This is a genomic window from Novosphingobium aquimarinum, assembly GCF_009746585.1.
Lineage (GTDB): Bacteria > Pseudomonadota > Alphaproteobacteria > Sphingomonadales > Sphingomonadaceae > Novosphingobium > Novosphingobium aquimarinum.
Genome location: NZ_WRPO01000001.1, coordinates 113,345 through 225,506 on the forward strand (window position 1 = coordinate 113,345; position 112,162 = coordinate 225,506).

Here is a 112,162-nt window from a genome sequence, read left to right on the forward strand (position 1 = left end):
GTGACGTATGCCCGGGTGCAGGACGGCGATTCTCGGCGGTTGCCGCTGGTCGGAGACCGGGCGCTGCACGCGGCGGTCCCGGCCGGGCAATCGCGCAAGGTCCACCTCAAGGTCCGCTATCGCGGCCCGCTGGTCGCCCCGATCGCCAAGGGAACCAAAGTGGCGGATATGGAGATTGCGGTCGAGGGGATGCGCCCCGGCCACGTCGATCTCTACGCCGGCAAGGACATTCGGGTCGCCGGCCCGGTGGACCGGATGATCAATGGCTTCATGAACGTCTTTTCATGACGAGGGGTCGGTTCATCGCCCTTGAAGGGGGGGAAGGGGCCGGCAAGTCCACCCAGGCCCGGCTGTTGGCGGACGCCTTGCACGCGCGCGGGATCGAGGTCGTCGCCACGCGCGAGCCGGGCGGGACGCCGGGTGCCGAGCGCATTCGCGCCCTCCTGCTCGACACGGGCGGTGATGGTTGGAATCCGCGCGCCGAATCCCTGTTGTTCGCCGCCGCGCGATCGGACCATGTCGAACGCCTGATCCGCCCGGCGCTGGAATGCGGCGCCTGGGTGGTCTGCGATCGCTACCTCGATTCGAGCCGGGCCTATCAGGGCGGCGGCGGCGGTTTGGCCGACGACGAGATCCTCAGGCTTCACCAGATCGGCAGCCAGGGATTGCTTCCCGATTGCACTTTGCTGTTCGCGGTCAGTCCGGCGACGGCGGCGGACCGACTGGCGGCACGCGACGCCGGTGTCGCCGATCGCATCGGCGGTCGCGACGAGGCCTATCACGCGCGCGTCGCGGCTGCCTTTGCGACCATGGCCGAAGCCGAACCGGAGCGCTTCGCGCGGATCGACGCAGACGCGGACCCTGAAACGGTGCATGCCGCAGTGATGACCGCGCTCGAACCTCTGCTGGCGGACCAGCGCTGATGGCCGCGCCGGAATTCATAGGTCAGGAGGAGGCCTGGCGCGAATGGACCAGCGCGATCGGCTCGCGGCGGATGCACCACGCCTGGCTCCTTGCCGGAGCGCGGGGCCTGGGCAAGCGGGCCTTTGCCAGAGCGGCAGCGGAAGAGCTGGTCCGACAGGGCGCAGAGAAGGGTCCGGCCCTCGAAAACCATCCCGACATTCTCTTGCTCGAACACCTGCCCGCCAACGATGACGAGGCGAAGAAGAAGGCGGACGGCAAGCCCTTCCAGACGAAGCGCAACATCACCGTGGATCAGGTGCGCACGATGATCCGCCGGCTGTCGACCAAGCCCACGCTCGGCGAGCGCCGGGCGATTGTCATCGATCCGGCCGACGACATGGAAAAGGGCGCGGTGAACGCGTTGCTGAAGGTGTTGGAAGAGCCGCCATCGGGCACGCACTTCCTGCTCGTCACGCATCAACCCGGACGGCTGCTGCCGACGATCCGCTCGCGCTGCCGGGTGCTGCGGTTCGCCCCGCTGCAGGCCAGCGAGATCGACGCGGTGCTGCGGCGCGATCGATCGGATGCCGATGACGCCACGCGCGCAGCCGCAATCGAAGCCGCGCGCGGGTCTCCAGCCGTCGCGCTTTCCTTCGTCGAGCACAATCTCAAGGGCATTCACGGCCTTATGCAGCGGATCCTGCGCGAGGGTGACCGCGACTTCACCCTACGCGGCGCGCTGGCCGGCGAGATGGGGGCCCGGCCCGCGCGCGACCGGTTGCTTGCCGCGATCGAACTGGCGCGGTTCGAACTGTCCGGGGCGCTCTCATCCTCCAAGGCAGAGCGCCAAGCGCGGATCATCGAATCCCACGCGGCGCTGGTGAAGCTGGGCGGACAAGCGCCAACCTACAATTTCGATCCCGGCCTGCTCATCATGGAAATTGGCGGGTTGCTGGCAGCGGCGGCCTTGCCTAGAGACTGAGGCCGATTTTTCGACCTTTTCTCGCAGACAGAAAGCACCGTCTCCCGCATGGGCGATCCCTTCTACATTACCACCGCCATCAGCTATCCGAACGGCAAGCCGCATATCGGCCATGCCTATGAGGCGATTGCCGCAGACGTCATCGCGCGGGCGCGCAAGGCCGAAGGTTACGACGTCCGCTTCCAGACCGGGACGGACGAGCACGGCCTCAAGATGATGCAGAAGGCGCGCGAAACCGGATCCACACCGGCAGCGCTTGCAGAAGAAATGTCTTCGTATTTCATTGCGATGTGCGAGAAACTGAATGTGGCCTACGATGTTTTCCTGCGCACCACCGAGGAGCGCCATTATTCCGCGTCGCAGAACCTGTGGCGGCGGATGGAGGCAAACGGCGATCTTTATCTCGATCGCTACGAGGGCTGGTACTCCGTCCGCGACGAAGCCTATTACGACGAAAGCGAACTGATCGCCGGGGAGGGCGCCGAAAAGCTGTCGCCGCAAGGAACCCCCGTCGAATGGACGGTGGAGGAAAGCTGGTTCTTCCGGCTGTCGAAGTACCAGGAGCCGTTGCTCGCGCTCTACCGGTCGGGCGACTTCATTCGGCCGGAGAGCCGCTGCAACGAAGTCATGCGCTTCGTCGAAGGCGGCCTGCGTGACTTGTCCGTTTCGCGCACCAGCTTCGACTGGGGCGTCAAGGTTCCCGGCAGCAACGACCATGTGATGTACGTCTGGGTCGATGCTCTGACCAACTACCTGACCGGGCTCGGCTTCCCCGATGAGACCGCCGAGTTCGCCAAGTGGTGGCCGGCCGATTTGCATCTCATCGGCAAGGATATCATCCGCTTTCACACGGTATACTGGCCGGCCTTTCTGATGAGCGCAGGGCTTCCGGTGCCGAAGCAAGTGTTCGGCCACGGCTTCCTCCTCAACCGGGGTCAGAAGGAATCGAAGTCTCTCGGCAACGTCACCGATCCGATCGAACTCGCCGATCGCTTCGGCGTCGACGTGCTGCGCTATTTCCTCCTGCGCGAAGTCGCCTTCGGGCAGGACGGCAGCTACTCGCCGGAGGCCATCGTTACGCGCGCCAATGCCGAACTGGCGAACAGCTTCGGAAACCTCGCGCAGCGCACATTATCCATGATCTTCAAGAACCTCGATGGAAAACTTGAAGCTGATTTCACGATCACCGAAGCGGACGAGGCTTTGGCCGATGCAGTCACCCTCGGGATCGACGGCCTGCGCCGTGCTTTCCTCGACCTCGATTTCAGCGCGGGTCTCGAAGCCTGGATGCGTGGCGTGTTCGCGTGCAACCAGTATGTCGACGAGATGGCGCCGTGGGCCTTGCGCAAGATCGATCCCGAGCGGATGGCCACCGTCCTGACCGTGCTGTTCCGCTGCGTGCGCAGCCTCGCGATTGCGGTGCGCCCGGTCGTGCCCGATGCCATCGATCGCCTGCTCGACCAGATGGGCGTCGGCACCGACGCACGTAACTATGCAGCGCTCGCCGATGACGCGTGGTTTGCAGAACTCGTCGCCTCCGGATACCACGTCGGGAAGCCCGAAGGCGTCTTCCCGCGGCTCGAGCTGCCTGAGGAAGCGGCAGTCTGATGCTGATCGATTCGCACTGTCACCTCGAATACGAAGGTCTGGTCGAAGACCAGCAAGGCGTGCTCGACCGTGCGCGCAAGGCCGGAATCGGCGGCTTTCTCAACATCTCGACGCGCGAGCGAGAATGGGACCGCGTGGTCGGCACTGCGGCGGGCGAGGCGGATGTCTGGGCGAGCGTCGGGATCCATCCCCACGAAGCGGACGGTCATGCCGACCTTGGGCGAACTGCACTGCTCGAAGCCGCAGCGCATCCCAAAGTCATCGGCATCGGCGAAACCGGGCTCGACTACTATTACGACAAGTCCGACCGAGAGACGCAGCAATCGCTGTTCCGCACGCATATCTCGGTGTCGCGCGAAACCGGCCTTCCCCTGATCGTTCATACGCGCGATGCCGAAGCAGATACTGCGCGCATCCTCGGTGAGGAAATGGGGAAGGGGACCTTCCCCGCCCTGATCCACTGCTTCACCGCCTCGGCCGATTTCGCCCGGCAGATGCTCGACCTGGGCCTGACGATCTCGTTGTCGGGCATCGTGACTTTCAAGAATGCCAAGGACTTGCAGGACGTAGCCGCGAAGCTGCCTGAGGATCGTATGCTGGTCGAAACGGATTCTCCGTTTCTCGCGCCGGTACCGCATCGCGGGCGACCGTGCGAACCGGCCTTTACCGCCGACACCGCGCGCTTCGTCGCGGGACTGCGCGATGTCGAGCCCGAACACCTTGCCGAAACAACGACACGCAACTTTTTCGCTTTGTTCCGGAAAGCAGCAGCTTGAAAGTCACCATCCTCGGCAGCGGGACTTCGACCGGGGTTCCCCGTCTCGGTGGAGAGAATGGCGCGGATTGGGGGCGCTGCGATCCGGACGACCCGCGCAATCGTCGCACCAGGGTGTCCATCATGGTCGAGAGCCCACGCGGCTCGCGGCTGCTGGTCGATACGCCGACGGACTTGCGCTCACAATTGCTACGCAGCGACATTCATCGGGTGGACGCCGTCTTCTGGACGCACGACCATGCCGATCACTGCCATGGCATAGACGATTTGCGCCCGCTGCGCTTTGGCCGTTCCGGCCCGATCCCCGGATACGCGGCCGACGAGACCGTCCGGCGGTTGCGGCAACGTTTCGGCTACGTCTTTGCGGGACAGTTCGGCTATCCGACGATCGTCGCACTGGAGACGCTCGAGAATCTTCGGATTTGCGAGGGCTTTGGTGTGGCGCACTGCCAAATGCCGCATGGCCCCGCGAAATCGACCGGCTACAAATTCGATATTGACGGAAAATCCGTAGGTTATGCCACGGACTTCAGCGAGATTACCGATCCGATGATCCGCCTGTTCGATGGCTGCGACGTCCTGGTGGTCGATTGCCTGCGCCGGGAACCGCATCCGACTCACGCGCATCTCGGCATGGCCCTCGAGCTGGTCGAAAAGACGCGGTCGACGCGGGCGATCCTGACGCATCTCGACAAGAGCATGGATTACACCGAACTCAGCGCCGAGACACCGGATCATGTCCAGGTCGCGTATGACGGATTGGAAATCGCGGCATGAACGGACAATCGATCGGCGCACTGATCGCGATTGCGATGTGCATGGTGCTGGTCGTCGGCGGCTTACGCTCGCATCAATTGAGCCGCCAACGCATGGCACTGTTCGCCGGTGCCTGGGTGGCGATCATCATCGGGCTGGTGCTGCTGATCAAGGCGTTCGGGATCGGTGTGCGATGACGTCGCGAAGCTTCAGCGGTTGCCCGCGCTCCCGGTTCCATCCCGCCCTGATTTAACATAATATATATTATCAATCTCAATGACCCAGCCTGAACCCTCCCAGATCGACCGCCTCCTCGCCATCATGGCGCGGTTGCGTGAACCGGTGTCCGGATGTGAATGGGATCGCGAACAGACCTTCGCGACGATCGCGCCGTATACGATCGAAGAAGCCTACGAAGTCGCCGATGCCATCGAACGCGGCGACATGAGCGACCTGCGTGGCGAACTTGGCGATTTGCTGCTTCAGGTCGTGTTTCACGCGCGCATGGCGCAAGAAGCTGGAGCGTTCGATTTCGCTGGCGTAGCTCAGGCAGTGTCCGACAAGCTGGAAGCGCGCCATCCGCACATTTTTGGCGACGACACGTCCGGCTCGTCGCAAACCGAGCGCTGGGAAACGATCAAAGCCCAGGAACGCGCGGCTTCGGGTGCGACCAGCGCTCTGGACGGCGTGGCAGCGGCACTGCCCGCCCTGATGCGGGCAGAAAAGCTGCAGAAGCGCGCCGCGCGAGTCGGCTTCGACTGGCCCAATCCTGCGGGAGCCGAAGACAAAGTGCGCGAGGAAATGGCAGAGCTGGACGAAGCCACCGGTCTCGCTCGCGCCGAAGAGGCCGGCGATCTGCTGTTCGCGGCGGTCAATCTCGTTCGTCTCAACGGAATTGCGCCCGAAGACGCTCTGCGTCTGGCCAATGCCAAGTTCGAACGGCGATTCCGGGCGATGGAAGCGCTGGCGTCGCAAAGCGGTCGGGACTTCGCCGCGCTCGATCTCGAAGCGCAGGAAGCCTTGTGGCAAGCGGTGAAGGCCTCAGAGCGCCGAGAAACGTCCTAGTTCGCGCGGCGAAAGCCTGACCTCGATACGAACGCCGGGAACTCCGTCCGGACCGACCATCTGTTTCTCGGACAGCACTTCGCCTCGCGCATGGAGAAAGGCGATGCTCTGGCCGTCGGCGGAGGAGAGCTCGAAGACATGAACCTCCGCATCTTCGGTGAGGCTGGCTCCCGCAATCTCGAGAAGGCGTTCGCAGCCCTCGCCCGTCAGCGCGGAGACCGGGACGATCGTCTCGGTATCGCTCCGCGCCGCGATGGCCTCTGCAAGCTGTTCGGCCTGTACGGTTGGCAGCAGGTCCCACTTGTTCCACACTTCGATCACCGGGATCGGTGCGATTTCGTCGGCACCTTCGGCCCCATCCAACTGCGCGTCACCCACGGCGATACCCAGATCGGCAAGGACACCCAGCACCTGGTGCTTCTGCGCATCGGTATCGGGATTGGCGATGTCTCGGACGTGGAGGATGAGATCGGCTGCGGTGACTTCCTCAAGCGTCGCGCGGAACGCCGCCACGAGCTGTGTCGGCAAGTCCGAGATGAACCCCACGGTGTCGGACAGGATCGCCTTCTCAAGGCCCGGCAGACGGATCGCGCGCATGGTCGGATCGAGCGTGGCGAAGAGCATGTCCTCGGCCATCACTTCGGCGCCGGTCAGGCGATTGAACAGCGTCGATTTGCCGGCGTTGGTATAGCCGACCAGTGCGATCACCGGCCAAGGTGCCTTCTCGCGCCGATCGCGGTGCAGGCCTCGCGTTCGCCGGACTTGCTCCAGTTCGCGACGGATCCGCGCCATCCGGTCGCGGATCATGCGACGGTCGGCCTCGATCTGGGTCTCGCCCGGACCGCCCAGGAAGCCGAAGCCGCCCCGCTGTCGTTCGAGGTGGGTCCAGCTGCGCACCAAGCGCCCCGCCTGATAATCGAGGTGCGCAAGCTCGACTTGCAAGCGTCCTTCGGCCGTCGCCGCGCGCTCGCCGAAGATCTCGAGAATCAGGCCCGTCCGATCGATGACCTTGCGCTTGAGCCGGTCTTCCAGATTGCGCTGCTGGATCGCGGACAGCGCGCCGTCGACAACCACCAGTTCCGCTTCGGATTGTTCGCAAGCCGTAGCGATGTTCGCGACCTGGCCTTCGCCGAACAGCGTTCCGGGGCGCGCATCGCGAATCGGGATGGCGAAGCTATCGGCGATCACGAGACCGATCGCGGCGGCGAGCCCCCTCGCCTCCTCAAGTCGTGCTTCGGGATCGAGGCCGGAATTGCGGCGCATTTGCGGGTACACGACGAGGGCACGCGCACCGCGCGCAACCTCGCCGCTCAGATCATCTTCGAAGATCTCGTTGTTGCCTTTCGCTGGCGTTGGGCAGGTTTGCCTGCCGCATCCTCAGTCTTGGTCAGAATCTTCGTGCGATTGCAAGTCGACTGGCGTGACGGGCTGGATCGTGGAGACAGCGTGCTTGTACGCAAGCTGCACGTAGCCTTCGCGTTCAAGCAGCATGCAGAACAAGTCGTACGCCGCAACCCGGCCCTGAAGCATGACGCCATTGATCAGGAACATGGTCACCTGGACCCCGGCGTTGCGAATGCTCGACAGGAAGACATCCTGCAAGAGCCGCAACTTCTTGTCGTCGCCCCCGCCGGCAGCGAATTGTGCCGCGTCGATCGGGGTCGAAGGCATGATCGTGGAAATGGCATGCTTGTAGACCAGCTGCGATTGGCCATCGCGGCGCAGCAAGATCGAAAAGTTGTCGAACCAGGTCACGATGCCCTGCAGCTTGACACCCTTGACGAGGAACATCGTCACGGGAGTCTTGTTCTTGCGCAAGTGGTTGAGGAACTGATCCTGTAGGTTCTGGCTGCCCTTCCCACCCTTGGCGGGAGCGGACGAGGTTTTCGCCGAAACCGGCGCTGCGGCGGCTTTTTCCGGCTCTTCTGCCGGCGGAGGAGCCGGCGGCGTCTTTACCGAGAGGGTGCGTCCGCTCATGATATGGTAACTCCGTTTTTTTGGCGGCCGCTGGTGCGATCCGCAATCTGGTCTCAGCTTCCGACCGTCCGTCGGACGGCGGGAGAAAAGGACCGGTTCAATCGCAACTTACTGTTTTGCTGCAGCGCAGTAAACGCGAAAATATCGGATCAGCCCGTTTCCTCCTCCGTCTCCGTCTCGCGGCGGTCTGACATGCCGAGCAGCTTCAGTTTGCGGTGCAACGCGGACCGCTCCATCCCGATGAAGGACGCCGTTTTGGAGATATTGCCGGAAAACCGGCGAATCTGGACTTTCAGGTACTCTCTTTCGAAGCTTTCGCGTGCCTCGCGCAACGGCGCGCTCATCATGACCGAGACGCGGGAATCGCCTTCAGAGCGCTGGTTCAGAAGTTCGGACGGAAGCATGTCGACTTCGATCCGCCCGAGCTTCTCACGCGGCGCCATGATCACGGTCCGCTCGACCACATTTCGCAGTTGCCGCACGTTTCCGGGCCATTCGTAAGCCTGCAAGGCGGTCATCGCCTCGACACTGATTTCGGGCGGTGCCACCGACTGTTCGTTGGCATAGCGTGCGAAGAAGTGCTCGACGAGCGCGGGAATATCTTCGCGACGGTCGCTCAGTGCAGGGATCGGCACGGGAACGACGTTGAGCCGATAGAACAAATCCTCGCGGAAGCGCCGCTCGGAGATCTCCTTCTCGAGATCGCGCGAGGTTGAGGATACGACTCGCACGTCGACGCGGATCTGTCGCGTCCCGCCGACTCGAACGAAGGATTGGTCAGTCAGCACTCGGAGGATCCGGGCTTGCGTCGACAGCGGCATGTCCGCCACCTCGTCGAAGTACAATGTGCCGCCGTCGGCAAGCTCGAGAAGTCCGGGACGTACGAGGCTGCCGTTGCTTTCCTCGCCGAAGAGTTCCTGTTCGAAACGCTCGGGCGTGATGCGCGCGGAGTTGACCGAGACAAATGCGGACGCCGAGCGCGGGCTCCAGCCATGCAACAGACGTGCCGCCACTTCCTTGCCGGCACCGGCGGGTCCTGTGATCAGCAGCCGGCTTCCAGTGTTCGCCACGCGCTTAAGTGTTGCGCGCACCTGATTGATCGCGCTCGAATTTCCGGTAAATTCCTCGCCGCCGACGGTCACGTCCTGACGAAGATTGGCATTGTCACGTCGCAGGCGTTCCGTCTCGGTCGCACGCGCGACGAGATGCAGCAGCTTTTCCGCTTCGAACGGCTTTTCGATGAAGTCGACCGCACCGCGGCCGATCGCCGCGACCGCGGTGTCGATGTTGCCGTGGCCCGAAAAGATGATCACCGGCAGTTCCGGCTCCCGCGACTTGATCTCGTCGAGCACTTCCAGGCCGTCCATCGGGCTGCCATGAAGCCAGACGTCCAACAGCACGAGCGACGGACGCCGCTCGTCTATCGCAGCGAGCGCGGCACTGCTGTCCCCCGCAGTGCGGCAGTCGTAGCCCTCATCCTCGAGCACTCCGGCTACCAGTTCGCGAATGTCGCGTTCGTCGTCGACGATCAGGATATCAAGGGGCATAGCGTCTTCTTTGTCACGGTCATTGTTGTTGCGATCATTCGGCGGCTTCCGGTGCGCGGGTCTGCGCGAGAGGGTCCGTGGCGAAGCGCATGGTCACCTTGGTGCCCTCGCCTTGCGCGGAGGTGAACGTCATTTCGCCACCGTGCTCCTCGACGATCTTGTTGACGATGGCGAGCCCCAGGCCTGTGCCCTTGTCGCGCGTGGTCACATAGGGCTCGATGATGCGGTCGCGATCCTGAGAAAGGCCGATGCCATTGTCGGCGATGCACACGCTGACGGCATCTCCCAGATCGCGGACTTCGACGTCGATGCGACTGACGAAGTCTTCGAGGGGGTCCTTGGGGACGGCTTCGATCGCCTCGACCGCATTCTTCAAAACATTGGTCATGGCCTGGCCGAACTGGTGGCGATCACAAGCGATCGTGCCGATGCTGGGGTCGGACTTGAATGAAAACATGATGTCCGGCCGCGCCACTTCCTGCAAAAACAGCGCTTGCCGGGTCAGCGCCACCGGATCTTCGATACGGAAGACGGGCTTCGGCAAGCGCGCGAAAGAGGAGAATTCGTCGACCATCTTCCTGAGATCGCCGACTTGCCGGATGATCGTCGCGGTCAGATCCTCGAACAGCTTTGGATTGTCGACGATCTGCTTGCGATAGCGTCGACTCAGTCGCTCCGTCGCAAGCTGGATCGGCGTCAGCGGGTTCTTGATCTCGTGCGCGATGCGGCGCGCGACATCGGACCAGGCCGCTTGCCGCTGGTCGAGCAACTGGCGCGTTATATCCTCGAAGGTGATGACATGGCCGGTGCGATCGCGACTGGTCTTGATGGCGAGCGTCAGCAGCTCGCCTTGCTTGGCATACTGGACGATGCCGCCACGCGCGTCGGAATCGGCCATCGACGCCAGCTGCGGCGCAAGATCGGCCAGCGGTACGCCGATCGGGGCGTCGGAATCATCGTCGAGCAACAGGCGTTGCGCAGTGCTGTTGATCAGCAGGATCGCCCCCTGCCCGTCGATCGAGATGATCCCCGACGTCACCGATTCGAGCACGGCCTCTATGAAGGCACGGCGTTCCTGCAACTGCGCGTTGGCCCCGATGAGGGCCTGAGTCTGCTTCTCGATCTGCGCCGTCATCCGATTGAAGGCGCGATTGAGCAGGCCGATCTCATCCGCTCCGGTCCGGCCTTCGATGCGCAGGGCGAAGTTGCCGCTGCCCACCCGCCGCGCCGCATCGACGAGCTCGTACAGCGGCTTCACCTGGCGATCGGCGAAGCGCAGCGCGAACCACACCGAAAGGCCGACCAGCGCGAGCGAGGCGACGAACAACGCCACGTTGAAGCGCAATTGCAGCACCCGCGCGCGGCTCGTGAGGATCTCGTAGGCCTGAACGATGTTCTCCGCGCGCTGGCCCTGGCTGAAGGCGAGCAGATCGGATGCGCGAGCGTTGAACAGATAGATGCCGGCTTCGCGGTCGAGCGGGATGACCGCAGTGATACGGTTGGCGTTCGCCGAAACGACCATGGGCTCACCCTTGTCGAGCCGGTTGAGAGTGGCGGCAGGGATCGTCTCGGGGCCACTGTCCCCTTCGGGGTCGACGATGGCCGCCGTGCGCAATTTGCCGTCCGCGCCGCGCTGGAGGATGGCCGAAGCAGTCAGCTTGCGACGCGTGACCTGGAAGAAGTAGAACTCCGGGAAAGCCTCGCTCGAGATCGATTCCTTCGTGAGGAAGGAGCCGAGATCCTCCGCCATGGCGACCGTCTCGTACTGAACGTCGCGTTGCACCTGTTCGTAGTATCCGCGCGCGAGCTTGTTGGCATTCTCCAGCAATCCGCGCGAACTGTCGGAAAACCAGAATTCGACGCCCGACTGGAACAACAGCGACGCGAATATCACCACCAGCAGCGTCGGCACCGCGGCGATCATCGAAAAGAAGAACACCAGCCGCTGGTGCATCTGCCCCGTGCCGCCCATCGTCTCGGCCGCACGCCGGAGCGCGATCCGGCGACCGAGCAGGACCAGGATGGCCATGGCGGGAACCAAAGTGCCGATCAGCAGCAACGCGGTGAGATTCGACGGCAGCAGCTGGCTTTTCTCGGCGCTGTCCTGCAGCGCGATGCCCGTGATCACCGTCATGACCAGAAAAGCGACGATCGAAAACGCTTCGACCGATGCGAAGAAATTCGCGCGGCGCGCGGCGAGCTGGGCTCTGCGCCACCATCTCGGCCACCGTTTGCGGGTGCTCACCTGCGCCATCATCGTTGCGCCGTTACGACAGCACTGTTGCCGATTTGCAAGGGAAATTCCACGAACAGTGTCAGTCGCATGACGGGGCCCGAAGGCGTCGTGTCACACGCGTCGGACAAAGGCTTCAGGGTCGAGGCGAAGGTCGGACAAGCGCTTGCGCAACGTGTTGCGATTGATTCCGAGCTCCTGCGCGGCTCGCAGCTGATTGCCGCCCGTTTCGTGAAGAATCCTCGAAAATAGCGGCTTTTCGAGCGCGGCCAGCGCGGCGCCATAAACGGAGCCGGACAGCGGACGTTCGGTCTCGAGCCAGAGCGCGATGGCGGCGTCGAGGTCCACCGGCATCGTATCGAACGGCACCGCGGAGGCTCCGTCCTGCACCAGGAGCGGCGTCACGGTGTCCTCGTCGATCACTTCCTCTCGCGCCAGGAGCGCCAAGCGATAGACGAAGTTCTTCAGCTCTCGCACGTTGCCGCGCCAGGGCTGGCGGGAAAGCAGCGCCATCGCATCGGGTGTGAGCTGGCGTCGCGGCAATCCTTCGGACACAGCCACCTGCAGGAAATGGCGCACCAGCGATTCGATGTCGTCCGAGCGTTCGCGCAAGGGCGGCAGGGTGATCGGAACCACGTTGAGCCGGTAGAACAGATCCTCGCGGAACTTGCCTGCGGAGATCTGGGGCCCGAGATCCTTGTTGGTCGCAGCGATGATCCGCGTGTCGAGCGCCACTTCCTCGCGGCCGCCGACGCGGCGGATCGTGCCCGATTGCAGCGCGCGCAGCAGCCGCGTCTGCGCCTGCATCGGCATGTCGCCGATCTCGTCGAGAAACAGCGTACCGCCTGCGGCTTGCTCGAACTTGCCGACGTGGCGCGCGACAGCGCCAGTGAAAGCGCCCTTCTCATGTCCGAACAGCTCGCTTTCGATGAGCTCCGCCGGGATCGCGGCCGTGTTGACAGCGATGAAGGGTCCCGAACGGCGGTGACCCAGTTGATGGATCGCTTCGGCCACCAACTCCTTGCCAGTGCCAGATTCGCCCAGGATCAGCACCGTCAGGTCGTTACGCAGCACCCGGGTGATCATGCGAAACACCGATTGCATCGCGACACTGCGCCCGACCAACGGCAGCCCGTCGCCGAGCGGCTCGTCCGCGCCCGCCACCGCCGCTTCCGATCCGCCGATGGCCTGACGCACGGTGCGGGCCAGTTCGTCGATGTCGAACGGCTTGGGAAAGTATTCGAAAGCACCGGTTTCCGTGGCGCGAACCGCGGTATCGAGCGTGTTCTGCGCGCTCAGTATGACGATCGGCATGTCGGGATGTAGGGCAATGACACGCTCGAGTGTCTCGATACCGTCGCCGTCGGGCAGTTTGACGTCGGTGACCAGTGCCTTGAACGAGGCCTGTCGGATCAATCTATCGCGCTCGCCAATGGTATCGCAGTGCGTCACAGCGAACCCCTCGGCCTCGAGCGCGGCCGTGATTACCAGCGCGATCGACGCATCGTCTTCGACAAGCAGAACACTCATGCCGTTTCTCGCCGACGGTGCGAGCGACGCTGCGTTTCCTGAGCGAGCGGGAGATGGACACGGAAATGGGTCCAGCCCGTGGCTTCGTCGCGCTCGTGACTGATCCGGCCGCTCATGTCGCGGATCAGCTTGCGCACCAGCGGCAGGCCGAGACCTTGTCCCGAGGACTTGCTGGTGACGAAGGGTTCGAAGATGTGCTCGCGCATCGCGGGATCCACGCCCGGGCCGGAATCGCTCACCCGAATTTCGATCGGCAGCCGGACCGAGCGGCCGGTATCGGTGGCATGGAGCTGAAGCCCGCTCGCAAACCGGGTTCGCAGCACGATCCGCCCCCCCGGCGTGCCCCCGCATGCTTCCTGGGCATTGGATAGCAAGTTGATGAGAACCTGGACGAGCGCGTCGGCATTGCCCAGCACGGCCGGGAGCGAGGGATCGAATTCCTCCTCGATGCGCAGCGAACCCTCCTCATCCGCAGCCTGCAGCACGTCGATCGCACGACGCGCGGCGAGATGCAGGTTGCATGGCTCGACCGGATTGGGCGTGCGGCGACTCAGCTTCTGCATCCGCTCGATCAGCATCGCGATCCGATCGACCTCGCCGGTAATCAGATCGGTCAGCGGGCGATCGCGATCGTCAAGACGCCGCGCCAGCAGCTGCGCGGCACCACGGATTCCCGCCAGCGGGTTCTTGATCTCGTGCGCCATGATTTCCGGCCCGCGCAGCACGGCGTTGTCGGCGACACCGGAATCCTCGCCCAGCGCGTCGCTGCCGGTCTTGTCGTGGATGGAGAGGATCTGCCAGCCGGCATGATCGGCGACCGGCGCGACGCTGACGTCGACGCGCATCGCCCCCCTGCCCTTGTGCACGATCACCACCTCGCGGGCCGAAACCGGCGTCTCGAAGTCCGAAAGCATCTTCGCAAGCCGCGAATCCGCGAATTGCACCACGTCGAACAAAGGCTTGCCGGAAACACGACGTTGGCTCTGACCGAAGTAAGTCTCCGCCGCGGGATTGATCCAGCTGATCCTCAGCCCGGGCTCGAGCACCACCACGGCATGCGCAAGGCTTGCGAGGAGACGGCGGGCTTCTGGCGGGGCCTCGGCCGGGATCGCTCTCATGCCGCGCGGCGCTGCTCTTGGCCGTCGCGCCACGGCGCGTAGAACTCGCCGAGCATGGCGATGACCTGGTCGGCATCGTCGACGAAATTCACCTTGTTGCGGAACTCGGCAGAGCCCGGCAGGCCCTTGGTGTACCAGCCCAAATGCTTGCGCGCCATCTTCACGCCCGTGTCGCGGCCATAGAGCGCGAGCATGTCTTCGTAGTGCTCGATGATGAGATCGAATTGTTCGGCCAAGGTCGGATCGGCCAAGGGTTCGGATCCGGCCCACCACCGCATCACCTGCGCGAGCAGCCAGGGTCGGCCATAAGCACCGCGTCCGATCATCACGCCATCGGCGCCCGATTGCTCGAGCGCCTGGGCGGCATCGTCGATCCCGCAGATGTCGCCATTGACCAGCACCGGGACATTCACCGCATCCTTGACGCGACGCACGAAGCTCCAGTCGGCACTGCCCTTGTACATCTGATTGCGCGTGCGACCGTGCACGGTGATCATCCGCGCGCCCAGATCCTGGGCAATGCGGGCAAGCTCGGGCGCGTTGAGGCTGTCGTGACACCAGCCCATCCGCATCTTGACCGTCACCGGCACGTCGACCGCCTTGACCGTCGCCTCGATCAGGCTCGCCGCCAGCTTGACGTCGCGCATCAGCGCCGAACCGGCCTCGCCGTTCACGACCTTGCGCACCGGGCAGCCCATGTTGATGTCGATGATCGCCGCACCCTTGTCGGCCGAGAGCTTGGCCGCCTCGGCCATTTGCGCGGGCTCGCACCCGACGAGCTGCATCGAGACCGGCTCTTCGGCCGGATCCCACATCGCCTTCTGGACCGACTGGCGCGTCTCGCGGATCGCAGCGGGGCTCGCGATCATCTCGGTGACGTTCAGCCCCGATCCGAAGCGCCGCACCATCTTGCGGAACGGCAGATCGGTGACCCCGGTCATCGGCGCGAGCACCACCGGACACGCGATCGAGACCGGCCCCACCTGGATCGGTGCGAGCTCGGGCGGTGCAGGCGTACGGGTCTCGGAGCAGGGCGTGGTCAAAGTTTAATCCGGATCTGCCTAAAAAACAGGCAGCGCATAGTGGATTGCTCTGCCATCAGCAAGCGATTAGGCGCTCGTGTCATGGTCCGGGACAAGTCAGATGCGCCGGCAGCGGCAGTCGTCGTCGCAGCAGGTCAAGGCCTGCGTGCCGGGCAACCCCTCCCCAAGCAATTTGCGCGGTGGCGCGACAAACCGGTGCTGCGGCACTCGGTCGAAGCGTTGATCGACGCTGGCATCGCACCGGTCGTCGTGGTCATTCCCGAGGGTGCGCACGCCCTTGCTGCCGAAGCCCTGGACGGCTTGAGTCCCGTCAGCTTCGTCACCGGGGCGCCAACGCGACAAGGCTCGGTCTTGCGCGGCCTCGAAGGTCTCGAGGCCTTGTCCGCGCACCCTGACAAAGTCCTGATCCACGATGCGGCACGCCCGATTATCGTCCCGGCGGTGATCGAACGGCTGTGCGCCGCGCTCGACGGGTCCGAGGCTGCCATTCCCGTCCTTGCCGTCGTCGATAGCCTGGCCCATGCCCGCGGCGATGTGATGGGCGAACCGGCACCCCGCGAGGACTTGCGCCGGGTCCAGACCCCGCAGGCCTTCCGTTTCGACGCTATCCTATCCGCGCACCGGGCCTGGCACGGCGCTGCCGACGCTGGCGACGATGCGCAAGTGGCGCGCGCAGCCGGGATCGAGGTGAAACTGGTCGAAGGAGACGAGGCCTTGCACAAGCTTACCTGGGCCAGCGACTTTGCCTCGGCGGTGGCTCCAGTGCGGATCGGCAATGGCTACGATGTCCACCGCCTCGAAGCCGGCGAGGAACTGTGGCTATGCGGCATCCGCATCGAGCACGACAAAGGTCTTGCCGGGCACAGCGACGCCGACGTCGCGATCCACGCTCTGGTCGACGCGATCCTCGGGGCGCTCGGCAATGGCGACATCGGCACGCACTTTCCGCCGTCCGAGCCGCAGTGGCGCGGCGCCGCTTCCGAGCGATTTCTCGCGCATGCCGGGGAACTGGCGCGTTCGGCGGGATATATGCTGGGTAATGCTGACGTTACCATTGTCTGCGAGGCGCCCAAGATCGGGCCCCATCGCCAAGCCATGCGCGAAAGCCTCGCTCGGATCCTCGGCGTTGACATCATGGCGGTGAGCGTGAAGGCCACTACCACGGAAAAGCTGGGCTTCACCGGTCGCGGCGAGGGCATTGCAGCGCAGGCTTCGGTTTGCTTGCTAAGAAGCTGATCGGGCACGGATTTTGAAAGGATCTTCGATGATGCGGATCAAGGCCACGATCGCGACGTTGCTCGCCCTGGCGCCTGGCGTGCTCCACGCCGCGGAGCCCGTCTGCATCTCTCCGCGCGAGTTCTCCTCACTGGCGGCCTATGCCCTGCCCAGCGTCATCACCGGCACAGGGAAGCGCTGCGCAACACAGCTTGGCCCCGACGCCTATCTGCGCACGAACGGTGCCGCGCTCGCGAGCAAATATGCCACGCGCAAGGCCGCGAACTGGCCGGGCGCCAAATCGGCCTTCCTCAAGATGGGCGCGAAGGACGCGACCGCCAATCAGTTGTTCGCCTCGCTTCCCGACGAATCGCTGCGGCAGATCGTCGATCCCCTGCTGGAAGGCATGGTCATTCAGGAAATCCCGATCGAGAAGTGCACGACCATCGACTCGGTCGTACGCCTGCTGGCACCGCTTCCTCCCGAGAACACGGCTGAACTCATCGCGCTCACCGCAGGCCTCGTCGGTCGCGGCACGGATGCGAAGGTCGGCCAGTTCAAACTGTGCGAGACCTGAGCTTTGACTAGTCTGACCGCTGCCGATGTCGAGGCACTCGCCATTCGCGTCGTGACCGAAAACGCCGCAAGAGGCCGAAAGGTCGCGCTCGCCGAGAGCTGCACCGGCGGGCTCGTGTGCGGGGCGATTACCGAGGTCCCCGGATCCTCCGCGGTCCTCGATCGCGGCTTCGTGACGTATTCGAACGAATCGAAGGAAGAGATGCTGGACGTCCCGGCCGATCTGATCGAGGCGTTTGGCGCGGTCTCGCCGGCCGTGGCCTGGGCCATGGCCCAAGGCGCGCTCAAGCACAGCTCTGCCGACGTCGCAGTTGCAATCAGCGGCGTCGCCGGGCCCGATGGCGGAACCGACATGAAACCGGTCGGCACCGTGGTCTTCGCCTGCGCCTTTCGCGGCGAAGCCGACGTCAATGCCGAGCAGCGCCAGCTCGACGGGAACGATCGCGCCGCAATCCGGCGTCAGGCGACCGTGGTCGCGCTCGAGCTGTTGCTGCCGTAAAGGTCCGCCGCCCGCTCCTCGAACGCGGCGACCATCTTGCGGAAAGCGCGATCGAAATACTGCCCTGCCAGCTTTTCGAACAGCGGATTGCGGAAGGTGAAATCGACGTCGAACTCGATCTCGCAGGCATTCTCGCCCAGCGATCGGAACTGCCAGATATTATCGAGATCCTTGAGCGGACCGTCGACGTAGTGGACCCGGATTTCCTCCGCCCGCTTTTTCTCGACGCGTGACGTGAACTTCTCCTTCAGCGCTTTGAAGCCGACCAGCATGTCCGCGATCATTTCGGTCTCGGTGTCGGACTTGACCCGGGTCGCGATGACCCAGGGAAGGAACTCCTGGTAGCGGCCCACGTCCGCGACCAGATCGAAAATCTGTTCGGCGCTGTAGGGCAAGCGGCGCACTTCATGAATGCCGGGCATCAGGCGTTCACCGCAGTGGCCGCTTTGGCCAGCTTGGCTTCACGCGCCGCGCGCATCTGCGCGAAGTCCTCGCCCGCGTGATAGCTCGAACGGGTGAGCGGGCTCGATGCCACTTGCAGGAAGCCCTTGGCGCGCGCGATCGCGCCATAAGCATCGAATGCCTGCGGAGTGACGAACTCCTTCACTTCGGCGTGCTTCGGCGTGGGTCGCAGGTATTGGCCCATGGTCAGGAAATCGATGTCGGCGCACCGCATGTCGTCCATCACTTGATGGACTTCCAGCCGCTCCTCGCCCAGCCCGAGCATCACGCCCGACTTGGTGAAGATCGCCGGATTGTGACGTTTCACTTCTTCGAGCAGCCGCAGCGACGCGTAGTAGCGCGCGCCGGGGCGAATCATCGGATAGAGCCGGGGCACCGTCTCGAGATTGTGATTGTAGACATCGGGCCCCGCCGCGACGATCGCCTCGACCGCAGCCCGCATCTTGCCGCGAAAGTCCGGAGTGAGGATCTCGATCGTCGTTCCCGGCGTGGTGCGGCGCAGTTCCTCGATGACACGCACGAACTGGTGTGCGCCGCCGTCGGGCAGATCGTCGCGATCCACAGACGTTATGACGATGTGCTCGAGGCCCAGTTTCGCCGCGGCTTCGGCGACATGCGCGGGCTCGGTTTCATCGACGCGGCCGGGCATCCCGGTCTTGACGTTGCAGAAGGCGCAGGCCCGCGTGCAGGTGTCGCCGAGGATCATGACCGTCGCGTGCTTCTTGGTCCAGCACTCGCCGATATTCGGGCATGCCGCTTCCTCACACACGGTGTTGAGCTTGAGGTCGCGCATCAATTGCCGAGTCTCGCCATAGCCCTTCGAGGTGGGCGCGCGCACCCGAATCCAGTCGGGCTTGCGTTGCATGTCGCGGCGCGGGTTTTCAGGCTTGGGGGTCGCAGACAGATCGTTCATATGGGCCCAGATAGTCGCAAGGTCCCGGCCTTGCCAGTGCCAATCACCTACGCAAAGGACGCCGCATGACGACACCCACCTCGCCCGTGCTCGATCACCTGGTCGATGGATACCGCCGCTTCCGTGATGTCGGCTGGACTCCTTACCGCGCTCGGTGGGAGCGCCTGACCGAAGGCCAGCAGCCCGAAGTGATGATCATTTCCTGCTCGGACAGTCGCGTCGATCCGTCGCAGATCTTCGACGTCGATCCCGGCGAGATCTTCGTGGTGCGCAATGTCGCGGCGCTGGTGCCGCCTTTCGAGACCAATCCCGGTTATCACGGTGTGTCCGCAGCTCTGGAATTCGCCGTCCAGGCCCTGAAGGTCAAAGAGATCGTGGTCATGGGGCACGGCCTTTGCGGTGGGTGCAAGGCGGCGCTGACGCAGGAAATGCACGGCACCAAGCCCGGAGAAGGCGGCTTCATCGCGGACTGGATCGGCATGCTCGACGAGGTGCGTGATCGGGTTGCGAATGAGTATGGCACTGACGGGCGCCAAGCCGAACGCAATATGGAACTGGCCGCGGTCCGCGTCAGCTTGGCGAACCTGATGACCTTCCCTTGTATCAGCAGCAAGGTTGCGAAGGGATCGTTGCGGCTTCGCGGGGCCTTCTTCGCCATTGCCGACGGCGTGCTGCATCTGCTCGACGAAGACACGGACAGCTTCGAGCCGGTCGCCTGAGCTTTTCCCAAGCCTGGCACTGAAGACAACGAAAAGGGGCGGCCTGCTAATGCGGACCGCCCCTTCGCTATTCTTTGACCAGTTTGGCCTTATTGCGTGGCCGCCGGGGAGACCGGAGCCGTCGAAGCGGCCGTGCCCGCGCCACCGGTCTTACTGTTGACGTAGGCCATCCACATCTTGGCGATCGGAGCCCGGGTGCCGCTCACCTTCGCGAAGTTCTGCTTCGCCGCGGCGTACTTGCCCTGGTCAGCCTGGGCGATCCCGAGGCGCAGCGTCGCCTTGTCGGTCTCCACGCCCGGCTTGCCGAGCGCGGCGGTGTAGAATTCCTCCGCCTTAGCCGGCATGTCGTAGCTGAGGAACGCGTCGCCGGTCGCCGTCACCGTGTTGGCGTTTCCGCTCGTCGTCACACCGTTCAGCGAAGCCTTGTCCGAGGAGACGCGACCGCTCGCGACCTGCTTGGCTTCCGCGACTTCGCCCGCGGAGAGCTTGCCCGAAGCGACGCCTGCATCGATGACCTTGAGCGCTTCACCGGGGAAGCGACGCGGGTCGACGTTCTCGATGTATTCGAGGTAGTCGCGCTTGTCGTTCATCGCATTGGTGCGCATCATCAGGCGCATGAGATCGAGGTTTTCCTGACTGGGAAGCTTCGACATCGCGCGAACGACCGCGATCGATGACGCCCAGCTCGACGGCGAAGGATAATCCGCCGCGAGCATGGCCGCGAGATCGGTCGCCGGCCCGGCCTGCTTGGCATCGTAAGCCGCCTGCAGCGCAGTGCGAATGGCCGTCTCGCTGGGCTTGGTGCCCGCAGCCTTGGCCGCTTCGATTTCCTGCTGTGCAACCTGAAGCGCGGCGCCGGTGTTGCCCGTGCGCTTGTAGGCATCGGCCAGCACTCGTTCGAGCAGGCCCTGCTGATCGACGTAGCCACTGTCCTTGGCCATCTTGAGATATTCCGCCGCCCCGGCGTAATCGCCGGTCTGATACGCCGTGATGCCGGTCAAGTACTGGATCTGCGGGATGCTTTCGGGCTGGACGGCACCGCTGGCCATCATCAGCTTGAGGCCCTTGTTCTGCATCGCGGGATCAGCGGTGAGGACGCCGAAATTGCGCGTCATTTCGCCCAGCTTGACCTTGTCACCTGAAGTCGTCGCCACGGGCTCCAGGGCGGCGAGCTTCGCTTTTGCCCCACCCAGCGCTGCGTCGACTTGCGCGGCGGCCGCAGCCTTCTCGGCATCGGTCTTGGCGTCGCGTGCCGTCGCGCTGGCTGCTGTCACGGCCGGATTTTCGCTGGCAGAAGAGAGCGTCTTGTCGAGCTCAGCCGCAGCTGCTGCGAACTCCTTCGAAAACTCGATTTTGGGCGCCTTGTCCTTCTTGGCTGCCTGCGCGGCCGGCACGGCGACGAAGCCGGTCATCCCGGTTGCAAGCGCAAGGGCAAGGGCAGCACGGGAAATCAAGTATTTGCGAGCCATTCCGGCGAACTCCTCTCAATAAAATACAGTCCGGCGCTGAACCGGACCTGCAGAACGAGTGCCGCGGCGTGATGGCGTCCCCGCTCTGCTTTGGCAACAGGGTCATTCCTAGCCTTATCGCGCTGAACCGCCCTTGAATGCGCGATCATGCAAGGCAATAAATCGCTCTGACCCGTCTCTCTTTGCCCCCAAATGTGGAAAACGGCGAATGGTTCCCGCCCTTCCCCGGCCCCGGGCTGGCCATGACTTGCCGGTTGGCCTAGGGCCTTGAGGTCATACCAACAAAAAACCGAACGAAACCCGCGTGAGCGACGACGAAAACATTCCCGACGACCCGCTGCCCGGCAGCGAATATACCCGCATCGACATCGTCGATGAGATGAAGTCGAGCTATCTCGATTACGCGATGAGCGTGATCGTGGCGCGCGCACTTCCCGATGTGCGCGACGGGCTCAAACCGGTCCACCGGCGCATTCTCTTCGCCAGCCAGGAAGGCGGCTTCGTAGCGGGCCGTCCTTACCGCAAGTCGGCGAAGATCGTCGGCGACGTGATGGGTAACTACCACCCGCACGGCGATTCCGCGATCTATGACGCCCTTGCGCGCATGACGCAGCCCTGGTCGATGCGCCTGCCGCTGGTCGATGGCCAGGGCAACTTCGGTTCGATGGATCCCGATCCGCCGGCCTCGATGCGATACACCGAAGCGCGGCTCGCCCGCGTCGCGAATTCGCTGCTGGATGATCTCGACAAGGACACGGTCGACTTCGCCGAGAACTACGACGGTTCTCGCCGCGAGCCGACGGTTCTGCCCGCGCGCTTCCCGAACCTCTTGGTCAATGGCGCCGGCGGTATCGCCGTGGGCATGGCGACCAACATTCCGCCGCACAACCTCGGCGAAGTGATCGATGGCTGCCTCGCCTTCATCGACGATCCGACGATCACCACGGAGCGTCTCTTCGAGATCATTCCGGGGCCCGACTTCCCGACCGCACCGCTGATCTTGGGCCAGTCTGGCAGCCGCTCGGCCTATACGACCGGGCGCGGCTCGATCCTGATGCGCTGCCGCCATGAAATCGAGGAAGGCCGTGGCGGACGAGGCTCCGAGGGGCGTCGCGCGATCATTCTGACCAGCATCCCTTATCAGGTCGGCAAGTCCGGCCTGGTCGAGAAGATCGCCGAGGCCGCCAAGGACAAGCGCATTGAGGGCGTCGCCGATATTCGCGACGAATCGAATCGCGAAGGCGTGCGCGTCGTGATCGAACTCAAGCGCGACGCGACGCCCGAGGTGGTGCTCAATCAGGTCTGGCGGTTCACTCCGGCGCAATCGAGCTTTCCGGCGAACATGCTGGCGATTCGTGGCGGCCGGCCCGAAACGCTGGCCCTGCGCGACATCATCCAGGCCTTCATTCACTTCCGCGAAGAGGTCATCACTCGGCGCACCAAGTTCGAGCTGAACAAGGCGCGCGACCGGGCCCACATCCTGCTTGGTCTGGTCGTAGCGGTTTCGAATCTCGACGAGGTCGTGGCGATGATCCGCACGTCGTCGAACCCGGCGGAAGCGCGCGCCAAGCTGATTGCCAAGGAATGGCCGATCGGCGACATCGCCCAGTACATCCGTCTGGTCGAGGCGATCGAGCCTTCGGCGGACGAATCGGGCGGCACCTATCGCTTGTCCGAAGCGCAAGTGAAGGCGATTCTCGAATTGAGGCTTCACCGTCTCACCGCGCTGGGCCGCGACGAGATCGGCGACGAACTCAAGGAACTGGCCACGGCCATCGAGGAATACCTCTCGATCCTGGCCGACCGGGTCAAGCTCTATGGCGTGATGCGCGACGAGCTCGTTGCGGTTCGCGAGGCCTATGCGACGCCGCGCGTTTCCGAGATCACCGGCGCCATCGACGGCATCGAAGACGAAGACCTGATCGAGCGTGAGGACATGGTGGTGACCGTCACCATGGACGGCTACATCAAGCGCACTCCGCTTTCGACCTTCCGCGCGCAGAATCGCGGCGGCAAGGGCCGCGCCGGGATGGCGACCAAGGACGAAGACGTCGTGTCCGACATGTTCGTCACCTCGACGCACAATCCGGTGCTGTTCTTCTCGACCTCGGGCAAAGTCTATCGCCTGAAAGTGTGGAAGCTGCCGGAAGGCGGTCCGACGACGCGTGGACGGCCGATCATCAACCTGCTGCCGGCACTCGACAGTGGTGAGACCATCGCCGCGGTCCTTCCCCTGCCGGAGGACGAGAGCACCTGGGGCGCGCTCCACGTCGTCTTCGCGACGGCCAAGGGCAATGTGCGTCGCAACGCGATGGACTTGTTCACCAACGTGCCGTCCAACGGTAAGTTCGCGATGCGGTTCGACGAAGGCTCGGAAGACCGGCTGATCGGCGTCGCCTTGCTCGATGCCAGCGACGACGTGCTGCTGGCCTCGCGCGAAGGCAAGGCGATCCGCTTCGCCGGCGAAGACGTGCGCGAGTTCCAGAGCCGCACCTCCACCGGCGTGCGTGGGATGAACCTCAAGAACGGCGACGAGGTCGTTTCGCTTTCGATCCTGCACCGCGTCGGCACTTCGCCCGAAGAGCGCGAGGCCTATTTGCGGTTCGCGCCCTGGAAGGCGGAGAAGGAAGGCACTCCCGACCTCAGCGAAGATCGCTTCGCCGAAATGGCCGAGAAGGAACAGTTCATCCTCACGATCTGCGCCAATGGCTACGGCAAGCTGTCTTCGGCCTACGAGTATCGCCGGATCGGGCGTGGCGGTCAGGGGATCACCAATATCGACAACATCGGCCGCAATGGTCCAGTCGTCGCGAGCTTTGCCGCGACCAAGAGCGACCAGCTCATGCTCGTGACCGATCAGGCCAAGCTCATCCGCATCGGCCTGGAATCGCTGCGCGTCATCGGCCGTGGCAGCGCCGGAGTGCGGTTGTTCGATGTCGCTCCCAATGAGCATGTCGTCAGCGCCGTTCGGATCGACGAAACGACCGAACCCGAAAACGAGGCGGAAGAAGCCATCGTCGAGGAAATGATCGGGCGCAATGCCGAGAACACGGAGATTCCGACCACCCAGGATCGCGACGATCAGGATGACGATAGCGAGGGCAATCCGGAGAGCGAAGCATGAGCCAACAGCCGACCATCGCCTACAAGGTGCTGACAGGTGAGCAGTTCGCCGAGTTGCAGGAACACGCCCATTTCAAAGGTGCCCCGGTCGATATCGGCGACGGCTACATTCACATGTCGACGGCGGAGCAGTTGACTGAGACGGTCGACAAGCACTTTGCCGGCCAGGATGGTCTGCATGTCGCGGCTATCGATGTCGCTGGGCTAGGCGACATGATCAAATGGGAGCCGTCGCGTGGTGGTGCCTTGTTTCCGCACCTTTATGGACCGCTGCCGCTAACGGCGGTGCTCGCGCACGGTCCGCTCGAGCGCGAGGACGACGGCAAGGTCCGCCTCCCGGGCTGAAGCGGGCTGCTGGTCAGTGGACCAGCTGCGGTCTTGGCCGTGGCCGCAAGCGTTGCACGATGCCGGTGCAGAACAGGAAATTCCCGAAGTAGAACAGCGGCCAGACGATAAGGCCCGGCACACGGCTGGGATAGAGAGGCCCGGCGCCGGCGATGGCGACGAGGCTGGCCGCCACCAGCAGCACGGCCCCTGCCCCCACTTGCGCGCGCGGCAAGTTGCTCGTCCAGGCACCGGCCGCCAGCCCGCCGACCGCAAGGCCGTAAAAGCCGGCCGTGACATCGTCGGGCGGTTCGGCAAGCAAGTAACACGCCGCAGGGGTTAGCAGGATGAGCGCTAGAGCCGCGACCTTTTCGACGGGGTGCAGCGGCATGCGGCGATGGCTCACCACTATGCCAATGCCGAGCCCGCAGCCAAGCATGAGGACGGTCGCTCCGGCCCAAGGGAAGAACTCGACCAAGGCCACGCCGACACCGCTCGTCGCCATCATTGCGGCGAGCATACGCCCTTCGGGCAGCCGCAACCGCAACCAGGCGTAGACGCCGAGCAGCAGCAGCGGTGCCGCCTCGAGCGCGATGAGGTAGAGCCCCGGCACGCGGCCGTCCTTGGCGAACCAGAAGACGATCGCAAGGGCCACGCTTGCGACGATCCAGGGTCGGCGTTCCATCAGCGCGCGCTTAGGCATGTCCGGCAGTGATCTCCGAGTCCGGCGCTTGAAGTTCCGCTTCAGCAGTCTGAAGCGGCACGGCACCGGTGCCGCTTTTCCACGCAACGGGCAACACACTAGGCCTTGTCGCCTGCCCCCATCAAGCGTTAGGCGCGAGCGATGACTCATGATGTCCACATCATCGGTGGCGGTCTCGCCGGAAGCGAAGCCGCCTGGCAGCTTGCCAAGCGCGGTATCAGGGTGCGCTTATCCGAAATGCGCGGCTCGGGCGACCGCAGCCCCGCGCACCAGACCGATGCTCTGGCCGAACTGGTGTGCTCCAACAGCTTCCGCTCCGACGATGACGAGCGCAATGCGGTGGGCCTGCTCCATCACGAGATGCGGCGCTGCGATTCCCTGGTGATGTCCGCTGCGGCCAAGGCGCAAGTTCCGGCCGGCACCGCACTGGCGGTGGATCGCGACGTATTTTCGGCAGAAGTCGAGGCACGCCTGGCGCAGCTTCCCTCGCTGGAAATCGTGCGTGAGCGCATCGATCGGCTGCCCGAAGCCGGTCTCACCATCGTCGCGACCGGACCGCTCACCGCCGAGGCTTTGGCGCAAAGCATCGGCGCGGCGACGGGCGCGGACAGCCTCGCCTTCTTCGATGCCATCGCCCCGATCGTCTATCGCGAATCGATCGACATGGACGTCGCCTGGATGGCCTCGCGCTGGGACAAGGGTGACACCAAGGACTACATCAACTGTCCGATGACCAAGGACCAGTACCTCGCCTTTCACGCGGGGCTGGTTGCGGGCGAGAAGACGGTGTTCAAGCAGTGGGAAGCCAACACCCCCTACTTCGACGGCTGCATGCCGATCGAGGTCATGGCCGAGCGCGGCGTCGATACGCTGCGTTATGGTCCGATGAAGCCGGTCGGCCTCGACAACCCGCATTGGGCGACGGAGGAACACCCGACGGGCCGCTGGCCGCACGCGGTCGTCCAGCTGCGCCAGGACAACAAGCTCGGCACCTTGTGGAACATGGTCGGCTTCCAGACCAAGCTCAAGCATGCCGAACAAGTCCGCCTTTTCCGCACCATTCCCGGCCTGGAGAATGCCGAGTTCGCGCGGCTTGGCGGCCTGCACCGCAATACCTTCCTCAATTCGCCGCGCCTGCTCGATCGGCAGCTGCGCTTGAAGAGCGCGCCGCACGTTCGCTTTGCCGGGCAAATTACCGGCTGCGAGGGCTATGTAGAAAGCGCGGCGGTCGGTCTGCTGACGGGCATGATGGCCGTCGCCGAACTGGGCGGGCGGGAATGGCAAACGCCGCCGCGCACAACGGCGATGGGCGCGTTGCTCTCGCACATTACCGGCGATGCCGAGGCGGATTCGTTTCAGCCGATGAACGTCAATTTCGGCTTGTTCCCGCCGCTCCACGAGGTGAAGAAAAAGGCGCGCAAGGAGGCCTACACCGAACGCGCGAAAAGCGATCTCAGCGGGTGGCTAACCGCCGCTTAAGCGCTGGTTTTCAGCACTTGCATTTGGGTTTCGGTTTGGCCGGCGCCGGCGCGGTCTTGCGGAACTCCTGGCGCGACAGCTCCCGGTCGCCATCGGCATCGGCAGCGTCGAACTTTTCGACCGTGGTGTGCGCCCATTCCTCGAAGTCGAGCAGATTGTTGCCGTCCTTGTCGAGCTTGCGAAAGCCGGCCGTGCGGGTGGACAGCATCTCGTTGCGTGTAATGCGTCCATCGGAATCCCGATCGTAGCGGCCGAAGCGGCGTTGCTCACGCGTAAGCTCGGTGGCTTCGGGGGGCGCGGGACCGCGCAAATCCCCGACGTCGGCGCTTGGCAGAGCATCGGGATCCTCCGCCGGAGATCCGTCGGACGCGGCCATCGGCGGCGGCGCGGCGCGCTCCATCTCGGCCCGGCCCTGCCACCAGAAAAGGCCAGCGGCGACGAACAGCAATGCAGTGAATGCGCCAACGACGATCCGGTTCATGGTGTGACGAGGCCCCCCTGGGGGAGCACTCTAGGCAAACCTCAGCGGCCCAACAATCCCGCTCGCATGGCACCCAAGAGCGCCATCGGCGAATTGTCCGTTCCTGCCCCGCCGCGCCCGAGTTGCCGCCAGGTCAGCGCCCGCAACACGGCGAGCGGGCGAAGGGCGCGCGGCGCGCGGGGAGTGCGACTGGCCGATCCTTGCGCCAAGGCGCGCGCCAGGCTGCGCTCGTCCTCGCGCGACATGCGCATGGCGAGATCGGCGAGCGTCCAATCGGTCGCAAGTTGCCGCGCCGCCTCGGCGTGATCGCCCACACCCAAATGCTGCGCCAATACGGCTATGGCGTCGGCGCGCCCTTTGGCGAAGCGGGCCATGGCGGTCGCTTCCAGCGGGGCCGGGGCCGTAATCGCTTCCCAGCCATCGGCAAGCGCGGCGAGACCGTTATGCCGGCCGTTCCAGGTCGCCAGCGCACCCAGGATGGGATCGCCTTGCGGCCATCGGGATCCGTCCGCTTCGAGCGCTTCGCGCCACCAGGCGATGCGCAGTTGCGCCAGCATTGGCTCGCTGGCGGACCGGACCAGCGATGCCAGCCGCGCATCGAGCGCCAGGAACGCAAGCCACGCCTCGCGCTTCGTGCCTGGCGCGTAGGCCAAGGCCAGCCGCTCAAATGTCGGCAGTGTCGAGAGCAGCATTTCGGAAGTGTCCACTTCGCCGATGTATGGCGAGGCAGACCCGTTGCAAGGCCGAAGCGGGCCCGAACCGTAAGCAATGGTTAGGGAGTCATGTTTGACGTGTTAACCATGCGTGGTCAGCATTGCATTTACGACTGACCGCTATGGCTGAGGGACGACCAATCGGAGTCCGTCCGCAGCATGTTCCGCCATTTGCCAGCTCTGGCAATTGCAAGCTCTCGCCGTGTCCTGGCAAGACTGGGCGACGACCAGAGCGGCAATACATTCATGATCATCGCCGCGGCGCTCGCGCCGATGCTGGCGCTGGTCGGCGGCGCGGTCGACATGGGGCGCGGCTATCTGTCGCAAACCCGCTTGCAGCAGGCGTGCGACGCCGGCGTGCTGGCTGCGCGCAAGAGCATCGGCGCGTCCGCTGTGGGGGACGGCAATCTGTCCGCCGATGCGCGGGCGGCAGGCATGCGCTTCTTCAATCTCAATTTTCGGCAAGGCGTTTACGGCAGCGGGCCACGCGACTTCGCGATGACGCTGCAAGAGGATTTCACCGTCAACGGCGAGGCCTCGGTCGATGTCCCGACGGCAATCATGCAGATTTTCGGCCAGGACGACATCCTGATCAAAGTGAACTGCGCGGCCAAACTGAACTTTTCGAACACCGACGTGATGATGGTGCTCGATACGACGGGATCGATGAACCAGGCCAATCCCGGCGACAGCAGCCCCAAGATTGCGATCCTGAGGCGCGTGGTGAAGGACTTCTGGGCCGAACTCGAGCGTGCCAAACCACCGGCAACGCGGATCCGCTATGGATTTGTGCCCTATTCGACCAACGTCAATGTCGGCGGATTGCTCAATTCCGACTGGCTCGTCGACAAATGGTCCTACGAGGGCCGTAAGTCGAAGATCAAGAACAAGACCGTAACCGTCGTCAAGTACGACTATACCAATCGGTATGTCAGCGGGTCGCAAACGACCCTGACACCCACGCTCTTGCCCGACTGTCCCGAATCCACGGCCAAATGGACGCAGTCGAACGTGGTGATGCATCTTAACGGAACTCAGACCGGCCGCACCACGGTTACCGGCACTTCTTACACCTGCGAATATTCCGATGGCGGGTACTTCGTTGGTGGCACGCGATATAACCCTTATGTCTACGATTGGACAAAGACTCCGAACGGCACCGAAGAGGAGATGATCTACACCTGGGAATACAAACCCGTGGATGTGGATGTGCGCGCTGTCAAAAAAGGGGCGACGACCATCCCGGTTCCCATGGACGGCAACCCCGCACCCCTGCCCGATCCGCTCTACGCCAAATACAAGGGCTGCATCGAAGAGCGGGATACTTACGAGTTCTCCGGAACCGATCCCGACCTTTCCAAGGCGCTCGATCTCGATCTCGATCTCGTGCCTACCAACAACAAGAAAACGCAGTGGCGTCCGATGCTGCACCAGATCTCGTTCCTGCGCGCGATCAAGGCAAGCGGGGGCACCTGGTCGCAGAAAGCCATCGAATATACCGGCAGCTACATCAAGGCCGACGATTACGGATTTTCGGCGTGCCCCTCGGCGGCGCGCAAGCTTGCCGAAATGACCGAAGGCGAGATCGGTGCTTATGTCGACGGGCTCAAGGTGGAAGGAAGCACCTATCACGACATCGGCATGATCTGGGGCGGGCGCCTGCTTTCGCCGACCGGTCTGTTTGCCGATGAAAACGCCGATGTCGGCAGCACGCCCACCCGTCGCCACCTGATCTTCCTGACCGACGGCGAAACCTCGCCGCTGGACCTCAGCTATGGCACGTATGGCGTGGAACCCTTGTCGCAGAGGCGCTGGAGCCCAAGCTCGCCCTTCACTCTGACGAAAGCCGTGGAGGACCGCTTCATCGTTGCCTGCAATGAGGTGAAGAAGCGCAACATCACCGTATGGGTCGTCAGCTTCGGGGTTGCGATGTCGCCGATGCTGAAAGCGTGCGCGGACAACAGCCATCGGTTCGAGGCCGCCAACGCCGACGAGCTGAGCGAGGCGTTCCGCAAGATCGCCAGGACCATGGGCGACCTCAGGATTTCCAAATGAGGCACGCCCTCGGCTCGCGAACGATCCTGTCCGACGATCGCGGCATCTCCGCAGTGGAGTTCGCGCTGCTCGCTCCGGTGCTGCTGATCATGCTGATGGGCATCTTCGACATGTCGTACAGCATCTACACCAATGCTCTTCTGGAAGGCGCCGTTCAGAAGGCCGCTCGCGATTCCACCATCGAGGCTGCCGATCTCAAGTCGGACGAACTCGACGGCAATGTCACCGCAGTGGTGCGCGATCTCGTTCCGAACGCCCAACTCACCTTCGATCGGACTTCGTACAGCTCTTTCGGCGATGTCGGTCAGGCCGAGGACTTCGACGACGTCGACGCGAACGGCGCCTGCAACGACGGCGAGTCGTTCGAGGATGCCAACGGCAATGGCATCTGGGACGCCGATCGCGGCAAGGCAGGCCTCGGCGCGGCGCGCGACGCGGTCCTTTACGAAGTCTCGGTCACATACCTCAGACCATTCCCCGTGGCGAAACTGGTCGGCTTTGAGGAAACGATGACGATGATGACGCGCACCGTGCTGCGCAACCAGCCCTATGGCGGGATCGAGGTCGAGCCTGAAGTGCGGACCTGCTTATGAGCATCCGCAATCCCGCTTCGCGGTTTCTTCATCGCCTGCGCCGAAATCGCAGCGGTGTCGCCATGGTCGAATTCGCCTTGGCCGCGCCGTTCTTCCTGACCGCCGGGCTGGGCGGGGTGGAACTGGCGAATTACACCGTCGTCAACATGCAGATCGCCCAGATCGCGATCCACATCGCGGATAACGCATCGCGCATCGGCGACACCTCGGTGCTTGAAAACAAGAAGATCTACGAGAGCGACATCAACGATCTGCTGCTCGGCGCCAGCCTGCAGGCGGGCGATCGGTTGGACCTGTGGGATCGCGGGCGGGTGATCATCAGCAGCCTCGAAGTTCAGCCCGACAGCGATCCCGAAGCGCAATACATTCACTGGCAGCGCTGCATGGGCAAGAAGGACTACCACTCGACTTACGGCAATGTCGACGACACCTTCGCGATCGGCATGGGCCCACCCGGACAAGAAGTATTCGCCAACGCGGGCGAAGCGGTGATCTTCGTCGAGCTGGTTTACGACTACGAGCCCCTCGTCTCGCGCCATTTCATCAGCGACGAGACAGTGAAGGCGATCGCGACCTTCACTGTCCGTTCGAGCCGCGACCTGGAGCAAGTCTACCAGCGCAGCGAGGCGTCTCCCGACACCGTGTCGGCCTGCGATCGGTTCACCAATGACTTCGCCGACGTCGAAGTCTGAGCGATCGAACCCCGATCAGTCCCGGTAGCACACTTTCTTCACGGCTTGCGTCACGCGATCGGCATCGATGAGCGCCGCCTTCTCGAGGTTGGCCGCGTAAGGCAGCGGCACGTTCTCGTCGCACACCCTGAGCACGGGGGCATCGAGATGATCGAACCCTTCTTCCATGCAGATCGCGATGATTTCGGACGCGATCGAGCAGATCGGATAGCCTTCCTCGACGACGACCATGCGATTGGTCTTCTTGAGGCTTTCCAGCACCGCGGCCTTGTCCAGCGGGCGCAAGGTGCGCAGATCGATCACTTCGGCCTCGATCCCCTCGCTCGCGAGCGTTTCGGCGGCCTCGAGAGCCAGTCCGACGCCGATCGAATAGGTCACGATCGAAACGTCGCTGCCCTCGCGGACGATTCGCGCCTTGCCGATCGGCAGGACATGATCGTCGAGTTCGGGCAATTCGAACGAGCGGCCGTAGACGAGTTCGTTCTCGAGGAAGACCACCGGGTCCTCGCAGCGGATCGCCGCCTTCAGCAGGCCTTTGGCATCGGAGGCATCGTAAGGCGCTATGACGACGAGGCCGGGAACGCTGGCGTACCAGGGGCCGTAGTTCTGCGAATGCTGCGCACCCACGCGCGACGCCGCGCCATTGGGACCGCGGAAGACGACGGGACAGCGCATTTGTCCGCCCGACATGTAATTGGTCTTGGCAGCCGAGTTGATGATGTGGTCGATCGCCTGCATCGCGAAGTTGAAGGTCATGAACTCCACGATCGGCCGCAGACCGCCCATCGCGGCACCGGTACCGATGCCTGCAAAGCCGTACTCGGTGATCGGCGTGTCGATCACGCGACGCGGACCGAATTCTTCCAGCAAACCCTGAGTGACCTTGTAGGCGCCCTGGTACTCGGCGACTTCCTCGCCCATCACGAATACGCGATCGTCGCGGCGCATTTCCTCGGCCATCGCGTCGCGAAGGGCATCGCGCACCGTGGAAGTCTTCATGTTGGTGCCATCCGGCACTTCAGGAGCGGCGGGGGTTACCTCGCTGGCGAGCTGCTCCATGCCGTCCTTCGCGTCCCCGTCGGACTTGGCATTGCCGGATTCGGCTTCGGCCGCTTCGGATTTCTTGGCCTTCGGCTTCTTCTCGGGAGCTTCGGATGTCGCAGTGTCGATATCGGAGGCGTCTTCGCCTTCGGCTGCGATGACGGCGATGACCGTGCCGACTTTGACGCCGTCGGTCCCTTCGGCGACGACGATCTTGCCGATCGTCCCTTCGTCGACGGCCTCGAATTCCATCGTCGCCTTGTCGGTCTCGATCTCGGCGAGGATGTCGCCCGAGGCGACCTCATCGCCTTCCTTGACCAGCCACTTGGCGAGCTTGCCCTCTTCCATCGTCGGCGAGAGCGCGGGCATCTTGAGTTCGATGGCCATCAGTACTGCTCCACCAGCACGTCGGTGTAGAGTTCGGACAAGTCCGGCTCGGGCGAGCTCTCCGCAAAGTCCGCTGCCTGAGCGACGGTGGCGCGAACGCTCTTGTCGAGTTCCTTGAGGCTCGCCTCGCTCACACCCATTTCGATCAATTCCGTCTTTGCATGCTCGATCGGATCGCGCTTGGTGCGCACGTCCTGCACCTCGTCGCGCGTCCGGTACTTCGCGGGATCGGACATCGAGTGCCCGCGATAGCGATACGTGTTGAGCTCCATGAGCACGGGCCCGTTGCCGCCGCGCACGAATTCGATCGCGATTTCAGCCGCCTTGCGTACCTCGAGCACGTCCATTCCGTTCACGTCCATGCCGGGGATGCGGAACGCGGTGCCGCGGCGATAGAAGTGCGTCTCGGCCGAGCCGCGCTTCACCGAAGTGCCCATCGCGTACTGGTTGTTCTCGATCACGAAGATGATCGGCAGCTTCCACAAGCTGGCCATGTTGAAGGCCTCGTAGACCTGGCCCTGGTTCGACGCACCGTCACCGAAATAGGCGAGCGTCACGCCGCCGTCCTCGCGATACTTGTGCGCGAAGGCGAGCCCCGATCCGAGGGGCACTTGCGCGCCGACGATGCCGTGACCGCCGTAAAAGCCGTGCTCGACACTGAACATGTGCATCGAGCCGCCCTTGCCCTTGGAAATGCCCGACTGGCGCCCGGTCAATTCGGCCATGATCACTTTGGGATCGATGCCATAGGCGAGCATGTGGCCGTGATCGCGATAGCCGGTAATCACCGAATCGAGCCCGCCCTTGAGCGCCGACTGCAAGCCGACCGCAACTGCCTCCTGACCGATGTAGAGGTGGCAGAAGCCGCCGATCAGACCGAGCCCGTAAAGTTGGCCAGCCTTTTCCTCGAAGCGGCGGATGAGCAGCATCTGCTCATAGAAATGGAGCAATTCCTCCTTGCTCGCCTTGTAGCGACGATCGGCGGACAGCGCGTCCTGCAGATTATGCAGAGCGAACTCTTCGTCCTCGGTCGAAAGTACGGGCTGTTCGTCGCTCTTGGCGGCTTTCGGCAATGGCGCTCCCCTTCGCGGATCCTACGGTTGCTGGCAGCGATATAGGGCCAAGGTCCGCACTTCGAAAGCGCCTGAAACGCGAAATCCGTGTCGAATCTTTGCAGTTATGACAACATTTGCCGCCAATCAGTCCTTCGGCAGCAACATCACCATTTCATCGGGATGCGCGACATTGAGCTCGCTGCGCAGCAGTTCACCGGCAAGATCGGGGTCGGCATGGCTCGGATCGAGCAATTTCACCCGGTTGCGCATCCGGTCGCGCTCAGCCGTGAGCCGAGCCACATCGTCCTGACGCTGATCGAGTTCGCGGCGCTTTTCGCCAAGCGCGATCAAACCGCTCGGCCCGGCGATCGCAACACCCCCGAGAAACAGCAAGCATCCAAGCGCGAGCGCCTGCTTGATCGTTCCCCGTGCCAGCTTCGGATTTTGGCGCATTGACCCCATGAATGCTTTGAATCACAAACGATTCTTCGTTGCAAGGGAAATAGGATACCGCGATTCCGAAAGCCGCGACATCGGATCGAGCGCGCAATTGCGACGAGCTGTGCCACGCGACTGTGGATTGTTTTCGCCGATCGTCGCGCAAGCGAAATGGTGCGCCCGACAGGATTCGAACCTGTGGCCCCCAGATTAGGAATCTGATGCTCTATCCTGCTGAGCTACGGGCGCACTTTGGATGGACGTCTTATGTCGAGCGCGCAGCCTTGGCAATCGTTGACCGCGGTGGGACGCGGCGACGCGAGTGTTCGGGCGGCGGCCGTCAGTTGGTCTTGTCGGGGGGAGCGACCGGGAACGGCAGCGGCGCAATCGCAATGCCCTCTTCCAGCAATTCGATCGCTTCTTCCGCGCTCGTTTCGCCGTGCACCACCTCGTGATCCCGCTCGCCATAATGCATCGCCCGCACGTCCTCAGCGAACGTGCGCCCGACATAGCGTGAGGATTTCAGCGCCTCGGCCTGCAACGTCGCAAGTTTGGTGATCATCTCGATCGCTTCGGGCGGCAGCGGTTTGCTGGCAACCGGCGCCGGCGGTTTCGCTCCTGACGATCCACCGGCGGCCACGCCGTCGGATCCGGCAGCCTTGTCTTCGATCTGGCGGTGCGGTTTCGCGACCGTCTGATTGCCCTTGCGGCCCACGTTGGGCGCCATCACGGCCTTGGCCACTTCCGACGATCCGCAGCTGGGGCACGCAAGCAGGCCGCGCTCCTGCTGTTGCGCAAAGTCCTGCGAAGAGCCGAACCAGCCCTCGAAACGATGCCCACCTTCACGGCATTCGAGATCAAACACGATCATGGTACTGACTTAATTGGCAATTGGGCGGCGATTGGCAAGGCTGGGCAATTGCGCACGCACGGTATCGGTCCGGGAACGGTCGATTTCGGCGAAGGCCAGACCCGGGCCTTCGTCGCCCATATCCAGCGCAATCTCCCCCCAGGGATCGATCACGAGGCTGTGGCCGTAGGTTTCGCGACCATCGGCATGCCGCCCCACTTGTGCGGCCGCGACCACCCAGGCACTCGCCTCGATAGCCCGGGCGCGCTGCAGGACATGCCAGTGGGCGCGGCCGGTCGGCACGGTGAACGCGGCGGGGATCGCAATGACGTCGCATCGCGCCTGCCCCAAGGCTTCGTACAAGGCCGGGAAGCGAATATCGTAGCAGATCGAAAGCCCCAATCTTCCGACCGGCGTCTCGACCGTGACGACCGTGTCGCCAGCCTCGTAAGCATTGGATTCGCGCCACGATTCTCCGGTGTCGAGATCGACGTCGAACATGTGAAGCTTATCGTAGCGCGCCGCGATGTTGCCCGTGCCGTCGATGACGAAACCACGGTTGGCCCACTTTCCGTCGTCGCGGGCCACGGCCAATGAGCCGAGCGCCATCCACATGCCCGTGCGCGCACAGGCCTCGCGCGTTTCGGCGAGGACCTTGTCCTCGCTTTCGCGGGCAATGGATTGGGCGGCGCGCGCGCGCTGCCGATCGAGCAGACCGGACATCTCGGGCGTGAACAGCATGTCCGCGCCCTCGCCTGCGGCACGCTCGATCGCCTCGACGAGATCGGCCGCGTTGCGCTCAGGATCGATGCCGGTCGTCGCCTGATAGATGCCGATCTTGGTCAACGCGGCAACGCGTCAGAGGCCCAGGAGCGGATCGAGTTTGCCTTGGCGGTCGAGCGCGTTGATGTCGTCGAAACCGCCGAGCGCCTTGCCGTCGACGATGATCTGCGGAACCGTGCTCGCGCCGGGTACGCGCTCGACCATTTCGCGCCGCTTGTCGCCGCCCATCGTCACGTCGTATTCCGTGTAGGCCACGCCCTTCTTATCGAGCAGCGACTTGGCTGCGCTGCAGTAGGGGCAACCCCACTTCGTATAGATCTCGACGCGCTCTGCGGACATGCCGTTGCGACCTCCAGCTGAATTGATGTGGGCTCTTGAAAGTGGCGCTCGCTACCATATCTCATTTTGCGTGTCATGGCCCACCTGGGCATGGCCACACAAGGAAGTGCCGGATGGTCCGGGCTTCACCTTACGAAGATTGCTCATTGGAGGATTTTTGTCATGAACCGTATGGATTTTACGCCTTATCGCCGTTCGATGGTCGGGTTCGACCGTCTGTTCGACATGCTCGAAAACCAGGGTCGCTCGCAGGGCGGCGGTGACAAGTACCCGCCGTTCAATATCGAGCGTCGCGGGCAGGATGCCTATCGCATCACTTTGGCCGTCGCCGGCTTCAAGCAGGCCGATATCGACATCACCGCGCAGGCGAACCTGCTGGTGATCAAGGGCACCAAGGCAGACGAGGGCACCGAGGGCGAATTGCTGCATGTCGGCATTGCCCAGCGCGGCTTCGAACGTCGCTTCGAACTGGCGGACTATGTCCGCGTCGATAGCGCCGATCTTGCCGATGGTCTTCTGGTCATCGATCTCGTCCGGGAAGTTCCCGAGGCGATGAAGCCGAAGAAGATCGCAATTGGCGGCCATCATCTTTCCGTGGTCGATAACGCGGAGGATGACGACGCGGGCAAAACCGCTGCCGCCTGACGCATCGCTTTACTGATTGCATAAATTCAAGCCGGTGAGCGTGACAAACGCTCGCCGGCTTTTTTGGTATGCTGTAATCTATTACCAGCTTGGCGGCGATTGGGGGTGAGCTTGGGCAGCCCACCCCCGCGACGCTAAGCGCCGCCTGCCCCCAACTAGACCGTCCGGGTCGCTTTTGACGGTCGTCATCGGGGTAAGCTCGTGTTTCAGACCCGAACTTCTTAGCTTCGACAAACCCGTACCGAGCGATCTGATCCCCCTGTAACGAAATTTTATGTAAATTAGATGCGAACGCTCGATCGGAATGCGCCGTAGCGCATCACAGACGAAATATTCAAGTCACCCAACTGACAATGTCAAAAAATAACTTGCATCAAGTTTTCGACGATCAAACGAGGCGCGCCTGCCGCACTGCAGCAGCGATGAACTGCGCGAACAACGGATGAGGATCGAACGGTTTGCTCTTCAGTTCGGGATGGAACTGCACACCGACGAACCACGGGTGATCCGGGCGCTCCACGATTTCGGGTAGCAGCCCATCGGGCGACATGCCCGAAAAGATCAGTCCATCCCGCTCCAGCGCTTCGCGGTAGGACCCGTTGACTTCGTACCGGTGACGATGGCGTTCCGAGATCTCTGTCGCATTGTAAATCGCCGCGACATGGCTGTTTGGCGAGAGTTTCGCGGGATACGCGCCCAGCCGCATCGTGCCGCCGAGATCGCCGCCTTCCGCGCGCGTCTGCAAGCCATCTTCGCTCATCCACTCGGTGATGATTCCCACGACCGGCTCCTCGGTCGAGCCGAACTCGGTGGAGGATGCGTTGGCGATGCCCGCCGCGCGTGCGCCCTCGATGCAGGCCATCTGCATGCCCAGGCAAATCCCGAAGAACGGAACGGCATGCTCGCGCGCGAAGCGCACGCTGGCGATCTTGCCCTCGGTGCCGCGCTCACCGAATCCGCCGGGTACGAGAATACCGTGCATCGGCTCGAGCAGCGGAACGACTTCGGCATCCTCACGCTCGAAAACTTCGGCGTCGATCCAGCGGATGTGAACTTTGACCTTGTTGGCGAGACCGCCGTGGACCAGCGCTTCGTTGAGCGACTTGTAAGCGTCGGGCAGGCCGACGTACTTGCCGACCACGCCGATAGTCACTTCGCCTTCAGGCTGCTCGTAACGCGCGACGATGTCCGACCACGTCGTAAGTTCAGGCTCGGGCGCGGTCAGGCCGAAATGGTGCAGGACTTCGGCATCGAGGCCCTCAGCATGATACTGCAACGGCACCGAATAGATGTTGGGCGCATCGAGCGCCGGGATGACCGCCTCGCGACGTACGTTGCAGAACTGCGCGATCTTGCTGCGTTCGCCCTCGGGCAGTGGCCGCTCGCAGCGGCACAGCAGAATGTCGGGCTGGATCCCCAGCCCCGTCAGCTCGCGAACCGAATGCTGCGTCGGTTTGGTTTTCAGCTCGCCCGCTGCCGCAATGTACGGGACCAGCGTGACATGCACGAAGCAGGTCTGCTCCCTGCCCAGCTCATTCTTGAGCTGGCGCATGGCCTCGACGAAAGGAAGACCTTCGATATCGCCCACGGTGCCGCCGATTTCACACAGCACGAAATCGAGATCGTCGAGTTCGGCTTGCGCGAACGTCTTGATCGCATCGGTGACGTGCGGGATCACCTGCACCGTCGCGCCCAGATAGTCGCCGCGACGCTCCTTCGCGATGATGTCGCGATAAATGCGTCCGGACGTGATGTTGTCGGATTGCTGTGCCGGTACGCCGGTGAAGCGCTCGTAATGGCCGAGATCGAGATCCGTCTCGGCGCCGTCGTCGGTAACGTAGACTTCGCCGTGCTGGTAGGGGCTCATCGTCCCCGGATCCACGTTAAGATAGGGATCGAACTTGCGGATCCGAACTTTGTAGCCGCGCGCCTGGAGCAATGCCGCCAGGCTCGCCGCCATGAGACCCTTGCCAAGCGAGGAAACCACGCCGCCGGTAATGAAAATATGCCGCGCCATGGGATTGGGGCCTTAGTTCGTCACGAACGGCAAGCGCAAGCCAATGCGCCGCCGATACAAAGGTTTGCAAATCCGGAGGGTCCGGAAGGCGGAGAGCCGGCGGCTGGCGGTCTGGCGAGGGCCGGACCGCCGCAAGGTCACTGCCCGGCTGCGCCCGCGAGCGGATCGTCGCTTTGCTGAGCGGGCGTTTCGGCCGGCGGTGCCGGCGCCGGCGCCGCGTTCGAATCGGCTGCCGGAGCGAGCGGATCGGACGGAGCGACAGGGGCGACGGTGCGCTCGAGCGAGGTATCGATCTCGCGCCCCGTGGTCACGTTGACCGCCATCGCGGCCAGAAGAATGGAAAGCAGGACGAAGATCGTTGCCAGCACGGCCGTGGAACGCGTCAGAAAGTCCGCTGCGCCGCGGGCCGACATCAGACCCGACGGGCTGCCGCCACCGCCAACGCCCAGTCCGCCGCCTTCAGAGCGTTGAACGAGAATCACACCGACCAGCGCCGCTGCGACCAGGGCCTGCACCACGGTGAGAAATAAGAAGAGCGACATGTCCGGTTGCGTTCCCTCGGATCCGGTTCGTATTCAAGATGCATCGTCGGCATAGCATGCGCGATCGACGTCCGGTCGCGCAGATAAGCGCAACGACGCTTCGGCGCAAGCTTGCGCCGAGCCGAAGTGTTTGCGCTCAGCTCTCGTCGAGGGAGGCGGCGGCGCCGACAATGGCGAGAAAGCTCTCGGCGGAAAGACTGGCCCCACCGACCAGTGCACCACCCACTTCGTCCACGGCCAGCAGTTCCGCAGCGTTCTCCGCCTTGACGGAACCACCGTAGAGAATGCGCACCGCCGCGCCCGCATCGCCGTAGATCCCGACGAGGGACTCGCGGATCTTCGCATGCATTTTCGCAACGTCGTCGGTGGAAGGGACCCGGCCGGTACCGATCGCCCAGACCGGCTCATACGCGACTGAAAGCTTTTCTGCGGCGGCTTCGCTGCGCGGCACCGAACCCTCGATCTGCGCGGCGACGACCGCCTCGGCTTTGCCGGCGTCGCGTTGGGCTTCGGTTTCCCCGACGCAAACGATCACGGAAAGGCCCGCCGCGAGCGCCGTTTCGGCCTTGGCCTTGACCACGGCATCGCTTTCGGCGTGCAGCGCACGTCGTTCGGAATGGCCGACGATGGTGAAATCCGCGCCTGCGTCCTTGAGCATCGCCGCGGAAATATCGCCGGTGAAGGCGCCGCTTTCCTCGACATGGCAATCCTGCCCTCCGACGCCGATGATTTCGACAGCGTCGCGCGTCCTGAAGATCAGCGTTCCCGGCGGCGCGACGGCTACCTGAACCTTGGGAAGCCGAGCCGCAGCCCGATCGATCGCACGCGCCTCGTTCAACATGGCACGCGTGCCATTCATCTTCCAGTTTCCGACGATGTAACGCTGAGCCTTCATGTCCGTCCTTGTATGCCTTCCAAGTCCCGGCATTCTTGATTCGCGGGCCGGGCAGCTAGGCCAGGCTCCGAGCGATTGTCAAAGTGCCGCGTTGGTCCTTGCGGGAATAACTGCCAGGCGAGGCCGCCCATTGCAGGAATCCCGATAGGCTCCTAAGGCAAGGCCCCAAGAACCCGCAAGCGCTATCGCCACCAATAGCCAGACCATCCCGGCCAGGAACCATGCTCTCCATCTTTCGCAAGCTCCTCCACTCGAAGGTCGGCGCCGTAATCGGTATCGCCTTCCTCGTGCTCATCGCGCTCGCCTTCGCCAGCGGCGACGTTGCCAACAACGCCGGATTCGGCGGCATCGGCGGCGGAAACAAAGTGGCCAAGGTCGGCGACGAAAGTATCGATGCCGCCATGCTGAGCCAGTCGGCGACCGCAGGGCTCGATCGCGTCAAGCAGGAACAGCCGACGATGTCGATGCGTGCGTTCCTGTCAGCGGGCGCACTCGACGATATTCTGCAGGACCTGATCGACCGGACAGCGATCGCCGTGTTCGGCAAGCGGAACGGGATCGTCGCCGGCAATCGCCTGATCGATAGCGAGATCGCGACGATGGGCGCTTTCCAAGGCCCCGATGGCAAGTTCAGCGAGAGCGCCTATCGCGTAGCAATGCAGCAGCGCGGCATTTCCGAAGCACTGCTGCGCGACGATTTGTCGCAAGGGCTGATCGCGCGGCAATTGCTGGTTCCTGCCAGCTTCGGCACCAAACTGCCGCGCCAGCTCGCCACGCGTTACGCAGGCCTGCTCCAGGAACGCCGCGAAGGCACCGTCGTCGTGCTGCCCTCGCTGGTCTTCGGCCCCAAGGACAAGCCCACCGACAAGCAGCTTGCCGAGTACTACAAGGCGCATACCGACGAGTTCATTCGTCCCGAGCGACGCATCGTGCGCTACGCGACGTTCGGCGAGGACGCGGTGAAGAACGTGCCGGCTCCGACCGATGCGGAAATCGCCGCGCGCTACAACGCCAACAAGGCGCAGTACCAACCCGTCCAGCGCCGCCGGATCACGCAAGTGATCGTCCCGACCGAGGCCGCCGCTAAGGCCGTGGCCGCCGAAGTCTCGGGCGGGACCTCGCTCGAGAAAGCGGCGCAGGAAAAAGGGCTGAGCGCCGCGAATCTCGAATACTACACCAAGCCCGATCTTGCCGCGCAGTTTTCTCCGGCCGTGGCCGACGCCGTCTTCGCCGCCTCGAGCGGGGCCCTCGCCACGCCCGCGAAGAGCGCCTTGGGCTGGCATGTCACTCGCGTCGATGAAGTGCAGGATCGCAAGGGCCGCTCGCTCGCGGAAGCCCGCCCCGAGATCTCCGAACAGATCGCGGTGGAAAAGCGCCGCGCCGCGCTGACCGACTTGCTCGCCAGCCTCGAAGACAAGTTCGACGATGGCGCCACTCTCGGCGAAGTGGCCAAAGACATCGGGATCCAGGTCCAGGCGACCGGACAAGTGACCGCGGACGGCAAGCTTTACCTCGACAAGGAAGGCAAGACCGTATCCGAGACTATCGGCCCGGTTCTGAAGACCGCCTTCACTATGGAACCGCAGGAGCCGCAGGTCGCCGAGACCGAGCGCGGCAAGACCTTCGCGATCTACGATGTGCAAGAAGTCTTTCCCTCGGCCCCTGCCCCGCTTGCCGAGATCAAGAACGACGTGTTGCTCTCCTACGCGATCGACAAGGGTTACGCGGCAGCCAAGGCCGCAGCCGTGAAGATGCAGGCCGCGCTGAAGAAGGGCACCTCGCTGGAGAAGGCGATGGCCGACGCCGGACGCCCGCTTCCGCCGGTCCAGCGCGTCGGCATGTCGCGCCCCGATCTGTCGCGCGCCCAGCAGGCCGGTCGCGAGATCCCGCCGCCGGTGCGGCTGATGTTCTCGATGGCCAAGGGCTCGACCAAGGTCCAGGCGGCGCCCAATCGCCGCGGCTGGTTCGTGGTAACGCTCGACGCGATCAAGCCGGGCGAAGTCGCGGACAACTCGCCGCTCATCGGCGCGACCCAGCGCGAGCTGGGCCAGGTCGCGGGCAATGAATATGCCCAGGCGCTGCGTAAGGCGATCCTTGGCGACGTCGGCAGTGAGAAGAACGAGACGGCGGTTCGGGCAGTGCGCGACCAGCTGCTCGGCGGGCCGAACTGACGACACCATGATCGCGGCGCAGGACGAGACGGCGATCAGGACGCAGGCGCTTGCGCGTCTTGCCGAAGGCGTGCCCGGCGTCGTCTGGAAGAAGATCATCGCCGATACCGAAACCCCGGTCGGCGCGGCACTGAAGTTGTTCGAGCCGGAGCGCGGCGACTTTCTACTGGAATCAGTCGAAGGCGGCGAGACTCGCGGACGCTACAGCCTGCTCGGCCTCGATCCCGATCTGGTGTTCCGTGCCCAAGGGGATGCTTGCGAAGTCAATCGTGAGTGGTGGTATGACCGGGAAGCGTTCGTCGCGCTGCCCGGCGGAGCTCTTGCCGAGCTGCGCGCGCTGGTCGAAGCCTGCCGGTTTCCCGTGCCGGAAGAACTCCCGCCCGCGCTGGCCTGCCTGGTCGGCTATTTCGGCTACGAGACGGTGGGTCTCGTCGAAAAGCTGCCGCGCGCGCCCGCCAACGAAATCGGCATGCCGGACATGCTGTTCGTCCGTCCCTCGGTGATCCTCGTGTTCGACCGGCTTGGCGACGAGCTCTATTGCGTGGCCCCGATCTGGCCTTCGACAACGGAGCCGGAACAGGCCCTGGATCGCGCGAGCGAGCGTATCGACGAAGTCCTGCGCCGCCTCGCGCTGCCGATACCTGACCCGGACGGTGCCACCGACTTGCCCGAACCGCAGCCCCAGCCGATCGTTTCCGCTGCCGAATACGCATCGCGTGTGATGCAGGCGAAGGCCTACATCGAGGCCGGAGATATCTTCCAGGTGGTGCTGGCGCAGCGTTTCACTTGCCCCTTCACCTTGGCGCCGATCGCACTCTATCGGGCTCTGCGACGGGTGAACCCTTCCCCGTTCCTCTATTTCCTCGATCTGCCCGGCTTTGCGCTGACGGGGTCCAGCCCCGAGATCCTGGTGCGCGTGCGCGACGGAGAAGTGACGATTCGTCCGATCGCCGGCACCCGGCCGCGCGGAAGCACGCCGAGCGAAGACCGAGCCAACGAGGCCAGTCTGCTTGCCGATCCCAAGGAGCGGGCCGAACACCTCATGCTGCTCGATCTTGGCCGCAACGACGTCGGGCGCGTGGCGAAAGCGGGCACGGTCGAAGTGACCGGCAGCTACACGATCGAGCGCTATAGCCATGTGATGCACATCGTATCCAACGTCGTCGGTCGCCTCGATGCGGCAAAGCACGATGCCATCGACGCCGTGTTCGCGGGCTTTCCGGCGGGCACGGTCAGCGGCGCGCCCAAGGTGCGAGCCTGCGAGGTCATCGCCGAACTCGAGCATGAAGCGCGCGGGGCTTATGGCGGAGGCGTCGGCTATTTCGCGCCCGATGGATCGGTCGATTCCTGCATCGTCCTGCGCACGGCGGTGGTGAAGGATGGCGTGATGCACGTGCAGGCGGGTGCCGGGATCGTTGCCGATTCGGATCCCGCCTACGAACAACGCGAATGCGAAGCGAAGGCCGGCGCGCTGTTTGCTGCCGCGCGAGAAGCGGTGCGCATCGCCGGAGAGCCCGGCTTCGGACAATGAGCGTCAGGCCATGAAGGGCGAATTTGCGCTGTCGGCGCTGCTGTTGCTTGCAGGCTGCGGCGGAAGCGAGCCCAAACCCGTTGCCGAAGCACCGCCCCCGCCACCGTGCGAAAGCGCAAGCTTCGAAGGCAGCCCCCTCACCCACTGCATCGCCGATCCCGCGCGGCATCGCATCCGGACCGTGCTGGGGCCCGAGGGTGGCCCTCCCTATCGCAGTCTGTCGCAACTCGCGCTGGGCCTCGGCAACGAGGGGCCCGATGTCGCCTTCGCGATGAATGGCGGGATGTTCGATGCCGAGGGGCAGCCGATCGGCTATTATGTCGAGGATGGCGAGCGCCGCCACACGCTCAACCGCAATGAAGGGAGCGGGAACTTCCATCTGCTCCCCAATGGCGTGTTCTATGGCAGCGACGATCGCTGGGCAGTGCGCACCAGCGAGGATTTCGCCGCGAAAGTCAGCAAGCGCCCCAAGTTCGGGACGCAATCCGGGCCGATGCTGGTGATCGCCGGCGAGCTTCATCCAAAATTCGATGAGGACGGCGAATCCCGCAAGATCCGCAACGGCGTCGGCGTCGACGGCAAGGGCCGCGCACACTTCGTGATCAGCGATGCACCGATCTCCTTCGGCAAGTTCGCCCGCTATTTCCGGGATCGTCTCAAGACGCCCAATGCGCTGTTCCTCGACGGCAGCGTTTCCTCCTTGTGGGACCCGCATGTCGGTCGCGTCGACGGCGGGCCGCCGCTCGGCCCCTTGATCGTCGTCGAGAATCGCGCGAAGGCACCCAAAGCAAAGGGCGCCGAATGATCCTCGTCATCGACAATTACGACAGTTTCACCTGGAACCTGGTCCATTACCTCATGGAACTGGGCACCGAAGTCGAAGTCGTGCGCAACGATGCGCTGTCGGCCGGGCAGGCCCTGTCGAGCGGGGCGAAGGGCTTTCTCATATCGCCGGGCCCCTGCACACCGAACGAGGCCGGGATCAGCCTAGATCTCGTTGCCGCCTGCGCCGAAGCGGGTCGCCCGCTGCTCGGCGTCTGCCTCGGACATCAGGCGATCGGCCAGCATTTCGGCGGCAAGGTGGTGCGCGGCGGATTGATGCACGGCAAGACCTCGCCCGTGACGCACGACGGGTCGGGCCTGTTCGCGGGGCTGCCCTCGCCGTTCACGGCCACCCGCTATCACTCGCTGGTCGTCGATGCCGTGCCCGATACGCTGCTCGTCAACGCCACCTCCGACGATGCCTTCGCGATGGGCTTTCGCCACCGCGAGTTGCCGATCCACGGGGTGCAGTTCCACCCCGAGAGCATTGCCACCGAGCATGGCCATGCCCTGCTCGCCAATTTCCTGGCGATCTGCGGCATCGATGCGCGGTTGCCGGCATGAGCGCGCTACCGCCCGTTGCCGAACCGCTCGATGAAAGCGCGGCGCACGCCGCCTTTGCCGCCGTGCTCGACGGAGACGCCTCCGACGCCGAGATCACGCGGTTCCTGATCGCCTTGTCGGACCGGGGCGAGACTGCCGCCGAGATTGCCGGAGCGGCGCGTGCCCTGCGCGAGCGAATGATCACCATTTCGGCACCGGCCAACGCCATCGACGTGTGCGGCACCGGAGGCGATGGGCATCATACCCTCAACGTCTCGACTGCGGTTTCGCTGGTGGTCGCTGCCGCGGGCGTACCGGTGGCCAAGCACGGCAACCGCGCGGCGTCCTCGAAATCGGGCGCGGCGGACACGCTAGAGGCGCTCGGCCTCAACCTCGACCGCGCGATGGAAACGGCGGAGGAGACGCTGGGCGATCTCGGCATCTGCTTCCTGTTCGCCGCGCGCCACCATCCCGCGATGGGGCGGATCATGCCGATCCGCAAATCAATCGGGCGCCGCACGATCTTCAATCTGATGGGCCCGCTCGCCAATCCGGCGCAAGTGTCGCGGCAGCTCGTGGGGATCGCCCGCCCGGCCTACGTGCCGATCTACGGTGAAGCCCTGGCCCTCCTCGGCACCGACCATTCGATGGTCGTCTCAGGCGACGAGGGACTCGACGAGCTCAGCCTGGCTGGCGGCAACGAATGCGCCAACATTACCGCCGGCGGCGTGCGCATGAGCCGGATTCATCCTGGCGACGCAAGCCTTCCCGAAGCCCCCGTCACGGCCCTTCGTGGCGGCGATGCGCGCTACAATGCGTCTGCGCTCAAACGTTTGCTCGAGGGCGAAGACGGAGCGTACCGCAATGCGGTGCTGTTCAACGCCGCGGCGGCGCTGGTGCTTGCCGGCGTTGCCAGCGACTTGCGCGACGGCGCCGAGGACGCGGCCGAAGTCATCGACCGGGGGCTTGCCAAGGCGCTACTCGACTGCTGGATCGCGACGACCTCGAAATGACGACAGGCGCCATGTCCGACAAGCTCGCCGAAATCTGCGCCACCAAACGCGAGGAAGTCGCCGCGCGCAAGGCCGACGCGACGATCGCCGATCTCGACGCGCGCGCCGCGCGGCAAACCGCGCCGCGCGGTTTTCGCGCTGCGCTCGAACGCAAGGCGGCGGACGGTTTCGCGCTGATAGCGGAAATCAAGAAAGCTTCGCCTTCCAAGGGATTGATACGACCCGATTTTCGCCCTGCCGAACATGCCATCGCGTACGAGCGCGGTGGAGCCGCGTGCCTCTCCGTGCTGACCGATGCGCCCTACTTCCAGGGTCACGAAGACTACTTGATGGACGCGCGCGCGGCTTGTGCCCTGCCCGTCCTGCGCAAGGACTTCATGGTCGATCCCTGGCAAGTCGCCGAAGCTCGCGCGATCGGTGCCGACGCGATCCTCGTGATTGTCGCCGCTTTGTCCGACGATCAGATGGCCGATATCGAAGCGGCTGCGATCGAGCGAGGCATGGACGTGCTGGTCGAGGTCCATGACGAGGCCGAGATGGAGCGTGCCGCGCGCCTCAAATCGCGCCTGATCGGAGTGAACAACCGCGATCTCAAGCGCTTCGTTACCGACATCGCCGTCACCGAGCGGCTCGCGCCGCTGGCTCCCGAAGGCACGTTGCTGGTGAGCGAAAGCGGGATCGGCACCCACGCAGACCTGCGACGCCTCGCCCCCTGCGCGCGGACCTTCCTCGTCGGCGAAAGCCTGATGCGCCAGCCCGACGTCGAGACCGCGACTCGCGCCTTGCTGACGGGGGGCTAACCGCAATGGGTAAGACCCTCACGCATATCGACGAAACTGGCGCCGCGCGCATGGTGGACGTGGGCGGCAAGGCGGAGACGGCCCGGCTCGCGGTCGCCTCCGGCCGCATCCGCATGAGCGCGGACGCGCTGAAGGCGGTTCGCAACGGCGATGCGCCGAAAGGCGACGTCCTTGGAACCGCTCGCATCGCGGGGATCCTTGCCGCCAAGAAAACCGGCGATCTGATCCCGATGTGCCATCCGCTCGCGCTCGATGCGGTGAATATCGAATTCGGCTTCGAAGACGACGCTATCCGCGCCACTGCCACGGCCTCTCTCACCGGCAGAACAGGCGTGGAAATGGAAGCGATGACAGCGACTTGCGTCGCACTTCTGACGATTTACGACATGGCCAAGGCGCTCGACAAGGGCATGGTGATCGAGCAAGTGCGCCTGATCGAGAAGCGCGGCGGAAAGTCCGGTCACTGGCGCGTGGATGGGGTTTGATGGCGAAAATTCCGCCGATCCCGTTGGGCGAAGCCCAGGCACGATTGCTGGCCCTCGCCTCGCCCCTTCCGATCGAGCGCGTGGACGTTTCGGGTGCGATCGGCCGCTATCTGGCCGAGCCGCTTCTGGCACGCCGAACGCAGCCTGCCGCCGATCTTTCGGCGATGGACGGCTATGCCATCCGCTCGGGCGATCTCGAGGGGCCCTGGCGCGTCATCGGCGAGAGCGCGGCGGGCCATCCGCATGGAGGACCGATCCATCCAGGCGAAGCAGTGCGCATCGCCACGGGTGCGCTGATGCCGGCCGATGCCGGTGCAGTGCTCCTCCAGGAAGACATCGCCCGCGAAAGCGATGCCATTCGCTTCATCGGCGAGCTTCCCGAGCCACCCGACAAACATATCCGGCGCTGCGGTCTCGATTTTCGCGAGGGACAAGTGGTCCTGCCCGCCGGCATCCGCATTGGTCCCGCACAAGCGGCACTGGCGATCGCCGCGGGGCACAAGCACATGCCGGTGCCTCGCCGCCCTCGCGTATCCGTTATCGACAGCGGCGATGAGCTCGCCGCAGATCCCGATCTTTGCGCGAAGCACCAGATCCCTGCGAGCAACGCGCTTATGCTGACGGCGATGGTCCGCGGCCTGCCCGTCGATGCCACGCGTTTCGGGCCCGTGCCCGACACGATGGATGCGCTTGCCGAGACGCTGGAGCAGGCGAGCGACAGCGACGTCATCGTCACCAGTGGCGGTGCTTCGGTGGGCGATCACGATCTGGTGAAGCCGGCGCTCGAGGCATGGGGCGCGAAGCTCGACTTCTGGCGGGTGGCGATCAAGCCCGGCAAGCCCATTCTGGTGGCGACGCGCGACACCGACGCGGGCCGTCAGCTCATCATCGGCCTGCCGGGCAATCCGGTTTCGAGTTACGTGACGGCGTTTCTTTTCGTCATGCCGCTCTTGCGCCACCTCCTCGGCGCATCCGAGCCCCTCCCCCGCCGCTTTCGGACCACTCTCGGCGCTGCGGTTCCAGCGACCACCTCGCGTCAGGAATTCCGCCGGGCGGCCTGGAACGGCGAAACGGTGGAGCCGCTCGCAGTGCAGGACAGCGGCGCGCTGGCCTCGCTATCGGCGAGCAATGTCCTGATCGACCGCCCGCCGCACTCGCCTGCGGGGCAGCCCGGCGATGCAGCATGGGTGTACTGGCTCGAAAACGGCGGTTTTGCTTGACGGTGTAAAGATCGTTGCTTACTTGTTCCTCTATTGTTCACTAAAAGAACGCCCGAGGAGGCGGCCCGATGCTGACCCGCAAGCAACACGAACTGCTCCGTTTCATCCAACAGCGTTTGGAGGAGACCGGCATTTCCCCCAGCTTCGAGGAAATGAAGGACGCGCTCGACCTCAAGTCGAAATCGGGAGTGCATCGCCTCATCTCGGCGCTCGAGGAACGCGAGTTCATTCGGCGCTTGCCCAACCGGGCGCGTGCGCTCGAAGTGCTGAAGCAGCCGGAAGATGTCGTGAAGCGGGAGCCGACGGCCGCGATACCGCCGCCAGCCAACAGCAATGCGAAGCCTGCGCGGGTCGAAGTACCGCAGGCGGCGAACGATGTTATCGAAGTGCCGCTGCACGGACGCATCGCCGCCGGCGTGCCGATCGAAGCGCTGGAAGGGCAGACCTCGCTTTCGGTGCCGGCGGCTTTGCTGGGATCGGGCGAGCACTATGCGCTCGAAGTTTCCGGCGATTCGATGATCGAGGCGGGCATTCTCGATGGCGATTTCGCCCTGGTGAAGCGCACCGATACCGCGCGCGACGGCGAGATCGTCGTCGCCCTGGTGCGGGGCGAGGAAGCGACGCTCAAGTATTTGCGTCGCGAGCGGGGGATGGTCCGGCTCGATCCGGCCAATGCCGCCTATGAGCCGCAAGTCTACAGTTCCGACGACGTGGTCGTGCAAGGCAAGCTCGCGGGTCTGCTGCGCCGCTATCACTGATCGCTTTTGACACCTGGTGAGAGGCCGGGATCGCGCGGCGGTTCCGATCTCCGCTTACGGGGTTCGCGTGATCGCCACCAACCGTGCCGGCCTTCGCTTTCGGCGACGGTCGTGACCTTCGGCCCATCCAGGTCGATCGTCAGTCCTCCCGTCCGCGACAGCGTGCGGCGGTCGACCTTGAGCGTCGTCGGCCGGCAACTGTACGGCAGCCAACGATCGCTGATGACGATGTCTGCGCGCTCGCAGGACGCGGCAAGTGCACGCTCGGGCACCATTTCGGTGCCGCGCGACATCAGCAGACGCCAGATCCGCCCCCCGCGTTCGATCGCCAGCACGCAGAATTCGCGGCTGCAGCGCGCCTCGGGCCAGTCCTCGAGTGTGCGGATGTCGCCGGTCATTCCAGCCAACTCGGTCAGATTGTCGCGGACGTAGTCGCTCCGCGCTTCGCGCAGCACCAGCAAATCGCCACCGGATAGTCCGGTGATACCGACGTGTTTGCCGTCTCCGGACACCAGGATATCGGGCGGTTCGAGAAGCAGCAGGCTGACCGCCCCCACAACAGCGGGGACCAGGCCCCAGAAGCGGATCGCGCCGCTCCACAGGCCAAGCCAAAGCCCGCCGATGACGAACAGCGCATAGCCACTCGCGCCCATCGCCGGCAGCGTCGTCACTGCGCCCGGTCGCGAGGCGATCCAGTGCGCCATGGCGAGCATCGCTTCGATCGCGCTCCCCACGATCCACCACGCAGGCGCGCCTAGCCCCACCACATCAAGCAGCAGAGCGATCGCCTCCATCGGCATGATGATCGTTGTCGTCAGCGGAATGGCAACGATGTTGGCAATCGCGCCGTAAGCCCCGGCGCGATGGAAATGATAGAGACCGATCGGCATCAGCACGAGTTCGATGACCACGCCGGTGAGCAGCAGCATGCCGAAAAAGCGCAAGGTCCGCATCGCCATGGGCTCCTCGCGCGGGGCGAGGAAGCGGCGCACCGGTTCGGCTCCGGACAAGGCCACGATCGCGAGCACGGCGGCAAAACTCATCTGGAAGCTGGGCCCGACGATCGACTCCGGCCAGAGCAGAAGCACGAGAAATGCGGCGACCGCCAGCATCCTGAGCGAGAGAGCCTGCCGGCCCAGCGCCAGCGCCGCCAGTACCAGCAAGGCGCCAACGCATGAGCGCACCGTCGGCACTTGCGCCCCGGTCAGCAGGGTATAGGCGATCCCCGCCAGCGCGCCCGCCCCGGCCGCGACGATGGGTAGCCGCACCCGCAAGGCGAGCCAGGGCCAGAGCGCCAGCAAGCGGATTGCGATCAGATAGGCGGCACCGATCACGGCGCTGACGTGAAGCCCGCTGATAGACAGCAAGTGCGCCAGCCCCGCGTCGCGCATCGCCTGCGCGTCGGTCTCGGCGATGGCGCCAGGGTCCCCCGTCGCGAGCGCGGTGGCGATGCCGCCTTCCGAGCCGGTAATCTGTCCCTGGACGTGCGTTGCGAGGGCGGTCTTGATGCGCGCCAGCCCGGTCCCGCCAGGTCCGGGCTCGACGATCTCGACGTCCCCGATGAGCGAACCGGTTGCCGCCAGCCCCGAAAACCAAGCTTTGCGCGCGAAATTGTAGCCGCCGGGAAGCATGGGCGGCGCCGGGGGCATCAAACGAACCCGCAGGGCGACGATCGCGCCGGCAGCCAAAGCGGGATCATCCTTAGCCGCCGGGAGATTGACGCGCACGCGCGTCACTCCCGGCCGTTCCGGAAGCCGGGTCGCCAGCACCAGACGCGTGCGCTCCATCGCCGGTTGGTCCTCTCGCGAGAGCACGCGCCCCTCGATCGCTACGACCATCGGCCGCGCGATCGCTTCGGTTCCCACCAGTTCGGACCGGGCCCAGACCGAAAGACAGCCCGCAGCCAGCGCAAGCGGCAGCAGAATGGCCGCCTGGCGAACGAAGGGATGCTCGCCGTCGGGTCGGAACGCAGCCCCTCCGGCCCCTGCCAGCCCCAGGCAAAGCGCAACCCATCCAAGCCAATGCCACGCGGTGGGCAAGGCGAACCACGCGCCAATCCCGGCTCCGAAGGCGACGGTCAGCCAAGGGGCCCGATCGAAGCCCGTATTGCCAAGAAATCGCTCGACTTCGGCCAAGAGTCTCGACAAGCGGGCCATGGTGTTCCATGGCCTTTGTTGCATCGCAGCGCTGCCGGAAGGGTCGACCACGGCCTCGCCTGGCCGACGATCGTCCGGCTCCGGCTGACTGGGCTGCGCGGCATGGCTCGCCATTGCGGTATTGAGACACGAGGAAGACGGAATGACAAGCGTAAGCGCGACAGGCACGGCAGCGGCGGGCGCTCCCGTCGTGACCCGCTTCGCGCCTTCGCCCACGGGCTATCTGCATATCGGCGGCGCGCGCACCGCGCTGTTCAATTGGCTGTTCGCTCGCCATCATGGCGGAAAATACCTCCTGCGCATCGAAGACACCGACCGCGCCCGGTCGACCGAACCGGCGATCGCGGCGATCTTCGACGGGCTTTCCTGGCTCGGGCTCGAGGGAGACGAAGAGCCGGTCTTCCAGTTCGCGCGTTCCGACCGGCACGCCGAAGTCGCGCAGGCGCTGCTGGACAGCGGCAAGGCCTATCGCTGCTACCTGAGCAACGAGGAACTCGCCGCACGTCGCCAGAAGGCACAGGAAGAGCGTCGGCCGTTCCGCATCGACAGCGAATGGCGCGATGCCGATCCTGCCGACGCGCCTGCGGGCACTGCTTCGGTGGTGCGCATCAAGGCGCCGCGCGAGGGCGAAACCGTGATCGAGGATCTCGTCCAGGGCCGCGTCACAGTGCGCAACGAGGAACTCGACGATTTCGTCATCCTGCGATCGGATGGAACGCCGACCTACATGCTTGCCGTCGTGGTCGACGACCACGATATGGGCGTGACGCACGTCATTCGGGGCGATGACCACCTCAACAACGCCTTTCGCCAGCTCACTATCCTCGACGGGATGGGCTGGGACCGCCCGGTCTATGGGCATGTTCCCCTGATTCACGGAGCGGACGGCGCCAAGCTGTCCAAGCGGCACGGGGCGCTCGGCGTCGACAGCTATCGCGACGAGCTTGGCATCCTGCCCGAGGCCTTGTTCAATTATCTGCTGCGGCTCGGTTGGGGCCACGGTGACGACGAAATCATCGCGCGCGAGCAGGCGGTAGAATGGTTCGATATGGCGCACGTGGGCAAATCCCCGTCGCGCTTCGATCTGGCCAAGCTGCAGAACCTCAATGGCCACTACTTGCGCGAGGCGGACGATGCGCGGCTCGCCGCGCTCGCTGCGGCACGGATGCCGGGTGAGCCCGATCTGGCGCTACTGGCCCGCGCGATGCCGGTCATCAAGGTCCGCGCCCGCGATCTCGACGAGATCGCCGACGGCGCCGCGTTCCTGTTCGCGACGCGACCGCTGGATCTGACCGAGAAGGCCCAGGGGCTGCTCACCGAAGAGGCGCGCCAGCGCTTGGCCGGCATTCATGATCGGCTGTCGGGCGAAAGCGACTGGACATTGGAAACGCTGGAAGCCAGTCTCAAAGCCATGGCGGAAGAACTCGGGCTCGGGCTCGGCAAGTTGGCGCAGCCGTTGCGCGCCGCCTTGACGGGACAAACGACCTCGCCGGGAATTTTTGACGTTTTGGTATTGCTCGGACGCGACGAAAGCCTCGCGCGGATCGCGGCGCAAGCCGGGGCTCCGGCCCAATCGCAAGTATAGTAAGGAGAAGTGCAGGTGGGAAACCAGGCGAAGCTCAGCGCATCAGGCAATGATTACGACTTTCCGGTGCTCAAGGGCAGTGTCGGGCCCGATGTCGTCGACATCCGCAAGATGTACGGCCAGACCGGCATGTTCACGTTCGACCCCGGCTTCACTTCGACGGCATCGTGCGAAAGCGCGCTGACATACATCGATGGTGACGAAGGCGTTCTGCTCCATCGCGGTTATCCGATCGGCCAGCTAGCCGAGAACTCCAGCTTCATGGAGGTGAGCTATCTGCTGCTCAACGGCGAGCTGCCGGATGCCGACGAGCTTTCGAACTTCGAGTTCACCATCAGCCGCCACACAATGCTGCACGAGCAGCTGCTGCAGTTCTATCGCGGTTTCCGCCGCGATGCGCACCCGATGGCGGTGATGTGCGGCGTGGTCGGCGCGCTTTCGGCGTTCTACCACGATTCCACAGACATTTCCGATCCGCAGCACCGCAAGATCAGTTCGCACCGCCTGATCGCGAAGATGCCGACGATCGCCGCCGCTGCTTACAAGTACGCGATCGGTCAGCCCTTCCTCTACCCGGACAACTCGCTGAGCTACACGGGCAACTTCCTGCGCATGACCTTCGGCGTGCCGGCCGAGCCTTACGAGCTGCACCCGGCGGTCGAAAAGGCGATGGATCGGATCTTCATCCTCCATGCCGACCACGAGCAGAATGCTTCGACGTCGACCGTGCGTCTCGCCGGTTCCTCGGGCGCCAATCCCTTTGCCTGTATCGCAGCGGGCATCGCCTGCCTGTGGGGCCCGGCCCATGGCGGCGCCAACGAAGCGGCGCTCAACATGCTCAAGGAAATCGGCACGCCCGACAAGATTCCGCACTATATCGAGCGGGCCAAGGACAAGAACGATCCGTTCCGCCTGATGGGTTTCGGCCACCGCGTCTACAAGAACTACGACCCGCGCGCGACCGTCATGCAGACGACCGTGCGCGAAGTGTTCGATGCGCTCAAGGTCACCGATCCGCTGTTCGAGACCGCACTGCGGCTCGAGGAGATCGCGCTCAACGATCCGTATTTCGTAGAGAAAAAGCTGTTCCCGAACGTCGACTTCTATTCGGGCATCATTCTCTCGGCGATCGGCTTCCCGACGACGATGTTCACCGTGCTGTTCGCTCTGGCGCGCACCGTGGGCTGGGTCGCACAGTGGAACGAAATGATCTCGGATCCCGGCCAGAAGATCGGCCGTCCGCGTCAGCTCTACACGGGTCCGACGCAGCGGGACTACATTCCCGTCGATCAGCGTTAAGCACCGCGATTTGCTCATGTCGAAGGGCTCCCGCCTCGCGGCGGGGGCCCTTTCGTTTGGGCAACCCGCTTGCCAGAGTTCGCGAGCGGGCGCAGGATGGCTTCAAAGGGGAAGCATCCATGAGGATCATACGTCTAGTCCTGCTCGTGATCGGTGTGCTCGCGATCGCCATGGGGCTGCTATGGACCGGTCAGGGCACGGGGCTGGTCATGTGGCCGGCCAGCAGCTTCATGCTCGCGGACCGCAGCTGGGCGATCAACGGCGCCATCCTTGCCGTGGTGGGTGGTATCATCGTCTGGCTTGCGCGCCCACGCGCGGGGCGTTGAACGCGAGTTCAGGCTCCGCGTTCGGCCAGGACCTCGGCATCAGCGGGCACTTCGAGAATGAAGCGGGCGCCCTGCCCCCGGGCACTTTCGACGAACAGGCTGCCGTCCATCGCTTCGGCGAGCCGCCGCGCGATATAAAGCCCTAGCCCCGAGCCGCCATCCCCGCTCCGCCCCAGCCGTTCGAACTTGCGGAACACGGCTGCCTGCTCGTCCGGGTCGAGCCCCGGCCCTTCGTCGGCGACGATCAACCGCGCCCGCGCACCATGGCGTTCCAGGCTGATCGCGATACGCGAGCCCTTAGGCGAATAGTGGATCGCATTGCCGATGAGGTTCAGCAGAATCTGTAGAACGCGTCGGAACTCGGCGATGGCCGGAAGCCCGTGCCCCAGGGGCGGCAACTGCAGCGCGATGCTTTTTTCCGCCGCGCGCATGTTGAGGATGCCAGCGGCCTGACGCGCGACGTCGCCCAGATCAATCTGGTCGGGCTGCGTATGAAAATTGTCCGACTCGACGACTTCGAGATCGGCGAGATCTTCCAGCAGCTCGATCAACAGCTTGCCGGCGTTGACGATATCGCCCGCGAAGCCGGCGTAGGCATCGGGCAGTGGCCCGGCGAGCTGCATCCGGATGCTTTCCGCATTGGCAATGATTCGCGAGATCGGTTGACGCAGCACGGGCGCGACTTCCAGACCCACGATGCCCGGGCTGAGGCCAGTGGCGCTGCCGGATGCTTCGGCGGACTCGGGCGCGGGTTGCGCCGGGGCATGGTCGGACAGCAATAGCAGTTCGAATCCCGCCGGCTCGAACCCGGGGTGCGTATGCGGAATCAAAGTGACGCGCCATTCGCGATTGGACTTCGGTACCAGAACGGACGCCCCGTCGAGCAGGCGCCAATGCAGCGGCTGTCGATGGCTGGTTTCGGCGAGCGGCAGAACCTCGGTCCAGATCTTGCCGATACCTGCTTCCATTTCCGCCGCGAGGTCCGCCAGTTCGGCGCTGTCGCATGTCACTGCGAGAATGCGCTGGGCGGCATCGAGGTGCGCCGTCAGTTCCGCCACTTCGCGATCGATGTCCACTTTGCGCTGGTGGACGGCGCTCTCGCTCGCCTCGCGCACAGGTACGCCGTGCCAGCTGCGCACGACGATCTCACACCCGGTTTCGGGATCGCTGGAGGGAGAGACCTCCACCCAGGCAGTGATCGTCTCCGTCCCGTTACACGCCGTGATCGCGCGCGCGAGGCGGATCCCATAACGACGCACGCGGCGAACGAGATAAAGCAATTCGGGAATGGCGATCGTGCCGGGCATGGAGCCGCCGCACTGCGACTGCAGGCCCGCCAGGGGCTCGCCCGCCTCGATCAGACGGTCTTCGCTATCGCTGATCGCGCGCGCGATGATGGTGCCGTCGCTCGCCATATCAGGTCGCCATCAGCGGGCCGGAGGAAAGAATTGCGGCGGCCTCATCCTTGTCGAGCGCGTCGAAACCGCGCGGCAGCGTGACTTGCGGGTGCAGCGCGAAGAACTGTTCTTCTACCGCCGACGGTGTGAGGCCTGCGCTGCGGAGCAGCAAGGCTAGGCGCGAAAGTTGCGACTCGTGCGTGGCGAGGATCGCCGTGTCGCGCCGCTGCCCGCCAAGCAGACCAAGCGCCGTAACGAACAGGGATACGCCCGCCTCGGTTACCGCGAGGGCCGAGGTTGCCTGCTCGCCCATCGAGTGCACGAGCCGCGCCAGCAGTCCGATCCGACTTTGCCCCTCGTCGTAGCCAGCGCGCAAGCTACGCTCGGCCACTACGACGTGTTCGCCGGTTTTCGTGTCCGCCCCTTGTGCGGAGCGAAACGCGATGAGCGCGGCGTGGAACTCGTCACCCGGCAATTCTGCGAGGCTCAATCGCATCCGGCGCTGCGCCTGGTTGAAGCGCGCCTGAGCCGCGAGCACTTGCATGGCGAGGGCCTGAGTCCCGGCATCCGGGGACGCGATCAGGGATTGCAACAGCGGCGGCAACACCGGATCGAGCGAAAGGCGCGTCTGGAGCCGCGCGCCGAGCTGCGCCTCGATGGCCAGCGCGTGGACGTGGCCCAGCAGCAGGGGATTGTCGATCAGCGCATGGAACACCGCGTCGATCGGCGCAGATTCGCCGTTCTCGCCGCGATCGCCCGAAACTTGCGAAAGCGATTCGGTCAATTGCGTCGCCAGGTCGGTCATCATGCCGCGAATGCGGGCGATGATCTCGTCGCTGAAGACGGAATTGTCGTCGTTGGTGATGAGATGCCGGAGAATAGGCAGGATCGTTCCGGCCATGGCATCGCCCCGAGCGAGTTCGGCTCGCATGACGTGCTCGATGCCTCGGGCTTCGATTTCAGGGACGGGACGCTCCATGATGATCCGACGAGTACCCCTGATACGGTTAAATCGGCGTTAGCCGTGCAGCCTTGGCGGAATCAGAAGTCCCGCCACGACCAGCACAACACACAGCACTTGAATCACGGGCGCTATGATCCCGGCTGCCGCCGCAAGGCATAGCACCAGTGCCAGCGAGGCGCGATCACCGAGTAAGGCCGCCGAGCGCCCGACGAATAAGCGTCGCACGAGATAGAGCAACAGGACCAGAAGCAGTGGTGCGAACAGCGCGTTGACCGCAGTTCCATAAGCCTGCTCGCGCCAGGTGGCGACCATCAGGGCGATGAGCACGAGGTCGATCAGCCACGCCAGCACTTCGGATCGGGTGATCGCCGGGCCACTGATGCCGATCGCATCGCGTTCGGCCGCGCGAACCAGTCCGCTGCCCCGCCCCACCAGCCAGGCCAGACCGGCCGCCACGAAGCTCGCCGCAAAAATGCCGAACCAGGCAAGACCACCCGCCATCATCAACAGCGCGAGCGCGGCCAGCGACAAGAGATTGCTACTGCTGCCCGTATTGAGAAGCGAGGGGCCGAACGCACTCACGCCGAAGCGGACAAGCGCCTCACCGGGAGACGGGCCGCGCGCATCGCCCAGTCGGCTGCGCAGCCATTGCCTCTCATGGGCGTGCGCCTGCGACTCGCTGCGGATCATCGTCCAACGGTTCGCGGCCCGATCGGCGGCCGGCACTTCGCGGATCGGGATGCCGGACTGAAGAGCGATTCGCGTGAGCGACGAGGTCGTCTCGCAGTCGGCCCCCAATTCGTGAAGCTGGTCGACGAGGCGCCCCGGAATGCGCAGCGCGCCCGCCGAGGCGTTGTTGATGTCGAGCCGCTCGAACCCTGCCGCCAACGCGGCATCGACCGGTTGCACCAGCACTCCCGGTCCGCTGTCGAGTAACGGCACTGCGACGGCGACGTTCGCCAGCAGCCCTTCGGCGAAGACGAAGACGTCGTCGGTGGCCGTCACCAACGACGCCATCTGTTGCGGAGCGCTGACCTTGTGGAATTGAAGACCTGCGTCCTCGGCGGCGTGTTGCAGCGCGAGCATTTCGGGCCAAGGCGAACGAGCGATGCAGATGATGCGCTGGCACGACAGCGCCTGCGCCAACACCAGCTGATGGCGCGCGAGCGTGACTCCGGCGACGCGCAGGAAGGCACGCGGCTGAGTCGCGCCTGCTGCTGCTGGTTCTGTCATCGAAAATACGGCGATGCGCAAAAGCGCTTCTCCGGGCTGTTTTACGAGCCCCCGTCTAACCGCCGCGACCTCGACTTGCCAAGGAGCACCGACCGATCAATGATCGGAAAACTCCGAAAGCCATTGCGACAAGCGCCGCACGACCGTCGGTTCACCGGGCGCGGAGGTCAACGCGCTTTCGGCAAGCGCATCCAGCGGATCGACGTGAAAACTGGCTGCGAGGCCTTTCAATCGCATCGCGGCGACGGCCCAATTGGCATCGCACCGCGACCGCGAAAGCAAGTCGATCTGGCGGGCAACGCTGTCGAGAAAGGCTGTGCGCAGCTCGGCATGGAGCTGCGGATCATCGCCCGCGGCAGCCGCGAGGGTCATATCCAGAGCGCCTGCATCATGAGCCATCCCCAGCTCGTAGCGGGTCTTGGGTTAATCCGGGGTTTAACCGGACGAACGCTGTGGTATCTTGTTCCTACTATGGGGGAAACGCGCATCATCGCCTTTGGAGGCGGAAGTGACGAGGAACGGCCGCAGGACGCAGTGACGTCCGAGGACACCCTCGTGCTCGGCTCGGAACACGAAACCGGCGAAGTGCCGTGGCACGAAAGCGACGAGGAAGAGCTCGCGCAGGCGCCCGATCGCGTGGCGACGATCGCCCGCGTGGTCGCGATCGTGCTCGCGGTGGCATGGACGGGCTGGTTTGTGTGGGCGAATCTGCGCGCGCTGGACACGATGCCTGCGCCCGCAAGGCTGGCCGAACTGGTCACCCAGTGGTGCGTGCCAGTGCTTCTGATTGCCGTGCTCTGGCTGCTGACAATGCGCTCGAGCCATCGCGAGGCCACGCGGTTCGGCGGCGCGGCACGGCTGCTGTCCGACGAATCCGCGCGGCTCGAACTGCGGCTGAAAGCGGTCAACGGCGAACTCAGTCTCGCTCGCGAATTCATCAGCTCGCAATCGCGCGATCTCGAGACTCTCGGCCGGCTCGCCAGCGAACGCTTGAGCCAGAACGCCGGACGGCTCGAGGAACTGATCCAGGCCAATGGCTCGCGGCTCGACACCATCAGTTCGGTAAGCGGCGCCGCGCTGGAAAACATGGAAAAGCTGCGCGGCCAGCTTCCGGTCATCGCCAGCTCGGCCAAGGATGTCACCAACACGATCGCCGGAGCAGGCCATAAGGCGCAGGATCAGCTTGACGGCCTCATCGGCGGCCTCGACCGGCTGGAGCAGGCGGGATCGGCCAGCGAAACCAAGTTCGCGCTGCTACGCGAGCGGATCGAGGAAACCCTGTCCGCGCTCGACAAGCGATGCGATGAGATCGGCGACGCTGCCAGGGCCCGGTTCGATGCCCTCGATGCACGCGGCGACGATATGCGGCTCGCGCTGGATAAACACGAAGTCGAAGCTCTGGCTGCGATCCGCACCCGTGCCGACGCGTTGAAGGACGAGATCGAGGTCTCACGCCACCGGATCGAAGACAGCGAGGCGGAAAGCCTCGCATCGCTGCGCGCCCGGCTTTCCGCGCTGCGCGAAGAAGGCAGCAGCATTTCGCGCACGCTCGTCGCACAGCAGGACCGCGCGCTCGGCAGCTGGAAGGACGCTCTGGCTGAGATCGAGGCCGAGCGCGAACGGATAGACGGTCTGGTGCAGACCGCGAGCAGGACCTTCACGGGCGATTTTGCCGAAAGGCTCAATCATCTCGAAAAGGAGCTTCATGGGCTGGACGACGATCTCGACGACCGTCGGAAGACGTTCGATTCTTCGCGCCGCGATACGCTCGAAGGGCTCCGCGATATCCTCGCCAGGTTCGACGGCGAGCTGACCGAACGGCAGCGGGTGATGGCCGATGCGCTCGAAGCCCGGCGTCACCGGTTCGAGCGCGAGCTCAATGAGAGCCTGGCCAGAATCGAGGCGGCTCGCGCCGAATTCGACAATAGGTTCGATGAAACTCGCGATGCGCAGCTCGATCAGGTCGAGGATCTGGGCCGTCGGTCGAACGCCGTGAGCGAAACGATGACGCGCACGATCGGGCGGCTTCGCGAAGTCGTGGCGCACGCCAGCGACGCCGAAGACGTGCTCGCTCGCAGTCTCGATACGATCGCCGAACGCACCACCGCCAGTCGCGCCACGCTTGCCGCGACCGACAGCGAAATCGAGCGGCTGACCGATTCGAGCGTGCGGCTGCTGGAGCTGGTTCAGGCCAGCGCCAACAGCGCCAGCAAAGACCTCCCCGAAGCGGTTTCGATCAGCGAAGGCCGCCTCGCGCGGATCGTCGAAGCCGTGGCCCGCCTCGAAGACACGGTCTCACGCATCGGAGACGGGCACGAGCGCTTTGCCGGCGAAATCGATGCGACGTCGGGACGAATCGATGCGCTGGTCGCCAATCTCGATGCCAGTCACGAAACGCTGCTCGCTCGGGCCGGCGATCACAACGAGGTGATCGAGTCGCTCGACGACAGGATCGCGAACCTCGATGCCCGCACGCGCGAAGCCGCCGCCACGGCGCGGGACGAGTTGACCGGCGCCATCGCCGAACTCGACAATGCCGTGCAGGCCGTGGTCGCTTCGCTGGAAAGCGGGGCTACGCAGAAGGTCGCGAAGATCGCCGAGACTCTGGGGGAGACCACTTCGGCGGCGCTCGATCGAGCCGTGCGGCAAAGCGCGGCGGAAGCGACCGGACAGCTCGAACAGGCAGCGTACCATGCGTCCGGCGTCGGTCGGGAAGCCGCGATCCAGCTGCGCGATCAACTCGCCAAAGTGAACGAGCTGGTCGGAAACCTCGAGAACCGCGTCACGCACGCCCGCGAGCGCGCCGAGGAGCAAGTCGACAACGACTTCGCGCGGCGAGTGGCGCTGCTGACGGAATCGCTCAATTCCAACGCAATCGACATCGCCAAGGCGCTGTCTACCGATGTGTCGGACACGGCCTGGGCCGCCTACCTGCGAGGAGATCGCGGCATCTTCACGCGCCGTGCCGTGGCTCTGCTCGACGCGGGCGAAGTCCGCAAAGTCCAGCAGTCCTTCGAGAACGACGACGAGTTCCGTGGGCACGTCAACCGCTATATCCATGACTTCGAGGCGATCCTGCGACAGGTCCTGTCGACGCGCGACGGCAACGCCTTGGGCGTGACGCTGTTGTCCTCTGATATGGGCAAGCTCTACGTCGCGCTCGCCCAGGGAATCGAGCGGCTGCGCAACTGACGCCTCGCGGCAGGCACGGCTCAGGTCTTGTCGACGAACCCTGGCGGACGCCCGAAAAAGTTCAAGTCCGAGACCGATATCCAACCATAAAGGTAGTTCAGGTAGAACAACGCGAAGGCGATCGTGGCAACGATCGTGGCGCGCAGAAAAACCATCCGCGGCCGGAAATTGATCGGGGCGCTGTCGGCGTGACCCGGCCCCACCTTATAGTCCTGTTCCTGATCGGGCGTCCGCAGGCCGATCGGCAGCACCACGAACGCCGAGAACACCCAGATGAGCGCGTAGATGGCGATCACCGAGCTTAGTTCCATGAGCTTACTCCGCTTCGTCGAGACACAGGACGTGCACTTGCGGGCGCTTTCCCGTCCAGTGCGTTGCCGCCCGCCGCGTCGCGACTCTTACAGCTTCCATCAGGGCAGCGAAATCGGCACGTCGACTGCGTTCGATCGCCGCGGCAACGTCGTCGCTGGCAGCCTCGATGAAATCTTCGAGATCGTCCTCGAGCGGTAGTCCGCTGGCCCGAATTTCGACGGCACCCCCGCGGTCGAACGCCACAGAGACGAGACCATTGAAGGCCAGTCGGCGCCGGTGGACGATCGACTCGCCATTGGCCGGAACGATCTCCGTCCCATCCAGCACCAATCTTCCCGCCCGAACTTCGCCGAATTTGCCCGGCGCGCCCGGCGCAAGGCGGACGAGGTCGCCGTTCTTCTGGAACACGGCCTTGGGAATACCGCTGGCGATGCCCAGCGCGGCCTGTTCGCGCATGTGCCGGATTTCGCCGTGGACCGGGACGAGGATATCGGGCTTGATCCACGCGTAGAGCGCTTCGAGCTCGGGACGTCCGGGATGTCCGGAAACGTGGATCGGGCTCTGCCGGTCGGTGACCAGGCGAATGCCGTCATCGGCGAGTTGGTTCTGGATGCGACCGATGGCGATCTCGTTGCCCGGGATCTGCCGCGAGGAGAACAGCACGACGTCGCCTTCCTCGAGCTTGAGCTGATGACTGTTGTTGGCGATCCGGGCCAGAGCCGCGCGCGGCTCGCCCTGCCCGCCGGTCGCGACGATCATCACGCCGCCGCGGGGCAGCGACATCGCCGTGTCGAAGTCCACCGTCGCCGGGAAGTCCTTCAGATATCCGCTGGCCTGTGCGACATCGATGATCCGGTCGAGCGAGCGCCCGGCTACGCACAGCGTGCGGTTGGTGGCTTTGGCGACTTCGCCCAGCGTCTGCAACCGCGCGACGTTGGACGCGAACGTGGTCACCAGGACGCGTCGCCCGCGATGCTTCGCAACTTCGGCAAGCAGCCCTTCGAGGACTTCGCCTTCCGATCCCGATGCTTCGGGATTGAAGACATTCGTCGAATCGCAAACCAGCGCCAGCACGCCCTCTTCGCCGATCGCGCTCAGTTCCTTCGCAGTGGTCGGCGTTCCGACTTGCGGCGCATCGTCGAGCTTCCAGTCGCCGGTGTGGAAGATCCGGCCATAGGGCGTCTCGATCAGCAGCGCGTTGCCTTCTGCGATCGAGTGCGCCAGCGGGACGTAGCGCATCGCGAACGGGCCAAGTTCAAACGTCTCCAGATCGTCGACGACGATCAGTTCGACCGAATCGGCAATCCCCGCTTCCTCGAGCTTGGCGGCGACCAGGCGCGCGGTGAACGGCGTCGCGTAAAGCGGAACGTCGAGCTCTTCGGCGAAGTAGGGCACTGCGCCGATATGATCCTCGTGCGCGTGCGTAAGGACGATCCCGAGCAGGTCATCACGCCGCTCCTCGATGAAATCGAGATCGGCGAAAACCAGATCGACGCCGGGATATTCGTTGCCGCTGAACGTCATGCCCAGATCGACCATCAGCCACTTGCCGTCGCACCCGTAGAGGTTGACGTTCATGCCGATTTCGCCCGAGCCGCCGAGCGCGCAGAAAAGCAGTTCCTTGCCGGGTTTCACGAGGCGGCGCGCTCCGCAAGAACGGCGAGGCCTTCGAGCGTCAGATCCGGTTCCACAGCGTCGAACAAGTCGCCCACCTTATCGAACAGCACCGCGAGACCGCCGGTGGCGACGACTTTGGCCGGACGGCCGATCTGCGCCTTCATCCGCGTGATCAAGCCTTCGATCATCGCGACATAGCCCCAGAAGACGCCGATCAGCATCTGGTCTTCGGTATTACGCCCGATCACGCTCTTGCTCTGCGGCAGCTCGATCGCGATGCGCGGCAGCATCGCGGTGTTGCCGACCAGCGCATCGAGAGACAAGTTGATGCCTGGCGCGATGATCCCGCCCTTGTAGGCACCGTTGAAATCGACCGCATCGAACGTCGTGGCGGTGCCGAAGTCGACGATGATGAGGTCTCCTGTAAATTTTTCATGCGCTGCGACGGCGTTGACCGCGCGATCGGCACCCAGCGAGCGGGGCTCGTCGACATCGATGTCGATCGCATAGGCGGCATTCCCCTGCCCTGCGATGAGCGGTTCGATGCCGAAGTAGCTGCGCGACAGCACATCGAGGTTGTGCAGCGCGCGAGGCACTACGGTGGAGATGATGATCCGGTCGACGCGCGTGCGATCGATTCCGCGGATCTCGAGCAGTTGCAGCAGCCAGACGGCATATTCGTCGCCCGTCCGGCGCGGATCGGTGGCGATCCGCCAACGGGCCAGGATCTTGCCCGCTTCGAACAAAGCGAAGACGACGTTGGTGTTGCCGGCGTCGATGGCGAGTAGCATGATGGTCCCTCTACCCCGGTTGGCCAGAGCCAACGAGCGATACCTCGCCGGCGTGAATGGTGCGGATGCCGGCGTCAGTCTGCAACCGCAGATTGCCTGCCTCGTCGAGCCCGGCGAAGCGGCCGCTGATTTCGCCCTCGCCCGGCAGCCTGGTCTGCAAAGGCGTCCCCACAGGATGCGCAAGCGCCTCCCACCGGCGCAACAGCGGCGCCAGCCCGACGTTGCGCCAGCGCGTCAACTCCTGCGCGAAAGCGGCGGCGAGATCTTCCGCGAATGCGTTTCGGTCCGGTCCCTGATCGGAAATCTTGAGAGTGGCCGTCCGGCAATGCGCGACTTCGGGCGCGACCGCGAGATTGACGCCGAAGCCCGCGACCACACGATCGCCTTGCCGCTCGAGCAGAATACCAGCCAGCTTGCCGCCATCGAGCAGCAGGTCGTTCGGCCATTTGAGTTTCAGATCACTGCCATGAGGCGCGAGCACGCCCGCGGTCTCGTGCAATGCGACCCCGGCGACCAGCGCCAGTGTCGCCGGCTGCGGATCTCCCGATCGGAGGTCAATCGCCGTCGACCCCATGAAGTTGCCGTTACCGTCGAACCAGTCACGGCCCAGCCTTCCCCGACCTGCGCTTTGGCGGTCGGCAATCAGCCAATCGCCTTCCTCGAGCCGTTCGGCGGGCCCTGTTCGGGCCAGCAGATCGGCGTTGGTCGAACCCGTCTCGGCGACGACGACAATCAAGCGGGGAGGAACAGGGCTGTCGCAGCGGTGTCGGCAAGAGCACCGATCCACTTCGTCAGCAGGTAGCCGAACGGCGAGATGATCAGCGTCGTCACCACGAGGATGAGCTTGTGCGCCCAATCGCTGTGTCCGCGCACCGCATCGACAGGCTCGTCGAAGTACATGATCTTGACGATCTTGAGATAGTAAAACGCGCCGATCACGGAGGCCGCGATGCCGATTGCGGCAAGCGCGATCATATCTGCCTCGACCGCGGCGCGGAACACCACGAACTTGCCCCAGAAGCCGAACAGCGGCGGGATACCGGCAAGGCTGAACATGATCATCGCCAGCGCGGCCGCCAGGCCGGGGCGCGTGCGCGATAGGCCGGCGATCTGCGCGATCTTCTCGATCGGCTCGCCGTCTTCGCCCTTCATCATCAGGATCGCGACGAAACCGCCCAGCGACATCGCGACGTAGATCGCGAGATAGACGAGCATCGCCGAGGCGCCTGCGACAGTCGCGGCCGCAAGCCCGATCAGCATGAAGCCGACGTTGTTGATCGAGGAATACGCCATCAGTCGCTTGATGTTGCTCTGGCCGATCGCGCCCAGCGCGCCGACCACGATCGAAGCGAGCGCGGCGAAGATCACGATCTGACGCCAGGCATCGGCCTGCGAACCAAAAGCGTCGATCGCGACGCGCATCGTCAGCGACAGCGCCGCGACCTTGGGCGCCGTGGCGAAGAACGTCGTGACCGGCGTCGGCGCGCCTTCGTAAACGTCGGGCGTCCACATGTGGAACGGCACCGCACTGATCTTGAAGGCAAGGCCCGCAAGCATGAAGACGATACCGAACAAGGCACCGTTCGAGAGGCCGCCCGCTATGGAGGCGTTGATTCCGGCGAAAGCGGTCGTGCCGGTGAAGCCGTATGTCAGGCTCATGCCGAACAGCAGGATGCCCGAAGCCAGCGCGCCGAGAACGAAATACTTGAGGCCCGCCTCGGCCGAACGATTGTCCGGGCGCAGGAACGCGGCGAGCACGTAGGCGGCAAGGGAGTTGAGTTCGAGACCGATATAGAGCGTGATGAGATCGGTCGCCGAAACCATGATACCCATGCCCAGCGCGGCGAAGAGCACGAGGATCGGATACTCGGCCCGCATCGCGTTCCAGCGGTCGAAGAACTGCGGTGCGATCATCAGCGAGGCCGCCGCCGCCAGATAGATCAGCAGCTTGGCGAAACTGGCGAAAGCATCGGCGCGGTACTGGCCGAGAAACGCGACCGTGTCCGGCCCCATCGCGCCGTTGCACAGCGCGGGCGCGACCAGGAAGCTGACGCCGACGAGCGCGGCGACCGCGGCGATGCTGATCGCGCGCGAAGCCCTGTCCCCGGCCCAGGCGGCGACGAGCAACAGCACGAGGCCGACAACGCTAAGCGTTTCTTCGGGTGCAATCAGTTTGAGGGAGTGAGAGAAATCCATCAGTGCGCTCCCCCGGGCGCTGCGGGCGTCGGGCCATGGCCCTCTTCCGATACGGTATGAACGGCAGCCTGCGGCTTGCCGGCAGTCGGGCGGGCATCGCCTTGCGGCGCGGCGTGCGCGAGCCGTGCGTCGAGCGCCTGAATATCGGCGCGCATCGGCGCAAGGAAGCTCTCAGGGTAAATACCCATCCACAGCACCGCGAGCGCCAGTGGGATCATCATCGCGTATTCACGCATGGTCAGGTCGCCCATCGCCGCGGCATCGGCGTTTACCTGCTCTCCGAACGCGACGCGGCGGTAGAGGTAAAGCATGTAAGCCGCACCGAGGATGATGCCGGTGGTGCAGATCAGCGCCACCCAGCTCGACACCTGATAGATACCGGCAAGGCTGAGGAACTCGGCCACGAAGCCCGAGGTCCCCGGCAGGCCGATCGAGGCCATGGTGAACAGCAGGAAGAACAGGGCATAGCGCGGCATGTTGATCGAGAGGCCGCCGTAGCGGCTGATCTCGCGCGTGTGCAGCCGATCGTAGATCACGCCGACGGCCAGAAACAGCGCACCCGAAACCAGACCGTGGCTCAGCATCATGATCATCGAGCCTTCGAGGCCCTGCGGATTGAACGCGAAGAGGCCGACGGTCACGATCGCCATGTGCGCAACCGAGGAATAGGCGATCAGCTTTTTCATGTCGTGCTGCACCAACGCGATCAGCGAGGTCACGACCACCGCGATCATGGAGAGCCAGTAGACCAACCAGGCGAACTGCGCGGACGCTTCGGGGAACATAGGCAGGCTGAAGCGGATGAAGCCATAGCCGCCCATCTTGAGCAGGACGCCCGCGAGGATAACCGAACCCGCCGTCGGCGCCTGGACGTGCGCGTCGGGCAGCCAAGTGTGCACCGGCCACATCGGCATCTTCACCGCGAAGCTGGCGAAGAAGGCCAGCCACAGCCAGGTCTGCGCGGCGGGCGCAAAGTCCGTAACCATCAGCGTCGGAATGTCGGTTGTGCCCGCCTCGTTCACCATCCACAGCATCGCGATCAGCATCAGCACCGAACCGAGCAGCGTGTAGAGGAAGAACTTGTAGCTGGCGTAGATGCGGTTGTCCCCGCCCCAGATGCCGATGATGAGGTACATCGGGATCAGGCCGGCTTCGAAGAAGATGTAGAACAGGAACAAGTCCTGCGCCGCGAAAACGCCGATCATCAGCATTTCCATCAGCAGGAACGCGGCCATGTATTCGCCGACGCGCTTGGTGACCGAGATCCAGCTCGCGCCGATGCAGATCGGCATGAGGAAAACGGACAGCACGATCAGCATCAGGGCGATACCGTCGATGCCGAGCGCGTAGGAGAAGCCAGCGAACAGCTCGGTGCGTTCCGTGAACTGCCACTGCGCGCCGCCGATGTCGTAATTCGCCCAGAGGATCACGCCGAGCACGAAGTCGATCAGCGTCGCCACCAGCGCGACCGTGCGGGCCGGCTTCGCATCGAGGAACAGGCAGGCGATCGCACCGACCAACGGCACGAGCAGCATCAGGCTGAGGATCGGAAAACCACCCATCACTTGATCACCCAGCTGACCGCCGCGACAAGTCCGAGCAGCATGACCAGCGCATAACTATACAGATACCCCGATTGCACCTTGTGGGCGTACGTCGAGCCCTTGGCGACGACCCAGGCGGCCCCATCGGGACCGAACCGGTTGATCGTGCCCTCATCGCCCTGCTTCCAGAACACCTTGCCGAGCCAGAACGCCGGCACGACGAAGGCGTAGTGGTAGAGTTCGTCGAACATCCACTTGCGGTAGACGAAAGTGTAGATCGGGCCGAGCTGCCGGGCGACCGAAGCCGGGAAGTCGGTGTTGCGAATGTAGCCGTACCAGGCAAGCACGAAGCCGATCGCCATGACCGTGAACGGCGACCATTTCACCCAGGTCGGCACTTCGTGCATCGCGTGGATCAGGTGCTCATGGAAGACCAGCGCGCCCTTCCAGAATTCGCCTGTGCCTTCGCTGACGAACTGGTGATGGAACACAAGGCCCGCGAACACGGCACCCAGAGACAGCACCAGCAGCGGAATCAGCATGACCAGCGGGCTCTCATGCGGGTGATAACCGCCCGTACCTTCGTGCGCATCGGCAGCGTGCGCCGAGTGCGCGACATCGTGACCGGCATCTTCCTGCGCGGGAGCATTTTCGGCCTCGTGGCCATGACCGTGCGTGTCGTGCGCATCATGGCCATGGGCATCGTGAAGAGCGTGCTGGATATGCTCCGAAGCGGCCCAGCGCGGCTTTCCGAAGAACGTCAGGAAAACGAGGCGCCAGGAATAGAAGCTCGTCATCAGCGCAGCGAGGATGCCCATCCAGAAGGCGAACTGACCCGACTGCGTGCCCGCGCCGAACGCTGCCTCGAGAATCGCGTCCTTCGAGTAGAAGCCGGCAAACCCCACGAAACCTGCGATTCCAACGCCAGTGATGGCCAGCGTGCCCGCCGTCATCGTCCAGAAGGTGATCGGGATCTGCTTCCGCAGCGCGCCGTAGTACCGCATGTCCTGCTCGTGGTGCATCGAATGGATGACCGAGCCGGCACCGAGAAACAGCAGCGCCTTGAAGAAGGCGTGCGTGAATAAGTGGAACATCGCCGCGCCATAAGCGCCAACGCCTGCGGCAAAGAACATGTAGCCGAGCTGCGAGCAAGTCGAATAGGCGATGACGCGCTTGATGTCCCACTGCGTCGTGCCGATCGTGGCGGCGAAGAAGCAGGTCGCGGCGCCGATCACAGTGACGAATGTCGACGCGGCGGGGCTGGCCTCGAACATGGGCGAGAGGCGGCAGACCATGAAGACGCCGGCAGTGACCATGGTCGCGGCGTGAATCAGTGCCGAAACCGGGGTCGGGCCCTCCATCGCATCGGGCAACCAGGTGTGCAGGCCGAGCTGCGCCGACTTGCCCATCGCGCCGATGAACAGGAGGATGCACAGCACCGTCATCGTATCGAGGCGGTAGCCAAGGAAACCGATGGTCGATCCGGCCATGCCCGGAGCTGCGGCAAGGATCTCCGGGATCGAAGTTGTGCCGAACACCAGGTACGTGCCGAAGATGCCGAGCATGAAGCCCAGGTCGCCCACGCGGTTTACCACGAAGGCCTTGATCGCGGCGGCGCAGGCCGAAGGCTTGCGGAACCAGAAGCCGATCAGAAGGTACGAGGCGAGACCCACGCCTTCCCAACCGAAAAACATCTGCACGAGATTGTTCGCGGTCACCAGCATCAGCATCGCGAAGGTGAACAGCGAGAGGTAGGCGAAGAACCGCGGCTGGTCCGGGTCCTCGTCCATGTAACCCCAGGAATAGAGGTGCACGAGCGCCGAGACCGTAGTGATGACCACGAGCATGACGGCCGTGAGCGTATCGACACGCAGCGCCCAGTCGAAGCTCATCGCGCCGGACTCTACCCACTTCAGCACGTGCACGACGGTGGCTTCACCGCCCCCGGCGACGAAGCTCAGGAAGATCGGCCAGGACAGCGCGCATGAGACGAACAGCGCGCCCGTGGTCACGATCTTGGCGGGAAACGCGCCAAGCTGCTTGTTGCCAAAGCCGGCGATGATCGCGGCCAGCAGCGGCAGGAATACGATGATGAGGATGGATTGCACCGGTGGTTACCCCCTCATCCGGTTCACGTCGTCGACCGCGATGGTGCCGCGGCCACGGAAATAGATGACGAGGATCGCCAGCCCGATTGCCGCTTCACCCGCCGCGACGGTCAGCACGAACATCGCGAAAATCTGCCCGGTCAGGTCCTGCAGGAAGGCGCTGAAGGCGACCAGATTGATGTTTACCGCGAGCAGGATCAGCTCGATCGCCATCAGAATGATGATGATGTTCTTGCGGTTCAGAAAGATGCCCAGCACGCCCAGCACGAACAGGATCGAGCTGACGACGACATAATGTTCGATGCCGATCATGCGCCCAAAGCTCCCATGATCCGCTCATCGTAAGCGTGTCGAAGGATCACAGCGAAACCCCCTTGCCGATCTCCGGCTTGACGTTGACGGTCGCCTCGTCGGGACGACGCGCGATCTGCTTGGCGATGTTCTGGCCGCGCACGTCGGTCCGCGGGCGGTGCGTGAGCACGATCGCGCCCACCATGGCGACAAGCAGGATGATGCCCGCCGCTTCGAACAGGAACAGGTAGCGACCGTACATCAGCGCGCCGATCGCCTCGATGTTGCTCTCTCCCACGGGCGCCATTGCGGTCCCGTCAGGCACGCCCAGTTCGAGTGCCCCAGCGCGGTAGGCGCCGATGCCGAGCACCAGTTCGGCCAGCAGCACCAGCGCAAGCGCCATGCCGAGCGGGAAGTTCTTGATGAACCCCGCGCGCAGCTCCGCGAAATCAATGTCGAGCATCATCACGACGAACAGGAACAATACCGCAACCGCGCCCACGTAAACGATGACGAGCAGCATCGCGATGAATTCCGCGCCGACCAGGACCATCAGGCCCGCCGCGTTGAAGAACGCGAGGATCAGCCAGAGCACCGAGTGCACCGGGTTGCGCGCCATGATCGTGATCGCGCCGGACGCGATGGTGAACACGGCAAAAAGGTAGAATGCAAATGTCTGGATCATGGTGGCCCTGTCCCCCGCGCGGGCGCCCTAGCGGTAGGGCGCGTCGGCTTCAAGGTTCGCGGCGATGGCCCGCTCCCACTTGTCCCCGTTCGCCAGCAGTTTCGCCTTGTCGTAGAGCAGTTCCTCGCGCGTTTCGGTCGCGTATTCGAAGTTCGGGCCCTCGACGATGGCATCGACCGGGCAGGCTTCCTGGCAGAAGCCGCAGTAGATGCACTTGGTCATGTCGATGTCGTAGCGCGTGGTGCGGCGCGATCCGTCGGCGCGCGGTTCGGCTTCGATCGTGATCGCCTGCGCGGGGCAGACCGCTTCGCACAGCTTGCAGGCGATGCAGCGCTCTTCGCCGTTCGGATAGCGACGCAGCGCATGCTCACCGCGAAAACGAGGCGAGAGCGGGTTCTTTTCGAACGGATAGTTGATCGTCGCCTTGGGCTTGAAGAAGTACTTCAGCGTCAGCGCGTGGGCCTTCACGAACTCGTAGAGCGTGAAGGATTTGACCAGTTGGGCAACGCTCATGCGCCGTACCTCGTAAACATCAGATAGCCCGAAACCAGCACCACGAACCCGAGGCTGACGGGAAGAAACACTTTCCAGCCAAGCCGCATCAGCTGGTCATAGCGATAGCGCGGGACGGTCGCCTTCACCCACGAGAAGACGAAGAAGAAGAAGAAGGTCTTGAGCAGGAACCAGACAATGCCGGGCACCCAGTATAGGAACTCGAGCTCGAACGGCGGCAGCCACCCGCCGAAGAACAGCGTGGTGTTGAGCGCGCACATCAGCAGCACGTTGGCGTATTCGCCCAACCAATAAAGCGCGAAGCTCATGGAGGAATATTCGGTCTGGTAACCCGCGACGAGCTCGGATTCGGCTTCGGTCAAGTCGAATGGCGCGCGCTGCGTCTCGGCCATGCCCGAGATCAGGAACATCACCCACATCGGGAAGAGCAACGGGTTGAAGGCGAACCCGTTGATGAAACCAAAGATATGGCCCTTCTGCGCGATCACGATACCGTTCATGTTGAACGTACCGGCCCACAGGACCACGCAGATCAGAATGAAGCCGATGGAGACTTCATAACTGATCATCTGCGCCGAAGCGCGCATCGCCGAAAAGAACGGGTACTTCGAGTTCGACGCCCAGCCCGCCATCACCGTGCCGTAAACACCCAGCGAACTGATCGCGAGCACGTAGAGCAGGCCGACGTTGATATTCGAGAGGATCGCGCCCGAATTGAACGGGATCACCGCCCAAGCGAGCAGCGCGACGGTGAACGTCACGATCGGGGCGATCAGGAAGATGCCCTTATTGGCCGCCGACGGAACGATGGTTTCCTGCAGGAACACCTTGAGGCCATCCGCGAACGACTGAAGCAAGCCGAAGGGGCCAACCACATTAGGCCCGCGCCGCAGTGCCATTGCCGCCCAGATCTTGCGGTCGGCATAGATGATCATCGCGACCGCCAGCATGAGCGGCAGCGCTATCAGCAGGATGCCCGCGATCGTCGCCAGCGCCCACGCCCATTCGTAGGTCATGCCCCAGGATACGAAGGTTTCGGTCACTCCGCCGCCTCCGCCATCTCCTCGCCGTGGAGGAGTTCGGCCGAGCAGCGCTGCATGACGCCGCTCGCGCGGGCGATGGGGTTCGTCATGTAGAAATCCTTGACCGGGTAGGCGATCGGACCGGAAGCGGAGCCGCCCCCGGCGGGCAGAACATGCCCGTAGTCTGCCAGGCCCTCGATGCCAAGGGCTGGAACGCTCGCGATCATCGCAGCGCGCAATTCGGCGAAGCTGTCGAAGCCGACCGAAACGCCCAGCGCATCTGCCAGCGCGCGCAGGATCGACCAATCCTCGCGGGCATCGCCCGGCGCGAACACGGCCTTGTCGGAAAACTGCACGCGACCTTCGGTGTTGACGTAAGTGCCCGCCTTCTCTGTGAATGCGGCAGCGGGAAGAATGATATCCGCCGCGTGCGCGCCCTTATCGCCGTGATGGCCGACATAGACGATCATCGAATCGGCGAACTTGGTGAAGTCCACTTCGTCCGCGCCCAGCGCCAGCAGCACTTTGGGCTTGGCCGCGATCAGGTCGGCGATGCCGCCCTTCTTCGCGAAGCCGAGCATCAGCCCGCCCATCCGGCTTGCCGCCATGTGGAGGACATTGAAGCCATTCCACTGCGTGCCGTCCTCAAGCTCGCGCACGAGGCCGATCTTTTCGCCCAGCGCCAGCGCCGCTTCGAGGCCGCCACGGCCCAGCCCCGCGCCGCCAACGATGATCGCGGGGCGCTTGGCGTCGCGGATCGTCTCGTAGACTTCGTTCGGCAGATCACCGATCACGGACAAGTCTTCGCCGAGGAACTGTCCGCCGAAGGTCGTGTCCCATTCGGGGCCGATCAGGAAGACCTTCGCACCGCGCTTGACCGCCTTACGCAGCCGCACGTTCACCAGCGGCGCTTCCCAGCGCACGTTCGACCCGACGATCAGGATCGCATCCGCCGTCTCGATACCAGCGAGCGTCGAATTGAAGCTAACCGCAGCCAAGCTGTCGGTCGCGTAATCCATTCCGGTCTGGCGGCCTTCGAGAAGATCCGATCCCAGAGCACCGAGCAGCGATTTGGCCGCGAACATCGTCTCGCAATCGAGCATGTCGCCCGCCACCGCGGCGATGGACTTGCCTGGGTTGAGCGATGCCACCGCGGCGAATGCTTCAGACCAACTGGCCGGCTGCAGCTTGCCGTCGCGGCGTATCCACGGGCGATCGAGCCGGCGGTGCGTCAGGCCATCGACCTGATAGCGCGCCTTGTCGGAGATCCACTCCTCATTGACGTCGTCGTTGATCCGCGGAAGCACGCGCAGCACTTCACGGCCTCGGCTGTCGATGCGGATGTTCGCGCCGCAGGCATCGGAAACGTCGATGCCAAGCGTCTTCTTCAGCTCCCAGGGCCGCGCCTCGTAAGCGTAGGGGCGCGAAGTCAGTGCTCCGACCGGGCACAAGTCGATGACGTTGGCGCTCATCTCGTGCTTGGCCGCATGCTCGAGATAAGTCGTGATCTGCATGTTCTCGCCACGATAGAGCGCGCCAATCTCGTCCACACCCGCAATCTCTTCGGAAAAGCGCACGCAGCGAGTGCAGTGGATGCAGCGCGTCATCACCGTCTTGATGAGCGGGCCCATGTACTTCTCGGTGACCGCGCGCTTGTTCTCGTGGTAGCGCGAGCCGCCGCGGCCGTAAGCGACCGACTGGTCCTGCAAGTCGCACTCGCCGCCCTGGTCGCAGATCGGGCAATCGAGCGGGTGATTGATGAGCAGGAACTCCATCACACCTTCGCGCGCCTTCTTGACCATCTCGGAGTCGGTGCGGATCTCCTGACCTTCAGCAGCCGGCAGCGCGCACGAGGCCTGCGGCTTGGGCGGTCCCGGCTTCACCTCGACCAGACACATCCGGCAATTGCCCGCGATCGAGAGGCGTTCGTGATAGCAGAAGCGCGGGATTTCCTTGCCGGCAAGCTCGCACGCCTGCAGCACGGTGGCGCCGTTGGGAACCTCGAGTTCCTCGCCGTCGACTTTGACTTTGGGCATCAGGCGTCCTTCATGCTCGCGACCGAACGGAACGCGGCGGTCGCCAGCATTGCTCTCATTCCGGCCGGATTGATTGAAAGCGGCTTGGTGGCTTCGGCGGCCTTGGAGCACGCAGCCATCGTCGCCGAGACCTGCCGCAGTGCGGTCGCTTCTTCGTCGCTGTCCCGCTCGGTCGCGAACAGCGCAGCGACATCATCGGGCGCCGAGCGCACGGCACAGATCGCGACTTTGTCGGTGAAAGAGAACGAACGCGGCGGAGCGGCGGCGGCAGCGCGCGCAAGCGCTGTCCGGACCCCGCCTGGTTGTTGCTCGATCAGCGCCTCGGCCAATTCACCAGCGAAAAGCAGGCCGCCCGCGCGCAGCGTGCCGCGAAACGCCGTACAATCCTTGCTTTCGCGCGACAGCATCAGAAGCGCGCGATCGTAAGTGGACGTCGTGAAGTCCATCTGCAGCACTCGGGCAGCTTCGGCGGTGTTGCGCTGGGCGATGCAAGCCGCCCAGTGTTCGAGCGCGCCCCGCGCAGCCGGCGTATTGGTCGCGCGCGCGGGCGATTCGGCCATCGCCGGCGCCGCAAGAAACAGCGCCGCAGCCAAGATGATCCGTGCGATCATTCCGCAGCCACCTTCACATTGCCGAGACGGTCTTCGATCCGACGCTCCAGCTCAGGGCGGAAGTGGCGGATGAGGCCCTGGATCGGCCAGGCCGCGGCATCGCCGAGCGCGCAGATCGTGTGGCCTTCGACTTGCTTGGTAACCTGCTGCAGCATGTCGATTTCCTCGACGTGCGCTTCGCCTTCGCGCAGCCGTTCCATCACGCGCCACATCCAACCGGTGCCTTCACGGCAGGGCGTGCACTGGCCGCAGCTTTCGTGCTTATAAAAGTACGAAAGGCGGGAAATGGCGCGGACGATGTCGGTGGACTTGTCCATGACGATCACGGCCGCAGTCCCCAGCCCCGAGCCGACAGCCTTGAGGCCGTCGAAGTCCATCGGCGCGTCCCAGATCTCGGCCGCCGGCACCAGCGGCACCGAGGAGCCGCCGGGGATCACCGCGAGCAGGTTGTCCTTGCCGCCGCGAATGCCGCCACAGTGCTTCTCGATCAGTTCCGAGAAGGGAATGCTCATCGCTTCTTCGACGACGCAAGGCTTCTCGACGTGGCCAGAGATCTGAAAGAGCTTGGTGCCCTTGTTGTTCTCGCGCCCGAAGCTGGCGAACCAGCTCGCGCCGCGGCGCATGATGGTGGGCGCGACCGCGATCGATTCGACGTTGTTGACCGTCGTCGGGCAGCCGTAGAGCCCAGCTCCAGCCGGGAACGGCGGCTTGAGGCGGGGCTGGCCTTTCTTGCCTTCGAGGCTTTCGATCATCGCGGTCTCTTCACCGCAGATGTAGGCCCCGGCGCCGCGATGCACGAAGACGTCGAAATCGTAGCCCGATCCGGCCGCGTTCTTGCCGAGCAGGCCCGCGTCGTAGGCCTCCTGCGTGGCCGCGAACAGCACTTCGGCCTCACGAATGTATTCGCCGCGAATGTAGATGTAGGCCGCGCGCGCACCCATCGCGAAGCCCGCGACTAGCGCGCCTTCGAGCAGCAGATGCGGATCGTGGCGGATGATCTCGCGATCCTTGCACGACCCCGGCTCGGATTCGTCGGCGTTGATCACCAGGAAGCTGGGCTTGGGATTGCCAAGGTGATCCTTCGGCGGCTCCTTAGGCATGAACGACCACTTCATCCCGGTCGGAAAGCCCGCGCCGCCGCGACCGCGCAGCCCGGAGTCCTTCATCTCCTGAATGATCGTGTCACGACCCTTGGCGATGATGTCCTTCGTCCCGTCCCAAGCTCCGCGCGCCTGCGCTTCCTTGAGGTGCCACGACTGATAGCCGTAGACGTTCGTGAAGATGCGGTCCTTGTCAGCGAGCATCACATCATACCCTTGGCGGTGGCAGCGAGGAACAGTAGCGGCAATACGGTCGCGCCGGAGTCGCGCTTCACCCGAACCATGTGTAATTCCCAAGCGGTCGGCGCCATCACGCCAGCCCGCCCTGCGAGACGAACCAGAGCGCCAGAACGATGATGCCAATAATGGCCGCGATCTTGATTACGCCCGTCAGCACCTTCCAAGCGATGACGGCGAGCACAAGCGCGACGAGGATGACTGCGATATTCACCATTCACCTCGGTAATCGTGGTTCTCGGTGACCATGTCCTTGAGCGTGGTCGGGCCGCCGACCGGTTCGACCGTATGGCGATCGGGATCCTGCGTGCCGGCCTTGGGCGTCTCGCCCTTCGCGAGCGCATCGAGCACCGCGTCGAGACGCTCGGGTGTCAGGTCCTCGTAATTGTCGTCGTTGATCTGCACCATCGGCGCCGACGAGCAATTGCCCATGCACTCAACCTCGGTCAGCGTCCACAAGCCATCGTCGGTCGTGTGGCCCTTGGCCATGCCGCGCTTCTTGCATGTTGCCATGATGTCGTCCGAGCCGCGGAGCATGCACGGCGTCGTGCCGCAGACCTGCACGTGATAGCGCCCGACCGGCACCAGATTGTACATCGTGTAGAAGGTCGCGACTTCGAGCACGCGGACCACCGGCATATCCAGTTCGCGCGCGACGAACTCGATTACCGGGATCGGCAACCAGCCTTGCGTGTTCGTGGCTTCGCCGACCTGGCGCTGCGCATAGTCGAGCAGCGCCATCACCGCCGAGCGCTGACGCCCTTCCGGATAACGCGCAATCGCCGCGCGAGCCTTTTCGGCCCACTGCGGATTCCACGAGAAGTTACCCCAACGCTCCCGAAGTTCGGCAGTGTCGGGTTCGAGATAGCGGTCAGCCATGTCTTCCCTTTTTCTTCAGCCAGACGTCCTGACCGAAAAGAAACATTTCGAAGCCGCCGATGGCCGTCACCAGCATCGGCAACAGTTCGGACGGTTGTGAACCCAGGTAAACCGCCCCGAAATACAAAACTGCAAGCGCCAGTCCGGTCAGCATTGCCCAGACCCTGGTCATCACAAGAACCTTAGTCATCGTTCGCGTACTCCCACCATTCCCGCCGCGCCGTTTGCATCGCCAGGTCCCACCCTGCCAAAGCGCGCTTCCTTTTCCGTTACCGATCACACTCGCCAAATACGACATCGATCGCCCCCAGGATCGCGGTCGCGTCAGGCAACATGTGCCCCTTGCACATGAAATCCATCGCTTGAAGATGCGAAAACGCCGTCGGCCGGATCTTGCAGCGATACGGCTTGTTGGTGCCGTCCGAGACGAGATACACGCCGAATTCGCCCTTGGGGCTTTCGGTCGCGACGTAGACTTCGCCCGCGGGCACGTGAAAGCCCTCGGTATAGAGCTTGAAGTGATGGATCAGCGATTCCATCGAGCTCTTCATTTCCGCGCGCTTGGGCGGAACGATCTTGCGATCGTCCGACGCGATCGGGCCCTCGGGAATTTCGGCCAGGCACTGCTTCATGATCTTCGCGGACTGACGCACTTCCTCGACGCGGACCATCATCCGGTCGTAGCAATCCGAGTTGGTGCCGACGGGGATCTCGAAATCCATGCGGTCATAGACGTCGTAAGGCTGGCTCTTGCGGATGTCCCAGGGGATACCGGCAGCCCGGATCATCGGCCCCGAAAAGCCCCAGCGCACCGCATCGTCGCGGCTGACCACGGCAATGTCGACATTGCGCTGCTTGAAGATGCGGTTGTCCACCACTAGGCTCATGGCGTCCTCGAACAGCTCGGGCAGGCGCGTGTCGAGCCAGTGCGACATGTCGGCGAGCAGCTTGAGCGGAACGTCCTGGTGCACGCCGCCGGGGCGGAACCAGGCGCTGTGCATGCGCGCGCCCGAAGCGCGTTCGAAGAAGTTGAGGCAATCCTCGCGGATTTCGAACAGCCACAGGTTTGGCGTCATCGCGCCCACGTCCATCACGTGGCTGCCGATGTTGAGCATGTGGTTACAAATGCGCGTGAGCTCCGCGAACAGCACGCGCAGATACTGCGCCCGCAACGGAACCTCGAGGTTCAGCATCTTCTCGATCGCGAGCACGTAGCTGTGCTCCATGCATAGCGGCGAGCAGTAGTCGAGCCGATCAAAGTAGGGCAGCGCCTGCAGATAGGTCTTGTGCTCGATCAGCTTTTCGGTGCCGCGATGCAGCAGACCGACGTGCGGATCGACGCGCTCGATCACTTCGCCATCGAGTTCGAGCACCATGCGCAGCACGCCGTGCGCGGCCGGGTGCTGCGGCCCGAAGTTGATCGTGTAGTTGTCGACGACCTCACCGGTCGTGGTGGGCGATTTCTCGAGCTGCATGCTCATGCTTCGCCTCCCTTCTTCGTTGCATCCTGCGGCGGCGAGCTGTCGGTCGCGTCCGGCGCGTCCTTCTCTCGCACGCTGCTGTCCTTTGCCGGAGCAGCGGCGCTGGCTTTCTCTTCCGCCTTGCTGTCGGTCGGCTCGCCCGCGCCACTGACGCCCTTCTTCCCGGTCGTCGTCGGCTCGTCGACGGGCGGAGTTGCCGGTGCGACTTTCTCGTCGCCCGGAAGCACGTAGTCCGCGCCTTCCCAGGGGCTCATGAAATCGAAGCTGCGGAAGTCCTGTGCCAGCTTCACCGGCTCGTAGACGACGCGCTTGTCCTCTTCGGAATAGCGCAGTTCCTGATAGCCGGTGAGCGGGAAGTCCTTGCGGAAGGGATGCCCCTCGAACCCGTAATCGGTGAGGATGCGCCGCAGATCCTGGTTGCCCGCGAAGACCACGCCATACATGTCGAACACTTCGCGCTCGAGCCAACCCGCAACCGGCCAGAGCCGAGTCGCGGTCGGCACCGGGGTCGCTTCGGATGCCGTCGTCTTGACGATGATCCGGTGGTTCTTGGTGAGCGAGAGCAGCATGTAGACGACTTCGAACCGCTCGGGCCGCGAGGGGTAATCGACGCCGGCGATCTCCATCAGCTGCTGGTATTCGTGCTCGTCGCGCAGCAGCCGCAGCGCGTCCTCGAGCGAATCGCGCGCGACCGACAGCACGATCTCGCCGTGCTCTTCCTTGGCTGCGACCAGCATAGTGCCGAGCGCAGTCGAAAGCGTATCGCGAACGCCGTCATGCGGCGCGTGACGCGGAGCAGAGTGCAGAACCGGCATTCTCAGCGCTCCAAGGTGCCGGCGCGGCGGATCTTGCGCTGCAGCTGCATCACGCCATAGAGCAGCGCTTCGGCAGTGGGCGGGCAGCCCGGCACGTAGATGTCGACCGGCACGATGCGATCGCAGCCGCGCACCACCGAATAGCTGTAGTGGTAGTAGCCACCGCCGTTCGCGCACGAACCCATCGAAATGACGTACTTGGGGTCCGACATCTGGTCGTAGACCTTGCGCAGCGCCGGAGCCATCTTGTTGCACAGAGTGCCCGCGACGATCATCACGTCGGACTGGCGCGGACTGGCCCGCGGCGCCGCGCCGAAGCGCTCCATGTCGTAGCGCGGCATGTTGACGTGGATCATCTCGACCGCGCAGCACGCGAGCCCGAACGTCATCCACCACAGCGAGCCGGTGCGGGCCCACTGAAACAGTTCCTCGGTCGAGGTGACGAGAAAGCCCTTGTTCGAGACTTCCTGATTGAGATCCTTGAAGAAGGCCTGATCGGGCGCAGTCACTGCGTTATCCGGGTTCATCGGCCGTCCTTCGCTGTCGACAAGAGTGCTCATTCCCAATCCAGAGCTCCCTTTTTCCAAGCATAGGCGAGGCCGATCGCCAGTTCTCCCAGGAATACCATCATCGTGATCCAGCCCGGCCATCCGGTCAGGTCGAGCGATACGGCCCAGGGAAACAGGAACGCGGCTTCGAGGTCGAAGATGATGAACAGGATCGCGACGAGATAGAACCGCACGTCGAACTGACTGCGCGGATCCTCGAAGGCGGGAAAGCCGCATTCGTATTCGGTCAATTTGTCGGCCGTGGGATTGTGCGTCCCCGTCAGGCGCGAAACGCCCATCGGCAGGAACACGAAGATCGCCGAGAGCGCGAGCGCTATCCCGAGGAATATGAGGATCGGGAGATATTCTGAGAGGTCGACCAAAATCTCTAACTCGCGTGTTTCTTCGCTTGTTTGCGCGCCCTAGTCCTGCCGGTCCGCCGGTGCAAGTCCGCCTTCCGACCCAACTTGCCCCCGGCGGGGTGGCACCCTATGTCGCCAGCAAGCCAACTGCCCCTCGCCACACGACATTCCGGGCTAATCGGAATGCCACAAAGGACCGTGGGGCGGATTGCCCGCACTGCAGTGCAGCATTATGCCAATCGCACGTGCATGTCCAACGTCCAATCGGGAAGGATCCTCAAGATGGCCCAGATTTCCGCGAACGACCCCATCGTCATACTTTCTTACGCGCGAACGCCGATGGGTGGCTTGCAAGGCGTGCTCGCCGATGTGGCAGCGACCGATCTCGGCGCGACCGTGGTGAAGGCCGCAGTCGAACGCGCCGGTGTCGAGGGAGAAGACATCGAGCGCATCTACATGGGCTGCGTGCTGCCTGCCGGCCTTGGCCAGGCCCCTGCCCGTCAGGCCGCGCTGAAGGCGGGGCTGCCCAAGTCGGTCGAAGCCACGACTGTCAACAAGGTCTGCGGCTCGGGCATGCAGACGGTCATCATGGGCGCCGAGGCGCTGGCGGCCGGATCGCTCGACTTCGTGATCGCGGGCGGCATGGAATCGATGACCAACGCGCCTTACCTGCTCAAGAAGCACCGCGGCGGCGCGCGCGCCGGGCACGACACCGCTTACGACCACATGTTCCTCGACGGTCTCGAAGATGCCTATGACGGCAGCTCGATGGGCTCCTTCGCCCAGTGCACCGCCGATGAATACCAGCTCACCCGCGACAATCAGGACGATTACGCAGTCGAATCGCTGCGCCGCGCCAACGAAGCCATCGAGAGCGGCGCGTTCAAGGACGAGATCGTCCCGGTCACGGTCAAGTCGCGCAAGGGCGAGACCGTCGTCGATACCGACGAGCAGCCGCCCAAGGGCAATCCCGACAAGATCCGCGCACTGCGCGCGGCCTTCGCCAAGGAAGGCACGATCACCGCAGCCAGCTCCAGCTCGATTTCGGACGGCGCCGCTGCCGTGGTTCTCACCCGCCAGAGCGTCGCGGAAGCCAAGGGACTCAAGCCGATCGCGACCGTGGTCGGCGTGGCTGCGCACGCGCAAGAGCCTGCCAAGTTCACCACCGCCCCCGTCGGTGCGATCACCAAGCTTGTCGACAAGATCGGCTGGAAGCTTTCGGACGTCGATCTGTTCGAAGTGAACGAGGCCTTCGCCTGTGTCGCGATGTTCGCGATGAAGGACCTCGGCATCCCGCACGACAAGGTCAACATTCACGGCGGTGCGACCGCGCTCGGCCACCCGATCGGCGCATCGGGCACCCGCATCATCGTCACGCTCATCAACGCGCTGAAGGAAAAGGGTCTGAAGAAGGGAATCGCGTCGCTGTGCATCGGCGGCGGCGAAGCCACAGCCGTGGCGATCGAACTCGTCTGACGAAAACCTGAAGCATGACCCCGGCCGGTCCAACCGGTCGGGGTTTGCGGATCAGGGTTCGCCCGGCCCCCACAAGCGGTCTTGAGGCAGGAAGCCCTCGTGGCCCTCGACCTCGAACTCGCACCAGTCCGACTCGCAATCGCCGAGCGAACCGACGACGCCCGGCTCGATCCGCCACAGCAACGGCGAGCCCATGCTCGCACGGGCGTGCATTTCCGCAACTTCGCTGCCTGTGACCAGAGCCGTACGCTCGCGCGAGAGCAGCAGGTCGCGCATCCAGCCCTTCGTCCCGTCGGGATCCTCGATCAGCCGCCAGGGCCCTTCGCGGCGAACGACTTTCACCGGCAGCAGCTTGCGCTTGTAGACCCAGTCGATCGGGTAGCGTTCGGAAGGACCGACGCGCATGTTGGCCACATCCGCCGAGATCGATGCCCAGTAAGGCACGTCGTCGTCGGCGGCATGCACGCTCGCCACGGGCAAGAACAACGCCAGCAGACCGGACAGCAAGGACACGCGCATCGTATTCATGATCGGTTCGCATATCTCGGCTGGGCCTGTGACATCAAGCGATGTCCCGCGCGGGATGGCCTGATTGCCGTGGATGACCCGGTGTGGAAACGGCTTTTCAATGGTTTGCGCCTATCGGCGGCAGATAGAGCCAACCGGAGAGGCCCGCTTCTTGCGCAACTTTCGTGACCTGACAGCCTTGGCGTGCCGCGCGAGATCCCAGCATTTGCTGCTGGGTACGATCGGCATGATCGTGCCTGGCGCGGCCCTGGCGCAGGACGGCAGCGCGGATGTGAGCAATGCCGGGGATACGGCCTGGGTGCTTGCCGCCAGCCTTATCGCCCTGTTCGCCTCGGTGCCGGGTATCGCCTTGTTTCACGCTGGCCGCAGCGCGAGCAAGAATGCCTTGTCCGTAGTGATGCAGACCGGCGCGATCGCTGCCGCGGTCTCGCTCGCCTGGATCGTGTCCGGCTACACGATCGCCTTCGGAGACGTCGGCAACGGCTGGATCGGCAGCGGCAATGCCTGGATGCTGATCACGCTCGGCAACGTGCGCGCCTTTACTGAAATTCCCGAATCGGCTTTCGCGTTCTATCAGATCGTTCTGGCTATGCTGGCCTCGGCCATCCTCGCCGGCGCCTGGGCCGATCGGGCCCGGTTCGGGTTCGCGGTCGTCGCCGCGACGTTCTGGAGCCTGACGGGGCTGGCCCCCGTCAGCCACTGGGTTCGGGGCAGTGGATGGATCTATCAGGCGGTGGGCACGGTCGATTACGCCGGCGGGCTCTCGGTCCTCTTCCCAACGGGGGTTTCGGCGCTCGTCTTCGCGGCCATCCTGGGCAAACCACGAGCCGAGCCCACTACAGCCATGCTGCCCTTCAGTTCCGCGCTCACCCTGCTCGGCGCGCTCATCGTGTGGACCGGGATGCTCGCGCTCGCAGGCGCGGCCGCCTTCATCGCCAACGACGATGCCGCTGCCGCGCTCATCTGCGCGCACGCCGCAGCTTGCGCCGGGGGGCTCGGCGCGCTGCTGGCCGATCGCCTGTCAGGTTCCAAGCCTTCGGCCAGCGGGTTCGCGCGAGGCGTAGTGTGTGGTCTGGCGGCCTCGTTCGCGGGCGCGCCCTATCTCTCGCCCGGCGCGGCGATCCTGATCGGCCTGCTGGCTGCGCTTGCCGGCCGGGGAGCAGCGGGTCTGCTGCGGCGGCGCCTGGCGATTCACGACACCCTCGACGTCTTCGCCATCTTCGCCGTTCCGGCCGCGACCGGCGCCCTGCTCGCTGCGATTTTCCAAAGCGAATCGCTGGGCGGCGTTGGCTACGACGAAGGCATGAACATGATTGCGCAACTCGTCGCGCAAGTGATCGCGCTTGGTGTCATCACCGCCTGGGCGACGGTCGTGACCGCGATCGTCGCCGTCGCGACCTCGCTGTTCTTCCAGATGCGAGTCGGCGAGGAAGCCGAAGCCAGTGGCCTCGACGTCGCCAGCCATGGCGAGCACGCCTGAAGTCGTGCGGCCGGGGGGACGTCAGTCCCCGGTGAGGATCCTGTCCACCAGTTCCTTCACGGTCGGCGTGAATCCGTTCGAATAGAACGGATCCTGCTTGAACTTGTAGGCCGCGTGGCCGGCGAACATCAGGTTCTGGTCGATGTCCTCGCCATGAGCGATGTCCTGCAGCGTCTTCTGGATGCAGAAGCTGCGCGGATCAGCCAGGCGCCCGGTCGTATAGTCGTCGTGGTCCTTCCACGACGAGAAGCCGCAGTGGGACAGACAGCCCATGCAATCGGCCTGATCCTTGCGGATCATGTCGCGTTCGTCGGGCGTGACGAAAACGATCGTGTCGTCGGGCGTGCGCAGCCCTTCCGAGAAGCCTTCGGCAGCCCAGCACCTGGCGCGCTGGAGATCCTTTTCGGTCACCCAGAAATTCTTGCCGCGCACACCAACGTCGAGCCTGACGGTGTGTTCACCCGCATCGACTTTCGAATAGGGGATCTGGCGATCCGAGCGCGCCTCGAGCGAACGCAGGAACGGATTTCGCACGGCGGAGGAATAAAATCCGGTCGGCGAGAAGCGATGCAAAAGAATGTCACCGGGCTCGAGCTCGCGCAGGGCATCCTTCCACCCTTGCGGAATCGGGCTTTCGTGCGTGAGCAGCGGGCGTGTTCCGAACTGAAAAGCGATCGAGCCCAGTTCCGGATTGTCGATCCATTCGTCCCAGTCGCGCAAATACCAGACGCCGCCCGCCATGATGATCGGCACGCTATCGGAGATGCCTTCCTTGCGCATGACGTCCCGCAGCGCCTGAACCCTGGGGTAGGGATCTTCCGGCTTCAGCGGGTCCTCGGCATTGGACAAGCCGTTGTGACCACCCGCAAGCCAGGGGTCCTCGTAAACGACGGCCGCCAGCAGGTCCGGGACTTTGTGATAGGCCCGCTTCCACAAGGCGCGGAACGCGCGGCCCGAGCTCACGATCGGGAGATAATTGACGTTGAAGCGCGCCGCGATCTCGCTCAGCCGATAAGGCATGCCCGCGCCGCAGGTCACACCCGTGACGAGGCCGGGGGTCTGCTCGAGCACGCCTTCGAGCACGGCCTGCGCACCGCCCATTTCCCACAGCACGTTGATATTGATCGCGCCTTGGCCACCGGAAATCTCATGCGCCCGGCGCACCTGTTCCACCGCGCCGTCGATGGCGTAGCGGACGAGCTGCTCGTGACGTTCCTTGCGGGTCAATTGCTCATAGACCTGCGGCACGATCTTGCCTTCGGCATCGTAGCTATCGGCGTTGACCGCGCTGACGGTACCGATGCCGCCGGCAGCCGCCCATGCCCCGGAACTCGCGTGGTTGGTTGCGGAAACGCCCTTGCCGCCCTCGATCAGCGGCCAGACTTCGCGGCCGCCATATGTGATCGGACTGAGACCCTTAAAACCCATTTCACCTTTGTCTTTCATCCGGCGAGGCGTTGGAGCGCAATGTTTGCTCCCCCGCTCAGCCGGCTTCTTCACGTGTTTCTTCAGCCAGCCGACACGGCCTTATCGCATTCGGTGCCGGCCGCGGGCCGACTGCCTCGAACTGCGCGAAATAGCCTTGCAGTTCCGGCTTACGTTCAAACGCTGTCAAACGAAAGCCCACTGCCGCGAATTCGCAGAAAAGCAGATGCGGAGGAATGCCGTGCGCATCGGTGGCACGGTCGATATCGACCACGATCACGCGCCCGCCTTTCCGCAAGGCTGGGCGCATATGCCACAGGAACGCGTAGGGTTCGGCGACCTCATGATACATGTGGACAAGAAAGACGCGATCGAAGCTGTCGGCCGGAAGCTGCGGATCGTCGGGCTCGCCGTGCTTGATCGAGACGTTGTCGAGCCGCTCGCGTTCGACTCTCAATCCCAGATCGCGCACCGCATCGCCGTCGATGTCCTGCGCGAGCACCCTGCCCTTCCTGCCGACGCGCTGCGCTAGCCGAACCGTGTAATAGCCCTCGCCCGCGCCGATATCGGCCACCGTCATGCCCGGTTCGATCCGCGCCAGATCCATGACGACTTGCGCTTCGTTGACGCTGTCGCGCTGATCCTCGGTCGAAAAGCGGTTGGCGCCCAGTCCCGATACCGGGCGATCGGCGCTGGGGAAATTCTCCCCCACCTGGCCCCCGCCCCGACACGCGCAGAGCGCAACAAGCAAGGCGCTGCCGCCGATGAGGAGCGCGAGCTGGCGAACCTTTGCGTGTCGCCGACGCGCATCGGATCGGATCAGGATCAGTCGATGTCCTCCACTTCGACCGCTTCGCCCGTCACGCGCTGCGAGAGCGCTGCGGCCATGAACGGATCGAGCGCACCATCGAGAACGTCGCTCGGCGTCGGCGAGACGACGCCGGTGCGTAAGTCCTTCACCTGCTGATAGGGCTGCAGCACGTAAGAGCGGATCTGGTGGCCCCAGCCTATGTCGGACTTGCTCGCGTGCTCGGCGCTCGCGGCTTCCTCGCGCTTGCGCATCTCTTCCTCGAACATGCGCGCCTTGAGCATGTTCATCGCGATTTCGCGGTTCTTATGCTGCGAACGATCGATCTGGCTGGCGGCGACGATCCCTGATGGAATGTGCGTGATTCGCACCGCCGAATCGGTCGTGTTGACGTGCTGTCCGCCCGCGCCCGAAGCGCGATAGGTGTCGATCTTCAAGTCGGCCGGATTGATGTCGATCTCGAAGGTATCGTCGATCACCGGATAGACCCAGACGCTCGAAAAGCTGGTGTGGCGCCGCGCCGAGCTGTCGTAGGGGCTGATGCGCACCAGCCGGTGCACGCCGCTTTCTGTCTTGGCATAGCCATAGGCGTTCTCGCCCTTGATCAGCAGCGTAGCGCTCTTGATCCCGGCGGCCTCGCCCGCGTGGTAATCGACCAGTTCGACCTTGTAGCCGCGCCGTTCGGCCCAGCGCGTATACATGCGCTGCAGCATTTCGGCCCAGTCCTGACTCTCGGTCCCGCCGGCCCCGGCGTGGATTTCGAGGTAGGTATCGTAGCCGTCGGCATCGCCCGCGAGCAGTGCCTGCACTTTGTCCTCGTCCGCGCGATCCGCGAGCGCGGCGAGCGTCGCGAGCCCTTCGTCGACCGTCGCGTCGTCACCTTCGGCTTCCCCGAGTTCCACGAACTCGACCGCATCGGCCATTTCCTGCGAAATTTCCTTCACTGCGCCGATCGAGCTTTCCAGCCGGCGCCGCTCGCGCATGACCGCCTGGGCATCCTTCGGATTGTCCCACAGCGTCGGGTCCTCGACGCGCGCGTTGAGTTCGTCGAGGCGCCGCAGCGCCCGGTCCCAGTCGAGAAACTTGCGCACCAGAGCCAACGCAGCCTCGATACGTTCGATATGGGCCTGCCCTTCGGCACGCATGAAATCAGTACTCCTGTCCCAAAGACGGGCGGGATTAGCGGCAATGTGGGGAGAGGAAAAGGGCTCTTCCAGATCGGCAGCGGAAAGCCCGCTCAGAAGGCGCCAGCTATTTGCCGGACTTGAGCGCCTTGACTGCGGCCAGCGTCAGCTTGACGTGATCGCGATAGTCGAGCTCGGAATGGACGAACGTGATCTTCCCGTTGGGCGCGATGACATAGCTGGTCCGATCGGTCACCCCTGCAGGCTTTCCCTCGCGGCTGAGTGCCACATCGTAGGCCTTGATCGTCGCCGGCGTCGCGGTTGCGACGGCAAACTTGTCGCGGCATTCTTCGCTGGAGAACTTGCGCAGCGTCGGCACGTCGTCAGCCGACATACCGACCACGCTCGCTCCATACTTGGCGAAATCGTCCGTGGCTTCGGCGAAAGCATGGGCCTCGAGCGTGCAGCCCTGCGTGAAGGCCTTGGGGTAGAAATACAGAACGACCGGTCCCTTGCGCAAAGCACTGCGCAGATTGAACGTCACCTCCTTACCCGCTTTTGCCCCCGTGGTGACGATCTGGGGGGCTTTCGCGCCCACCGGCAGGGCCGCCTGGGCCACGGCGGGAAGCATGAGCGCGCTGGCGAAAGCGATCGATTTCGTGAACATTTTCATTCCCGCATTGTGGACCCCGGCCCCGGCTCTGTCCAGCCGCCTCTCGGGGCTACTCGATGTACCCGAGCACCGTGCCGACGTCGTATGTTTCGCCAGTCTGCGCGGTGATTTTCAACGTACCGGTAGCCGGCGCTACGACTTCGTCGGTCGACCTGTCCGCCTCTAGCGAAAACAGCGGCTGGCCTTCGGTGACCTGTTCACCGTCCCTTGCGAACCATTCGGCGACCTGCCCTTTGTGCATGGAAAAGCCGATCTTCGGGAGCAGGATTTCTACAGCCATGGTTCTTCCTTGTTCTCGAGTCGTCCAATATGGCCGGGCTTGCCACCGCGAACTTTGAAATCATCCTCGACACGATTGGTTCCGCAAAACGTGTGCTAGAGAAGGCTGGGAAACGGGCTCGCCTTTCGCTAGCAGGCGCGAATGACCATCCCCGACAGACCACGGCGCAGCGCGCTCTTCCTGCCCGCCTCCAATGCGAAGGCCATGGCCAAAGCTCGCACGTTGCCATGCGACGTCGTGATCCTCGATCTGGAAGATGCCGTGGCGCCGGACGCCAAAGTCGAGGCGCGCGAAGCGGCCGTCGCCGCGGTGGCGGAAGGCTTCGGCGATCGCGAAGTGGTGATCCGGGCGAACGGCCTCGACTCACCGTGGGGCGAGGCGGACTTGCTCGCGATCGCCTCGTCCAAAGCGGACGCCGTCCTCGTTCCCAAGGTCAACGGTCCGGACGATATCGCGGCCTACGAGAAGATCCTGTGCGCGGCCCCGGCGGAACTGCAATTGTGGACGATGATCGAGACTTGCGCGTCGGTCGCGCGGCTCCCGGAAATCGCGGCCTGCGCCGAAGGCGGCCGCCTCTCGCTGTGGGTGATGGGCACCAACGATCTCGCCAAGGAGATGCGCGCGCAACTGACACCGTGCCGAACGCCGTTCCTGCCGTTCCTCTCGATGGCGGTTGCCGCCGCCCGCGCGGCGGGAATCGCCATTCTCGACGGGGTCTGCAACGAATTTCGCGAACTGGACGTGTTCCGCGCCGAGGCCGAGCAAGGGCTGATGTTCGGCTTCGACGGCAAGAGCCTGATCCACCCCGCCCAGATCGACCCGTGCAATGCCGTGTTCTCGCCATCCGAGGCCGACCTCGCCTGGGCCAACGCGGTGATCGAAGCGTTCGCGCTGCCCGAAAACCAGGGCAAAGGCGCGATCCGCGTCGAAGGAAAGATGGCGGAACTGCTGCACCTGGAGCAGGCAAAGCGGCTGGTCGCAGTGGCAGAGCGTATCAGCACGAAGGCTTAGGGTGGCATCGGCGAAGTGCCGCGGAAGTCTACCATCGCTCTCTAGCTCGCGGGCATAACCCGGCCCCGCCCAATGCTGGATGCCCTACTCTTCGGTCGCGCCTTCGATCGGTGCGATCGTCCCCGGTTCGTTGGCGACCACCTTCAGCACCGCAGCCCAAGCATCGACGTTTTGCTGGAGCGCGGCAGGATCCACCTTGTCGAGCGTGTCGTCAGGCGTATGGTGTAAGTCGAAATACTGCGTCCCGTCCTGGCCGAGATCGACCAGCGCCAGCTTCTGCGCCTTGACCGTATCGCTGATGTCGGCGCCGCCGTGCGCCGGGCCCGATTGCGGCACGATGCCCATCGGCCAGACCGCAGCCTTGATCCTGTCGCCAAGCGCCTTGTTCGCATCGGCCAGCTTCAGGCGCAGTGCCCAGACGCGGTCGGCGCCGAAATCGCTTTCCATTGCCAGGGCATGGCGATCCCCGGCATGGGCGTTGGCGTAGGCATTGCCGCCCGACGTTTGTGAGCCCATCTCCTCGTTACCGGCCCACAGCAGCCGCACCGTGCGCAGCAACCGACCATCTTTGCTGGCCTGCAAGGCAGCGGCGGTGATGATCGCGCAGCCCGAGGCATCGTCGATCGCGCCGGTTCCCAGATCCCAGGAATCGAGATGGCAGGCAAGCAGGATCATCGGCAACGAAGGATCACGTCCGGGCAGATCGGCGATCACGTTGCCCGATGGAGCGTCGGGGTTGGGCCGGCCGGTCAGCGTCATGGCGATCCGCATCGGCTGCCCGCGCCGAGCGATGCGCGCGATCAGGTCGGCGTCGGGGTTGGAGACCGCGCCCGAGGGAATCGGCTTCGCACCGTCGCTGAAACTGGTCGCACCGGTATGCGGGTTGCGATGGAAGTCGGTTCCGACCGAGCGGATCACGACCCCCGCCGCGCCTTTGCGCGAGGCAATTGCCGGCCCTGCCCGCCGCACATCGCCGTAGATGCCGTAACCGCTGCCGTCCTGCGTCGGCTGCATCGCGTGATCGACGAAGGCGATCTTGCCTGCGAGCGAGCCCTCTGCCGCAGCGCGCAAGGCCGCCAGCGTCGGGAAATAGACCAGCTCGCCTTTCAGACCGCCCGCCGGGGTCGGGACCGAGCGTCCCAACGCCGTTATCGCCAGCGGCTGCGGATAAGGCGCGAGCAGTCGCGCCTCCTCCTCGCCGCGCGTCCAGGCCTCGGTGCGGAAAGGTTCGATTGCGACGTTCGCGAAGTTCAGCGCTTCCAGTTTCGCCTTCGCCCAGTCGCGGGCCCTCGCCTCGGCTTCGCTGCCGGCCAGGCGCGGGCCGATCTCCGTTGTCAGGCCTTCTACGATATCCCAGGCGACGCCGTCGCCTTCGATCGGAGCGGCCTGGGCGCTGCCGGCCGCGGAGGCCAGCAGCAGGGCGGGTATCAATGTGCGGATCATGGCCGCTGTCGTATCGCCTGCCGGCGACCTTGCCAACGGCGACTTGGCCAATAAGGACTGGGTGGCGCTCATGATAGCTTCGTCACCAGCCGACGCGCCAGAGTGCCGACGATCGTTCCCGCGACGGTCGCGACGATGTCGGCGACGAGATCGAGCCAGTCGCCGTCGCGGCCGAGGTGCATGGTCAGTTGCAGGATCTCGATCCCGGCACCCAGTACGGTGAGCAGCGCAATCAGGCGCAGTGCCGACAAGCGCGGCCAGAGCATCTTTGCCCCCGCCGCCAGCGCGAAGAAGGCGGCCATATGGTTCAGCTTGTCCCAATGGAATCCATTGGTCGGCGGGTGGGGCGAAAGCGCTTCGTACAGTATGAAAGCGAGCGCCAGCGCATAGCCCAGGCGGAGAATCGGAACGTGTCGCATCGTGCCCCTATCGCACCGCGGCGCGGCCATGAGAATGCCGCATTGCAACATGTCGGCGCCAATCCGTCGCGCAGGCCCCTTCGCCCTGCCTTGCGCGCCCGTGCGTGGCTCTGTAGAGACCCGGCCAACTCCCGTATTCACGGTTTATTCCAGAGGATTTCCGATGGCCGCCCAGTACGCCTTCGTCATGAAGGACATGACCAAGACCTTCCCCGGTGCGCAAAAGCCGGTGCTCTCCAACATCAGCCTGCAGTTCTATCAGGGCGCCAAGATCGGCATCGTTGGCCCGAACGGTGCGGGTAAGTCGACGCTGATCAAGATCATGGCCGGGATCGACACCGATTTCACTGGTGAGGCCTGGGCGGGCGAAAACATCACCGTCGGCTATCTCGAGCAGGAACCCGAGCTCGATCCGAGCAAGACCGTGCTGGAGAACGTCAAGGACGGCGCGCGCGAGACCGCCGACATGGTCGAGCGCTTCAACGCGATCGGCATGGAAATGGCCGAGGAAGACGCCGACTTCGACGCGCTGGGTGCCGAGATGGCCGAACTGCAGGACAAGATCGACGCGGTCGATGGCTGGACGCTCGACAACCAGCTCGAGATCGCGATGGAAGCGCTGCGCTGCCCGCCGGGCGACTGGCCGGTGACGGAGCTTTCGGGCGGTGAAAAGCGCCGCGTCGCGCTCACCCGTCTGCTGATCCAGAAGCCCTCGATCCTGCTGCTCGACGAACCGACCAACCACCTCGACGCCGAAAGCGTGGAATGGCTGGAAAACCACCTGAAGGAATATGCGGGTGCGGTGCTCATGATCACCCACGATCGCTACTTCCTCGACCACGTCGTTGACTGGATCCTCGAACTCGATCGCGGCAAGTATTTCCCGTACGAAGGCAACTACTCCACCTATCTGGAGAAGAAGGCCAAGCGCATGGAGCAGGAGGACCGCGAGGAATCCGGTCGCCAGAAGGCGCTCAAGGACGAGCTGGAATGGATGCGGCAGACGCCTGCCGCGCGCCAGACCAAGTCCAAGGCGCGTATCCGCAAGTTCGAGCAGCTTCAGGAAGCGCAGGCCGGGCGCAAGCCGGGCAAGGCGCAGATCGTCATCCAGGTGCCCGAGCGCCTCGGCGGCAAGGTGATCGAGGCCAAGTCCATCACCAAGGCCTATGGCGACAAACTGCTGTTCGAGGATCTGTCGTTCATCCTCCCGCCAGGCGGAATCGTCGGCGTGATCGGGCCCAACGGCGCGGGCAAGTCCACGCTTTTCAAGATCCTGACGGGCAAGGAGACGCCGGATTCGGGCGAAGTCGATATCGGCTCGACCGTCCATCTCGGCTTCGTCGATCAGAGCCGCGATCACCTCGATGCCTCGAAAAACGTTTGGGAAGAGATTTCCGATGGGCTCGACTACATGAAGGTCAACGGCCACGACATGTCGACCCGTGCCTATGTCGGCGCGTTCAACTTCAAGGGCGCGGACCAGCAGAAGAATGTCGGGAAGCTCTCGGGCGGTGAGCGCAACCGCGTGCACATGGCCAAGATGCTCAAGCTGGGCGGCAACGTCCTGCTGCTCGACGAACCGACCAACGACCTCGACGTCGAGACCTTGGGCGCGCTCGAGGAAGCCATCGAGAACTTCGCGGGTTGCGCCGTGGTCATCAGCCACGATCGCTTCTTCCTCGATCGTCTCGCCACGCACATCCTCGCCTTCGAAGGCGACAGCCATGTCGAATGGTTCGAAGGCAACTTCGAAGCGTACGAGGAGGACAAGCGTCGGCGTCTCGGCGATGCCGCCGATCGTCCCACGCGCCTGGCTTACAAGAAGCTCACGCGCTAAGCATTAAGGTAAACGTCTATAAACCTGAACAGCCCTCGCTTACTCGGTTCACCTTTCCGACAGTGCCATTCGTCTAAACCCATTCATGAGCCGCTCTCGCCGTGCGGCCTCTGGTTGGAGAGCGAAAGGGTTCTGGTTCATGGGTAAGTTTGAAAAGGGCAAGCGACTGCTGCGCGGCACTGGCTGGACGGCGATGGCCGCGGCCATCGCAATGATGGCGCTTCCAGCCGAGGCGGCCGAGGGCCAGCGCGACTGGCGAGCTGGCAGCCGCGACGGCGGAGCAATGAACGCACGGCAGGTCGAACGGCGCGCGCAGCGGATCGAACCGCCGTCGCAGCGGGTCGACATGCGGGCCCAGCGCATCGAACGTAGCGGCGAGCAGCGCGCTCAGCAGATCGACAACCGCAGCGAGCGCCGCGCGAACCGCGTCGAGCGGCAAGGCGATCGCGCGGCGGACTATGCAGCACGGCGAGGCGACAACGCAGCGGCGCGCCGGATAGACCGGTCGAGCGAACGGGCGGCACAACGCATCGAGAACCGCGGTGATCGCCGCGCCGATCGCGTCGAGAACCGTTGGGATCGGCGTGCCGATACCGTGCGCGATCGCGAATACAATCGTGGCGATCGGGCGCGGGACTGGCAGCGTAACCGCACTTACGGCGACCGCACCAATGCCCAGACCAACGACGGCCGCACCGCCGACTGGCGCAATGGCCGTGACAACAACTGGCGCAACGGTCGTGACAACAATTGGCGCAACGGTCGTGACAACAATTGGCGTAATGGTCGCGACAACAATTGGCGTAATGGTCGCGACAACGACTGGCGCAATGGTCGTGACAACAACTGGCGCAACGGTCGCGACAACAACTGGCGGGACGGCGATCGTCGCTGGTCGCAGAATCGCGATTACCGCCGCGATCGCAATTACCGGAACTGGAGCCGCGATTGGCGGCGCAACAACCGGTACGACTGGCAGCGCTATCGTTCGAGCAACCGCGCGCACTATCGCATCGGCCGCTACTATGCGCCCTACCGCAACTACTCGTACCGCAGGGTCAGCATCGGCTTCTCGCTGGGCTCGCTGTTCTACGGCAACCGCTACTGGATCAACGATCCCTGGTCGTACCGCCTGCCGGACGTCTACGGCCCCTATCGCTGGGTCCGCTATTACGACGACGTCCTTCTGGTGGATACCTACACCGGCGAAGTGGTCGACGTGATCTACGACTTCTTCTTCTAAACGGTTTTCGGCACGCAGTGCCGGACAGGAGCCTTCCGCACCCCTTGGCGGAAGGCTCCTTGCGTTTGGCCGGAGCTTAGAGCCCGCGCCGCTGGCGCAAGAGGGGAATCATCCGGGCGAGCGTCCCGTCGTGATCCAAGAACTGATGCTTGAGCGCGCCAAGCACATGCAGGCCGATGAGGACCAGGAACGCCGTCCCGAAAATCTCGTGGACCTCGTGAAACGTGCCGCCGGTGGCCTTGTCCGCACCGACCGGGAGTGCCGGCATGTCGAATAGTCCGAACACACTGACCGGCTTGCCACCGGTCGAGACCATCGCCCAACCGGTGAGCGGCATTCCGATCATCAGGAAATAGAACAACGAGTGGACCGAACGGGCGAGCACGGCTTCCCATGGCGCGAGGCTCGCGGGAAGCGGCGGCGGGCGATGCGCTATTCGCCATAAGATGCGCAGGACCGAGAGGATGAGGATGGTGATGCCGAAGGCCTTGTGATTGGCCATGATCTGCATCTTTTCCGCTTTCGGCATGCCGTCGGCCACCCACACGGCGACGAAGTTCAGCGCGATCAGCAGAGCGATGACCCAGTGAAGTGCAATGGCGACCCTGGTGTAGGTCTGGTTCTCGGGAATACGCATGGCCCTCTGGATGGATCTGCGACGCAGAGAAGGCAAGCGGGTTTACGAAGCCGTCTCGCGCGGCATAGTGGTGATCCGAATTCACCCCGCATTGAACGAGACGATGAAGCAGGAATTCCCCGACCGAAAGGCTCTCGCCGCGCTAGGCCAGAAAGTGCGCGAGCGCCTGGCGCGCGATCCCTCGGTTTATCGCCTGCCGGTCGAGGATGCGGAGATTTTCGCGGTCGGCGATTTTCTCGACGCCGATGAATGCGATGTGCTGGTTCGCCTGATCGACGATGTCGCTCGCCCCTCGACGCTCTACAAGGGCACCGAGATCGAGGCCTACCGGACGAGCTACTCGGGCGACGTGCCGCAGACGGAACCGCAGATCCGCATCGTCGAGCGGCGCCTTTCGGATCTGCTCGGCATCGACCTCGGATGGGGCGAGACGGTGCAGGGCCAACGCTATGCGCCCGGCCAGGAATACCGCGGCCACTGCGACTGGTTCGACGTCCACGCCGACTACTGGAAAGGCGAAAGCCGGAACGGCGGGCAGCGCAGCTGGACGGCGATGGCCTACCTCAACAATGTCGAGGAAGGCGGCGAGACCGAATTCACACAGCTCGGCTTCGCGATCCCGCCGCAGCGCGGATCGCTGGTGTTCTGGAACAATGCCCTGCCCGACGGGCGAACCAACCCCGCCACGCTACACGCCGCCAAGCCCGTGGTGCGGGGCGTGAAGTACGTCATCACCAAGTGGTTTCGCACCAGGCCCTGGCTGGGCTGAGCGGCACTGCGGCTCAGGTCGCGGCAAGCGCCTCGGCGATCAGCTTGCGGCTTTCGGGAATCCCGTAAAGCGCGATGAAGCTGCCCATGCGCGGCCCCTGGCTGGAACCGAGCAGCGTTTCGTACAAGGCGCGGAACCAGTCGCGCAGCGTTTCGAAGCCGAATTCCTCGCGCTTGCCAATTTCGTAGACCAGCGTCTGGATGTCCTCGGCCGATGTGCCCGGCGGCACCTTCGCGAGCTCGCCATCGAGGGCCCTCAGGGCCGCCGCTTCGTTCGCGGCGGGCGCACGCTTCTTGAGCGTGGGCGCGATATAATCGCGGGCGTAATTTGCGGCGGCAATCACCATGCCATGAAACCCGGGGGTCTCCCAGATCCTTGGATCATTCACATAATTACGGATATAGTCTTCCAAATGCTCCGGTTTCGCTTCGGCGCCTAAGACACCCGCTAAGTTGAGTAGCAATCCGAATGTGACCGCTGGCGTGTCGCCAGCCCCCACGCTGCCGCCGTTGGCACGCAGAAGGTGCCACACGGGATTGCCGAGCTGCTTGTCGACCGCCTGGTCAGGAAGATTGCCGCGAAACTGCCAGTACTCGTCGACCGCCTTCGGAATCACGCCGATGTGCAGCTGCTTGGCGCTCTTGGGTTCGCGGAAGATGTAGAAGCCCAGGCTTTCCTCGGTCCCGTACGTCAGCCACTCGTCGATGGTGAGACCGTTGCCCTTGGACTTGGAGATCTTCTCGCCCTTCTCGTCGAGGAAGAGCTCGTAGATCATGCCTTCGGGGCGTCGTCCGCCGAGGATCTTGGCGATCTTGCCCGACTGCGTCACGCTGTCGGTCAGGTCCTTGCCGCACATCTCGTAGTCGACGCCGAGAGCCACCCAGCGCATCGCCCAGTCGACCTTCCATTGCAGCTTGGCCTGCCCGCCGAAGATGGTCTGTTCGACCGCTTCGCCATTTTCGTCGGTGAAGCGGATCATGCCGCTCGCTGGATCGAGCACTTCGATCGGCACTTGCAGCACGACGCCACTGGTCGGCGAGATCGGCAGTACGGGCGAATAGGTTTGCCGCCGTTCCTCGCGCAGAGTCGGCAGCATGACGCCCATGATCGCATCGTAGTGCGACAGCACGTTGGCCAGCGCATCGTCGAAGGCGCCCGAATTGTAGCGGTCGCTGGCCGAGACGAATTCGTATTCGAAGCCGAAGCGATCAAGAAAGTCGCGGAGCTGCGCATTGTTATGATGCGCGAAGCTCTCGTAGGTGGAACCGAACGGGTTCGGGATGCGCGACAGCGGCTTGCCGAGATTGGCGGACAGCAGCGCCGGATCGGGCACATTGTCCGGCACTTTGCGCAAGCCATCCATGTCGTCCGAGAACGCGACCAGCCGCGTCTTGCCGTCTTCGGGGCGCGCGCCGATCAGAACCTCGTAGGCGCGCCGGACCAGCGTCGTGCGCAGGACTTCCTGAAACGTGCCGATATGCGGCAGGCCCGAGGGGCCGTAGCCCGTTTCGAACAGCACGGGCGCGCCGCCGGGCTTGCCATCGGGAAAGCGCTTCAACAGCTTCTGCGCTTCCTGGAACGGCCAGGCCTTGGATACGCGTGCGGCTTCGGTCAGGGCATCTTCGGTCATGGGACGCGCTCTTCGCGGGAATGCGCCCATTCCGCAAGAGCCAAGCTTCGAATCCACGCGGAGGGGAACCTCCCTGCAATGGAGCCGTTGGGCATATCAACATTCGTTAATATGCCAATCCAGGGAGCCGGACCCCCGTGAATTATCTCGATACCCTGCGCGAACAGGTCGATCTGATGGTCAAGGGATTCGTGCAGGCGCTGCCGTCCATCGCCATTGCGCTGATCATCATCGTCATCACGTGGCTGGCAGCGAAGGGCGCGGTGAAAATCGCCGACAGGATCACCGGCAAGACCCATATTCGTGAAGATCTCAAGGCCCTGGTCGATACGATCGTCAAGCTGGCGATCTGGATCGTAGGCCTGCTCATCGCGGCGACGGCCGCCATTCCCAGCTTCACACCGGCCGGCGCGTTTGCCGGCCTGGGCATCGGCGCGGTCGCCATCGGCTTTGCTTTCCAGGATATCTTCGAGAACTTCCTCGCCGGCGTGCTGATCATGCTGCGCGAAAAGATGCGGTTGGGCGACGTGATCGAGTGCGAAGGCATCCTCGGCAAGGTCGAGAAGATCACCTTGCGCGAAACCCACGTTCGTCAGCTCTCCAACGAGCTGACCGTCGTGCCCAATTCGATGCTGTTCAAGAATCCGGTGAAGATCCTCACCGACGAAGTCATTCGTCGCAACGAGGTGGTGATCGGCGTGTCGTACGATACCGATCTCGAACAGGCGCAGGACATCATCCTGAAGACCGTCGAAAGCATCGACGCCGTGAACGGCGACAAGCCGGTCATCGTCTATGCGCAGGAGTTCAACTCCAGCTCGATCGACTTCCTCGTGCAGTGGTGGGCCAAATCCACCCCGCGCGACCTGCGCCAGACGAAGAGCGAGATCATTATCGCGGTAAAAAAGGCGCTCGACGAGGCGGGCATCGAGATCCCGTTCCCCTACATCACCCATACGTTCAAAGAGAACGTGCCTCTGGTGCAAGCCTCGACCGAAGGCCAGGCGGCGGACAACGACGCCGCCTGATCGAGTTTGCTGCCCCTAGTCCCGCGATCTTGAATTGTAGATCACTTCGGTCAGAATGGCGGGCAAGGGGGAAAGAACATGTTCGCTCGCTATGGGAGCGCGCTGGCGCTCGGTCTGGTAACCGCCCTGTGCTTGCCGCAAGGGCTCGCCCTATCCAAGGCAGTTGTGATCGAAGGTGCGACCTTGGTCGACGTGGTCGATGGCCAGCCTCGGCGAAAACTGGCAACCCTCGTCATCGAAGGCGACCGCATCGTCCAATCGTCTCTGGTCAAGGAGACGGCTAAATCCGATCAGCCGCGGGTGCTTTCGGCGTCAGACCACTTTGTGCTGCCGGGCCTCGCCGACATGCACGTGCACGTCTGGGACGAGGCGGAGCTTGGCGCTTATCTCGCGCATGGCGTAACGACTGTCCGCAACATGTCGGGTATGCCTTTCCACCTGGATTTGGCGCGGCGGATCGAAGAAGGTTCGCTTGTCGGACCGCGACTACTGACGACGGGACCGATCCTCAACAGCCCGGGCCCGAACGCGCAGATCAATCACCAGATGGTCAAGACCGCCGCCGAAGCGCGAGAAGCGCTCGCGGCGCAGGCGGACACCGGTTACAAACGGATCAAGGTGTATTCGAACCTGCAACGCGAGCCCTACGAGGCCATTCTTGAGGAGGCGAGCAAGCGAGGCATGCTTGTGACCGGCCACTCCCCCGAAGGCTCGCGGGGGCCGGGAATTCCCTTCGAAGAACCGTTCGCGATCCCCTTCGAGGACGTGCTCGACGATGGCTTCGAGACGATCGAACACAGCGAATCGATCCTCTGGCATGGCCTCACGGACCGCCTGGACGAAAGCGCCGCCCGCGAACTGGCGCGCAGGATCGCCACCGCCGGTGTCACGGTGACGCCCACGCTGCTCGCGCATCACAATCTTGTTCGCGTTGCCGAAAGCGACGGGGCCTTTGCCCGCAGGCCGGAAGCCGCGACGCTTAATCCGATCGAGCAACAGACCGAAACTCAATATATCGCGACATGGGCGGCGCGCGATGCCGCCGACCACCTCGACAAGGACGCGTTCATCGGCACGCTGACCCGCCTGATGGCCGAAGAAGGCGTACCTCTCGTCACGGGGAGCGACGCTGGCATCTTTGCCAATCCGCCGGGCGTCTCCCTGATCGACGAACTGGAACTGCTCGTGCGAGCGGGCCTGACGCCGGCCGAGGTCATTGCCGCCTCGACGCGAGAGGTCGCTCGTTTGCTGGGGGAAGACGAGCGAAGCGGCTGCCTTGACGTCGGCTGCGCAGCCGATCTCGTCATCTATTCGTGTGATCCGACCGAGCGCATCTCGTGCGCGCGAAGGCCCCTCGCCGTCGTCCGCCGGGGTCGCTTGTTCGATCGCGCGGAGCTTGACGCCATGCTCGAACAGGCCCGGCACCCAGATGTCGAGCGGACCTTGCGCAATCTGACGGAAGGCATGGCGGCGCAAGGCACGCCGATCGATCCGGCGGCACTGGGTCTCTAGCAGCGCCAATCTGCGACGCGAAAATTGGGCCGCGATCCACGCGTGCGGCAGGGCGGTCTCGTGGACGCAAAAAAACCGGTCCCGCCGAACCGCCGATCGAGATGACGCCAACACGCAATAAGATCTGCGCTGCGCTGCCCTGACCTTCCCTTTCACATTCATCGCACCCTTTCCGACATCGCCGACATTACGCGCCGTTTACTTTTCGTTCCGCCCTCCCCATGCTCTGGGCATGACTCCCAAGGCCCTCCCCGCGCTCCACTGCAGCCATGCCGGGACCTGGCTTCGCGATGCCTCGGGGACGCGCGCGGTCTCCAAGGGCGAGGCCGTGATGACGGCCGCCGATACGCCCGTCCTGATCCTGAATGCACCGCTCGTCGCGACGCGGCTTGGCTATCCGGACTTGTCGGGGCTCGATCTGCTCGAGCTTTATGCGTTCGTCTTTCCTGCGCGGTTCGTCGTTCCCTCGCCCAAGGGGCTGGCGCAGACGCTGGGCCTGGCGCTGCCTGCTACCGAAAGCGATGTGCCAGAGCTGTTCCAGCAGGCCGCGGAAACTCTGCTCGCGACCTGCGAGGATCCGGCCTGGCCCGAACGGGAAGGCGCCTGGAGCGCGCTGCAATCGCTGACGCGGCTGCGCTGGCCCTGGGCGGGGCTGCTCGCCAGCCGGATCGCAAAGCCGCAGCGGGCCGAGCGCTGGCTCTTTTCCCGCTTGCCGGAATGGGAAGAAGCAGGCGAATTGCCACAACCTGCGCAAGTCACGCTCATCGAGGAGGACGTGACCACAAGGCTCGGGCATCTGACGGGTAGCGAGGCCGAGGCCAGACCCGGGCAGCAGGCTTTCGCGCGCGAAGCGGCACAGGCCTTTGCGCCGCGGCAGCGCGAAGGGCAGCCTCACTTGCTGCTCGCGCAGGCCGGGACGGGGATCGGCAAGACGCTGGGCTATCTCGCGCCCGCTTCGCTGTGGAGCGAACAAGCGGGCGGGACGGTGTGGGTCTCGACCTTCACCAAGGCGCTGCAACGCCAGCTTCGCCAGGAAAGCCGCCGCGCCTGGCCCGATCGCCGCGCCGACGGCAGCCGGCCGGTGGTCGTGCGCAAGGGGCGCGAGAACTATCTGTGCCTGCTGAACCTGGAGGATGCGTTGCAAGGCGGCTTCGCCGGTCGTCCCGCGATCCTGGCGCAGCTTGTCGCGCGCTGGGCAGCGTACAGCCGTGATGGCGATATGATCGGCGGCGACCTTCCCGGCTGGCTCGGCACCCTGTTTCGGCAGCGAGGCATCGCCGCGCTCACCGATCGGCGCGGCGAATGCGTCTACGCCGGCTGTCCGCACTATCGCAAATGCTTCATCGAACGCGCCGCGCGGGCTTCGGCGCGGGCCGATCTCGTCATCGCCAATCACGCCCTCGTCATGGTCAATGCGGCGCGCGGGCGCGATCATGCCGCACGCCCGACCCGCATCGTGTTCGACGAGGGACATCACGTGTTCGACGCGGCGGATTCGACCTTTGCCGTGGCTCTCAGCGGCACCGAGACGATCGAGTTGCGCCGCTGGGTGATCGGGCCCGAATCCACCTCGCGCGGGCGCCGGCGCGGCCTTGCCGCCCGGCTTGCCGACATCGCCAGTTACGACGAAGCCGGGGGCCGCGCGATCGCGGCAGCGCGCGCCGCCGCGGAAGCCCTGCCTGCGGACAAGTGGCTGCAACGCCTCGCCGAGAACGCCCCGAGCGGCCCTGTGGAAGAGCTGCTCGGCGCCGTCCGCGCGCTGGTCTATGCGCGCGACGAGAGCGGGGGACAGGACGCGGGCTACGGACTCGAAACCGAAGCCGCGCAACTCGAGGGCAGCTTCGTCGAACTCGCGCAGGCGGCGCGCGCCGCGCTGGTCGAGCTGCGGCAACCGCTCATGCGGCTCGGCGTTCGGCTCGAGGCGATCGTCGAGGAACCGCCGGACTGGCTCGATAGCCAAGGCCGTGCGCGGATCGAGGGAGCGCGTCACTCGCTGGCCTGGCGGATCGATTTGCTTGCGGCATGGGAAGCCCTGCTCGAACGGCTCGGCGGTCCGGCCGATCCGGATTTCGTCGACTGGCTTTCGGTGGAGCGATCCGATTCGCGCGAATTCGACGTCGGCCTGCACCGCCGCTGGCTCGATCCGATGAAGCCGTTCGCGCGTGTCGTGCTCGAGCCGGCGCATGGCGTGATGATGACCTCCGCAACGTTGCGCGACGGCGAGGACTGGGATCGTGCCCTGGCCCGCAGCGGCGCCGCGCATATCGCCGCCAATCCGCGGCTCTCGGCGCAGGAAAGCCCGTTCGATTACGCCGGCCAGGCCGAAGTCCTGATCGTGACCGACATTCCGCGCGGCGACATTCCCGCGCTTGCCGCCGCCTACGGTCGCCTCATCGAGGCATCGCAAGGCGGTGTGCTTGGCCTGTTCACCGCGATACGGCGATTGCGCGCAGTCCATGGCCGCATTGCCGATCGGCTCGCGCGCAGCGGGTTGCCACTCTATGCCCAGCACGTCGATCCGATCGATACCGGCACTCTGGTCGATATGTTTCGCGACGATCCGGCGGCGTCGTTGCTGGGTACCGATGCGCTGCGCGATGGGGTCGACGTGCCTGGCCATTCGCTGCGGCTGGTAGTAATGGAACAAGTGCCCTGGCCGCGCCCGTCGATCCTGCATCGCGCGCGCCGCCTCGCGGGCGGAGGCTCAGAGTTCGACGACACCATCATCCGCGCGCGACTGGCGCAGGCGTTTGGCCGCCTCATTCGCGGTCGCGAGGATCGCGGCCATTTCGTGGTGCTATCCGCAGCATTCCCTTCGCGCCTGCTGAACGCGTTCCCGCCGGGCACGCCGGTTCGTCGGCTCGGACTCGACGAGGCCTTGCAACGCGTGGCCGGGCATGGTTCAGACGTGCCGCTGCCGGCGTAATCCCGCGACGCCTCCCGACATCAAGACGAGCATTCGATGAAGACCCTCGCCATTTTCCGCCACGCCAAGTCGGACTGGAACGACGCGCGTCTGCGCGACTTCGATCGCCCGCTCAACACGCGGGGGCGCAAGGGGGCGGAAAAGATGGGCAACTTCATTCGTGCCCATGAGTGGCGGTTTGATCGGGTACTGGCCTCTCCTGCAGTCCGGGTGACGCAGACGATCGAGATCTCGGCACAGGCCGCAGGCGGGACGCCGCCGGTCATCTGGGACCGCCGCCTCTATCTCGCGAGCTCCGATACACTGCAGGACGTTCTGCGCGGGCAGGAAGGTGATCCGGGCTCGATCATCATGGTCGGCCACAATCCTGGGCTGGAAGATCTGATCCTCGACCTCGTCCCGGATGACGGCACATGCCCGCTGCGCGACGTGGTAGAGGAGAAGTTTCCGACCGCCGCCTTCGCGCTGCTCGAACTCGATATCGCAGCCTGGAGCGAGGTCCGCGAGGAGTGCGCCTGCTTGCGCCACTTGACGCGGCCGCGCGATCTAGACCCCGAACTGGGGCCGCAGTTGCGAGACGAATTCTGATGAGAGGCAGTCGGACCGGTGCTTGCGGCCCGTCAGGCGTGTCGCAGCGCGCTCGCCAGCTCGTCGCGCAAGGACTGCAGCTTGGCCCTGACTTGCTCTGACATGACGGCAGCCTCGGGAGCGACACCTGTGTCATCCTCCGCCGCAGGACTCTTGCCCTTCCCCTCCAGCGCGAGTCGGGCACCCCGCAGAGTGTAGCCTTCGTGATGCACGAGCCGGTCGATCTGCGCCACCAGGGCAACGTCTTCGGGCCGATAATACCGACGGCCACCGCTACGCTTCACCGGCTTGAGCATGGGAAATTGCTCTTCCCAATAGCGAAGGACGTGCTGGCGGATGCCTAGGGCTCGCGTCACTTCGCCGATGGTCCGCATGGCTTCGGGCTCCTTGCCGTCATCGAAGCCTGGGAATGCCGGTTCGCTCACGCCGGTTCGCTCACGCCGGTTCGCTCACAGTGCGGCGATCCGGTCCTTGAGCATCTGGCTCGCGCGGAAAGTCAGCACACGCCTGGGCGTTATCGGCACTTCGATCCCGGTCTTGGGATTGCGTCCCACGCGCTCCCCCTTGTCGCGCAGGAGGAACGTGCCGAACCCGGAAATCTTGACGTTTTCGCCGCCGGACAACGAATCGCACATCAAGCCCAGGATGGATTCGACCATGGCAAGCGAATCGGCGCGCGAAAGCCCGAGCTTGCGATGAATAGCTTCGGCAATTGCCGCTCGCGTAAGCGTCTCCATGGAGCGCACCTTTCCCCAATCCTTGCCACGCAACCCTTACGGATCATATGGCAATACGCGGGAAACGCAATGCTTAGGCCAAAAGTAATTTCAGGCCCCGCGGACTGAAACCAAAGTTACATTCGGATTAAACTTGCGCCCCAAGTAAAACCACCACCCATTGCCTCGAGCATGACAAGGTCGCCCTGCTGAATTCGCCCGTCCCGAACGGCTACAGACAGTGCCAAGGGAACAGATGCTGCAGAAGTATTGGCATGTTGTGCCACTGTCATAATAACTTTTTCAGCAGGTAACGCTAACTTCTTCGCAGTGGCATCAAGTATGCGCGCATTGGCTTGGTGCGGAACCAGCCAATCAATGTCCGAAACCTGAAGTCCCGTATCTTCAAGCACTTCACGTAGGACTTGTGCTAAATTGAACACAGCGTGACGAAAGACTTCGCGGCCCTTCATCCTCAGCTTGCCCACCGTGCCCGTGGTCGAAGGGCCGCCGTCGACGAACAGCAGCTGGTTATGCGCACCATCCGCGTGCAGCCGGGTGGCCAGGATGCCGCGTTCATCCGGTCCATCGGAGACCTCACGCGCTTCCAGCACGATCGCTCCGGCACCGTCCCCGAACAGGACGCAAGTGGTGCGATCTTCCCAGTCGAGGATGCGACTGAAGGTTTCGGCGCCGATCACCAGCGCCCGGTTCGCCATTCCGGAACGCAGCATCGAGTCGGCGACGCCGAGCGCATAGAGAAAGCCGGAGCAGACCGCCGCCACATCGAAGGCGATGCCGCCGTTGCAGCCGAGATTTTGCTGGACCACGGTCGCGGTGGCGGGAAACGTCTGATCGGGCGTCGCCGTGGCAAGAACGATGAGATCGATGTCGCTGGCCGCCATCCCGGCAGCCTCGAGCGCTTCGCAGGCCGCGATCGTCGCCAGGCTCGCAGTGGTTTCGTCATCGCCCGCGATATAGCGGTTGGTGATGCCGGTGCGTTCGACGATCCATTCGTCGCTGGTTTCGAGGTCGAGGCTTTCAGCCAGTTCCGCGTTCGACACCGCACGCTTGGGCAGGGCCGAACCGGTTCCGACCAGTATGGAACGGCGCATCAGGCTCGCGCCTCCTGCTGCCGACGCATGCCAAGACTCTTCTCACCCACGCGCGCCAGATCGGCGGTGATCCGCACCGTAACATTCTCCTCGAGCAGCCGCGCCGCGACCGCGACCGCATGCGCTACACCGGCCGCACTCGCACTGCCGTGGCTTTTCACCACGATACCGTTGAGGCCCAGAAAGACGCCGCCATTGTGATTGTTGGGATCGAGATGGTGCTTCAGTAGCTCGGTCGCGGGTTTGGAAATCAGGAAGCCCACTTTCGAACGCAGCGAGCTGGAAAAGCTGCGGCGCAGCAAGTCGCCGACGAACCGCGCGGTCCCTTCGACCGCCTTGAGCGCGATGTTGCCCGAAAATCCGTCGGTCACGACGACATCGACATCGCCGCGGCATAGCTTGTCCGCCTCGGTGAAGCCATCGAACTCGATCGACAGATCATCGGCCGCTTCCTTGAGGATTTGCGCCGCGTCGCGCAGCAGGTCGGTGCCCTTGATTTCCTCGGTGCCGATATTGAGCAGCCGCAGGCGCGGCGCTTCCCGGCCGGTCATGACGCGAGCATAGGCAGCGCCCATGATCGCGAACTGCACCAGATTGCGCGTGTCGCACTCGGTGTTTGCGCCGAGATCGAGCATGACCACGTCGTTGTCGCCCAAAGTCGGGATCAGCGCGGCCAGCGCCGGCCGGTCGATCCCCGGCATGGTCCGCAAGGTGAGCTTGGAGATCGCCATCAGCGCGCCGGTATTGCCGGCACTGATCGCCGCACCGGCATCGCCGGACTTCACCGCCGCGATCGCTTGCCCCATCGAGGTGGTCTTGGCACGACGAAGGGCCTGGCTCGGCCGATCCTCGCCCGTGATCACGTCCTCGGTGTGGCGGATTTCGGATGAAGCGCGCAAGTTCGGGTGCGCCTGCAGTGCGGCTTCGATCCGCGTCTGGTCGCCCACCAGCAAGAACTTGAACTGCTCGTGACGGCGACGCGCGATTGCCGCGCCTTCGACCATCACGCGCACGCCTTCGTCACCGCCCATCGCATCGACGGCGATACGCGGCAAACTCATCGACTTGTCTCCGGTGGTTCGGACTTAGATCTCGACAGCAACAATCTCACGGCCATTGTAATGACCGCAAGCCGAGCAAAGGTTGTGCGGGCGCTTGAGCTCACCGCAGTTCGAGCATTCGTGGAACGCTTCGGCCTTGAGAGCATCATGGCTGCGGCGCATGCCCCGACGTGACGGGGACGTTTTTCTCTTAGGGACAGCCATCTTGGCACCTGTTCCTACAAATACAGCATTGTCAAAAAGGCCGCCGGTGACCTACCGGCCCGGCGGCTCGCGAAGGCGCGCCTATACCCGATCTGCGACGAGTTGCAACCCGTTCCACGAGCGCACACTCTGATCGAACCCACAGAAACAGGATTTGTCCGTGATTCTCCAGACGACGCTATCTCTTGCCGCCGCCGCCGCCATTATCAACCTCTGGCTGATCTACCGGGTCGTCCGGCTGCGGATTTCCGAAAGCGTCCTGCATGGCGATGCGGGCAAGCCACTGTTGATGCAGCGCATGCGGGCCCATGCCAATTTCATCGAAAATACGCCGATCGTGCTGATCTTGATCGCCGCGATCGAATTGACCGGCAAGGGCGGCCGCTGGATCGCCTTCGTCGGCGCGCTGTTTCTGCTCGCGCGCGTGGCGCACGCCATCGGCATGGACCAGACCAATGCCGGCCCGCTGCGCGGCGGTGGGATGCTCGTGACCATGCTGGTCGCCGCCGGCCTGGCCGCGGTCGCGGTGCTGATCGCGCTGGGAGTGATCTGACCCCTCCTGGAGGACGGCGTCCTAGAGGACGGCGTCGCCCACGAACGGGTTGGTTCGCCGCTCGTCCCCGAACGTGCTGATCGGTCCGTGGCCGGGCACGAAGGTCGTATCGTTGCCGAGCGGCCATAGCCGGCCCGTGATCGATTCCGCCAAAGTCGCGAAATCGCCGCGCGGAAAATCGGTACGGCCGACGGAGCCCTTGAACAGCACGTCGCCGACGATGGCGAATTTCGACGGCGCGTGATGGAACACGACGTGTCCCGGCGTGTGGCCCGGGCAATGATAGACGTCGAGTTCGAGTTCGCCGACCGTCACCGTGTCGCCGTTCTCCAGCCAGCGGTCGGGTTCGAAGCTGTGCGCCTCCATGCCCCAGCGCGGCCCATCCTCGTCGAGCTGCGCGATCCAGAAGCGGTCTTCTTCCTGCGGTCCTTCCAGCGGGATCCCGATTTCCTTCGCCAGTTCACCGGCGAGACCGCAGTGATCGAGGTGGCCATGCGTGACGAGCACTTTCTCGAGCGTCACCCCGGCCTTCTCCACTGCCGCCTTGAGCTTGTCGAGATCGCCGCCCGGATCGACCAGGGCCGCCTTCCTGGTCTTCGTGCACCAGATCAGCGAGCAATTCTGTTCGAGCGCTGTCACGGGCAGGATGGCGACGCGCATTGGCGGTTCAGGGCGGTTCGTGTCCGGTTGTGTCATGCAGCGCAAATGGCTTCAGCGGGCCGGCAATGCAATGGTTTGCCTGCGAAAGCCGGCTTTGCTCAGATCCTTCCACTCTTCCACACAACTCTGCCGATGACGACCACCTCGCTCGCGGCGCAGTCGATCGGACGATAGGCGGGATTGTCGCTCAGCAGCGCGATCCGCCCCGGCCTCGCCGTTTCCAGACGTTTCACCAGGACCATGTCATCTAGGCGGACGACGTGGATGCCGTCACGCAAGGGGCTGGGCCGCGAATCGACCAGGATCTCGTCGCCGTCGCGCAACGTCGGCTCCATCGAATCGCCGGTGACGTGAATCGCGGACAAGGCCTTGGCATCGAGCCCCATCTCGCGCAGCCAGCGAGCGGAAAAGCGGAACGTATCGAACGCGGCCTCGGCATCGGCATCCGCCCCCGGCCCCGCCGATGCGCCCAACGAAAGGCGCGGCACTTCGATCCAGTCCCTGAGCGGCTGTTCACGCCCTTCGGCATAGGAAAATTCTGGCGGCGCGCCCAGTTCCGCCTCGCCGACACCAAAAAAGCGGGCCAGTGTGGCGCGATCGGTCTCCTCCAGTTTGCGCGGACTCCGCTTGCGCACGAATTGCTGCAGATAGCTGGGGTTTTTGCCGAGCATTCGCGAAAGCTGCGACAAGCTGACTCCGCGCAACCCGGCGAGGTCGAGCAAGCGCTGACGAGATGGGTCGAGTTCCATATGAGAAGCATAGGCGTAGGAAAAATCCTAGACAAGTAGGATTTGAGGCGGAACATATCATGAACTTCTTCACGATTCGCTATTGGGAGGCCTCATGCTGCTACGACGTATCGAAATCTTCCTGCGGGAAACCGATATGGCTTGGACCAAATTCGGTCGTCTCGCGACGCACGATCCCCGCTTCGTCGCCGACTTGCGCAACGGCCGCTTGCCGCGCCCCGATACCGAGGCACGGGTGGACGGCTTTATCGCCGGGTACCGCGCCGCCCTGCCCGTGGAGACCCGCCATGCTGGTTGATCCCGAACAGTCGCGCGCGCTGGTGGCGAAGCTGAGGGCAAAGGGGCATCGCGGAGCTTGGCTGGCGATCCTTGCGCAGATGCTCGCGATCGCCGCTGGCAAAGGCACGCTGGTCAATCACGAAGAACGCGCTTGGGCCAGCGCGACCTTCGAGGGTTCGCGCCATCATTTCATGCTCGAGTTCGAGGGCATCGATGCCGTCGCGCTTGGAGAAACCCTGATCGAACGGCTGCCCGATCACGAATTCGCTATTCCCGGCCATCTCGTCGCAGACGCCACGATCGTCTCCGTGGAGCATTCCCTCGCGGGCCAGCCCAGGATGCGAGTCGAGAGTGAAATCCTGCTCTTGCACGAAGACTGACCGCCAGAGCCGTCAAACCTGCTTCGAGAGCGTCTTGATCGTATGGTTGAGGATCTCGTCGTTCTCGGAGTAGTCCACCGGGCAATCGACCAGATGGACCCCCGGCGTATCGCGGCAGTGCGCCAGGGTTTCGGCCAGGTGCGCTGCGCTTTCGATCCGGTATCCGCTCGCGCCATAGCTTTCGGCATACTTCACGAAGTCGGGGTTGCCGTAGGTCAGGCCCCAGTCCTTGAAGCCCATGTTGGTCTGCTTCCAGCGGATCATGCCGTAGGAGCTGTCGTTCAGCACGATGACCGTGAGATTGAGCCCGAGGCGCACCGCGGTCTCCATCTCCTGGCTGTTCATCATGAAACCGCCGTCGCCGCAGATCGCCATGACCTTGCGCTCGGGATAGAGCATCGCGCTCATCATCGCCGAGGGGAGCCCCGCCCCCATCGTCGCCAGCGCATTGTCCAGCAGCACGGTGTTGGGTCGATAGGCGGTGTAGCCGCGCGCGAACCAGATCTTGTAGACGCCGTTATCGAGGCAGATGATCGCGTCGTCCGGCAGGCAGTCGCGCACCTGCTTCACCAGATGCGGCGGGAAGATCGGGAAGCGAGCATCCTCCGCCAGCTGGCGGGTGTGTTCGACCTCGGCCTTGCGGAAGGCCAGCATGCGATCGAAGTTCCACGCGCCGGAAGGAACGATGTCTTCCTTGATCTGCCAGATGGCATTGGCGATGTCGCCGATCACTTCGATCTGCGGGAAATAGACCGGATCGACTTCGGCGGTATTGGTCGAAACGTGGATGACGGTGCGCTTGTCGTGCGTCGCACCATCGTTGTGCATGAAGAACGGCGGCTTTTCGATCACGTCGTGGCCGATGTTGACGATGCAGTCCGACGTCTCGATCGCACCGTGAACGAAATCGCCCGACGAAAGCGCGGCGCAGCCCAAAAACTTGGGATGCCGCTCGTCCAGCACGCCCTTGCCGAGTTGGGTCGTAAGGAACGGGATGCCGGTCTTCTCGACGAATTGCGCCAGCATGCGGCTGGTCATCGTGCGGTTGGCACCGGCCCCGATCACGAGCACGGGATTCTTGGCATTTTCCAGCGCGACCACCGCTTGCCGGATCGATTTCACATCGGCGGCCGGGCGGCGCACCGTGCTGCGCTTGACCGGAAGCGAATCCGTATGCTCGTCGGCGATGTCTTCGGGCAGTTCGATATGCGAGGCGCCGGGCTTTTCCTCTTCCGCGAGACGGAAAGCCTCGCGTACTCGGCTCGGAATGTTGTCCGAGGACGCCATCTGATGCGCGTACTTGGTGATCGGATGCATCATCGAGACGACATCGAGGATCTGGAATCGGCCCTGCTTCGATTTCTTGATCGGCTTCTGGCCAGTGATCATCAGCATCGGCATACCGCCCAGCGTCGCGTAGGCGGCGGCAGTGACCAGATTGGTCGCGCCAGGGCCCAGCGTCGCGAGGCACACACCCGTCTTGCCTGTGTGCCGCCCATAAGTCGCGGCCATGAAACCGGCACCCTGCTCGTGCCGGGTGAGGATCAGCTTGATCTTGTCGGAGCGGGACAGGGAATCGAGGAAATCGAGGTTTTCTTCGCCGGGAACGCCGAAAATGTACTCGCAGCCCTCTTCTTCGAGACATTGAACGAAGAGATCAGAAGCCTTGGTCTTCCCACTGCCCGACATGCTCGAATACCCTTCCCGTTTCCCCTTGCCGGGCGGGCCTAACAAAAGGGTTTGAGCAAGTCACCGGCAAAACAGTTAGGGGATTTCGCTGGCTCAATAGCCTTTCTCGAGGTCGACCACCGAATCCAGCGGCACGCCATCATGCCAGCGTGAAAGGTTCTCGAGAAAGCGCCCCGCCGCCAGTCGATAAAGCGAATCTTGCGACTGGCCGGACAAGTGCATGGAGATCTGCACACCGGGGTGAACCCAAAGCGGATGGTCGGCGGGAAGCGGCTCGGGATCGGTCACGTCGAGGAAGGCCGCCCCGACGGATCCTGCATCCAGTGCCGCAAGCAGCGCGTCCTGATCGATCACCGCTCCGCGCGCGATGTTGATGATGCTGGCTCCGGGCTTCATCGCGGCAAATTCCGCAGCGCCGAGCATTTTGTCCGTCGCGCTGGTCGCGGGGACGGCGACGACGATCCAGTCGAATTCGCCCAGCTTGCCGCGCCATTCATGCTCGCCCAGCACGCCTGGCGCCGGCGTCCGGCGCGCTTCGGTCACTTTCGCACCGAGCGCACGCAGCAGTTCGGCAACCCGGCTGCCGATTCCGCCGGCGCCAAGCACCAGCCCTTGCGCTCCTTCGATCTGGCCACGGCCCGGCGGTTTTTCCAGCCACTCGCGGCGATCCTGCGCGCGCACGACCTCGCGATAGCCCTTCGCGACGCTGAGCATGCCCATCAGCACGTATT

111 protein-coding genes, 1 tRNA gene and 1 pseudogene (2 of these 113 cut by a window edge) are annotated in these 112,162 nt (G+C 64.1%); 45 read left to right on the top strand and 68 right to left on the bottom strand.

Annotated features, from left to right (window positions below; all coding sequences use genetic code 11):
* From GQO94_RS00540 to mazG, 8 genes and pseudogenes are all read left to right on the top strand, one after another.
* A protein-coding gene (locus tag GQO94_RS00540) for a D-alanyl-D-alanine carboxypeptidase family protein (protein ID WP_156839193.1) crosses the window boundary here: on the top strand, window positions 1–288 show its end. The gene continues 861 nt to the left of window position 1, outside the view; only the last 288 of its 1,149 coding nucleotides appear in the window; the start codon falls outside the window, past its left edge; its stop codon occupies window positions 286–288.
* Complete coding sequence (gene tmk, locus GQO94_RS00545) at window positions 285–923, top strand: dTMP kinase (RefSeq protein WP_156839194.1); 639 nt, start codon at window positions 285–287, stop codon at window positions 921–923. Before GQO94_RS00540 ends, tmk begins: the two co-directional genes overlap by 4 nt.
* Window positions 923–1,885: an AAA family ATPase gene (locus tag GQO94_RS00550; RefSeq protein ID WP_156839195.1), complete on the top strand. Its 963-nt coding sequence runs from the start codon at window positions 923–925 to the stop codon at window positions 1,883–1,885. The genes tmk and GQO94_RS00550 overlap by 1 nt, the downstream gene beginning before the upstream one ends.
* Window positions 1,886–1,915: 30 nt before the next feature.
* A pseudogene (metG, locus tag GQO94_RS00555) lies at window positions 1,916–3,493 on the top strand (methionine--tRNA ligase); the annotation flags it as partial.
* Window positions 3,493–4,269, top strand: a complete 777-nt coding sequence (locus GQO94_RS00560; protein WP_156839197.1) for a TatD family hydrolase — start codon at window positions 3,493–3,495, stop codon at window positions 4,267–4,269. The pseudogene metG and the gene GQO94_RS00560, both read left to right, overlap by 1 nt.
* Entirely contained in the window at window positions 4,266–5,045 is a 780-nt protein-coding gene (locus GQO94_RS00565) for an MBL fold metallo-hydrolase (RefSeq protein ID WP_156839198.1), read from the top strand. The genes GQO94_RS00560 and GQO94_RS00565 overlap by 4 nt, the downstream gene beginning before the upstream one ends.
* Window positions 5,042–5,221: a hypothetical protein gene (locus GQO94_RS00570; protein ID WP_156839199.1), complete on the top strand. Its 180-nt coding sequence runs from the start codon at window positions 5,042–5,044 to the stop codon at window positions 5,219–5,221. The genes GQO94_RS00565 and GQO94_RS00570 overlap by 4 nt, the downstream gene beginning before the upstream one ends.
* Before the next feature lie 79 nt (window positions 5,222–5,300).
* Entirely contained in the window at window positions 5,301–6,089 is a 789-nt protein-coding gene (gene mazG, locus GQO94_RS00575; RefSeq protein ID WP_156839200.1) for a nucleoside triphosphate pyrophosphohydrolase, read from the top strand.
* On the opposite strand, the gene hflX is transcribed toward mazG, so the two are convergent.
* From hflX to dusB, 7 genes are all read right to left on the bottom strand, one after another.
* Window positions 6,066–7,418, bottom strand: a complete 1,353-nt coding sequence (gene hflX / locus GQO94_RS00580; RefSeq protein WP_269748722.1) for a GTPase HflX — start codon at window positions 7,416–7,418, stop codon at window positions 6,066–6,068. The two genes, mazG and hflX, sit on opposite strands and share 24 nt — an antisense overlap.
* 48 nt (window positions 7,419–7,466) lie before the next feature.
* Window positions 7,467–8,066 (bottom strand): RNA chaperone Hfq, encoded by a 600-nt coding sequence (hfq, locus tag GQO94_RS00585; protein WP_156839202.1) that lies wholly within the window; start codon window positions 8,064–8,066, stop codon window positions 7,467–7,469.
* Between the two features lie 149 nt (window positions 8,067–8,215).
* Entirely contained in the window at window positions 8,216–9,613 is a 1,398-nt protein-coding gene (ntrX, locus tag GQO94_RS00590; RefSeq protein ID WP_156839203.1) for a nitrogen assimilation response regulator NtrX, read from the bottom strand.
* Window positions 9,614–9,647: 34 nt separating this feature from the next.
* Window positions 9,648–11,867, bottom strand: coding sequence for a sensor histidine kinase (locus tag GQO94_RS00595; RefSeq protein WP_156839204.1), 2,220 nt, complete (start codon window positions 11,865–11,867; stop codon window positions 9,648–9,650).
* 93 nt (window positions 11,868–11,960) lie between these two features.
* Window positions 11,961–13,376, bottom strand: a complete 1,416-nt coding sequence (locus GQO94_RS00600; protein WP_156839205.1) for a sigma-54-dependent transcriptional regulator — start codon at window positions 13,374–13,376, stop codon at window positions 11,961–11,963.
* Window positions 13,373–14,494, bottom strand: a complete 1,122-nt coding sequence (locus GQO94_RS00605) for a two-component system sensor histidine kinase NtrB (protein WP_156839206.1) — start codon at window positions 14,492–14,494, stop codon at window positions 13,373–13,375. Before GQO94_RS00605 ends, GQO94_RS00600 begins: the two co-directional genes overlap by 4 nt.
* Complete coding sequence (gene dusB, locus GQO94_RS00610; RefSeq protein ID WP_156839207.1) at window positions 14,491–15,537, bottom strand: tRNA dihydrouridine synthase DusB; 1,047 nt, start codon at window positions 15,535–15,537, stop codon at window positions 14,491–14,493. The genes GQO94_RS00605 and dusB overlap by 4 nt, the downstream gene beginning before the upstream one ends.
* An 81-nt stretch (window positions 15,538–15,618) precedes the next feature.
* Here dusB and GQO94_RS00615 point away from each other — a divergent pair, with 81 nt between their 5' ends.
* Genes GQO94_RS00615 through GQO94_RS00625 form a run of 3 tightly spaced genes read left to right on the top strand, consistent with a single transcriptional unit; the run spans window position 15,619 to window position 17,827 of the window.
* Complete coding sequence (locus GQO94_RS00615) at window positions 15,619–16,773, top strand: bifunctional 2-C-methyl-D-erythritol 4-phosphate cytidylyltransferase/2-C-methyl-D-erythritol 2,4-cyclodiphosphate synthase (protein WP_156839208.1); 1,155 nt, start codon at window positions 15,619–15,621, stop codon at window positions 16,771–16,773.
* A gap of 28 nt (window positions 16,774–16,801) precedes the next feature.
* The gene (locus tag GQO94_RS00620; protein ID WP_198045730.1) at window positions 16,802–17,329 is read left to right on the top strand and encodes a hypothetical protein; all 528 of its coding nucleotides are present in this window, start codon (window positions 16,802–16,804) and stop codon (window positions 17,327–17,329) included.
* Between the two features lie 3 nt (window positions 17,330–17,332).
* Complete coding sequence (locus tag GQO94_RS00625; RefSeq protein ID WP_156839209.1) at window positions 17,333–17,827, top strand: CinA family protein; 495 nt, start codon at window positions 17,333–17,335, stop codon at window positions 17,825–17,827.
* On the opposite strand, the gene GQO94_RS00630 is transcribed toward GQO94_RS00625, so the two are convergent.
* Both GQO94_RS00630 and lipA read right to left on the bottom strand, forming a co-directional pair.
* Window positions 17,788–18,249 carry a type II toxin-antitoxin system RatA family toxin gene (locus tag GQO94_RS00630; RefSeq protein WP_156839210.1) on the bottom strand — a complete coding sequence of 154 codons (462 nt, stop codon included), beginning with the start codon at window positions 18,247–18,249 and terminating at the stop codon, window positions 17,788–17,790. The genes GQO94_RS00625 and GQO94_RS00630 overlap by 40 nt on opposite strands.
* A complete protein-coding gene (lipA, locus tag GQO94_RS00635; protein WP_156839211.1) occupies window positions 18,249–19,202 on the bottom strand; it encodes a lipoyl synthase in 954 nt (317 codons plus the stop codon). Before lipA ends, GQO94_RS00630 begins: the two co-directional genes overlap by 1 nt.
* Window positions 19,203–19,267: 65 nt before the next feature.
* On the opposite strand from lipA, the gene GQO94_RS00640 reads away from it, so the two are divergent.
* The gene (locus tag GQO94_RS00640) at window positions 19,268–19,921 is read left to right on the top strand and encodes a carbonic anhydrase (protein ID WP_156839212.1); all 654 of its coding nucleotides are present in this window, start codon (window positions 19,268–19,270) and stop codon (window positions 19,919–19,921) included.
* Between the two features lie 89 nt (window positions 19,922–20,010).
* Here GQO94_RS00640 and GQO94_RS00645 read toward each other — a convergent pair whose 3' ends face one another.
* Entirely contained in the window at window positions 20,011–21,390 is a 1,380-nt protein-coding gene (locus GQO94_RS00645; protein ID WP_156839213.1) for a hypothetical protein, read from the bottom strand.
* 379 nt (window positions 21,391–21,769) lie between these two features.
* Between GQO94_RS00645 and gyrA the strand changes: the two genes are divergently transcribed.
* Complete coding sequence (gene gyrA / locus GQO94_RS00650; RefSeq protein WP_232332720.1) at window positions 21,770–24,514, top strand: DNA gyrase subunit A; 2,745 nt, start codon at window positions 21,770–21,772, stop codon at window positions 24,512–24,514.
* A complete protein-coding gene (locus tag GQO94_RS00655; RefSeq protein ID WP_156839215.1) occupies window positions 24,511–24,858 on the top strand; it encodes a DUF952 domain-containing protein in 348 nt (115 codons plus the stop codon). The genes gyrA and GQO94_RS00655 overlap by 4 nt, the downstream gene beginning before the upstream one ends.
* A 13-nt stretch (window positions 24,859–24,871) precedes the next feature.
* Here GQO94_RS00655 and GQO94_RS00660 read toward each other — a convergent pair whose 3' ends face one another.
* Window positions 24,872–25,522 carry a hypothetical protein gene (locus GQO94_RS00660; protein ID WP_156839216.1) on the bottom strand — a complete coding sequence of 217 codons (651 nt, stop codon included), beginning with the start codon at window positions 25,520–25,522 and terminating at the stop codon, window positions 24,872–24,874.
* A gap of 159 nt (window positions 25,523–25,681) precedes the next feature.
* On the opposite strand from GQO94_RS00660, the gene trmFO reads away from it, so the two are divergent.
* Window positions 25,682–27,019, top strand: coding sequence for a methylenetetrahydrofolate--tRNA-(uracil(54)-C(5))-methyltransferase (FADH(2)-oxidizing) TrmFO (gene trmFO, locus GQO94_RS00665; RefSeq protein WP_156839217.1), 1,338 nt, complete (start codon window positions 25,682–25,684; stop codon window positions 27,017–27,019).
* Window positions 27,020–27,029: 10 nt separating this feature from the next.
* Here trmFO and GQO94_RS00670 read toward each other — a convergent pair whose 3' ends face one another.
* Together GQO94_RS00670 and GQO94_RS00675 are read right to left on the bottom strand one after the other, a co-directional pair.
* Window positions 27,030–27,500 (bottom strand): EF-hand domain-containing protein, encoded by a 471-nt coding sequence (locus GQO94_RS00670; RefSeq protein ID WP_156839218.1) that lies wholly within the window; start codon window positions 27,498–27,500, stop codon window positions 27,030–27,032.
* A 41-nt stretch (window positions 27,501–27,541) separates the two neighbouring features.
* Window positions 27,542–28,207, bottom strand: a complete 666-nt coding sequence (locus tag GQO94_RS00675; protein WP_232332699.1) for a squalene/phytoene synthase family protein — start codon at window positions 28,205–28,207, stop codon at window positions 27,542–27,544.
* 252 nt (window positions 28,208–28,459) lie between these two features.
* On the opposite strand from GQO94_RS00675, the gene GQO94_RS00680 reads away from it, so the two are divergent.
* Genes GQO94_RS00680 through GQO94_RS00690 form a run of 3 tightly spaced genes read left to right on the top strand, consistent with a single transcriptional unit; the run spans window position 28,460 to window position 31,553 of the window.
* Window positions 28,460–30,268, top strand: a complete 1,809-nt coding sequence (locus tag GQO94_RS00680) for a Tad domain-containing protein (RefSeq protein ID WP_198045731.1) — start codon at window positions 28,460–28,462, stop codon at window positions 30,266–30,268.
* Complete coding sequence (locus GQO94_RS00685) at window positions 30,265–30,861, top strand: TadE/TadG family type IV pilus assembly protein (protein WP_198045732.1); 597 nt, start codon at window positions 30,265–30,267, stop codon at window positions 30,859–30,861. The genes GQO94_RS00680 and GQO94_RS00685 overlap by 4 nt, the downstream gene beginning before the upstream one ends.
* Window positions 30,858–31,553: a TadE/TadG family type IV pilus assembly protein gene (locus GQO94_RS00690; protein WP_156839221.1), complete on the top strand. Its 696-nt coding sequence runs from the start codon at window positions 30,858–30,860 to the stop codon at window positions 31,551–31,553. The genes GQO94_RS00685 and GQO94_RS00690 overlap by 4 nt, the downstream gene beginning before the upstream one ends.
* Window positions 31,554–31,568: 15 nt before the next feature.
* Here GQO94_RS00690 and GQO94_RS00695 read toward each other — a convergent pair whose 3' ends face one another.
* The 7 genes from GQO94_RS00695 to grxC all read right to left on the bottom strand — a co-directional run bounded on the left by GQO94_RS00695 (window position 31,569) and on the right by grxC (window position 36,446).
* Window positions 31,569–32,981: a pyruvate dehydrogenase complex E1 component subunit beta gene (locus GQO94_RS00695; RefSeq protein WP_156839222.1), complete on the bottom strand. Its 1,413-nt coding sequence runs from the start codon at window positions 32,979–32,981 to the stop codon at window positions 31,569–31,571.
* Window positions 32,981–34,054 carry a pyruvate dehydrogenase (acetyl-transferring) E1 component subunit alpha gene (gene pdhA, locus GQO94_RS00700; RefSeq protein ID WP_156839223.1) on the bottom strand — a complete coding sequence of 358 codons (1,074 nt, stop codon included), beginning with the start codon at window positions 34,052–34,054 and terminating at the stop codon, window positions 32,981–32,983. Before pdhA ends, GQO94_RS00695 begins: the two co-directional genes overlap by 1 nt.
* A gap of 126 nt (window positions 34,055–34,180) precedes the next feature.
* Window positions 34,181–34,489, bottom strand: a complete 309-nt coding sequence (locus GQO94_RS00705) for an FtsB family cell division protein (protein ID WP_332310805.1) — start codon at window positions 34,487–34,489, stop codon at window positions 34,181–34,183.
* 157 nt (window positions 34,490–34,646) lie between these two features.
* A tRNA-Arg gene (locus GQO94_RS00710) sits at window positions 34,647–34,723 on the bottom strand.
* A gap of 91 nt (window positions 34,724–34,814) precedes the next feature.
* Window positions 34,815–35,345, bottom strand: a complete 531-nt coding sequence (locus GQO94_RS00715; protein ID WP_156839225.1) for a DUF1178 family protein — start codon at window positions 35,343–35,345, stop codon at window positions 34,815–34,817.
* Between the two features lie 9 nt (window positions 35,346–35,354).
* Complete coding sequence (locus tag GQO94_RS00720) at window positions 35,355–36,170, bottom strand: carbon-nitrogen hydrolase family protein (protein ID WP_156839226.1); 816 nt, start codon at window positions 36,168–36,170, stop codon at window positions 35,355–35,357.
* Window positions 36,171–36,182: 12 nt separating this feature from the next.
* Window positions 36,183–36,446: a glutaredoxin 3 gene (gene grxC, locus GQO94_RS00725; protein ID WP_156839227.1), complete on the bottom strand. Its 264-nt coding sequence runs from the start codon at window positions 36,444–36,446 to the stop codon at window positions 36,183–36,185.
* 162 nt (window positions 36,447–36,608) lie between these two features.
* Here grxC and GQO94_RS00730 point away from each other — a divergent pair, with 162 nt between their 5' ends.
* Window positions 36,609–37,091: an Hsp20 family protein gene (locus GQO94_RS00730; RefSeq protein ID WP_156839228.1), complete on the top strand. Its 483-nt coding sequence runs from the start codon at window positions 36,609–36,611 to the stop codon at window positions 37,089–37,091.
* A 388-nt stretch (window positions 37,092–37,479) separates the two neighbouring features.
* Here GQO94_RS00730 and GQO94_RS00735 read toward each other — a convergent pair whose 3' ends face one another.
* The 3 genes from GQO94_RS00735 to tpiA all read right to left on the bottom strand — a co-directional run bounded on the left by GQO94_RS00735 (window position 37,480) and on the right by tpiA (window position 40,545).
* Window positions 37,480–39,108 carry a CTP synthase gene (locus GQO94_RS00735; protein WP_156839229.1) on the bottom strand — a complete coding sequence of 543 codons (1,629 nt, stop codon included), beginning with the start codon at window positions 39,106–39,108 and terminating at the stop codon, window positions 37,480–37,482.
* A gap of 137 nt (window positions 39,109–39,245) precedes the next feature.
* Window positions 39,246–39,650: a preprotein translocase subunit SecG gene (gene secG, locus GQO94_RS00740; RefSeq protein WP_156839230.1), complete on the bottom strand. Its 405-nt coding sequence runs from the start codon at window positions 39,648–39,650 to the stop codon at window positions 39,246–39,248.
* A 136-nt stretch (window positions 39,651–39,786) separates the two neighbouring features.
* Window positions 39,787–40,545, bottom strand: a complete 759-nt coding sequence (gene tpiA / locus GQO94_RS00745; RefSeq protein ID WP_156839231.1) for a triose-phosphate isomerase — start codon at window positions 40,543–40,545, stop codon at window positions 39,787–39,789.
* A gap of 221 nt (window positions 40,546–40,766) precedes the next feature.
* Here tpiA and GQO94_RS00750 point away from each other — a divergent pair, with 221 nt between their 5' ends.
* The 9 genes from GQO94_RS00750 to lexA all read left to right on the top strand — a co-directional run bounded on the left by GQO94_RS00750 (window position 40,767) and on the right by lexA (window position 49,888).
* Complete coding sequence (locus GQO94_RS00750) at window positions 40,767–42,716, top strand: peptidylprolyl isomerase (RefSeq protein WP_156839232.1); 1,950 nt, start codon at window positions 40,767–40,769, stop codon at window positions 42,714–42,716.
* 7 nt (window positions 42,717–42,723) lie between these two features.
* The gene (gene trpE, locus GQO94_RS00755) at window positions 42,724–44,247 is read left to right on the top strand and encodes an anthranilate synthase component I (protein WP_156839233.1); all 1,524 of its coding nucleotides are present in this window, start codon (window positions 42,724–42,726) and stop codon (window positions 44,245–44,247) included.
* A 10-nt stretch (window positions 44,248–44,257) separates the two neighbouring features.
* Entirely contained in the window at window positions 44,258–45,052 is a 795-nt protein-coding gene (locus GQO94_RS00760) for a phosphodiester glycosidase family protein (RefSeq protein WP_156839234.1), read from the top strand.
* Window positions 45,049–45,633, top strand: coding sequence for an anthranilate synthase component II (locus tag GQO94_RS00765; RefSeq protein ID WP_156839235.1), 585 nt, complete (start codon window positions 45,049–45,051; stop codon window positions 45,631–45,633). The genes GQO94_RS00760 and GQO94_RS00765 overlap by 4 nt, the downstream gene beginning before the upstream one ends.
* On the top strand, window positions 45,630–46,625 hold the full coding sequence (gene trpD, locus GQO94_RS00770; protein ID WP_156839236.1) for an anthranilate phosphoribosyltransferase: 996 nt from the start codon (window positions 45,630–45,632) through the stop codon (window positions 46,623–46,625). Before GQO94_RS00765 ends, trpD begins: the two co-directional genes overlap by 4 nt.
* Window positions 46,626–46,636: 11 nt before the next feature.
* Window positions 46,637–47,425 (top strand): indole-3-glycerol phosphate synthase TrpC, encoded by a 789-nt coding sequence (trpC, locus tag GQO94_RS00775; protein WP_156839237.1) that lies wholly within the window; start codon window positions 46,637–46,639, stop codon window positions 47,423–47,425.
* A gap of 5 nt (window positions 47,426–47,430) precedes the next feature.
* Window positions 47,431–47,910 carry a cyclic pyranopterin monophosphate synthase MoaC gene (gene moaC, locus GQO94_RS00780; protein WP_156839238.1) on the top strand — a complete coding sequence of 160 codons (480 nt, stop codon included), beginning with the start codon at window positions 47,431–47,433 and terminating at the stop codon, window positions 47,908–47,910.
* The gene (locus GQO94_RS00785) at window positions 47,910–49,130 is read left to right on the top strand and encodes a molybdopterin molybdotransferase MoeA (protein WP_156839239.1); all 1,221 of its coding nucleotides are present in this window, start codon (window positions 47,910–47,912) and stop codon (window positions 49,128–49,130) included. The genes moaC and GQO94_RS00785 overlap by 1 nt, the downstream gene beginning before the upstream one ends.
* A gap of 68 nt (window positions 49,131–49,198) precedes the next feature.
* On the top strand, window positions 49,199–49,888 hold the full coding sequence (gene lexA, locus GQO94_RS00790) for a transcriptional repressor LexA (protein WP_156839240.1): 690 nt from the start codon (window positions 49,199–49,201) through the stop codon (window positions 49,886–49,888).
* On the opposite strand, the gene GQO94_RS00795 is transcribed toward lexA, so the two are convergent.
* Window positions 49,882–52,044 (bottom strand): ComEC/Rec2 family competence protein, encoded by a 2,163-nt coding sequence (locus GQO94_RS00795; protein WP_232332700.1) that lies wholly within the window; start codon window positions 52,042–52,044, stop codon window positions 49,882–49,884. The genes lexA and GQO94_RS00795 overlap by 7 nt on opposite strands.
* 142 nt (window positions 52,045–52,186) lie before the next feature.
* On the opposite strand from GQO94_RS00795, the gene gltX reads away from it, so the two are divergent.
* The 3 genes from gltX (at window position 52,187) to GQO94_RS00810 (ending at window position 55,254) form a co-directional block, all read left to right on the top strand.
* Window positions 52,187–53,629, top strand: a complete 1,443-nt coding sequence (gene gltX, locus GQO94_RS00800) for a glutamate--tRNA ligase (RefSeq protein ID WP_156839242.1) — start codon at window positions 52,187–52,189, stop codon at window positions 53,627–53,629.
* A 15-nt stretch (window positions 53,630–53,644) separates the two neighbouring features.
* Window positions 53,645–54,928 carry a citrate synthase gene (locus tag GQO94_RS00805; RefSeq protein ID WP_156839243.1) on the top strand — a complete coding sequence of 428 codons (1,284 nt, stop codon included), beginning with the start codon at window positions 53,645–53,647 and terminating at the stop codon, window positions 54,926–54,928.
* A gap of 119 nt (window positions 54,929–55,047) precedes the next feature.
* Window positions 55,048–55,254 (top strand): hypothetical protein, encoded by a 207-nt coding sequence (locus GQO94_RS00810; protein ID WP_156839244.1) that lies wholly within the window; start codon window positions 55,048–55,050, stop codon window positions 55,252–55,254.
* Window positions 55,255–55,262: 8 nt separating this feature from the next.
* Here GQO94_RS00810 and GQO94_RS00815 read toward each other — a convergent pair whose 3' ends face one another.
* From GQO94_RS00815 to GQO94_RS00830, 4 genes are all read right to left on the bottom strand, one after another.
* Window positions 55,263–56,669 (bottom strand): sensor histidine kinase, encoded by a 1,407-nt coding sequence (locus tag GQO94_RS00815; protein ID WP_156839245.1) that lies wholly within the window; start codon window positions 56,667–56,669, stop codon window positions 55,263–55,265.
* Window position 56,670: 1 nt separating this feature from the next.
* The gene (locus GQO94_RS00820) at window positions 56,671–57,630 is read right to left on the bottom strand and encodes a hypothetical protein (protein ID WP_156839246.1); all 960 of its coding nucleotides are present in this window, start codon (window positions 57,628–57,630) and stop codon (window positions 56,671–56,673) included.
* A gap of 39 nt (window positions 57,631–57,669) precedes the next feature.
* The gene (locus tag GQO94_RS00825) at window positions 57,670–58,848 is read right to left on the bottom strand and encodes a hypothetical protein (RefSeq protein ID WP_232332701.1); all 1,179 of its coding nucleotides are present in this window, start codon (window positions 58,846–58,848) and stop codon (window positions 57,670–57,672) included.
* 96 nt (window positions 58,849–58,944) lie between these two features.
* Window positions 58,945–59,247 (bottom strand): Hpt domain-containing protein, encoded by a 303-nt coding sequence (locus GQO94_RS00830; protein ID WP_156839248.1) that lies wholly within the window; start codon window positions 59,245–59,247, stop codon window positions 58,945–58,947.
* A gap of 135 nt (window positions 59,248–59,382) precedes the next feature.
* Here GQO94_RS00830 and GQO94_RS00835 point away from each other — a divergent pair, with 135 nt between their 5' ends.
* Complete coding sequence (locus GQO94_RS00835; protein WP_232332702.1) at window positions 59,383–62,040, top strand: ATPase; 2,658 nt, start codon at window positions 59,383–59,385, stop codon at window positions 62,038–62,040.
* Window positions 62,041–62,060: 20 nt separating this feature from the next.
* Here the strand turns inward: GQO94_RS00835 and GQO94_RS00840 are convergent, their stop codons facing one another.
* The 21 genes from GQO94_RS00840 to GQO94_RS00940 all read right to left on the bottom strand — a co-directional run bounded on the left by GQO94_RS00840 (window position 62,061) and on the right by GQO94_RS00940 (window position 81,209).
* Window positions 62,061–62,351: a DUF1467 family protein gene (locus tag GQO94_RS00840; protein ID WP_156839250.1), complete on the bottom strand. Its 291-nt coding sequence runs from the start codon at window positions 62,349–62,351 to the stop codon at window positions 62,061–62,063.
* Between the two features lie 4 nt (window positions 62,352–62,355).
* Window positions 62,356–63,987, bottom strand: a complete 1,632-nt coding sequence (locus GQO94_RS00845) for a ribonuclease J (protein ID WP_156839251.1) — start codon at window positions 63,985–63,987, stop codon at window positions 62,356–62,358.
* Window positions 63,984–64,760 (bottom strand): type III pantothenate kinase, encoded by a 777-nt coding sequence (locus GQO94_RS00850; protein ID WP_156839252.1) that lies wholly within the window; start codon window positions 64,758–64,760, stop codon window positions 63,984–63,986. Before GQO94_RS00850 ends, GQO94_RS00845 begins: the two co-directional genes overlap by 4 nt.
* Window positions 64,761–64,770: 10 nt before the next feature.
* Window positions 64,771–65,496, bottom strand: coding sequence for a biotin--[acetyl-CoA-carboxylase] ligase (locus GQO94_RS00855; protein WP_156839253.1), 726 nt, complete (start codon window positions 65,494–65,496; stop codon window positions 64,771–64,773).
* On the bottom strand, window positions 65,493–66,956 hold the full coding sequence (gene nuoN, locus GQO94_RS00860) for an NADH-quinone oxidoreductase subunit NuoN (protein ID WP_156839254.1): 1,464 nt from the start codon (window positions 66,954–66,956) through the stop codon (window positions 65,493–65,495). Before nuoN ends, GQO94_RS00855 begins: the two co-directional genes overlap by 4 nt.
* On the bottom strand, window positions 66,956–68,518 hold the full coding sequence (locus tag GQO94_RS00865) for an NADH-quinone oxidoreductase subunit M (RefSeq protein ID WP_156839255.1): 1,563 nt from the start codon (window positions 68,516–68,518) through the stop codon (window positions 66,956–66,958). The genes nuoN and GQO94_RS00865 overlap by 1 nt, the downstream gene beginning before the upstream one ends.
* The gene (gene nuoL, locus GQO94_RS00870; RefSeq protein WP_156839256.1) at window positions 68,518–70,608 is read right to left on the bottom strand and encodes an NADH-quinone oxidoreductase subunit L; all 2,091 of its coding nucleotides are present in this window, start codon (window positions 70,606–70,608) and stop codon (window positions 68,518–68,520) included. Before nuoL ends, GQO94_RS00865 begins: the two co-directional genes overlap by 1 nt.
* A gap of 6 nt (window positions 70,609–70,614) precedes the next feature.
* The gene (nuoK, locus tag GQO94_RS00875) at window positions 70,615–70,920 is read right to left on the bottom strand and encodes an NADH-quinone oxidoreductase subunit NuoK (RefSeq protein ID WP_156839257.1); all 306 of its coding nucleotides are present in this window, start codon (window positions 70,918–70,920) and stop codon (window positions 70,615–70,617) included.
* A gap of 46 nt (window positions 70,921–70,966) precedes the next feature.
* On the bottom strand, window positions 70,967–71,584 hold the full coding sequence (locus GQO94_RS00880; protein WP_156839258.1) for an NADH-quinone oxidoreductase subunit J: 618 nt from the start codon (window positions 71,582–71,584) through the stop codon (window positions 70,967–70,969).
* A 27-nt stretch (window positions 71,585–71,611) separates the two neighbouring features.
* Window positions 71,612–72,097, bottom strand: a complete 486-nt coding sequence (gene nuoI / locus GQO94_RS00885) for an NADH-quinone oxidoreductase subunit NuoI (RefSeq protein WP_098105228.1) — start codon at window positions 72,095–72,097, stop codon at window positions 71,612–71,614.
* Window positions 72,094–73,140 (bottom strand): NADH-quinone oxidoreductase subunit NuoH, encoded by a 1,047-nt coding sequence (gene nuoH / locus GQO94_RS00890; RefSeq protein WP_156839259.1) that lies wholly within the window; start codon window positions 73,138–73,140, stop codon window positions 72,094–72,096. The genes nuoI and nuoH overlap by 4 nt, the downstream gene beginning before the upstream one ends.
* Window positions 73,137–75,155: an NADH-quinone oxidoreductase subunit NuoG gene (nuoG, locus tag GQO94_RS00895; RefSeq protein ID WP_156839260.1), complete on the bottom strand. Its 2,019-nt coding sequence runs from the start codon at window positions 75,153–75,155 to the stop codon at window positions 73,137–73,139. The genes nuoH and nuoG overlap by 4 nt, the downstream gene beginning before the upstream one ends.
* Window positions 75,155–75,766: a hypothetical protein gene (locus tag GQO94_RS00900; protein ID WP_156839261.1), complete on the bottom strand. Its 612-nt coding sequence runs from the start codon at window positions 75,764–75,766 to the stop codon at window positions 75,155–75,157. Before GQO94_RS00900 ends, nuoG begins: the two co-directional genes overlap by 1 nt.
* Entirely contained in the window at window positions 75,763–77,073 is a 1,311-nt protein-coding gene (gene nuoF, locus GQO94_RS00905) for an NADH-quinone oxidoreductase subunit NuoF (protein WP_156839262.1), read from the bottom strand. Before nuoF ends, GQO94_RS00900 begins: the two co-directional genes overlap by 4 nt.
* Window positions 77,074–77,176: 103 nt before the next feature.
* Entirely contained in the window at window positions 77,177–77,320 is a 144-nt protein-coding gene (locus GQO94_RS00910; RefSeq protein WP_156839263.1) for a hypothetical protein, read from the bottom strand.
* Window positions 77,314–77,982 carry a complex I 24 kDa subunit family protein gene (locus tag GQO94_RS00915; protein WP_156839264.1) on the bottom strand — a complete coding sequence of 223 codons (669 nt, stop codon included), beginning with the start codon at window positions 77,980–77,982 and terminating at the stop codon, window positions 77,314–77,316. The genes GQO94_RS00910 and GQO94_RS00915 overlap by 7 nt, the downstream gene beginning before the upstream one ends.
* Window positions 77,975–78,172 (bottom strand): hypothetical protein, encoded by a 198-nt coding sequence (locus GQO94_RS00920; protein ID WP_156839265.1) that lies wholly within the window; start codon window positions 78,170–78,172, stop codon window positions 77,975–77,977. Before GQO94_RS00920 ends, GQO94_RS00915 begins: the two co-directional genes overlap by 8 nt.
* A 79-nt stretch (window positions 78,173–78,251) precedes the next feature.
* Window positions 78,252–79,463: an NADH-quinone oxidoreductase subunit D gene (locus tag GQO94_RS00925; protein WP_156839266.1), complete on the bottom strand. Its 1,212-nt coding sequence runs from the start codon at window positions 79,461–79,463 to the stop codon at window positions 78,252–78,254.
* Window positions 79,460–80,278: an NADH-quinone oxidoreductase subunit C gene (locus tag GQO94_RS00930; protein WP_156839267.1), complete on the bottom strand. Its 819-nt coding sequence runs from the start codon at window positions 80,276–80,278 to the stop codon at window positions 79,460–79,462. Before GQO94_RS00930 ends, GQO94_RS00925 begins: the two co-directional genes overlap by 4 nt.
* Window positions 80,279–80,280: 2 nt before the next feature.
* The gene (locus tag GQO94_RS00935; RefSeq protein WP_156839268.1) at window positions 80,281–80,838 is read right to left on the bottom strand and encodes a NuoB/complex I 20 kDa subunit family protein; all 558 of its coding nucleotides are present in this window, start codon (window positions 80,836–80,838) and stop codon (window positions 80,281–80,283) included.
* A complete protein-coding gene (locus GQO94_RS00940) occupies window positions 80,835–81,209 on the bottom strand; it encodes an NADH-quinone oxidoreductase subunit A (RefSeq protein ID WP_156839269.1) in 375 nt (124 codons plus the stop codon). Before GQO94_RS00940 ends, GQO94_RS00935 begins: the two co-directional genes overlap by 4 nt.
* Window positions 81,210–81,470: 261 nt before the next feature.
* Between GQO94_RS00940 and GQO94_RS00945 the strand changes: the two genes are divergently transcribed.
* Window positions 81,471–82,664, top strand: a complete 1,194-nt coding sequence (locus GQO94_RS00945) for an acetyl-CoA C-acyltransferase (protein ID WP_156839270.1) — start codon at window positions 81,471–81,473, stop codon at window positions 82,662–82,664.
* A gap of 51 nt (window positions 82,665–82,715) precedes the next feature.
* Here GQO94_RS00945 and GQO94_RS00950 read toward each other — a convergent pair whose 3' ends face one another.
* Window positions 82,716–83,192 (bottom strand): SH3 domain-containing protein, encoded by a 477-nt coding sequence (locus GQO94_RS00950; RefSeq protein ID WP_198045733.1) that lies wholly within the window; start codon window positions 83,190–83,192, stop codon window positions 82,716–82,718.
* A gap of 151 nt (window positions 83,193–83,343) precedes the next feature.
* On the opposite strand from GQO94_RS00950, the gene GQO94_RS00955 reads away from it, so the two are divergent.
* Window positions 83,344–84,672 (top strand): ammonium transporter, encoded by a 1,329-nt coding sequence (locus tag GQO94_RS00955; RefSeq protein WP_232332703.1) that lies wholly within the window; start codon window positions 83,344–83,346, stop codon window positions 84,670–84,672.
* Between the two features lie 21 nt (window positions 84,673–84,693).
* Here the strand turns inward: GQO94_RS00955 and GQO94_RS00960 are convergent, their stop codons facing one another.
* From GQO94_RS00960 to GQO94_RS00980, 5 genes are all read right to left on the bottom strand, one after another.
* Window positions 84,694–86,100, bottom strand: coding sequence for an NAD(P)H-dependent flavin oxidoreductase (locus tag GQO94_RS00960; RefSeq protein WP_156839271.1), 1,407 nt, complete (start codon window positions 86,098–86,100; stop codon window positions 84,694–84,696).
* A gap of 55 nt (window positions 86,101–86,155) precedes the next feature.
* Window positions 86,156–86,809 (bottom strand): class I SAM-dependent methyltransferase, encoded by a 654-nt coding sequence (locus tag GQO94_RS00965; protein ID WP_232332704.1) that lies wholly within the window; start codon window positions 86,807–86,809, stop codon window positions 86,156–86,158.
* A 113-nt stretch (window positions 86,810–86,922) separates the two neighbouring features.
* Window positions 86,923–88,050 (bottom strand): peptide chain release factor 2, encoded by a 1,128-nt coding sequence (gene prfB, locus GQO94_RS00970; RefSeq protein WP_156839273.1) that lies wholly within the window; start codon window positions 88,048–88,050, stop codon window positions 86,923–86,925.
* Between the two features lie 106 nt (window positions 88,051–88,156).
* A complete protein-coding gene (locus tag GQO94_RS00975; RefSeq protein ID WP_156839274.1) occupies window positions 88,157–88,702 on the bottom strand; it encodes a peroxiredoxin in 546 nt (181 codons plus the stop codon).
* Window positions 88,703–88,751: 49 nt separating this feature from the next.
* Window positions 88,752–88,982 (bottom strand): biotin/lipoyl-containing protein, encoded by a 231-nt coding sequence (locus GQO94_RS00980; protein ID WP_156839275.1) that lies wholly within the window; start codon window positions 88,980–88,982, stop codon window positions 88,752–88,754.
* Window positions 88,983–89,123: 141 nt separating this feature from the next.
* On the opposite strand from GQO94_RS00980, the gene GQO94_RS00985 reads away from it, so the two are divergent.
* Complete coding sequence (locus tag GQO94_RS00985; RefSeq protein WP_156839276.1) at window positions 89,124–89,993, top strand: HpcH/HpaI aldolase/citrate lyase family protein; 870 nt, start codon at window positions 89,124–89,126, stop codon at window positions 89,991–89,993.
* A gap of 84 nt (window positions 89,994–90,077) precedes the next feature.
* Here the strand turns inward: GQO94_RS00985 and GQO94_RS00990 are convergent, their stop codons facing one another.
* Both GQO94_RS00990 and GQO94_RS00995 read right to left on the bottom strand, forming a co-directional pair.
* Window positions 90,078–91,436: a M28 family peptidase gene (locus tag GQO94_RS00990; RefSeq protein ID WP_156839277.1), complete on the bottom strand. Its 1,359-nt coding sequence runs from the start codon at window positions 91,434–91,436 to the stop codon at window positions 90,078–90,080.
* 68 nt (window positions 91,437–91,504) lie between these two features.
* Complete coding sequence (locus GQO94_RS00995) at window positions 91,505–91,855, bottom strand: VanZ family protein (RefSeq protein WP_156839278.1); 351 nt, start codon at window positions 91,853–91,855, stop codon at window positions 91,505–91,507.
* 163 nt (window positions 91,856–92,018) lie between these two features.
* Between GQO94_RS00995 and ettA the strand changes: the two genes are divergently transcribed.
* Window positions 92,019–93,692, top strand: a complete 1,674-nt coding sequence (gene ettA, locus GQO94_RS01000; RefSeq protein ID WP_156839279.1) for an energy-dependent translational throttle protein EttA — start codon at window positions 92,019–92,021, stop codon at window positions 93,690–93,692.
* A 139-nt stretch (window positions 93,693–93,831) separates the two neighbouring features.
* The gene (locus GQO94_RS01005; RefSeq protein WP_156839280.1) at window positions 93,832–94,935 is read left to right on the top strand and encodes an RcnB family protein; all 1,104 of its coding nucleotides are present in this window, start codon (window positions 93,832–93,834) and stop codon (window positions 94,933–94,935) included.
* A gap of 76 nt (window positions 94,936–95,011) precedes the next feature.
* On the opposite strand, the gene GQO94_RS01010 is transcribed toward GQO94_RS01005, so the two are convergent.
* Window positions 95,012–95,572: a cytochrome b gene (locus GQO94_RS01010; RefSeq protein ID WP_156839281.1), complete on the bottom strand. Its 561-nt coding sequence runs from the start codon at window positions 95,570–95,572 to the stop codon at window positions 95,012–95,014.
* Between GQO94_RS01010 and GQO94_RS01015 the strand changes: the two genes are divergently transcribed.
* On the top strand, window positions 95,571–96,341 hold the full coding sequence (locus GQO94_RS01015) for a prolyl hydroxylase family protein (protein WP_332310806.1): 771 nt from the start codon (window positions 95,571–95,573) through the stop codon (window positions 96,339–96,341). The two genes, GQO94_RS01010 and GQO94_RS01015, sit on opposite strands and share 2 nt — an antisense overlap.
* Window positions 96,342–96,354: 13 nt before the next feature.
* On the opposite strand, the gene GQO94_RS01020 is transcribed toward GQO94_RS01015, so the two are convergent.
* A complete protein-coding gene (locus GQO94_RS01020) occupies window positions 96,355–97,971 on the bottom strand; it encodes a lysine--tRNA ligase (protein ID WP_156839282.1) in 1,617 nt (538 codons plus the stop codon).
* A 137-nt stretch (window positions 97,972–98,108) separates the two neighbouring features.
* On the opposite strand from GQO94_RS01020, the gene GQO94_RS01025 reads away from it, so the two are divergent.
* The 4 genes from GQO94_RS01025 to GQO94_RS01040 all read left to right on the top strand — a co-directional run bounded on the left by GQO94_RS01025 (window position 98,109) and on the right by GQO94_RS01040 (window position 104,025).
* The gene (locus GQO94_RS01025) at window positions 98,109–98,999 is read left to right on the top strand and encodes a mechanosensitive ion channel family protein (RefSeq protein ID WP_156839283.1); all 891 of its coding nucleotides are present in this window, start codon (window positions 98,109–98,111) and stop codon (window positions 98,997–98,999) included.
* Between the two features lie 78 nt (window positions 99,000–99,077).
* Window positions 99,078–100,511, top strand: a complete 1,434-nt coding sequence (locus tag GQO94_RS01030; protein ID WP_156839284.1) for an amidohydrolase family protein — start codon at window positions 99,078–99,080, stop codon at window positions 100,509–100,511.
* A gap of 232 nt (window positions 100,512–100,743) precedes the next feature.
* Entirely contained in the window at window positions 100,744–103,437 is a 2,694-nt protein-coding gene (locus tag GQO94_RS01035) for an ATP-dependent DNA helicase (RefSeq protein WP_156839285.1), read from the top strand.
* 36 nt (window positions 103,438–103,473) lie between these two features.
* Window positions 103,474–104,025: a SixA phosphatase family protein gene (locus tag GQO94_RS01040; protein WP_156839286.1), complete on the top strand. Its 552-nt coding sequence runs from the start codon at window positions 103,474–103,476 to the stop codon at window positions 104,023–104,025.
* A gap of 32 nt (window positions 104,026–104,057) precedes the next feature.
* On the opposite strand, the gene GQO94_RS01045 is transcribed toward GQO94_RS01040, so the two are convergent.
* The 5 genes from GQO94_RS01045 to rpmF form a co-directional block, all read right to left on the bottom strand.
* Window positions 104,058–104,399 carry a MerR family transcriptional regulator gene (locus tag GQO94_RS01045; protein ID WP_156839486.1) on the bottom strand — a complete coding sequence of 114 codons (342 nt, stop codon included), beginning with the start codon at window positions 104,397–104,399 and terminating at the stop codon, window positions 104,058–104,060.
* A gap of 75 nt (window positions 104,400–104,474) precedes the next feature.
* Window positions 104,475–104,762 carry an integration host factor subunit alpha gene (locus GQO94_RS01050; protein ID WP_198045734.1) on the bottom strand — a complete coding sequence of 96 codons (288 nt, stop codon included), beginning with the start codon at window positions 104,760–104,762 and terminating at the stop codon, window positions 104,475–104,477.
* A gap of 116 nt (window positions 104,763–104,878) precedes the next feature.
* On the bottom strand, window positions 104,879–105,856 hold the full coding sequence (locus GQO94_RS01055) for a beta-ketoacyl-ACP synthase III (RefSeq protein WP_198045735.1): 978 nt from the start codon (window positions 105,854–105,856) through the stop codon (window positions 104,879–104,881).
* The gene (gene plsX, locus GQO94_RS01060) at window positions 105,856–106,917 is read right to left on the bottom strand and encodes a phosphate acyltransferase PlsX (RefSeq protein WP_156839289.1); all 1,062 of its coding nucleotides are present in this window, start codon (window positions 106,915–106,917) and stop codon (window positions 105,856–105,858) included. Before plsX ends, GQO94_RS01055 begins: the two co-directional genes overlap by 1 nt.
* 24 nt (window positions 106,918–106,941) lie before the next feature.
* On the bottom strand, window positions 106,942–107,121 hold the full coding sequence (gene rpmF, locus GQO94_RS01065; RefSeq protein ID WP_156839290.1) for a 50S ribosomal protein L32: 180 nt from the start codon (window positions 107,119–107,121) through the stop codon (window positions 106,942–106,944).
* A 160-nt stretch (window positions 107,122–107,281) separates the two neighbouring features.
* On the opposite strand from rpmF, the gene GQO94_RS01070 reads away from it, so the two are divergent.
* The gene (locus GQO94_RS01070) at window positions 107,282–107,674 is read left to right on the top strand and encodes an MAPEG family protein (protein WP_156839291.1); all 393 of its coding nucleotides are present in this window, start codon (window positions 107,282–107,284) and stop codon (window positions 107,672–107,674) included.
* A gap of 21 nt (window positions 107,675–107,695) precedes the next feature.
* Here GQO94_RS01070 and GQO94_RS01075 read toward each other — a convergent pair whose 3' ends face one another.
* Both GQO94_RS01075 and GQO94_RS01080 read right to left on the bottom strand, forming a co-directional pair.
* A complete protein-coding gene (locus GQO94_RS01075; protein WP_156839292.1) occupies window positions 107,696–108,334 on the bottom strand; it encodes an MBL fold metallo-hydrolase in 639 nt (212 codons plus the stop codon).
* Window positions 108,335–108,432: 98 nt separating this feature from the next.
* Window positions 108,433–109,083, bottom strand: a complete 651-nt coding sequence (locus GQO94_RS01080) for a S24 family peptidase (RefSeq protein ID WP_156839293.1) — start codon at window positions 109,081–109,083, stop codon at window positions 108,433–108,435.
* A 94-nt stretch (window positions 109,084–109,177) separates the two neighbouring features.
* Here GQO94_RS01080 and GQO94_RS01085 point away from each other — a divergent pair, with 94 nt between their 5' ends.
* Both GQO94_RS01085 and GQO94_RS01090 read left to right on the top strand, forming a co-directional pair.
* Window positions 109,178–109,381 carry a hypothetical protein gene (locus GQO94_RS01085; protein WP_156839294.1) on the top strand — a complete coding sequence of 68 codons (204 nt, stop codon included), beginning with the start codon at window positions 109,178–109,180 and terminating at the stop codon, window positions 109,379–109,381.
* Window positions 109,371–109,742 (top strand): hypothetical protein, encoded by a 372-nt coding sequence (locus tag GQO94_RS01090; protein ID WP_156839295.1) that lies wholly within the window; start codon window positions 109,371–109,373, stop codon window positions 109,740–109,742. Before GQO94_RS01085 ends, GQO94_RS01090 begins: the two co-directional genes overlap by 11 nt.
* A gap of 12 nt (window positions 109,743–109,754) precedes the next feature.
* Here the strand turns inward: GQO94_RS01090 and GQO94_RS01095 are convergent, their stop codons facing one another.
* Window positions 109,755–111,431: an acetolactate synthase large subunit gene (locus GQO94_RS01095; protein ID WP_156839296.1), complete on the bottom strand. Its 1,677-nt coding sequence runs from the start codon at window positions 111,429–111,431 to the stop codon at window positions 109,755–109,757.
* A 93-nt stretch (window positions 111,432–111,524) separates the two neighbouring features.
* Window positions 111,525–112,162: the 3' portion of a D-2-hydroxyacid dehydrogenase gene (locus tag GQO94_RS01100; protein WP_156839297.1), read on the bottom strand. It continues 307 nt past the right edge of the window; the window shows 638 of its 945 coding nt (coding positions 308–945); its start codon lies beyond the right edge, outside the window; the stop codon is at window positions 111,525–111,527.

Bases quoted from the DNA above. Each gene is read 5' to 3' on its own strand.
- trmFO (WP_156839217.1), top strand. From the start codon at position 25,682: ATGACTCATGATGTCCACATCATCGGTGGCGGTCTCGCCGGAAGCGAA.
- GQO94_RS01095 (WP_156839296.1), bottom strand. From the start codon at position 111,431: ATGTCGGGCAGTGGGAAGACCAAGGCTTCTGATCTCTTCGTTCAATGT.
- GQO94_RS00825 (WP_232332701.1), bottom strand. From the start codon at position 58,848: ATGACAGAACCAGCAGCAGCAGGCGCGACTCAGCCGCGTGCCTTCCTG.
- prfB (WP_156839273.1), bottom strand. From the start codon at position 88,050: ATGCGTGCCGAAGGGCAGGCCCATATCGAACGTATCGAGGCTGCGTTG.
- GQO94_RS00645 (WP_156839213.1), bottom strand. From the start codon at position 21,390: ATGGCTCGCAAATACTTGATTTCCCGTGCTGCCCTTGCCCTTGCGCTT.
- GQO94_RS00765 (WP_156839235.1), top strand. From the start codon at position 45,049: ATGATCCTCGTCATCGACAATTACGACAGTTTCACCTGGAACCTGGTC.
- GQO94_RS00810 (WP_156839244.1), top strand. From the start codon at position 55,048: ATGAGGATCATACGTCTAGTCCTGCTCGTGATCGGTGTGCTCGCGATC.
- mazG (WP_156839200.1), top strand. From the start codon at position 5,301: ATGACCCAGCCTGAACCCTCCCAGATCGACCGCCTCCTCGCCATCATG.
- GQO94_RS00785 (WP_156839239.1), top strand. From the start codon at position 47,910: ATGGCGAAAATTCCGCCGATCCCGTTGGGCGAAGCCCAGGCACGATTG.
- GQO94_RS00980 (WP_156839275.1), bottom strand. From the start codon at position 88,982: ATGGCTGTAGAAATCCTGCTCCCGAAGATCGGCTTTTCCATGCACAAA.
- GQO94_RS00550 (WP_156839195.1), top strand. From the start codon at position 923: ATGGCCGCGCCGGAATTCATAGGTCAGGAGGAGGCCTGGCGCGAATGG.
- GQO94_RS00760 (WP_156839234.1), top strand. From the start codon at position 44,258: ATGAAGGGCGAATTTGCGCTGTCGGCGCTGCTGTTGCTTGCAGGCTGC.
- GQO94_RS00655 (WP_156839215.1), top strand. From the start codon at position 24,511: ATGAGCCAACAGCCGACCATCGCCTACAAGGTGCTGACAGGTGAGCAG.
- GQO94_RS00915 (WP_156839264.1), bottom strand. From the start codon at position 77,982: ATGGCTGACCGCTATCTCGAACCCGACACTGCCGAACTTCGGGAGCGT.
- GQO94_RS00670 (WP_156839218.1), bottom strand. From the start codon at position 27,500: ATGAACCGGATCGTCGTTGGCGCATTCACTGCATTGCTGTTCGTCGCC.
- GQO94_RS01030 (WP_156839284.1), top strand. From the start codon at position 99,078: ATGTTCGCTCGCTATGGGAGCGCGCTGGCGCTCGGTCTGGTAACCGCC.
- GQO94_RS00830 (WP_156839248.1), bottom strand. From the start codon at position 59,247: ATGGCTCATGATGCAGGCGCTCTGGATATGACCCTCGCGGCTGCCGCG.
- GQO94_RS00715 (WP_156839225.1), bottom strand. From the start codon at position 35,345: ATGATCGTGTTTGATCTCGAATGCCGTGAAGGTGGGCATCGTTTCGAG.
- GQO94_RS01045 (WP_156839486.1), bottom strand. From the start codon at position 104,399: ATGCGGACCATCGGCGAAGTGACGCGAGCCCTAGGCATCCGCCAGCAC.
- GQO94_RS01080 (WP_156839293.1), bottom strand. From the start codon at position 109,083: ATGGAACTCGACCCATCTCGTCAGCGCTTGCTCGACCTCGCCGGGTTG.
- grxC (WP_156839227.1), bottom strand. From the start codon at position 36,446: ATGTCCGCAGAGCGCGTCGAGATCTATACGAAGTGGGGTTGCCCCTAC.
- GQO94_RS00930 (WP_156839267.1), bottom strand. From the start codon at position 80,278: ATGCCGGTTCTGCACTCTGCTCCGCGTCACGCGCCGCATGACGGCGTT.
- GQO94_RS00620 (WP_198045730.1), top strand. From the start codon at position 16,802: ATGATGCGGATCAAGGCCACGATCGCGACGTTGCTCGCCCTGGCGCCT.
- GQO94_RS00570 (WP_156839199.1), top strand. From the start codon at position 5,042: ATGAACGGACAATCGATCGGCGCACTGATCGCGATTGCGATGTGCATG.
- GQO94_RS00730 (WP_156839228.1), top strand. From the start codon at position 36,609: ATGAACCGTATGGATTTTACGCCTTATCGCCGTTCGATGGTCGGGTTC.
- rpmF (WP_156839290.1), bottom strand. From the start codon at position 107,121: ATGGCTGTCCCTAAGAGAAAAACGTCCCCGTCACGTCGGGGCATGCGC.
- tmk (WP_156839194.1), top strand. From the start codon at position 285: ATGACGAGGGGTCGGTTCATCGCCCTTGAAGGGGGGGAAGGGGCCGGC.
- nuoG (WP_156839260.1), bottom strand. From the start codon at position 75,155: ATGCCCAAAGTCAAAGTCGACGGCGAGGAACTCGAGGTTCCCAACGGC.
- GQO94_RS01035 (WP_156839285.1), top strand. From the start codon at position 100,744: ATGACTCCCAAGGCCCTCCCCGCGCTCCACTGCAGCCATGCCGGGACC.
- GQO94_RS00850 (WP_156839252.1), bottom strand. From the start codon at position 64,760: ATGCTACTCGCCATCGACGCCGGCAACACCAACGTCGTCTTCGCTTTG.
- GQO94_RS01040 (WP_156839286.1), top strand. From the start codon at position 103,474: ATGAAGACCCTCGCCATTTTCCGCCACGCCAAGTCGGACTGGAACGAC.
- GQO94_RS00985 (WP_156839276.1), top strand. From the start codon at position 89,124: ATGACCATCCCCGACAGACCACGGCGCAGCGCGCTCTTCCTGCCCGCC.
- GQO94_RS01085 (WP_156839294.1), top strand. From the start codon at position 109,178: ATGCTGCTACGACGTATCGAAATCTTCCTGCGGGAAACCGATATGGCT.
- GQO94_RS00615 (WP_156839208.1), top strand. From the start codon at position 15,619: ATGGTCCGGGACAAGTCAGATGCGCCGGCAGCGGCAGTCGTCGTCGCA.
- GQO94_RS00990 (WP_156839277.1), bottom strand. From the start codon at position 91,436: ATGATCCGCACATTGATACCCGCCCTGCTGCTGGCCTCCGCGGCCGGC.
- nuoK (WP_156839257.1), bottom strand. From the start codon at position 70,920: ATGATCGGCATCGAACATTATGTCGTCGTCAGCTCGATCCTGTTCGTG.
- trpD (WP_156839236.1), top strand. From the start codon at position 45,630: ATGAGCGCGCTACCGCCCGTTGCCGAACCGCTCGATGAAAGCGCGGCG.
- GQO94_RS00695 (WP_156839222.1), bottom strand. From the start codon at position 32,981: ATGGCCATCGAACTCAAGATGCCCGCGCTCTCGCCGACGATGGAAGAG.
- trpC (WP_156839237.1), top strand. From the start codon at position 46,637: ATGTCCGACAAGCTCGCCGAAATCTGCGCCACCAAACGCGAGGAAGTC.
- GQO94_RS00600 (WP_156839205.1), bottom strand. From the start codon at position 13,376: ATGAGTGTTCTGCTTGTCGAAGACGATGCGTCGATCGCGCTGGTAATC.
- GQO94_RS00995 (WP_156839278.1), bottom strand. From the start codon at position 91,855: ATGCGACACGTTCCGATTCTCCGCCTGGGCTATGCGCTGGCGCTCGCT.
- GQO94_RS00705 (WP_332310805.1), bottom strand. From the start codon at position 34,489: ATGCGCCAAAATCCGAAGCTGGCACGGGGAACGATCAAGCAGGCGCTC.
- GQO94_RS00950 (WP_198045733.1), bottom strand. From the start codon at position 83,192: ATGAATACGATGCGCGTGTCCTTGCTGTCCGGTCTGCTGGCGTTGTTC.
- plsX (WP_156839289.1), bottom strand. From the start codon at position 106,917: ATGAGTTTGCCGCGTATCGCCGTCGATGCGATGGGCGGTGACGAAGGC.
- GQO94_RS00735 (WP_156839229.1), bottom strand. From the start codon at position 39,108: ATGGCGCGGCATATTTTCATTACCGGCGGCGTGGTTTCCTCGCTTGGC.
- GQO94_RS00560 (WP_156839197.1), top strand. From the start codon at position 3,493: ATGCTGATCGATTCGCACTGTCACCTCGAATACGAAGGTCTGGTCGAA.
- GQO94_RS00685 (WP_198045732.1), top strand. From the start codon at position 30,265: ATGAGGCACGCCCTCGGCTCGCGAACGATCCTGTCCGACGATCGCGGC.
- GQO94_RS00880 (WP_156839258.1), bottom strand. From the start codon at position 71,584: ATGATCCAGACATTTGCATTCTACCTTTTTGCCGTGTTCACCATCGCG.
- GQO94_RS00960 (WP_156839271.1), bottom strand. From the start codon at position 86,100: ATGGGTTTTAAGGGTCTCAGTCCGATCACATATGGCGGCCGCGAAGTC.
- gltX (WP_156839242.1), top strand. From the start codon at position 52,187: ATGACAAGCGTAAGCGCGACAGGCACGGCAGCGGCGGGCGCTCCCGTC.
- GQO94_RS00840 (WP_156839250.1), bottom strand. From the start codon at position 62,351: ATGGAACTAAGCTCGGTGATCGCCATCTACGCGCTCATCTGGGTGTTC.
- GQO94_RS01050 (WP_198045734.1), bottom strand. From the start codon at position 104,762: ATGGAGACGCTTACGCGAGCGGCAATTGCCGAAGCTATTCATCGCAAG.
- GQO94_RS00640 (WP_156839212.1), top strand. From the start codon at position 19,268: ATGACGACACCCACCTCGCCCGTGCTCGATCACCTGGTCGATGGATAC.
- GQO94_RS00910 (WP_156839263.1), bottom strand. From the start codon at position 77,320: ATGGTGAATATCGCAGTCATCCTCGTCGCGCTTGTGCTCGCCGTCATC.
- GQO94_RS00900 (WP_156839261.1), bottom strand. From the start codon at position 75,766: ATGATCGCACGGATCATCTTGGCTGCGGCGCTGTTTCTTGCGGCGCCG.
- secG (WP_156839230.1), bottom strand. From the start codon at position 39,650: ATGTCGCTCTTCTTATTTCTCACCGTGGTGCAGGCCCTGGTCGCAGCG.
- GQO94_RS00680 (WP_198045731.1), top strand. From the start codon at position 28,460: ATGATCATCGCCGCGGCGCTCGCGCCGATGCTGGCGCTGGTCGGCGGC.
- GQO94_RS01015 (WP_332310806.1), top strand. From the start codon at position 95,571: ATGGCCCTCTGGATGGATCTGCGACGCAGAGAAGGCAAGCGGGTTTAC.
- ntrX (WP_156839203.1), bottom strand. From the start codon at position 9,613: ATGCCCCTTGATATCCTGATCGTCGACGACGAACGCGACATTCGCGAA.
- GQO94_RS00975 (WP_156839274.1), bottom strand. From the start codon at position 88,702: ATGAAAATGTTCACGAAATCGATCGCTTTCGCCAGCGCGCTCATGCTT.
- GQO94_RS00630 (WP_156839210.1), bottom strand. From the start codon at position 18,249: ATGCCCGGCATTCATGAAGTGCGCCGCTTGCCCTACAGCGCCGAACAG.
- ettA (WP_156839279.1), top strand. From the start codon at position 92,019: ATGGCCGCCCAGTACGCCTTCGTCATGAAGGACATGACCAAGACCTTC.
- GQO94_RS00815 (WP_156839245.1), bottom strand. From the start codon at position 56,669: ATGGCGAGCGACGGCACCATCATCGCGCGCGCGATCAGCGATAGCGAA.
- nuoN (WP_156839254.1), bottom strand. From the start codon at position 66,956: ATGGATTTCTCTCACTCCCTCAAACTGATTGCACCCGAAGAAACGCTT.
- lexA (WP_156839240.1), top strand. From the start codon at position 49,199: ATGCTGACCCGCAAGCAACACGAACTGCTCCGTTTCATCCAACAGCGT.
- nuoI (WP_098105228.1), bottom strand. From the start codon at position 72,097: ATGAGCGTTGCCCAACTGGTCAAATCCTTCACGCTCTACGAGTTCGTG.
- GQO94_RS00595 (WP_156839204.1), bottom strand. From the start codon at position 11,867: ATGGCGCAGGTGAGCACCCGCAAACGGTGGCCGAGATGGTGGCGCAGA.
- GQO94_RS01010 (WP_156839281.1), bottom strand. From the start codon at position 95,572: ATGCGTATTCCCGAGAACCAGACCTACACCAGGGTCGCCATTGCACTT.
- GQO94_RS01075 (WP_156839292.1), bottom strand. From the start codon at position 108,334: ATGCGCGTCGCCATCCTGCCCGTGACAGCGCTCGAACAGAATTGCTCG.
- gyrA (WP_232332720.1), top strand. From the start codon at position 21,770: ATGAAGTCGAGCTATCTCGATTACGCGATGAGCGTGATCGTGGCGCGC.
- trpE (WP_156839233.1), top strand. From the start codon at position 42,724: ATGATCGCGGCGCAGGACGAGACGGCGATCAGGACGCAGGCGCTTGCG.
- moaC (WP_156839238.1), top strand. From the start codon at position 47,431: ATGGGTAAGACCCTCACGCATATCGACGAAACTGGCGCCGCGCGCATG.
- GQO94_RS00820 (WP_156839246.1), bottom strand. From the start codon at position 57,630: ATGGAGCGTCCCGTCCCTGAAATCGAAGCCCGAGGCATCGAGCACGTC.
- lipA (WP_156839211.1), bottom strand. From the start codon at position 19,202: ATGAACGATCTGTCTGCGACCCCCAAGCCTGAAAACCCGCGCCGCGAC.
- hfq (WP_156839202.1), bottom strand. From the start codon at position 8,066: ATGAGCGGACGCACCCTCTCGGTAAAGACGCCGCCGGCTCCTCCGCCG.
- GQO94_RS00935 (WP_156839268.1), bottom strand. From the start codon at position 80,838: ATGAGCACTCTTGTCGACAGCGAAGGACGGCCGATGAACCCGGATAAC.
- GQO94_RS00750 (WP_156839232.1), top strand. From the start codon at position 40,767: ATGCTCTCCATCTTTCGCAAGCTCCTCCACTCGAAGGTCGGCGCCGTA.
- GQO94_RS00605 (WP_156839206.1), bottom strand. From the start codon at position 14,494: ATGAGAGCGATCCCGGCCGAGGCCCCGCCAGAAGCCCGCCGTCTCCTC.
- GQO94_RS00865 (WP_156839255.1), bottom strand. From the start codon at position 68,518: ATGGGTGGTTTTCCGATCCTCAGCCTGATGCTGCTCGTGCCGTTGGTC.
- tpiA (WP_156839231.1), bottom strand. From the start codon at position 40,545: ATGAAGGCTCAGCGTTACATCGTCGGAAACTGGAAGATGAATGGCACG.
- GQO94_RS00795 (WP_232332700.1), bottom strand. From the start codon at position 52,044: ATGGCCCGCTTGTCGAGACTCTTGGCCGAAGTCGAGCGATTTCTTGGC.
- GQO94_RS00920 (WP_156839265.1), bottom strand. From the start codon at position 78,172: ATGACTAAGGTTCTTGTGATGACCAGGGTCTGGGCAATGCTGACCGGA.
- GQO94_RS00660 (WP_156839216.1), bottom strand. From the start codon at position 25,522: ATGGAACGCCGACCCTGGATCGTCGCAAGCGTGGCCCTTGCGATCGTC.
- GQO94_RS01090 (WP_156839295.1), top strand. From the start codon at position 109,371: ATGCTGGTTGATCCCGAACAGTCGCGCGCGCTGGTGGCGAAGCTGAGG.
- GQO94_RS00690 (WP_156839221.1), top strand. From the start codon at position 30,858: ATGAGCATCCGCAATCCCGCTTCGCGGTTTCTTCATCGCCTGCGCCGA.
- GQO94_RS00925 (WP_156839266.1), bottom strand. From the start codon at position 79,463: ATGAGCATGCAGCTCGAGAAATCGCCCACCACGACCGGTGAGGTCGTC.
- GQO94_RS01005 (WP_156839280.1), top strand. From the start codon at position 93,832: ATGGGTAAGTTTGAAAAGGGCAAGCGACTGCTGCGCGGCACTGGCTGG.
- GQO94_RS01020 (WP_156839282.1), bottom strand. From the start codon at position 97,971: ATGACCGAAGATGCCCTGACCGAAGCCGCACGCGTATCCAAGGCCTGG.
- GQO94_RS00945 (WP_156839270.1), top strand. From the start codon at position 81,471: ATGGCCCAGATTTCCGCGAACGACCCCATCGTCATACTTTCTTACGCG.
- GQO94_RS01055 (WP_198045735.1), bottom strand. From the start codon at position 105,856: ATGCGCCGTTCCATACTGGTCGGAACCGGTTCGGCCCTGCCCAAGCGT.